Genomic DNA, 115,343 nt, shown 5'->3' on the forward strand with positions numbered 1-115,343 from the left:
CCCCCCCCCCCCCCCCCCCCCCCCCCCCCCCCCCCCCCCCCCCCCCCCCCCCCCCCCCCCCCCCCCCCCCCCCCCCCCCCCCCCCCCCCCCACGCTCGGAGGCGTTCCCCCTAGTCGCGGACCGCCACGCGCTCCGCTTCCGCCTCCCGCGCGGTGGATCCGGCGACCACGATCGACGGCTGGGCGGGACGGCCGCGCAGCCCGGTGAGCGTGATCAGCAGGCCCGCCGCGGCGATGCCCGTGACGACCATGAAGCCCGGGCGGTAGCTGTCGAGGACGGCCTGCGGGGTGGCGTCGGCCGGCGCGGCCGCGGTCATCACGGCCGTCACGACGGCCAGGAAGATCGCCCCGCCCACCTGCACCGAGGTGTTGAGCAGCCCGGAGACCATGCCCTGCTCGTGGTCCTCCACCCCGTTGGTGGCCTGGATGTTGAGCGAGGGGAAGACCAGCGCGCAGGCCGCGCCGATCAGCAGCATCGACGGCAGGATGACGGCCGCGTACACCGGGTCCAGGTCGACGCGCAGGAACAGCGCGTACCCGACGACCATCAGCGCGAAGCCGGTCGCGATCAGCCGCGGGGTGCCGAACCGGTCGACGATCGCACCGACCTTCGTCGAGGACACCGCCACCAGCGCACCCGCCGGCAGGAAGGCGAGCGCCGTGTGCAGTGCGGACCAGCCGAGCAGGGACTGCATGTACAGGGTCGTCAGGAACTGGAACCCGACGTACGAACCGAAGAAGGCCACCGCGCCGAGCTGGGCCCGGACCTGGCTGCCCGAGCGCAGCACCCCGAGCCGGACGAGCGGGCTCGGAGAGCGCCGCTCGACCAGGACGAACGCGGTCAGCAGGACGGCGACGGCCAGGAAGGACAGCAGCGTCCGTGCGGAGGCCCAGCCCGCCTCGGGCGCCTGGACGACCGTGAAGACCAGCAGCAGCATCGACGCGGTGCCGATGACGGCGCCCGGGATGTCGTAGCCGGCGTGGGTCTTCTCGCGTGCGCTGCGCGGCAGCAGCTTGAGGCCGGCGGCGAGCGCGATCAGCGCGATGGGCGCGGGCAGCAGCATGGTGAAGCGCCAGCTGGCCTCGGTGAGCAGGCCGGAGAGGACCAGGCCCATCGAGAAGCCGGTGGCGGCGCAGGTGGTGTAGATGGAGAGCGCGCGGTTGCGCAGCGGGCCCTCCGGGAACGTCGTGGTGATGATCGACAGGCCCGCCGGCGCCGTGAACGCGGCGCTCAGGCCCTTGATGAAGCGGCTGGCGATCAGCAGCGGGCCCGAGTCCACGAGTCCGCCGAGCAGCGAGGCGAGCGCGAAGATGCCGAGGGCGACCAGGAACACCTGGCGCCGGCCGAGCAGGTCGGCGGTGCGGCCGCCGAGGAGGAGCAGGCCGCCGTAGCCCAGGATGTAGCCGCTGACGATCCATTGCAGCGTCGACGTGGACAGATGGAGATCGGAGGCGATGGACGGCAGCGCGACGCCGACCATGGACACGTCGAGCGCGTCCAGGAACATCGCGGCGCACAGCACCAGCAGGGTGCCCCACAGCCGGGGAGTCCAGCGAACCGTCGGGGACGGAGCCGCAGGGGTGGTGAGCGGAGAGGTCATGCCGACGACACTACATGCGCATGCATCGAATGCAAATGCATTTAATTCCGATGCAACAATCTTGTTTCTCTGCTACGGTGCGCGCATGGTGGCGAACAGGGCTGAGCGGGAGCTCGTGGAGCAGTGGCGGGGCATCCTCGCGCTGCATGCCCGCACCCAGTGCGAGCTGGACCGGACCCTGCACGGACACGGCCTGTGCGCCAGCGACTTCGAGGTGCTCGACCTGCTCGCCGAGTGCGGGGCGGCGGACGGCAGCTGCGTCTACCGCGTCCAGGAGATCTCGGAGCGGGTCCATCTGAGCCAGAGCGCGCTGTCCCGGCTGATCGGCCGCCTGGAGAAGGACGGCCTCGTCGAGCGGGCCATGTGTCCGGAGGACCGGCGCGGGGTGCGCGTGGCGCTCACGGTCAAGGGGCGCGCGCTGCACGGCGAGGTGCGGCCGATGCAGCGCGCGGTGCTGGCCCGGATGCTGGCGGACGTCGACTGACGGGGCCTCAGATCCCGGACTTCTCCCGCCACAGCGCGACGAGAGCGGGATCACCCGTCACGCCCGGTACGGGTGTCCGGTTCCACAGAGCCAGGTACAACTGATCGGCAGGGCCCACCAGTTCGGCCTCCGCCTCCCCGGATCCGTCCCGCGAGGTCACGGGCGGCTCCGCCGACAGCCGCACGGTCCACACCGCGTCCGCACCCGCGTCCACCGCCCGCACCCGCAGTACGCGCGGCTGCTCCGTGCGGACCCGACTGCGAGGGCGGGCGTGGAAGCCGCGCAGCAGCTCGTCGATGCCGTCGGCCGCGAACCGAGTGGCGATCGGCGACGCCGTACCGCCCCGTGCGGCCTCGGCGTCGTAACGGTGGACGGCCGTCTCGTGCGCCTGCCGCCGGGTCCAGAACGCCAGCGGTGAGGGGGAGGGTGCCGGGTGGAAGGTCCAGCACTCCAGGTCGTCCGGCGCGGCGGCCAGGGTCTCCACCAGCCGGCGGTGGCTGTCCCGGTACCAGGCCACCAGTTCGGCGCCGTTCAGGTCCGGGCCGTCGGTGAGGGGACGCGGCGCGGTGTGTGCGTCGGCGACGAACGCCGTGGCCCAGCGGTGCACAGCGCCCGTGTGCCGCAGCAGGTCCTTGACCTGCCACTCCGGGCAGGTCGGCACCTTGGCGTCCGTACCCGCAAGCTCGGCCGCGGCAGCCAGCAGCCGGCCCTCCCGGTCCAGGGTCTCGAGGAATTCGGCAGTCTCCATGGGGGCGAGTGTGCCGGATGGAGCATGCCCGAAGGTGCCTGCGGTCTCTTTAAAGCGCTTTGAACGCCGGTCCTCTCGAACCGGTCTCGCCGACATGCCAGGGGTGTCGCAGCAGGAGGATCAGTGGCCGACGCAGGTTCCCGCCCCCGGCTGGAGGACGTGGCGGCGCGGGTGGGCCTGTCCACCGCCTCGGTGTCCCTGGTCCTGCGCGGTGTGCCCGGCCCGAGCGAGCGCACCCGGCAGCGGGTTCTGAAGGCCGCCGTCGACCTCGGCTACCAGGCCGACCGCACGGCCGGCCTGCTGGCCAGCAGACGCAGCCGGCTGCTCGGCGTCATGGCCGACGTCCACAGCCCCTTTCACGCCGAACTCGTCGAGCATCTGCACACCGCGGCGGAGGAGTTCGGCTACGACCTGGTGCTGAGCACCCAGACCCGTACGCGCGACGAGCGGACCGCCGTCGGGACCCTGCTCGCCTTCCGCAGCGAGGCGCTCATCCTGCTCGGCCCGGTCGCCCCCGCCGCCACCCTCGCCGCCCTGCACCGCAAGGTGCCGGTGATCGCCGTGGGCCGTCGTATCCCCGGCGCACAGCTCGATGTCGTTCGCACCGCGGACGACGACGGAGTGGGCCAGGTCGTCGGCCATCTGGTCGCCCTCGGGCACCGCTCCATCGCCCACGTCGACGGCGGCAAGGGCGTCATCGCCACCGACCGCCACCGCGGCTACCGGGACGCCATGCGCCGGCACGGCCTGGCCGAGCACATCCGGATCCTGTCCGGCGACCGCACCGAGCGGTCCGGGGAGCGCGCGGCCCGGCAGCTGCTCGACGAGGGCCGACTCCCCACCGCCGTCGTGGCCTACAACGACCAGTGCGCCATCGGCGTCCTCGCCGCCCTGTCCCACGCGGGCGTGGCCGTCCCCGGCCGGGTCTCGGTCGCCGGCTACGGCGACGACGCGCTCTCCCGCCTGAGCCTCGTAGACCTCACGACGGTCAGCCAGAGCGCGGAGGACCAGGCACGGCACGCGGTCCGGGCGGCGGTGGAGCGGCTCGACGAGGGGCGCGAGGAGCCGCGCGAGGTCGTGCTGGCGCCGCGCCTCGTGGTCAGGGGGAGCACGGGAGAGGCGATCTGACGCGGATGCGGGTCGGCTGCCCGGCGGGTTTGCCTGTGCTGGTCGGCTGACCCACGGCGGCAGGGTGTCCGGCCGCGAGATGTCAGCCGCTGAGCCAGATCTCCCAGACGTACTGGTCCCCGGGAAACGTCAGAGCCACTGAGCCGATGCCTGCCGCGACGAGGACGACGAGGGCCGTGGCCGGTCCCCAGGCACGGGACGGGACAGGTTTCCGGGACCGGACCGCTGTGTCCGCATCGCGTCGGGTGGAGGTGCGGCTCCGCGCGATTGCCCTTGCGCCGACTCCCAGCAGGGTTGCGGGAATCACGGCGAGCAGTCCGCGCAGGGCGATGGTCCGCAGGTCCCCCGCGAGGACCTCGGGGACGAACGGGACGGAACACCGGTGGGCCGCCGGCCCGAAGAGGCCGGTGCAGTCGGCCACCGCGAAGGCCGACGCGCGGCCGAGAGCCGCCGCCAGCGCGGTCACTGCCGTGCCGGCCAGGACGAGCGCGGGCCGGTGCCTCGGGACGACTGCCGCGATCACCAGGGCCACGGCACCCTGGGCGAGGCACGCGAGGGCGATGTAGGTGTGCCAGTAGACGGTCGGGAACCCCGTGTCGTACTGCGTTCCGGAATAGTGCAGGACAGCGGGCGGCAGTGCGGTCCGCGCGAGGAACGGCATGGCCGCGCCCGCGCCGATGACCGAGATCCCTCCGGCCAGGCCCACGAGCAGAGCCGCCCTGATCCGTGGCCGGACGTCCGCGCCGGTTCCGCTCGCGTTGCCCGGGACCAGGAACAGGACGAGCGGTACGAGCCAGAGCAGCATCAGGCCCACCAGCGCGGACGGGAGGTGCCCCTGCACGGTGAGCGGCTGCCACGTGAAGCCCGTCCAGCGGCTGAGAGCCGTGTACCAGCCGATCGAGGAGCCGATGTCCGGGGCGTCCCCCAGGACCGGCTGGAATCCGTCGCTTTCGCCGATGCGCCGGACGGAGTACCAGACGGCGAACCACGGGGCGAAGGAGACGACGGACGTGGCCACCACCGAGTAAAGGGCTCGCCGGCCGCGAGTCCGAGGGAGCAGGGCGCGCGCCGCAGAGACGAGCCAGACCGCGACGCACACGGCCCCGGCCAGCAGCACCGGTCCCGTTCTCAGCAGCCATGCAAAGCCCTGGACCTCTAGCGTGGTGGCAGGTAACTCGCTTCCGTCCGTGATCAGAGGCAGGCTGGCTCCGGCGAGAAACCCTCCGACGACCCCGGCGGGAAGCACCGGCCATGTGGCCCAGGGGGAGCGGGGTGCCTGGCCGGACGCCGCGACGGTGCGCCACACGGCCGCGGCGAGCACTCCCGTGAGTCCGGCGCCGATGGCGCAGCCGACCGTCAGATCACCCGCAATGGTGTTGAGCTTGCCCCAGAGCAGGCGGAACAGTGTGCCCACCAGGTCATCGGCACTGGCTGTGAAGACGCCTGCCACGACTCCGGCGCCCAGCATCTCCCACACCGTCGGGCGGGTGAGCAGGGCCGGTTCGCGCAGGACGCGATCCCGCAAATCGGGCGTCGGCCAGTACCCGAGCCGGCCCGTGAGCCGGGCAACGGCGCCGCGTGCGGAGCTTCGGCCGGAGGCGGGCCGGTCCTGTAGCGCCCGGCGGATCGCCGCTGCCCCCTCGTGCCCGATCTGCGCCGCGGCCGTGGCGTCGGCATGCACCTCGCGGGCTCGCAGGACCGAGTTCCGCACGAGGTGGACGAGCAGGGTGAGAGCGGCCGCCAGCCCCAGGGCGTGCGGCATGTCCGCGAGATACCGCACGGCGCCCTGAGGGACCACGGGTGACCCGCCGGACATCGCACTGTGCAGGGACAGGGCCCCGAAGGGCAGCACCGCGACGATCAGGAAGGCCCACCCGATTCCGAAAGCCAGATAGGTCTTGTCCACGTCGCGACTGCGCAGGTGCGCCAGCTCGTGCAGGATCACGGCGCGGAACGTGTCGCGATCGCTGCGGAAAAGCTTCACCAGACCTCTGTCGATGATGACGCGTCGTCGCCACGGCACTCCGAAGGCGAGCCCGTTCCGCGAATCCGCCCGGGCGTCCAGCAGCCAGACGGGCGCAGGTCGGACGCCGACCGTGCGGCACAACTGGTCGAGATACTCCGCGATCTCCCGCTCGTCGGGTTCGTCCTTCGACGGGAACTGCCACAGCTCGCGCGAGCGCAGGCTCGGCAGCACCGGAAACCTCTCGCACCTGTCGCGGGTCACCCACCAGGGGTGCGACAGGTAACAGGCCGACGCCACTCCGCACAGCAGCAGGAACCCGATGCCGACCCACTGCGCCTGGTCGACGAAGGCGGGCTGCTGACAGACCGCCAACAGGCGCCGCGACTCCTGGTAGCCGTGGTCGGTCTGCTCCGGGAGCGCGATCCGCGGGTCCCCGAAGCACCGGCTGAATGTGCCGAAGAAGAATTCCGCGTTCTGCGGGACGAGGAAGTAGGCCTGAAGGAAGACATACAGCCCGCCCGCGGTCACGGCCGCGATCAGGAGGACGAACCGGCTGGTCGTGCCGCCGGGGACCCCTGACGCCCGCTGTCCGTCGCGCCGCCCGGTGAAGGCTTTCCCGGCCGTGGTCATGGCGCTTCCGCGGTGCTAGGCGGCCGGCCGTGGAGCACGGCACCGGCCGATGATCGCGTCGGCTATGAGACGGGAGGTCTCCGGAGCGGTCCCACAGTCGTGGAGGGTGCTTTCCACCACGTGCCTGAGCCGTTCGATGTCCTCCTGCCGCAGTTCGACGGCGACGGCGATGGCGACGGTTTCGGCTTCGACGTCGGCTTCGGAGGATCCGGAGGAAGTGCACTCGGCGGAGTCATCCGGTCCAGGCCCGTCCGGGGAGCGCTGTCCGACACGGAACATCCGCCGCAGGGCCGCGGTGGTGCCTTCCCCCGTGGTGCGCTTGAGCAAGATCTCGGCCAGGCACTCGACGGCCTTGGCCGTGGCGGCCAGGACGACGGGCGTCAGGACGAGTTCGACCGCCTCGGATCCGAACCCGAGAGGCGACTTCCGCGACCCCTTCCCGGACACCGCCCGTCGGGGATCGGCGAAGTACGCCCGGCTGAGCACCGAGAACAGCGGCACTTCGTCCGGGGCCATCTCCTCGATCACGTCCCTGGCGACCTCCGTGATCACTGCTCGATGGGGTACGCCTTCGAGTGCCCTTCTGCGCGCCACAGTTCCTCCCCCGTCCGTGACCCACGCATGGCGTCACGGTCATTATCGAGTCCGGCGCCGCCGACCGAAACAGATCGCCTCACAGCGCTGGGCGCGCACGGTGGTACTCGGGGGCGCATGGCGCGCACTACTCGACAGCCGGATCCTCCTGTGCCTGCCGCACCGCACACTTCACCGCCTGTTCCACCTCGTACCGGCTCGCCTCGGTCGCTTCGGCGTGCGCGGTGATCGCCGCTTGTACGGCCTGCGATGCCGTGCGCCAGCGGCGCCACTGCTCGTCGTACTCGTCGCCGGTCAGGCCGGCCAGTCTGGCCCGCTCCTCTTCGGCGAAACATTCCAGCCTGATCAATTCGTCCGAGATGTCTGCCATGACCGGATACTAAGCGCGCTTCGCGGTGTGTTCGCGCTGGGCGTCCAGGTTTTGTTCGTTCGCGACATAAACGCAGGTGGGTGGGGGTGCCGGTCCATGGCCGGGAGGAGGGCCCGGCACCCCTCGTCACAGCGGCCGGGCCGGCGCGGCACGGCCGGCCTCGAAGGCGATCTTCACGTCGCACCGCATGCCCGCCTCCGCGGCCGACGTCAGGAGCTGGTGAGGACGACGAGTCGCTGGGTCGCCCGGGTCATCGCGACATAGCGGTCCACCGCTCCTTCCACGCCCTGGCCGAAGTTCCCGGGATCGACGAGGACGACCAGGTCGAACTCGAGGCCCTTCGACAGCTCCGGGGTGAGCGACCGGACCCGGGACGTCTCCCGGAACGCGGGATCGCCGATGACGCAGGCGACCCCGTCGGCGTGCTCGGCGAGCCAGGCACCGAGGACCGAGTCCAGGTCCGCGACGGATCCATGGGCGACGGGAACGCCGCTGCTGCGCACGGAGACCGGCACGTTGGCGTCCGGGAGCGCGGCCCGGACGACCGGCTCGGCCTCGGCCATGACCTCCTCCGGTGTGCGGTAGTTGATGCTCAGGGATGCCACGTCGATCCGGTCGAGTCCGATGCGTTCGAGCCGTTCCCGCCACGACTCCGTGAACCCGTTCCTGGCCTGCGCGCGGTCCCCGACGACGGTGAAGCTCCGGGACGGGCAGCGCAGCAGCAGCATCTGCCACTCCGCGTCGGTCAGTTCCTGGGCCTCGTCCACGACGATGTGCGCGAACGGTCCCGCGAGCAGGTCCGGATCGTGGGCGGGCAGTTCGGACTCGTCGACCAGATTGCGCCGGAAGTCCTCCCGGCGCAGCTGGGTCATGAGGCCTTCGCCGTCGTCATCGGCCGCGATCAGGTTGTCGACGACCTGGGCCATGCGCTCGCCCTGGGCGGCGAGAGCGGCTTCCTGCCGACGCTTGCGCCGCGCCGCCTCCGGGTCCCCGAGCCGCTGCCGTGCGGCGTCCAGGAGCGGCAGGTCGGACACCGTCCAGGCCTGGGGTGCGTCCTTGCGCTGCAGCTTGCGCACGTCGTCGGGGCCGAGCCGGGGCGCGCACATGCGCAGGTAGGCGGGCACCGACCACAAGTCCCCGACCAGGTCGGCCGCTTCGAGCAGCGGCCAGGCCCGGTGAAGGGTGGTGACCAGTTCCTTGTCGCGCCGCAGCACCGTGCGGAGCTGGTCGGGCGTGACGTCCTCGCGGCCGAGCCTGTCGAGCAGGATCGAGACCAGCTCGTCGAAGATCTGGTCACGTGCCTCGTTGTGCGCGGTACCCGCTCCGCCTGTTTCGAACGCCTCGGCCCAGTCGTCCGCGCTCAGCCGGACGTCGGCCCAGTCGGTGGTGACCGTCATCCCCTCGCCGGGTGGTTCCTCGTAGAACCTGACGGCCGTCTCGACGGCCTTCACCATGTCCGCGGACGACTTCAGCCGTGCCACGTCCGGGTCGGTCTCGACCGCAGCTCCGGCTCCCTCGGTGACCAGGTCCCGCAGGGTGCAGGTCTGCACACCCTCCTCACCGAGGCTGGGCAGAACGTCGGCGACGTAGTTCAGATACGGCTGGTGCGGACCGACGAAGAGCACACCGCCGCGACGGTGACCGAGGCGAGGGTCGGAGTAGAGGAGGTGTGCGGTGCGGTGCAGAGCGACCACGGTCTTCCCCGTACCCGGACCGCCGTCGACGACCAGGGCGCCGCGGGAGCCCGCCCGGATGATCGCGTCCTGGTCGGCCTGGATGGTGGCGAGCACGTCCCGCATCCGGGCCGACCGGGTGCTGCCCAGGCTCGCGATGAAGGCCGACTGGTCGTCGAGCGCGGCATGCCCTTCGAGCCCGTCGGCGGCGAACACCTCGTCCCAGTAGTCGCCGACCCGGCCGTCGGTCCAGCGATACCTGCGGCGGCTCGCCAGCCCCATCGGGTCGGCGTGGGTCGCCGCGAAGAACGGCTCGGCCGCGGGGGAGCGCCAGTCGAGCAGCAGCCGACGGCCCGCGCTGTCGGTGAGCCCGAGTCGTCCGATGTACACGGGCTCGGGGGTGTCCGCGCTGACGATGCGTCCGAGGCACAGGTCCAGCCCGAAGCGGCGCAGGGTGCGCAGACGCGCGGTCAGCCGGTGGATCTCCAGATCCCGGTCCAGCGCCTGCCGGCCCTTGCCGCCGGGTGCCCTGCGCAAGTCGTCGAGCTGGTCGGACAGTTCGGCGATGGCCCGCTCGAGACTCTCCGCGATGGCCGCGAAGTGCTGTTCGTCGCCGGCGATCAGTGTCGGGTCGGCCTTGGGGGCGAGCCGGTCGGGAAGGTCGAAAGCGCTGGTGGTCAGGGGGGTCATGGCACTAGCTCCGACCTCGGCGCCAGCTCCGGTCTCGGCAAAAGCACGCATACTCTGTGAATCTCCCGTTTCCGCAGGTTGTGGCCTCGGCCAGCGATTCTGCGCCACGACCGGGGCCTTGCCGCAAGCCCCCCGGTGCGCTATACGTTGAGAGTGGCAAGGAGTGGGTGTTCCTCCCTGCCTTCCTCGCCCGCCGCGGATGGACAGGCCCGGCCGCGAGACGAAGAGCCCCCGCCTTGCCGCCCTCACCGTGCCGGAGATGCGAACGCGTCGCTGGCGTTCGACCCTGGAGAGACGGGGCGTGCAGTGGCGCCCGGTCACCCCTGGAAGGTGAACGCCACCATGAAGACACCTCCGATCGTCTCGCCGGAAGAGTGGGAGGTCGCGCGCCGGCAGCTGCTGGTGGAGGAGAAGCAGCTGACCCGTGCCCGTGACGCACTGGCCGCCAGGCGCCGGCGGATGCCGTGGACGGCCGTGGAGAAGAAGTACGAGTTCGACGGACCCGACGGCTCGGCGGGTCTGCTCGACCTGTTCGCCGGCCGCCGTCAGCTGATCGTCTACCGTGCCTTCTTCGAGCCCGGCGTGTTCGGCTGGCCGGAGCACGCCTGCCGTGGCTGCTCCATGGTGGCCGACCACGTGGGCAACCTGGCTCATCTGAACGCCCGCGGCACCACTCTTGTCTTCGTCTCGCGCGCACCCCAGCCGGACATCGCGCGGGTCAAGGAGCGGATGGGCTGGACGATTCCCTGGTACTCGCTGACCGACGGCTTCGACGCCGACTTCGGTGTGGACGAGTGGCACGGCACGAACGCCTTCATCCACGCCGACGACAACGTGTTCCGCACCTACTTCATCAACTCCCGCGGTGACGAGGCGATGGGGAGCACCTGGAGCTATCTCGACATGACCGCGCTCGGCCGGCAGGAGACCTGGGAGGACTCGCCCGAGGGCTATCCCCAGACCCCGCCGTACGAATGGTGGAACTGGCACGACAACTACGGCGCCCCCGAGCAGGCGCCGGAGTGGCTGGCCATCACCCGCCGAGGTTCCGAAGAATGAGAACAGGCGCACGGGTTTGTCACACGTGAGGCTGTTCGTCATACCGAATCCGATAGGTGGAGTCTGCCCAGGAAGCGCCTCTGACCAGGGATGATTTCCGGCTCCGCGTGCGGTCTGACGGGGTCAACCAGGTGTCCGGAAGGCCCTGTTCGCGATGCGGGCACGTCCGGGAGTGTCCGAAGCGGTCATGGAAACAGGTCGGTTAATGCTTGCTCACGAGCTGGTTGCGGGCGGGTGAGCAGGCCATGATGGGCCCATGACGTTGGCCTCGCGCGCGCTCGCGCAACTGGCGACCTGGCCGGACCTGAGACCGGCCGTCCCGAGCTGCGGTCTGGGACAGGCCGTGTGTTCGGCCCAGGGCGAGATCGCCCACTTCCACTCCGACCGTGATGTCGATCTACGGCTGACCGCCCGGGCCATCCGGCGGTTCGCCCGGGACCTGAAACACACGGGCGCCATCCGGATCGTGCCGGGCTCGCAGTGGGTGACCCTCAGGCTCGACGCCGCGAGCGACGTCGACCTGCTGCTGACCCTCGTGAGCATGGCGCTCCGGGCCCAGGAGGCCTGGCCCGACCCGGTCGACCGGGCGGCGGCCGGCTGCAACGACCAGCGCGGCGCGGGTTTCGTGAGCGCCGACCGCAGCGGCTTCTGACTCACACCGCGAGGACGCGGATGCCCGCCTCCTCGAAGCGGCGCACGGTGTCCTGCCCCACCGCCGTGTCGGTGACGAGCGTGTCCACCAGTTCCGCCGCGCAGATGCGGGCGAACGCCCGCTGGCCGAGCTTGCTGGAGTCCGCGGCCACGATCACCCGCTCGGCGCGCTCGCACAGCAGCCGGTTGATCGCCGCCTCCGCCTCGTCGTGTGCCGCCGCGCCGTGCGTGACGTCGAACGCGACCACACCGAGGACGGCGACGTCGAGCGTGATCTGACCGAGCACGCCGTCCGCGAGCGGGCCGATGAGTTCGTACGACTGCGGGCGCGCGACCCCACCGGTCACCACGATCTTGAACTGCGGTCGTACCGCGAGCTCGTTGGCGATGTTGAGGGCGTTCGTGACGATGGTCAGCGCCGGTGAACCGGTGCCGAGGTCGCCACGGACGGCCAGCGCGCGGGCCACCTCCGTGGTGGTCGTGCCGCCGGTCAGCCCCACCGCCTCGCCCGGCGTCACGAGATCCGCCACCGCCTTGGCGATCCGCTGCTTCTCGGAGGCGCGGCGGGCCGTCTTGTAGCGCAGGGGCAGTTCGTACGACACCCCGTGCACCACCGCCCCGCCCCGGGTGCGCACCAGCATCTGCTGCTCGGCGAGCTGGTCGAAGTCCCGGCGGATCGTCGCCGCCGACACCTCCAGTTCGGCAGCCGCCTCCTCGACCTCCAGCCGGCCGCGCTCGACGAGCAGTTCCAGCAGCGCCTTCCAGCGGGCGTCCCGGGACATCCGCAGCCTCCGTTCTCTGTCTCTCCGGCGACCCTAGCGCACCTCCGCCTGCGCTCGAATGCTTGATTGTGCTCGAAAGCTCGCTATATCTTGCAGGAACAATCAGCAAGGGGAGGGTGTGGCATGAGCCATGTCGAGGACGAGCTGAACAGCCAGCCCGAGTGCTGGATACGGGCGGCCGAGGAGGCGGGGCGGCACGCCGGAGCGCTGCCGGGCGCGGGGGAGCGGGTCGCCGTCGTCGGGTGCGGGACGTCGTACTTCATGGCGCAGGCGGTGGCCGCCCTGCGCGAGGCCGCGGGGCAGGGGGAGACGGACGCGTTCGCCGCCTCCGAGTTCCCGCTCGGGCGGTCGTACGACCGGGTCGTCGCCCTCACCCGCTCCGGCACCACCACCGAAGTCCTTGAGCTGCTCGGGCGGTTGAGGGGCCGCACGCGGACAACGGCCCTCACCGCCGACCCCGCCACCCCCGTGATGACGGCCGCGGACGACCTCGTCGTGCTGGACTTCGCCGACGAACGCTCCGTCGTCCAGACCCGGTTCGCCACCACCGCCCTCACCCTCCTGCGCGTCCACCTGGGCCTGCACACCGGCGCCGTCGTCGCCGACGCCCGTACCGCCCTCACCTCTTCCTTGCCCGAAGGGCTCGTGGACTGCACCCAGTTCACCTTCCTGGGTCGCGGCTGGACCGTCGGGCTCGCGAACGAGGCCGGCCTGAAGATGCGGGAGGCCTCCCTGTCCTGGACCGAGGCCTACCCGGCGATGGAGTACCGGCACGGCCCGATCAGCGTCACCACCGAGGGCACCGCGACCTGGATGCTCGACGAAGCCCCCGCCGGACTCGCCGAGCAGGTGCGTGGCACGGGAGCCCTCTGGGTCGAGGCAGCGCTCGACCCGCTCGCCGAACTCGTCCGCGTCCAGCGCCTCGCGGTGGCCGTCGCCGCCCACCGCGGCCTCGACCCCGACCGGCCGCGCCACCTCACCCGCTCGGTGATCCTCGCCGACTGACCCGCGCCCCGGAAGGGAGTCAAGCCGTGCCCCTAGCGACCACCGGCGAGCTGGTCAGCCGTGCCGCCGAAGCCCGCTCCGCCGTCGCCGCCTTCAACATCATCACTCTGGAACACGTCGAAGCCGTCATCGCGGGCGCCGAGTCCGCCGGCGCACCCGTGGTCCTCCAAGTCAGCGAGAACGCCGTCAAGTTCCGCTACGGACGGCTCCTGCCACTCGCCCGCGCCGCCGTCGCCGCTGCCGAACGCGCCGACATTCCCGTCGCGTTGCACCTCGACCACGTGCAGAGCGACGACCTGCTGCGCCAGGCGCCCGACGCCGGGTTCAGCTCGGTGATGTACGACGCCGCCCGCCTGCCCTACGCCGGGAACCTCGCCGCGACCCGGGCCGCCGCCGACTGGGCGCACACCCAGGGGCTGTGGATCGAGGCCGAGCTGGGGCAGGTCGGCGGCAAGGACGGCCGGCCTCCGCTGGACGCCCACGCGCCCGGTGCCCGTACCGATCCCGACCAGGCGGGCGACTTCGTCAACGGCACCGAGGTCGACGCCCTCGCCGTGGCCGTCGGCAGTGTGCACGCCATGACCACCCGCACCGCCGCCCTCGACCACGGCCTCCTGCAACGGCTCTCCGCCGCGCTGACCGTCCCGCTGGTCCTGCACGGGTCCTCGGGCGTGCCCGACGAGGGCCTGGTCGCCGCCGTCGCGGGCGGCATCGCCAAGGTCAACGTCGGCACCGCCCTCAACGCGGCCATGACCGGCGCCATCCGGGCCTTTCTCGCCGCCCACCCGGAGGCCGTCGACTCACGCAAGTACCTCAGCGTGGGCAGGGAGGCGATGGCCCGGGAGGTCGCCCGCATCATCGGCGTCCTGGGCCGAGTCCGGCGCTAGCCCCGCTTGACGGCCTTCAGCACCACGAACTTCGGGTCGCTCGCCACCAGCCGGCTGTTCCCGAACAGCCGCTTCAGCGTGACGTGGTAGCCCAGGTGCCGGTTGCCGATCACCCACAGCTCACCGCCGGGGCGCAGCGCCCGCTTCGCCCCGGCGAACATCCGCCACGCCGTCGCGTCGGTCGTCGCCTGGTGCGAGTGGAACGGCGGGTTGTTCAGCACGAGGTCCACGCTGCCGGGCGCCACACCGGCCAGCCCGTCCCCGACCCGGAACTCGGCGTGCCCGGGCACCCCGTTGGCCTTGTACGTCGCCTCCGCCGAGGCCACGGCCTGGAACGACTCGTCCACGAACAGCACTTCGGCCTGCGGATCGGCCACCGCCACCGCCGTACCGACCACGCCGTTGCCGCAGCCGAGGTCCACCACGCGCCCGCCGCCCGTCCCGGCCGGCAGATGCTCCAGGAAGAACCGCGTGCCGATGTCGAGCCGGTCGGCGCAGAAGACACCCGCGTGGTTGACGACCGTCCGCCCGGAGACCGTGCCGACACCCTCCGGGAGCGCGTAGCTGTACGGCCAGCGGTTCGCGGGCCGCTCCAGGGCCGGGTCCGGGGTGCAGAAGATCAGCCGGGCCTTCTGCCGCGCGAGAGAGGTACGGGTCGGCCCGAGGATCCGCTCGAACAGCTGCAGCGTGGAAGTGTGGATCTCCTTCACCATCCCGGTGCCGACGACCACCGTCCCCGCGTGCACCGCGGGAGCCAGCCGCAGCAGCTGGTCCTCCAGCAGCGCCAGGCTCTTCGGCACGCGCACCAGCAGCACGTCCACCCGCTCCGGTGGCGGGTCCTGCGTGGTGAGCAGGCCCACGGCACCGGGCTCGGCCCCGGCCCGGGCCAGGTTCGCCCGGGTCGCCTCCTGGCTCAGGAAGGAGTCGGTGATCTGCGTCGGCCGGTGCCGCGCGAGCGCCGTCACGAGTGCGCCCCAGCGGTCGCCGACCACCACGACCGTGCCCGTGAGCGGCACTCCCTCCTCGGCAAGGTGCCGCAGGAGGTACGCGTCGGAGGCGTCCCAGGCTCGCAGCCGGTCGCGGGGGTCCTCGGGGAAGCGGGACAGCTCGAACTCGCCCCACGGAGTCGTCATACGGTCGTTCATCGCTCCCCAGGCTAGCCGAGCCGCAGCTCAGGGCAGGTCGGACGGGGCTCAGGCAGGATGGAGCGCATGGACGTGGAACTGTTTCCCCGGGAGCGGGCCGAGGTCGCACCGGGCGCCGTGCACGTCCCGCACTGGCTCGACGCCGAGCGGCAGCGCGCGCTGCTGACCGCCTGCCGTGACTGGGCGCGCCCCCCGGCCGGGCTGCGCACGGTCCGCACGCCCGGCGGCGGCACGATGACCGCCCGGCAGGTCTGCCTGGGCCGGCACTGGTACCCGTACGCCTACGCCCGCACGGTCGTCGACGGCGACGGCGCCCCCGTGAAGCCGTTCCCGGCCTGGCTGGACGAGCTGGGCCGCCACGCGGTGGCCGACGCGCTCGGCCCGCAGGCGGTCCCGGCCGAGCCGTACGACATCGCGCTGATCAACTTCTACGACGGCACCGCCCGCATGGGCATGCACCGTGACGCCGACGAGAGGTCCGACGCGCCGGTGGTGTCGCTGAGCCTCGGCGACACCTGCGTCTTCCGCTTCGGCAACACGCAGACCCGTACGAAGCCGTACACCGACGTGGAGCTGCGCAGCGGCGACCTGTTCGTCTTCGGCGGACCCGCCCGGCTCGCCCACCACGGCGTGCCCCGCGTGCACCCCGGCTCGGCGCCGCCGGAACTGGGTCTCGCCGGGCGGCTGAACATCACCCTGCGGGTGAGCGGGCTGTAGATCGCCGCACCGGCCCCCACAGCTGCGGATCATGGGAGACTCACCCCCATGAGCGGCAAGGCGGACCCCCGGACGGCGGGGGAAGGGACCACCTCGAGGGTGCGGCTGGACCGGGGGCGCGGAGCGCTCGGACCCGCGCTGGAGCTCGTGCACACAGGGCGGGCACCGACCCGGGCCGTGCTGACCGCCGAACTCGGTGTCACCCGGGCGACGGCCGGAGCCGTGGCCGCGGAGCTGGAGGCGCTCGGGCTGATCCGGGTCGACGCCCGGCCGGGCGCGGCTGCCGGTGGCCAGGGCCGCCCCTCGCACCGGCTGGAGGTCGCCGAGGACGGCCCGGTCGCACTGGCCGCGCAGGTCCACGCCGACGGGTTCCGGGCCGCGCTGGTCGGCATCGGCGGACGGATCGTGGCGACCGCGCCGGGCTGCGAGACCGTCGACGCCGACCCGGCGAAGGTGCTGGGCTCCGTGGTGGAGGCCGGCGCGGAACTCCTCCGCACGACGGGCCGCCGCTGCGTCGGCGCCGGACTCGCGGTCCCCTCCGCTGTTGCCGAACCCGATGGCCTGGCCCTCAACCCCCTCCACCTGGCCTGGCCGGTGGGCGCACCGGTCCGCCGGATCTTCGACGAGTGCGTCCGCGCCGCGGGCATCACCGGCCCTGCCTTCGCGGGCAACGACGTCAACCTCGCCGCGCTCGCCGAACACCGGCACGGCGCGGGCCGGGGCGCGCGGGACCTGCTGTGCGTGGCCACCGGGCACCGGGGCGTCGGCGGGGCACTGGTCCTCGACGGCCGCCTCCACACGGGCAGTTCGGGCCTGGCCCTGGAGGTCGGTCACCTCACGGTCAATCCGGAGGGCCGCCCCTGCCACTGCGGCGGCCGGGGCTGCCTGGACGTCGAGGCGGACCCGCTGGCCTTCCTGCTGGAGGCGGGCCGCGATCCGGGTCCCGAGGTCTCCCTGCTCCAGCAGGCCAACGACCTGCTCCGCACCCAGTACGCCGACCCGACCGTCCGCATCGCGGCCGAGGCCCTGATCGACCGCCTGGGTCTGGGGCTCGCCGGCCTGGTCAACATCCTCAACCCCGACCGCATCATCCTCGGCGGCCTGCACCGCACCCTGCTCGACGCCGACCCCGAACGGCTGCGCGCGGTCGTCGCCGACCGCAGCCTGTGGGGCCAGAGCGGCGGCGTCCCCATCCTGCCCTGCACCCTGGACCACAACAGCCTGGTCGGCGCGGCGGAGTTGGCCTGGCAGCCGGTGCTGGACGATCCGCTGGGGGCACTGGCCGGGGGCGCCTAGAAGCAAGGGCCGTGACGGCACCGGCCCTCGCCGTCACCCGCGACACCGACGAGCGGTGCAACGCCGTCGAGCGCTCCCTGGGCCGGCTCAGACAGTGGGCGGTGGCCCCGGGTTGGGGCCGTAGGGCGGTGCGCCCCACTGCGGCGGCGGGGCCCACATCGTGGTGAGTCGTCGACGGTGGCGGCTGCGCCGGACGGCGGTGACGACGACGATGGTCACGGAGGTGGCGAACGCGGCGAGGAAGCAGACGACCCCCGCGGCGATGCCGCCGATGGTGGCGCCCACCCGGGGCTTGTCTCCCAGCGCGAACTCGGCCGGCTGGTCCGAGGTGCACGTGACCGTGTACTTGCCGCTGCTCGTGGGATTCACCTCGAAGGCGAGCTCCCAGGTGCGGGACCCGATGGTGACGTGGAAGGTGCTGTCCGGCTGGGTCATCGCCCCGGACTCCATGCCCGGGATCCGGCACTGGACGTGACCCTGCCCGGACTGGGAGACGTAGATCGCCTCGGTCTTCCCGTGGACGAAGTCGAAGCTCCGGGAGTCTCCGCCGGAGAAGCTCCGGGCGGCGTTGACCGAGTCCACCGTGTTCTTCACCGTCACCACGATGAAGGCGACGCCGACACCGGCCAGTACCAGCCCGAGCAGTGCAGCCACCACGTACCAGATGCGCCGCGGGCGCAAGTCCTTTGCCGGGATGTTCGGCGGCGGCTGCGGGCTGCCGTACGGTGCTCCCCAGGGATTCTGTATTGCCACGACAGCGCATCGTACGGGATGTGCCGTGACCCGGGACCGGTGAAACTCGCCCGCGCCGATAACATGTTCGAACTTATGGTGATCGCCCTTGTCGCCTGCTTAACCAGAACCTCACAAAACGGCCAAGTAATTGATATCTAGACAAAACTCCAGAATTGAGTCCGCCGCGTGGCGTCGACCACGGGCGATGCTGTGGGCCGCGGCGGGTGTGGCAGTCCTCGGATTCCTCATCACCCTGGAAATCGCGGCCCGCCACTACGGCCTGCCCGGGCCGATCACCAGCCAGGTGCAAGAGGTGGTGTTCCGCCCCAAGTCGGGGCCGCTGCTGTACGCCAGCATGGCATTGATGATGGTGGTGCTCACCCGGCGGGAGAGGCTCATCGCTGCCGGTGCCGCGATCGGCATCGACGTCGGCTTCCTTCTGGTGCGGTGGGCGATCGGCGACGAGGCGACCGACGGCCACCCCTTCGGCAACGGCGCGTTGTGGGTGATTCTGGGCTGTGCGGTCATCGCCGTCACCCGCCGCACCGGCCGCGAGCGTGCCCTGCTGCTCAAGGGCGTCGGGCTGGCCCTGCTGTTGGTCGCCGGCCGCAAGACCGGCGACACCTGGCTGCTCATCACGTCGAAGACCCGCCCGACGGTGCTCGACCAGTACGTGGCGACGGCCGACCACGCGCTGGGCGACCCGTCGTGGCTCGCGGGCCGGATCGTCAGGGCCATCGGCCCGATCGGCGCCCATGTCCTCGACTTCGTCTACATCCAGCTCGCGGTGGCCGCGGTCGTCGTCACGCTGTACCAGCTGCGCCATGTGGCGGCCGAGCGCCGCTTCCCGCGCCACCATCTGGTGCGCACCTTCCTGGCGATCGGCCTCGTCGGGCCGGCCATCTACATGATCTTCCCGGTGGTCGGGCCGGTCTTCGCCTACGGCCCCGGCGCCTTCGGCACGGGCGGCCTGCACTGGGCGGTGGCCGACCTGTGGCCGGACACGCCGCCGGTCAACGCGCCGCACCCGATGTCGTTCGACCAGCTCACCCCCCGCAACTGCATGCCCAGCCTGCACACGGCGTGGGCCACCGCGATCTTCATCCATTCCCGCAAGGGCCCGCGCATTCTGCGCTTCGCGGGAGCGTTCTGGCTGATCGCCACGCTCAGTGCGACGCTGGGCTTCGGCTACCACTACGGCGCGGATCTCATCGCCGGCGTGGTGTTCACGCTCACGATCGAGGCAGCTCTGCGCGCGCACGACCGTGGCTGGGAGCGGTCCGGAATCCGGCTGGTCGCGCACGGCGCGACGGTCTTCGTCGCGCTCCTGGTGTCGTACCGCTTTCTGCCGACGGAAATGGCCGGCCTTCCGTGGGTGTTCGGACCGCTTCTCGTTCTGGCGATGCTCTCCGTGGTCTACGCCTACGTACGCACCACCAGACTGTGGGAACCGAAAGCCGAAGCGGCGCCGCGACCGGAACCGCAGCCCGAACTGGTGTGAGAAGCGCGGCTCGGAGCCGCCGGGCGACGGCCACCCGCCGGGGCCTCGCCACCGGTTCCCCGCCGCAGTCGGGACAGACCTGGAATCGACATGGTCGGGCCACGCCCGGTCACTTCCAGTCGACCGCGAACGCCTGCCCCGGGTGCTCGCCGAGGATGCGGTGCACCAGCTCCGCGCCCAGCGCCTCCGCCAGCCGCGGCCGCACCCGGCGCAGCAGGTACGGCATCCCGGGCCCGCCGTCCACCGACCGTGCCCCGGCGACCACCGTGTCACCGCCGAGCAGCAGCCGGTCCCCGTACCCGGCCTCGGCGAGGGCCAGGACCGCCTCGGGCATCCGCCAGTCCATGGCGTGATGGGCACGGGAGGGCCCGTCGAAGGCCAGCCAGCAGCCCGACTCGGCGGCCTGCCGCTGCACCACCGGGTCGGGGGAGCGGTTCAGGTGCCCGAGGATCACCCGGTGCCCGGGCACGCCCGACTCGCCGCACAGCAGGTCGAGCACGTCCAGCGCGCCGGTGCCCAGCTCCAGGTGGACGGCGATCGGCGCACCGGTGGCGTGATGGGCCTCGGCCGCCGCGGTCATCGTCCGGCGGGCGTGCGCGTCGAGGCCGTGGAACCCGCCCGCCACCTTGATCAGCCCGGCCCGGACCCCCGAACCGCCGATGCCCTCCGTCAACTCGGTGACGAACAGCTCGGCCAGTGGGCCGTTCAGCCTGCCGAGCGATTCCGGGGCGTAGTGCGCGGCCTGGTGCAGTCCCGTCGCGCAGACCAGGTGCACACCCGTGGCCCGGGACAGCCCCGGCAGGTCCGCGGTCCGCCGGCCCATGCCGTACGGCGTCCACTGCACGACCGCGTCTCCGCCCGCCGCCCGGAACGCCGTCAGCTCGGCCCGTGCGGAGGAGAGATCGTCCAGCTCCTGGCCCGGCAACTGCGGGCTGCGCAGGAAGAGATGGTCGTGCGCGTCGCACACGCCCAGCTCCCCGGGGCGGATGTCGCCGAGGACCGTACGGACGGTACTCGTCACACTCACCACTGCCGCCCGCGCGGCAGGTCGCCCCGCCCGGGCGCCGACAGGTGCAGCACCTCGAACACCTCGCCCTCGGCCCTGGGCGCGTCATGCGCCCAGAGCGAGAAATGGACCACCTCCCATGCGCGCGTGTCCACGGCGGCAGCCGCCAGTACCGCGCCGTCCGCCGCGGCCAGCCGCCCGGTCTCGCCGGCCGCGTCCGCCATGAACGCGGCCAGCTCCACTCCGTCCGGTACCGGCCCGCGCCGCCGCACGGCGAACGCGGCGGGGGAGCCGGAGGCTGAGCCCTCCTCGAAGGCCAGGCCCGTCCACTGCCGTGTCTTTGGCCGCCCGAAGTCGTCGACCGGTCCCTGGAACGCGCCGCCCCAGAGGAAGCGGTTCATGCCCTCCATCGTGTTCCAGAGGTAGAAAGGCCCGTACTGGTTCACCGGTGATCCGTGCACCCCGCGCTCGCGCAGCAGGTACGTCTTGATGCCGAGGCCGTCCCAGTCGTCCAGCCGACGCGCGACACGGGCCACGCGGGAGCGGATGATGCCCATGTCGTAGTCCGCGGGCAGGGTGAACTCGTACTGCATGGCGTGCATGTCGCGGTTCCCTTCTCGGGCGGGGGAGTCGGTCGCCTCGTTCAGGCGGGGTAGTCGCTCACGTGCTCGTGCCACTCGGTCGTCGTGCCGTCCAGCGCGGCCTCCACGACCGCGAGATGGCTCATGAAGGTGCGCGGCGCGGCACCGTGCCAGTGCCACTCGCCGGGCTCGATCCACACCGTGTCGCCCGCCCGGATCTCCTCCATCGATCCGCCCCTGCGCTGCACCAGCCCCTCGCCCTCCAGGACGTGCAGCACCTGGCCGTGCGGATGCCGGTGCCAGGCGGTGTGCGCACCGGGCGCGAAGTGGACGTTGAACATGCGCAGCCGTGAGGGGGCGGCCGGGGCGGCCACCTCGTCCAGCCACACCGAGCCGGTGAAGTTGTCCGACGGACCCCGCAGGCTCTCCGGACGGCGTCTGGTGATGTGCACGGAAATCGCTTCTCCAGTCAGGGGGTTCGGGGTGCGAGCAGGGAGAGCAGGCCGCGGACACCGGCGTCGAACGCGGCGGGGGAGCCGGAGGCGCGGGCGAGCACGTAGCCGCCCTGCACGGTCGCGAGGACGGCCGCGCCGATCTCCTCACCGTCCAGTGAGGGCGCGAACTGCCCCTGCCGCTTGCCCTCTTCGACGATCCCGGCGATCCGCCCGCGGATCCACGCGATCGTCTCGTCCACCGGTGCACGCAGCTCGTCGCTCGCGATCACGTCCGGATCCATGGTCAGCCGGCCGATCGGACAGCCGCGCAGCACGTCACGCTCGCGCAGCAGGTACGCCTCGATGCGCTCGTACGGAGTGCCCGGCCCGTCGAGTACGCCCCCGGCGGTGGCCCGCAGTTCCTCGGCGGTCCGCCGGATCGCCGCCAGGGCCAGGTCCGGCTTGCCCTTGAAGTGGTGGTACATGCTGCCCTGGCCGGCACCGGCGTGCTCCAGGATCGCCTTGGGGCTCGTGCCCACGTAGCCGCGCTCCCACAGCAGCTCGCGGGTGGACTCGATCAGTCGCTCCGAGGTGCTCATGAGAGCACTGTACATACTAGTAGTTACAATTCGCGAGTCCTCATGGAGCAGTCGCGTCCCACCGCCGTACTCCCGCGGAGGTACGTGCACTGCCGCCGGCCGCACGACGACCCGGACCCCCTGCCGGAGGGAGTCTCGTGGCATCACCCCGAGACCCTGCCGACAAGGGAGTTGAACCGACATGCAGACGCTGGCGAACTGGGACGGCGGACCCGGCCCATGGATCCTGTTCTTCCCGCTGATCTGGGCGGTCGTCGTGATCGGCGCCGTCACCTTGCTGCGCCGCACCGTCCGGCGCGGCCGCGGCGGCCCCTGGCGGCCCATGGACGGCGCACGCCCGGCGGGCGACTCACCGCTCGCGGTCCTCGGCCGCCGCTTCGCCTCCGGCGAGATCGACGAGGACGAGTACTGGCGCCGGCTCTCCGTCCTGGAGGAGCAGTTCGGCCGCATCGGCAAGGGCGGTGCGGCATGACCACCACCGCCCTGCGTACGGCGGCCCGCGTGGTGGGCGCGGTGAAGGTGTACGGCAGCGGCGACACCGCGGTACACGCCCTGGACGGCGTGGACGTCGACTTCCCCGCCGGCCGCTTCACCGCGATCATGGGCCCTTCGGGCTCCGGCAAGTCCACCCTGATGCACTGCGCGGCCGGCCTCGACACGCTCACCTCGGGCACCGCCCACATCGGCGACACCGAACTGGGCGCGCTGGACGACCGCCGGCTGACCCTGCTGCGCCGCGACCGGATCGGCTTCGTCTTCCAGGCGTTCAACCTGGTGCCGACGCTGACCGTCGCCGAGAACATCACCCTGCCCCTGGACCTCGCCGGGAAGCGGGGCGACCGGGAGTGGATCGACGCCCTCGTGGACGTCGTCGGGCTGCGCGACCGGCTGCACCACCGGCCGTCCGAGCTGTCCGGCGGACAGCAGCAACGCGTGGCGGTGGCGCGGGCGTTCGCGGCCCGCCCGGACATCGTCTTCGCCGACGAGCCGACCGGCAACCTCGACTCCCGCTCCGGCGGCGAGGTCCTCGCCCTCCTGGGCCGCGCCGTACGGCACATGGACCGCACGGTCGTCATGGTCACCCATGACCCGGTCGCCGCAGCCCACGCCGACGAGGTCCTCTTCCTCGCCGACGGCCGGCTGGCCGACCGGATGGCGTCGCCGACCGCCGACAAGGTCCTGGACCGGATGAAGGCCTTCGAGGTGCGGTCATGAACGCCTCGCTCCGGCTCAGTCTCACCTCGCTGCACGCGCACCGGCGGCGCTTCGCCGGCACGTTCCTCGCGGTGTTCCTCGGTGTCGCCTTCCTGGCCGGCACCCTGGTCATGGGCGACACACTGCGCGCAGGATTCGGCTCCATGTTCGGCGAGGCCACCAGCGGCACGGACGCCGTCGTGCGCGGCGCCGACGCCATCACCACGCCCGGCGAGGCCCAGGGCGTACGGCGGCCCGTCGACATCTCGCTGGTCAGGACCGTCGAGCGGGTCCCCGGGGTGGCGGCCGCCGCACCGAACATCCAGGGCGCCGGTCAACTCGTCGGCGCCGACGGCAAACCCGTCGGAGGCCAGGGCCCGCCGACCCTCGCCGGCAACTGGATCACCGACCCGGAACTCAACCCCTACCAGCTGGCCGAGGGCCGCCTCCCGGCGCGCAGCGGCGAGGTCGTGATCAACCGGGGAGCCGCGAAGAAGGGCGGCCTGAAGATCGGTGACACCACCGTCCTGCGTACCCCGGACCCGGTCAGGGTGACCGTCGTCGGCCTCGCGACCTTCGGCGGCCAGGACGGCATGGCCCAGGTGACCTTCACCGGTATGACCCAGGCCGACGCCGAGAAGTACCTCACCGCGCGGCCCGGCCGGGCGGCGAGCATCCAGGTGCGGGCCGGTCCCGGAGTGAGCGGGCGGGAACTGGTGCGGCGGCTGACTCCCGTACTGCCCGAGGGAGTCGAGGCCATCACCGGCCAGGACTCGGCCCGGGAGAACAACGACATGATCTCCAGCCAGTTCCTGACGATCTTCACGACGTTCCTGCTCGTCTTCTCCGGCGTCGCCCTGCTCGTCGCCACGTTCTCCATCCACAACACCTTCGCGATCGTGGTCGCCCAACGCACCCGTGAGAACGCCCTGCTGCGCGCCCTCGGCGCCTCCCGCCGACAGGTGTCCGCCGCGGCGCTCGCCGAGGCCTCGGTCGTCGCCGTCACGGCCTCCGCCGCCGGGCTCGCGGGCGGGATCGGCATCGCCGCAGGCCTCCAGGCGCTGTTCCCGGCGATCGGATTCCCGTTCCCCGACGGCGACCTGGTGATCAAGGCGCTGTCGATGGTCCTGCCGCTCGCCGTCGGCATCGTGGTCTGCCTGGGCTCCGCGCTGCTGCCCGCACTGCGCGCCGGCCGCACCGCCCCGCTGGCCGCGCTGCGCGAGAGTGCCGTCGGCTCCTCCGGCGCCTCCCGCTTCCGCGCGGTCGCCGGAACGGCCCTCGCCGCCGCGGCGCTCGCGGCTTCCCTGACCGGTGTCCTCGTCTCACCGTCCGTCTGGCCGGCCGGACTCGGCGCGCTGCTGGCCCTGGTCTCCTTCGTGGTCCTGGGGCCCGTGGCCGCCGGCACGGCCGTACGGCTCCTCGGCGCACCCCTGGACCGGGTCCGTGGTGTCACCGGAGCCCTCGCCCGGCGCAACGCCCTGCGCACCCCGAAGCGGACCGCCGCCACCGCGAGCGCCCTGATGATCGGTGTGGCCGTCGTGTCCCTGTTCACCGTGTTCGGCGCCTCGCTGAAGGCCACCATGGACCAGACCGTGTCCCGGTCCTTCGCGGGGGACGTCGCGGTCAGCACGCCCTCGTTCGGCGCGGGCGGCAGCGGGCTCAGCCCCCGGCTCGCCCCGGCCCTGCAACTGCTGCCCGAGGTGGACACCGCCGTGGGACTCGGCCGCGGGGTTGCCGAAGTGGACGGCAAGGGGCGGGCGTTGACCGTCACCGACCCGGTCGCGCTCGCCCGCACCTTCGACCTCGGCACGGTCACCGGATCCCTGCGCGGCCTCGGCACCGACGGCATCGCGCTGACCCGTGCGGAGGCCGACCGCCGAGGCCTGCACACCGGCGACACGGCCCGGCTCACCTTCACCGACGGCAGGACGCGGAACTTCACCGTCCGCGCCGTCTACGGCCATTCCGAACTCGTCGGCGACTACGTCATCACCCGCGCCGCCTGGGCACCGCACCGCACCCAGGACGCCGACACGCTGATCGCCGTGGCCTTCCGGCACGGCGTGAGCGCCGACACGGGCAAGGCGGCCGTGCAGAGGGTGGCCGCCCGGTACGGCAACCCCGAGGTGCAGACCCGGGACGAGTACGCACAGTCGTCCGCCCGCGGCATCGACATGATGCTCACGCTCGTCTACGCCCTGCTCGCCCTCGCGGTGCTCATCGCGCTGCTGGGCATCGCCAACACACTGACCCTCGCGCTCCACGAGCGCACCCGGGAACTGGGCCTGCTGCGGGCCGTCGGCCAGACCCGGGCCCAGTTGCGGGCCATGGTCCGCTGGGAGTCGGTCCTGGTCGCCGCCTTCGGCACGGCCGGCGGACTCGCCCTCGGCAGCTTCCTGGGCTGGGTCCTGGTCAAGGCCTCCGACGGCGCGAGCGACACCGCGTTCGCCTTCGCCCTGCCACCCGCCCGGCTCGCCGTGGTCGTCCTGGTCGGCCTGGCGGCAGGCGCTCTCGCGGGCCTGCGCCCGGCCCGCCGAGCCGCCCGCCTGGACGTACTGCGGGCGATCGCCACCGAGTGAGACGCCGTGCGGCGCCTCCCCGCGGAGCTGCGGAGCAAGCCACCGCGGCGGGTGACCGACTCGCCGCCCGGTCAGCCGGGAACGGCCGTCCGGGCGGGAGCGGGTGCCGCGGCCGAGGCGTGGGCCACCACGGGGGTCGGAGCGGCGCCGACCGGGGCCGGTGCCGGCTGCACCTCGGTGAGCCGCGGTACCGGCTGCGGCTCGGCCACGGGGCGGGGCGAGCGGGCCGGCTGCCGCTGGGCCGTGGACGGCGCGGGCAGCGTGAACCACACGACCTTGCCGTCGTCGCCGTCCGGACGTGCCCCCCAGCTCTCGCTCATCGCGGCCACCATCGCAAGGCCCCGCCCGCAGGTGGCCAGGGGAGCGACGTCCGTCGCGTCGGCCACCACCGGGAGGCGTGGATCGTGGTCGCGCACCGAGACCGTGAGCCGGTCGACCAGGAGTTCCAGCTCGACGATGCACGACTTGTCGGGCCGGGCATGCCGGTGGACGTTGCTGAGCAACTCGGTCACACCGAGCGCGGCCCGGTCTATCAACGGGTCCAAATGCCAGTAGCGCAACTGTGCAGATACGATTCTGCGGACCTGGCCGATCCGCGACGGCAGGGCTTGGAGCTCCACCGTGCAGTGCCTGCTTGGATGACTGATCACGGCTGCGACTCCCCGATGTGAGGTCCGGAGGAACCGGAGGAACACGGAGAACAACGGATCCAGCAGGGTGCTTGCGTCCAAACGTCCGCCTGCTGTCGTGGCCGGCGGGCTGGTTCGCAGCGTTATCGCCGGTAAACCCAGAGTGACGTGAGATCAGCGTGACGCAGCGAGTGCGGTCCCGCAACTCGCAGCGACCGGGCGCAGGTCAGGGGCAGGTCGGACCGGGCTCAGGTGCCGCGTCCGGCCGCCCGGCGCACCGCCTCGATGAACCGTCGAGCCGCCGGTGGCCCCGGTTCGCCCGGTGCGGGGTCCTGCTCGCCCAGCGTCAGCAGGTACCGGTTGCCGTTGAGGTCCGCCATTGCCCGGTCCTCCGGCGCGAACCACGGCTTGGAGGCGCGCACCGCCTGCACGGGTGCGCTGTCGATCTCGCTGCCGTAGCTGTTGAGCAACTCCACCCTGCCGTCGCTGATCCGGACCTTTCCGGCCCGGGTGAGCGAACGCATCCGCTTGCCTATCCGCACGCCCGTGGCCGTGAACTCCGGCTCCGCCATCCTCCGCCGCCCCCTTGCGCGTCGCTCGCCGGACCCCGGCCCGCGTGGGTCCGGATCCGGCCCGTGTCCGGCTCGTACCGCCCGAGGCCGTACCGGGTCTGCCGATCCGGTGTCCGCCCCTGTTCGGGACGATCGTCCCGTCCGGTGCAGTCTGCCCCGATGCGGCCTGGAGCACCAGTACGCGGGTGGCGTGTGCGACGGGTGTCGGAGCACTCGCGCCAATGCGCCCCCGAACGGCGCGCACAGGTGTGCCCCAGCCTGTCTTTGGGTGGCTCAAAGATGCGTTTATGCAGGTGGGAAGCGGTGTGGAAGGTGCCTATGATCGAGGTGCCGGCCGCGCGAAGCGCTGTCGGTGCCCAGCCTAAGGAGCCCCGCCGTGAGCACCACCCCACAGACCCGGACCGGCGCCACCCTCGACGTCGACCGCAGCGACGCCGCCTACCGCGACTGGCTCAAAGAAGCCGTCCGCAAGGTCCAGGCCGACAATCAGCGCTCGGCCGACACACATCTCCTCAAGTTCCCGCTCCCCGAGCACTGGGGCATCGACCTGTACCTCAAGGACGAGTCGACGCACCCCACCGGCAGCCTCAAGCACCGGCTGGCCCGTTCGCTGTTCCTCTACGGGCTGTGCAATGGCTGGATCCGCCCCGGCCGCCCGGTGATCGAGGCGTCCAGCGGCTCGACGGCCGTCTCCGAGGCCTACTTCGCCAAGCTGATCGGCGTGCCCTTCATCGCGGTCATGCCGCGCACGACCAGCGCCGAGAAGTGCCGTCTGATCGAGTTCCACGGCGGACAGTGCCACTTCGTCGACGACTCCCGGAAGATGTACGAGGAGTCCGCCCGCCTCGCGGTGGAGACCGGCGGCCACTACATGGACCAGTTCACCTACGCCGAGCGGGCGACCGACTGGCGCGGCAACAACAACATCGCCGAATCCATCTTCCGCCAGCTGGAGTTGGAGCGGTTCCCGGAGCCGGCCTGGATCGTGGCCACGGCCGGCACCGGCGGCACCTCGGCGACCCTCGCGCGCTACGTCCACTACATGCAGTACGACACCCGTATCTGCGTCGCGGACCCGGACAACTCCTGTTTCTTCGAGGGCTGGACCACCGGTGACCCGGACGTCACCTGCGACTGCGGCTCCCGGATCGAGGGCATCGGCCGGCCGCGCATGGAGCCGAGCTTCGTGCCCGGCGCCGTCGACCGGATGATGAAGGTCCCGGACGCGGCCAGCGTGGCCGCCGTCCGCGCCCTGGAACGGGCCATCGGCCGCAAGGCGGGCGGTTCGACGGGCACGGGCCTGTGGAGCGCCCTGAAGATCGTCTCCGAGATGGTGGCCGAGGGCCGCACGGGCAGTGTGGTCACCCTGCTGTGCGACCCGGGGGACCGCTACCTCGACAAGTACTACTCGGACACCTGGCTCGAGGAGCAGGGCCTGGACATCGCCCCGTACGCGGAGGTGATCGAGTCCCTGCTGGCGACGGGTGTCTGGCCGGACTGAGCCGGTCTCCGGGGCAGGCGCGCTACGGCTCGTTCGTGCCGAGGGCCGTGCGCAGCACCGCGATCGCCTGGGCCACGGCCGCGCGGGTGGCGTGCGTGCTGCTGAGCGGGTTCAGCATCATGAAGTCGTGCGTGATCCCGGCGTAGCGGACCGTCGTGACCGGCACGCCCGCGGCCCGGAGCCTGGCCGCGTAGGCCTCGCCCTCGTCGCGCAGTACGTCGGCCTCGTCGACGACCACGTACGCGGGCGGCAGCCCGGCCAGCTGCTCCAGGCTCGCCCGCAGCGGCGAGACCGTGATCGCCGAACGCTGGGACGGCTCCGGCAGGTAGGCGTCCCAGAACCACTCCATCGCCTTGGCGGTGAGGAAGTAACCCTGGGCGAACTGCCGGTAGGAGGGCGTGTCCATCCCGGCGTCGGTGACGGGGTAGTAGAGCGACTGGTGGACGAAGGAGAAGTCGCGGCGCTCCTTGGCCAGCAGGGCCAGAGCCGCGGTCAGGTTCCCGCCGACCGAGTCGCCCGCCACCGCCAGCCGGGAGGCGTCGAGCCCGCGCGGGGCGCCGTGGTGGACGATCCACTGGGCGGTCGCGTATCCCTGTTCCAGGGCCACGGGGTACTGCGCCTCGGGAGAACGCGTGTACTCGACGAAGACGACGGCTGCCCGGGCCCCGACCGCGAGTTCGCGCACCAGCCGGTCATGGGTGTCCGCGTTGCCGAGGATCCACCCGCCCCCGTGCATGTAAAGCACCACCGGCAGCGGCTCCGCCACGCCCGGCGGCCGTACGATGCGCGCCCGTACGCCGTCGACGTCGAAGGGCACGGTGACCCACTCCTCGTCGACGGGGAGCTTCTCGATCGGTTGCGCCTGGATGTCGTCCAGGACCTTACGGGCCTTCTCCACGCCGATCTCGTACAGGAACGGCGGCCGGGAGGTGGCGTCGGCCAGTTCCCGGGAGGCGGGCTCCAGAACGACGTCGCCGATGGCGGGCTGGGCAGTCATGGCGGAATCCCTCGCGTTTGTCCGGATTGCGCGGCCCTCTCCAGCATGGGTGCGGCGCGCGGCGGCCGCATCCGTGGACTGCCGGACCGGGGCGCGGCGAACCGCTCACCCTGTGTGCCGATCACGGGAAGCGGGGGAGGTCAGGGGTGCGGGTCACCCGCCCGGCCGGTCCAGCCGCCGGTCCAGTGCCGTGACGGCGTCCCGGAACGCGCGGCCCACGCCCGGGCGGGCGAGGCGGCACACGAGGCGGAACGCGGCCGTACCGTCCAGCGCGAAGGTCATCCGGACCCGGGTCCCGGTGCCGGCCGGGGTGAGCCGCCACTCCTCGATCCAGGCGCGGGCACCCGGGGTGTTGGTCACGTCGACGCGGTAGGCGTACACCTCGGGCGCCCTCGCCGCCAGCACCGTCTCCTCGAAGCGGATACCGCCGCGGAGTCGCACCTGGCGCCCGCCCTCGGTCGGCCGGGCCGAGGACACCGCCGAGAACCACTCCGGCCAGCCGGGCACGTCCTCGGCGAGCGCGTGGAAGACCGCGTCGGGAGCGGCCGCGACGTCCCGGGTGAACACCAGCCGCACGGGGGCGGTCTCTGCGAAGTCGAACTCCACCGGGCGCAGACGGTGAGCCATGGTGACGAACCCCCTCGTGAAGTCCTTCGGCAGGGCGGGGTGTTGCACCGGGCAGCCTAGCTGACGCCCTGTCAGATGTCCTCGGCCTCTTCGGGCTCGCCCGCCACCACCAGCCGCCTCAGGTGCTCGGAGATCTCCGCCCGCGCGTCGGTGGGCAGGCCCGCGTCCGTGACCAGCGTGTCCACCTGCTCCAGCGCGGCGAACGAACTCAGGCCCACCGTGCCCCACTTGGTGTGGTCGGCCACCACCACGACCCGGCGCGCCGACTGCACCAGCCGGCGGTTGGTCTCGGCCTCGGCGAGGTTGGGCGTGGACAGTCCCGCCTCGACCGATATCCCGTGCACCCCGAGGAAGAGCAGGTCGAAGTGGAGGGCGGCGATCGCCTGGTCGGCCACCGGGCCCACCAGTGAGTCGGACGGGGTGCGCACCCCGCCGGTCAGCACCACCGTGGCCGCGCCCTGCCGCTGTCCCGAGGTGCGCTGCGCCGCGTGGAAGACGTCCGCGACCCGCACCGAGTTCGTGACCACGGTCAGATCGGGCACCTCCAGCAGATGCTGCGCGAGCGCGTAGGTCGTCGTACCGCCGGACAGGGCGATCGCCGTACCCGGGGTGACCAGCCGGGCGGCGGCCCGCGCGATGTCCTCCTTGGCCGACAGCTCAAGGCCCGACTTGGCCTCGAAGCCCGGCTCATGAGTGCTCGCCTCCACCACCGGGACCGCGCCGCCGTGCACCTTCTCCAGCACGCCCTGGCGGGCCAGCGCGTCGAGATCGCGGCGCACGGTCATGTCCGACACGCCGAGCTTGCGGGTCAGTTCGTTGACCCGCACACCGCCCCGGCGCCGGACCTCGTCCACGATCAGGGCGCGGCGCTGCTCCGCGAGGAGGTTCTGATTCTCACTCACGTACGCTCCGGTCCTTTCGCCGCAATCCGTCCGACACACCCGCCGCACCTGCTCCGACCTGGATGTTCCATCCGTCTTCGGTGCGCGGCGGTCCCATCTTTTCACGGGAGGCCGCCGGTTGCGCCACTACCTGTTACGACGCGCTCATGTCATTCGGGTCCAACCGGGCCCCGCGTCTCCCGCCCGTGGTCACACGGATCGGGGAGATTTCGTGGCGAGAGGTGTACGACGCCCCCGAAACGGAGATCCTGATGCGCGCACGGACACATGCCGTCAGGCGCGTCACGGGGGAAGTGCGAGAACAGTGGAACGTGCGAAAGAACGCATTGCCGCGCGGGAGACGGACCGTCCCACCGCGCAGGTCACGGAGGCGGAGCCCGAGCTGGAACTCCTGGTGCACGGAGTCGGCGGCATCACCCCGGAGAAGATGCTCGGCGACCCGCGCACCGTCCGGATCACCGGCGACGACACCGCCGCGGTCTTCCGGCGCGCCGATCACACCGCGGACGCCCCGGCCGGGGGAGGGCCGGACCGTGAGCCGGTGCAGGAGGCGTACGTCTGGTGCAATCTGACCTCCGGCGACGGCTGCCGCGCCCTATGGCTCCTGTTACTGCCGTTCATGGTGGTCAACCTTGCCCACTGGATGCGCCCCGCCGCCTCCGGCCGCGGACGCACCGTCCGGTTCTACGGCCTCCTGGTGCGCCTGGCCGCCCTCACCCTCACGGTGCTGCTGGTGGCCGCCGCCTGCGAGGTCGCCCTCGACCTGGTGGCCTGGCAGTGCGCGGGCGTCGCCGCCTGCGCCCGGCGCCACTCCTGGCTGGGTTTCCTCTCGCCTGCCGTCTCCGACGACGGCTGGTGGAGCCTGCCCGGCCGCCGGCTCGCCCTGGCCGCCTCGGTCCCGGCCGCGCTCACGGCCCTGCTCTGGTACCTCTCGCACCGCACCTGGAGCGCCTACGAGTCCCACCGTCCGATGTCCCGCGCCCCCGAGCCGGAGACCGGCGGCAGCGCCCTGGCCCGGCCCGGCTTCTGGTACGGCCGGCGCCTGGTGGCCCGGCTGCGCGCGGCCCACACCGCGGCCGGCCTGCTCACCGTCGCCGCCGCCCTCCTCACACCCGCGGCCCGCTTCGACCACCACTCCGGCGGCCCCGCGGCCCTGGACGCCCTCAGCTGGATCCTCGCCGCGACCCTGCTCGGATGCGCGGCCGCCGTGGTGGGCGTGGTCTGCCGCCGGGGCCGCAGCGAGAACCGCCTCGACCAGCAGCTCGACCGTCACCTCGTACGCCGCCTGCCGCTCGGCGCCCTCGGCCTGCTGCTGCTCACCGTGCTGTACACCGGCTGGTCCCGCCCCGGCTGGCAATCGGCCGGGCGGCTGCCCGGGGACCGGGCCTTCGACGCCCTCATGCCGGCCCAGGGCCTGCTCGTCGTCGCCCTCGCGGTCGTCGCCCACGACCTGTACCGCCGCCGCCCCGACGCGCGCGCCGGGATGCGCGGCCTCGGCGGCCCGGCGGTCGTGCTGCTCGCCTGCGCACTGGGCGGTGTGATGTCGGGCGGCGTCGCGCAACGGGTCGCCGACTGGCTGGACGGCACCCGGGCCCTGCTCGACGGGCCCCCGGTGCTGCTGACCTGGCAGGCGTCCGCGATCCCGCCGATCCTCGCGGTGCTGCTCGCCGTCGCCGCCCACCTTGCCCTGCGCACCGCACGGCTCGCCCGCGCCGAACGCGACCGCGTACGCGACGAGCACCCCGGCGAGCCCGAGGACCCGTCCCGCACCCGCGCCATCGCCCAGGCCCGCGCCATGGCCACCCTCACCGACCGGGCACCGCTGGTCGTCGCCGTACTCGCCGCCACCACCCTGCTCATCGGCGCCGCGGCGCTGGCCGGCGCCCTGGCCACCGGAGAGCCCCCCGAGGGCGCGGCACGGCGGACCTACGACGTCGTCCAGGCCGTGGCCGAGACCTCGCAGACGCTCGGCTCCTGGCTCGTCGGAGTGGGCTTCGTCCTGTTCGTCACCTGGGCCCGGCGCGCCTACCGGGACGCCTCCGCCCGCCGCACCATCGGCATCCTGTGGGACGTCGGCACCTTCTGGCCGCGCGCCGCCCACCCCTTCGCCCCACCCTGCTACGCCGAGCGCGCGGTGCCGGACCTGACCTGGCGGATGGCGACCTGGACCCGGCACACCGGTGGCCGGCTGGTCCTCTCCGGCCACTCCCAGGGCAGTGTCCTGGCGGCAGCCGCGGCCTGGCAGCTGACCCCGTCCGCGCGCAAGCGGGTGGCCCTGCTGACCTACGGCTCCCCGCTGGAGCGCCTGTACGGCCGCTGGTTCCCGGCCCACTTCGGCCCCAGGGCCCTGGCCGCCCTGCACGGCGACGTCGCCTGCTGGCGCAATCTCCACCGCCGTACCGACCCCATCGGCGGCCCGGTCCGCCTCCCCGGCGACTGCGGCCCGGAGGTCGACCACCAGCCCCTGAAGGACCCGCTCGCCTACGGCCGGACTTCCCGGCAACCGCTGCCGGCCCCGATCCTCGGCCACTCCGACTACCAGGCGGACCCGGCCTTCGCGCGGGAGAGGGCCCGGCTGCTGGCCCGGCTGCACCCGGACCTGCCGGGGCAGCGCCCGGTGCCTGAGGCTCCGGAGTGAGCCCTCAGGGCAGCTCCGGCAGGTCCTCGCCGTAGAGCAGGGTCAGGTCGTCGGTGCTGGGGTCCTCCAGCTGCGCGACACGGCTCGCGTGCCGTTCCACCATCGCCTCGAAGGTCTGGCGCGCGGTCCGGCCGTTGCCGAAGGCGGGGCCCTTCGGGATCGCCGTGAAGTACTTCAGCAGGGCCTCCGAAGCGCCCGGCGCCAGCCGGTACTCGTGCTCGTCGGCCTGCTGCTCCACGATCCTGAGCAGCTCGTCGGGGCCGTAGTCGCTGAAGGTGATGGTCCGGGAGAAGCGGGAGGCGACACCGGGGTTGACGGAAAGGAAGCGCTCCATCTCGGCCGTGTAGCCGGCGACGATCACCACCACCGCGTCCCGGTGGTCCTCCATCAGCTTCACCAGCGTGTCGATGGCCTCCTTGCCGAAGTCCCGTCCGGCGTCCTCCGGGGACAGTGCGTAGGCCTCGTCGATGAACAGCACACCGCCGCGCGCCCGTTCGAAGGCCTCCTGGGTGCGGATCGCGGTGGAGCCGATGTGCTCGCCGACCAGGTCGACCCGGGACACCTCGACCAGATGGCCCTTCTCCAGCACCCCGAGGGAGGCGAGGATCTCGCCGTACAGCCGGGCGACCGTCGTCTTGCCGGTGCCGGGGGAGCCGGTGAAGACCAGGTGCCGCTTGACCGAGGCCGCCTTCAGCCCCGCCTGCTGCCGGCGCCGGCCCACCTCGATCATGTCGGTCAGCGCCCGCACCTCGCGCTTGACGCTCTCCAGGCCCACCAGCGCGTCCAGTTCACCGAGCACGGCCTTCGACGTCCGGGCCGACTTCTCCGGCTCGGCCGCGGCGACGAGCGGCTCCTGCTCCGTGGCGCGCTGCCCGGGGATCGCGCCGAGCAGCCCGGGCGAGGGAGAGGAGGTCTGTACGACGGTCTCGCGGGCCGCCGGCGGCCTGAGGCTGCCGCTCTCGTCGCTGGTGCAGTCCTCCACGACCGGGCCCGTCCCGGCCCCCGCGTCCGGCCCCGCGTCGGCGAACTCGTAACCACCGCGCGAACACCGCTCCGTACGGCACTTCCGAAGTGTCGTACGGCAGCCGTCGATCACGTGGAAGCCGTAGCCGCCGCTGCCGCTGACCCGGCAGTTCAGGAAGCTGCCCCGGCCGCCGGCGGACACGTAGAAACCGGCCTCGGCAGGCGAGTCGACCGTGCACCGCTCGATCGTCGGGTCGGCGCCCTTGGTGACGATCACACCGGTCTGGGTGCCGTCCAGGGTGCAGTTGTTGAGCGTTCCGCCGCTGCCGTGGTCGCGGAACCAGGCGCCGGTGGCCGCTTCCCGGATCCGGCAGTCGTCGAGCTGTGCGGTCGCGCCGTCGCTCACCGACACGGCCGTGTTGCGGACCTGGGACAGGTCGCTGTCCACGACGTCCGCACGCGAGCCGCGGTCCAGTACGAACAGCGCGTCCGGCACGTCGTGCACCCGGCAGGACTCGAGCACCGCGGTGGCGCCGTCGCTCACCCACACCGCCGGATAGTCGCCGGTGCTGTCGAAGATCTCGCACTGGTTGGCGTCCACCCGGGTGCCCGGGTCCCACACCGACAGGCCGTTGCGCCCGAACTGACGCACCGTTGTCCGGGTCAGCGTGAGCACCGAACGGGAGCGCAGATCGACCGCGTTCTCCGGGATGTCGTGGATCCGGCAGTCCGCGAGCGTGAGCACCGCGTCCGTGTCGAGCGTGACACCGTCGGCCGTGGTGCGGTGCACGTCGCAGTCGGTCAGGTGCGCCGTGGCCCGCTGGGTGACCTGCACCCCGGAGCCCCGGACCTCGTACACCTCGCAGCCGACGGCCTCCAGGGCGGAGTTCTCCCCGGTCGCGCTCAGGCCGGTGCCGGAGGCGTGGTGCACCCGGCACCGCTCCAGGCGGGGATGGCCGCCGCCACGGACCGCCACGCCCGCCTGCCCGGCCGCGACCACCTCGCACTCCTCGAACACCCCACCGCCGCCGTCGAGAACGGCGATGCCGATACCCGCAGGGTTGTCGACGGTGCAGCGCCGCACGGTCGGACGCGCCCCGCCCCGCACCTCGATGCCCGCGGCTGACCGCGTGACGATCCGCAGGTCCATCAGCTCGGGCGTGCCCTCCTCGACCAACAGGGCGGGCGCTGCCGAGTCCTGACCCTCCACGTGCAGGTCCTGCACCACCGCGGAGGCCCGCACGGTCAGCGGCACCCCGTCCACGGGCGCGATCCGCACCGAACCCGGCGAACCCTCCGGCCCGCGCAGGGTCACCGACCGCTGGACGACGAGGTTCTCCCGGTAGGTGCCGGGCGCGATGGTGAGGACGTCGCCGTCGGCGGCGGCCTCCAGGGCGGCGGCGAGCGAAGCGTACTCACCCGTGCGGCGCCGCCACCGCGATGTACCGGTGTGCGTCACCTGGACCGTGCCCTGTGCCATGGCGTTGCTGTGCCCCCACCTCGTAGTACGCGGGTTTGATGCCGAAAGCGAGTCGGCCGGTCCACCGTAGCGTGCGCGCGGGTGGTGGGTTGACCAGAGCCGGAAAGGCCGTCAGCTGCCGGTGCCCGCCTTGCCCCAGTCCGGGCCCGCCCGGTCCCAGGCCTGGTCCCAACGCGCATACCGGCGGCGGACCATGCGCCAGACGATCAGCCGCCGGCCGCTCTCGACCAGGCCCACGGCCAGCAGAGCCGCGCCGAATCCGGCGAGCACCGCGTGCGTCGTCGCCGTGGGGGAGTCCAGCGGGCGGGTCGTTATTCGGCCGTGCGGATCCGTCCAGAGCCTGAAGTGGTCACCCGCGTGCGGTGACTTGAGGTTCGCCAGCGCCGGTCCGTGCTGCCGGGTGCCGTCCGGTGCCGTCCAGTCGGCGAGGACACGGCTGCGGGCGTCGTGTGCGGTTCCGGTGTCGGGGTCGGTCTCCATCGGGGCGCTGCCCAGCCCGCGCACCACGGTGGCCGTGACGAGGTGACGGTCGTGCTGCTGCTCCCGCACGGAGTGCTGCAGGGAGTCCTGCGCCGCCACGCCGACCAGGGCGCCGATCAGGGGCGCGGCCACCGCGACCAGCACCAGGGCCGCGACGGCCACCCAGGCCTCGGCCAGGTCGGTCGCGCGGCGCAGCGGATTGTGCCTCCAGCGCCACAGGCCGCGGATTGCTCGCACGTCCCCCCCCACCCCCTTCCGCTCCGTGACACCCCCCACGGAGCCGCTCACCCCCGGCCCGGACCCGGAGGGAGCGACATCACTCCCGGCCCGGGGCCTCTCATGCAATTCTCACGTCGTCTCAACGACCGGGCCCCGCCCCTGGGTTCCCCGCCCGCCGGCCCGATTCGCTAGCCGAGCACCCGCACCGGGTCCCCTACCCGGATCGTGCCGGGCGTGAGCGCCACCAGGTTCTGGCCGAAGAGCAGCCGCGTGCCGACCCTGCGGTGCCGTGCGAGCGTGCGCAGGGGCTCACGGCCGCGTACGGCGGTGTCCTGGTCGGTCGTGGTCACGACGCAGCGCCCGGAGGCCTTGGCGACCCGGAAGACCACCTCGCCGATGGCGATCTTCGCCCAGTCGTCCTCGGCCCAGGCCTCGGTGCCCGCGACGACCACGTTGGGCCGGAACCGGTTCATGGGCAGCGGGCCCTCGGCGGCGTCATCGCCCCGGGCTATGAGGGAGTTCAGGGCGTCGAGGGAGGCGACGGTGGTGACCAGGAGGGGGTAGCCGTCGGCGAAGCTCACCGTCTCGCCCGGCAGCGCGTACTCGGGGTCGACCGGACGCCGGGTGGCCGGATCGTCCATGTGGACCAGACGGACATCGGCGCCGAGATACGCGGAGCACCAGTCGTGAGCCCTGTCGGAGGCGAGGACCGCCTCCACCTTCGTGCCGAAGACGTGCGTCGGCACCGTCGCCCCCGGCTCCGGGACGAGGACCGTGAGCGGCTCCTGGCCGGGCGCGGACAGACGAACGCCGCCGCCGGGCATCGGCTCGGCGGCGGCCAGTGCGAGGCGCGGCTCCTCGCGTTGTGTGACGACCTTTCCCCCGTCGTCGATCAGAGTCCAGCGCCGGTCTCCGGCCAGCCCCCAGGGCTCCACCAAGGCTGCCCGGGGTGCGACACCCCGGAACGCCTTGACCGGATGGACGTGGATCGACTGCAGTTCGGCGTTCCCCATGACGCCATCGTGCCAGGTGGCACCGACAGCCGGGGACGTGCCGGTCAGTAGCCGCGGTACTGCTGGTTGTTGTACGGATCCTGGTACGGAGCCGGTGCGGGCCGCGGCGCGGCGGGGCGCATGGCCTCGTAGCCCGTGCCGGCCGCCATCGGGCGCGGCGGCTGCTGGGCCTGCGGGCCGGGATAGCCGCGGGGAGCGCTCGCCTGCTGCGGGATGTACGCCGTGGGCGCCTGCTGCAGCGGGGCGGGCTGGAACTGCGGGTAACCGTAGGCGGGGATCTGCGGGGAGGGAGCCGCCGGGAGGGCGGGCAGCGCCGACGGGAGCGCGGGAAGGTGGCTGCCCGTGTCGTACGCGGCGGGGACCCGGATCGGGGCGATCTGCGGGGTGCCCCGCTCGGCCACGAGCGAGTCGTAGATCGGGGTGTCCGGGAAGGAGGCGGAGTAGTAGCCGCCGCCATAGGTGGAGCGGGGGGAGGTCATGGCACATAAGTTAAGCCCACGATGTGCTGGTTGGGGAGACCGATAAGAGGGTTGTTTTCCGTGTCCGCAGTGACGCGGGATCCCCAATCCGAGCGAACTTGGCAAAAATGGACGCCGTTCAACGTTGGGATCGTGTAAATGCCGAGCTGCTGTCGGGTTACCGGCGGTTGACCGGCGATCTTCCGGCGCAGCTCATGGGAGTTCCCCGCCCCTGGGAATAGGTTGGGCGGGTAGAGATGATCTCGGGAGCCCGGGCACGTCCGGGACACCGACACGCGATGGGGGCGGACATGACAATGCCGAAAGGATCGAATGCGCCGGTGCCCACCACGGCCCTGCGCGTCGAATTGGGCTGGCGCTCCGGACCCGGCGTACCCGACGCGGACGCCTCGGCACTGTTGCTCGCGGCCGGGAAGGTCCGCTCCGACGGTGACTTCGTCTTCTACAACCAGCCCGCGCACCCCTCCGGCGCGGTCCGTCACGAGGGCAAGCGGACCGCCGGCGGGCTCGTCACCGACACCCTCCTCGTGGACCTCGCGCGCGTGGAGAGCGGGATCGAGCGGGTCGTCCTCGCGGCCTCCGCGGACGGCGGGACGTTCGGGCAGGTCCCGGACCTCTACATCGAAGTGACCGACACGGCCGGTGGCGCGGTCGCCCGCTTCGACAGCCCCGGCGCGACGGTGGAGACCGCCTTCGTGCTCGGCGAGTTCTACCGCCGTCAGGGCGGCTGGAAGTTCCGCGCCGTCGGCCAGGGGTACAGCAGCGGACTCGAGGGTCTGGCCACGGACTTCGGTATCACCGTCGACGAGCCGCAGCACACCGCGCCGCCTCGCACGGCCGCCGCACCGCCTCCCGCACCCCCGGCCGCGCCGCCGCTCCCGCCCACGGCGACCCTGTCACCGCCGACCACCGCTCCCGTGCCCCTGCCGCCACCTCCGGCAACCCCTCCGGCCGCGCCGGTCCGCCTCTCCAAGGTCACCCTCACCAAGGCGGCCCCGTCCGTCTCCCTGGCCAAGCAGGGCGGCACCTCCGGCGCCATGCGGGTCAACCTCAACTGGCAGGTGCGCAAGCATTTCCCGGGCCGGGGCGGCCGGTGGGGCGGCAGCCAGGGCAACCTCGACCTCGACCTGTGCGCCCTGTACGAACTCGCCGACGGCCGCAAGGGCGTCGTGCAGGCACTCGGCAACGCCTTCGGGTCCCTGAGCCGGCCGCCGTACATCCACCTCGACGGCGACGACCGTACGGGCGCCGTGGCGAGCGGCGAGAACCTCACCGTCAACCTCGACCGCAAACAGGACTTCCGGCGCATCCTGGTCTTCGTCACGATCTATGAAGGCGCGGCCTCCTTCGCCGACCTGCATGCCACGGTCACCCTCCAGCCCCAGCACGGCGCCGCGATCGACTTCTCGCTGGACGAGTGCACGGTCCCCTCCACGGTGTGCGCACTCGCGCTGATCACCAACACCGGCGGCGACCTCGTCGTCCAGCGCGAGGCGCGCTACCTGGTACCGGAGCGCGGAGTGAGCCCGCAGCGGACCATGGACCACGCCTACGGGTGGGGCATGAACTGGACACCGGGGCGCAAGTAGCCACGTATCAGCTCTCGTCGGGCACGGCGTCCGGGCGCGCATACGTGCGGCCCTTCCAGGCCGCCCCGCGCCCCCGGTAGTGCTGTACGGCGGAGTCGGCCGTCATGAGGAGGTAGAGGAACGCGGTGAAAGGCAGCAGCGCCGCCAGCCACGGCGGCTGCCGGTAGTAACGGAGCATCGGCACGTACGTCCCCGTCATCACCGCCCAGGCGGCCGCGCCCACGACCGCCGTCGCCGCGCTGCCCGTGACCGTACCGGCCACCACGGCCGCGGGCGGCACCAGGTACACCAGGGCGAGCCCGGCGACCGTGCCCAGCAGCAGAAGCGGGTTGTGCCGGAGCTGGGCGTACGCGCTGCGCGAGACCATCCGCCACAGATCGTGCAGCCGCGGATAGGGACGCACGCTGTCCACCCGGTCGGCCAGCCCGAGCCAGATGTGACCGCCGGCGGCCTTCACCTCGCGCGCGAGGGCGACGTCGTCGATCACGGCGTGCCGGATGGCGTCCGGGATGCGCGCCGTCTCGGCCATGTCCGCGCGCAGCAGGACACAGCCGCCCGCGGCCGCCGCCGTCCGCGCCCAGCGCAGGCCGATCCTCCGGAAGGGATACAGCTGCGCGAAGAAGTAGACGAACGCCGGGACCACGAGCCGTTCCCACAGGCTCTCGACCCGCAGTCGCGCCATCTGCGACACCACGTCGAACCCCCCGGTGCGGGCCGCGGCCACCAGTTCCCGCAGGCTGTCCGGCGCGTGCGCGATGTCCGCGTCCGTCAGAAGCAGATATTCGGGATCATGCGCGCGTGCGAGGCCGATGCCGTGCCGCACGGCCCACAGCTTGCCCGTCCAGCCCGCGGGCGGCTCACCGGGAGAGTCCACCGTGAGCGGCAGCCCGCCGTGCCGCCGCGACAGCTCACGGGCCAGCTCCCCCGTACCGTCCGTGCTCCCGTCGTCCACGAGGAAGACCTCCGCCCGCCCCGGATAGTCCTGCGCGAGCAGGGACGGCAGGCTCGCGGACAGCACGCCGGCCTCGTCACGGGCCGGTACGACCACACAGACCGGCGGCCACTGGGCAGGTTCCCGGCGCGGGGGCAGCCGGACGTCCGTGCGCCAGAAGAAGCCCTGGCACAGCAGCAGCCAGCACCAGGCGGCGAGGGATACGACGGCGGTCCACACGATCGCGCTCACGGGCGCAGTCTGCCCCACAGGACCGGAGCGCAAGGGCGCATCGTCTATCGTGGCCGGGTGAAGATCGCGCTCATGGACTCCGGAATCGGCCTGCTGGCGGCCACCGCCGCGGTACGGCGCCTGCGCCCCGACGCGGATCTGGTCCTCTCTCTCGACCCCGACGGCATGCCCTGGGGGCCGCGCACGACGGAGGACCTGATCCAGCGTGCCCTGGCCGTCGCCGAGGCCGCCGCGGCCCGCCGGCCCGACGCCCTGATCATCGGCTGCAACACCGCCACCGTGCACGCCCTGCCCGCCCTGCGCGCCCGCCTGGAGCCCGGCGTCCCGGTGATCGGCACGGTCCCGGCGATCAAGCCGGCCGCCGCCGGCGGCGGCCCCGTCGCCATCTGGGCCACGCCCGCCACGACCGGCAGCCCCTACCAGCGCGGTCTCATCGAGGACTTCGCCGACGGCGTCCAGGTTGCCGAGGTGCCCTGCTGGGGCCTCGCGGAGGCCGTGGAGCACGCGGACGAGGCGGCCATCGACGCGGCGATCGCCGCTGCGGCCGCGCTGACCCCACAGGACGTGACGACCGTCGTCCTGGGCTGCACCCACTACGAGCTGGTGGCGGAACGTATCCGCGCCGCCGTCCAGCGCCCCGATGCCGCTCCGCTCGTGCTGCACGGATCCGCCGGCGCCGTGGCCGCCCAGGCCCTGCGGCGCCTGGGCGAACAGCCCGCCCCCGAGGCTCCGGCCGAGGGCACGCTGACGGTGCTGCTGAGCGGCCGTGAGGGCGTGCTGCCCGCGGCCGCGCTGCACTACGCCGAAGGGCGGCTGCTGCCCGCCGTCGGACCGCTCGCCGACCGGCGGTGACCTGGGGCGGCCGCCTCCACGGGGCGCGCCGCCCGGAACAGTCACCCTCCGCACGCCGGTACCAGCGGGGCGAAACCTGAGTAACCTCGTAGACATGAGGGAGCACCGCGCCGAGGACACCCCGCACCCCGACGTCTGGACCGGGCGTGCCACCAACCGGGTGCAGTGGCTGCTGGCGCTGAGCGGCGCGGCCTGCATGGCACTCGGCATCGAGCTGGCCGTGGACTCGGCCTGGTCCTCCGGCGTCGCCCCGCTGGTGATGTCCGTCGTGGGCTGCATCGCCGCCGGACTGCTGGTCCTGTTCGGCACGCTCGCCTTCGTGCACGTCGACCTCAAGCTCGACAAGGAGTGCGTCGAGGTGCGCTGCGGCCACATCGGCGTGCCGCGCCGCCGCATCCCGCTCTCCCAGGTCGCCGGCGCCGACTTCACTTCCTACGTCACCCCGCGCCAGTGGGGCGGCTGGGGCTACCGCTGGCGCCCCGAGAAGGGCACCGCGGTCGTGGTCCGCCGCGGTGAGGGCATCGTGCTGCGCCTGTGGGACGGCCACACCTTCACGATCACCGTGGACAACGCGGAGGCGGCGGTCCGCGCCATCAGGGACCGGCTACGGACGATGACGCCCGGGGGAGCGAGCTGAGACGGCGGCCACTCCGCCAGCCCCTTTCGCGAACCCGGTCCGCCTCGATCCGGACGCCGCCACCCACAAACACCGGGCGCTGTTCTTGCGTGCGCCGGATTGCGTGTTCCGGCTCTCTGCGTGTGCGTGTGCGTGTGCGTGTGGTGGCGGGGGTGCGGGTCGCCGGGTATCGGCTGGGCTGTGTGTGAGGGGCGCCGGGGTCGCTCGGGGGTGCGGGCCGCTTGGGCTCGGACGCGGCCACGCGCAACCGCCGGGCGCCGCTCTCGCGTGCGCCGGACGGCGGGCTCGCGCCCTGTGCCTCGCTACAGCTCCGGGCTGTCGCCCGCCCACGGCCGTGCCGTGGCCCATCCCGCCAGCAGGCCCGCGCCCGCGGTCACCGTGGTGAAGCTCAGCGCGTTGCCCACGGAGGCGATCGCGGCCAGGGCGGTCAGGGCCGTGCCGGCGGTGAGGGCGATCGGTGTGGAGCGCGGGGTGCGCCACAGGGCGTAGAGGGCCCAGCCGAATCCGGCGGCCAGCAGAAGCACCCCGGCGAGGCCCTGTTCGGCCGCCTGCTGGAGCAGGGCCGAGTGCGGTCTGCCGTCGGGCAGGACGGCCTGTGGCGCGGGGTCGCTCAGCTCGCCGAAGCGGCCCGGGCCGATGCCCAGGCCCGTGTACCGGCGGGCCAGTCGCAGCGCGTCCTGCCACAGCTGGACCCGGTGCGGCGTGAACCGGCTTTCCAAGGCCTGGGGCAGGGCACCGGCGGCGACCGCCCAGATCGTCCCCGCCACCAGGGCCGCCGCAAGTGCGAGACCTACGATGCCGACGCCTCTGCGGGGCATCGAGCCCGCGGCGAGCGAGCACAGCAGAACCGCGGCGCTGGCCGCGCAGCCGACGGCCGAGCCCATGGCGGCCCCGGTCAGCGCGATTCCGGCGGCCAGCAGCCGCAGCCCGAGCCGCAGCCCGGGCCCGCGCGCGGCCCAGGCGGCACAGCACGCGGCACCGGTGGCCAGCGCCAGCAGGGCGGCCGTGGCTCCGGCGTGCCCGAGCGGGGCGGCGTAGCGGGGGCCGGGGGAGAGGTCGGGCAGGACCACGGCCAGCGCGAGCCCCGCGGACGCACCTGCACCGGGCGCGGCCACCGGAAGCAGCGCCCCGGAGATCCGGCCCGCGGCGTACCCGGCGATCACGGCGAGCACCGCGAGGAGCACCCCTTCGGGCCGCCCGTCGTGGGCTGCCGCCGTGATCAGCGACCAGGCGGCGCACGCTCCCAGAAGGATCATGCCCGCCCCGTCAGAAACGTTTCGTCTGCCTCTGTAAGCGTCCGCACCGGTCGCGGACCTCGTCCCCGTCGACCCCACCCGTCGCCCCTCGCACCCCGGTCCCCCGACCTGTGGCAGGCCCCGGCCGCACGCACCGGGACCGGCCGCACCACTGAGGCTCGGGCACACGGTAACGGCTGATGACCGTTTTGGGCACGAGCAGCGCAGGAACGACGTGATTCCGGCACGGTGCAGGTGGGGGCAGCGCCCGCACCAGCCCGTGCTGTCGGCGGCAACGTCAACCGCCGTACACTCCCCGGGTGACCGTCACCGCAACTTCCGTGGACCAGTCCGGCCTCCAGCCGTCCCCCGCGCCGAGCGCGCGCGGCCGCCGACTGCTGCGCCTGGTCCCGGCCGTCGCCTCCGCCGTCTGCGGAGTGCTGCTCTACGTCAGCTTCCCGCCGCGCCCGCTGTGGTGGCTGGCCCTGCCAGCCTTCGCCGGCTTCGCCTGGGTGCTGCGCGGCCGCACCTGGAAGGCGGCGTTCGGCCTCGGCTACCTCTTCGGACTCGGCTTCCTCCTGCCGCTGCTGGTGTGGACCGGCGTGGAGGTCGGCCCCGGCCCCTGGCTCGCGCTGGTCGCCATCGAGGCGGTCTTCGTCGGCCTCGTCGGCGTCGGTGTCGCCGCGGTGGCCAAGCTGCCTGCCTGGCCGGTGTGGGCGGCCGCCGTGTGGATCGCGGGCGAGGCGGTACGCGCGCGCGTGCCCTTCCGCGGCTTCCCCTGGGGCAAGATCGCCTTCGGCCAGGCCGACGGCGTCTTCCTGCCGCTCGCCGCAGTGGGCGGCACCCCGGTGCTCGGCTTCGCGGTGGTCCTGTGCGGCTTCGGTCTGTACGAGGCGGGGCGCCTGATCGCCGAGCGGCGCCGCACCCGGACCCTGCGGCGCGGGGCCGCGGCCGTCGCGCTGCTGAGCGTCGCCGTCCCGGTGGCGGGAGCGGTCGCCGCGCGGCCGCTGGTGAGCGACAAGGCCGAGGACGGCACCGCGACCGTCGCGGTCATCCAGGGCAATGTGCCCCGGGCCGGGCTGGAGTTCAGCGCGCAGCGGCGGGCGGTCCTCGACTACCACGCGCGCGAGACCCTCAAGCTCGCCGCCGACATCAAGGCGGGCAAGGTCGCCAAGCCCGACTACGTGCTGTGGCCGGAGAACTCCTCCGACATCGACCCCTTCACGAACTCCGACGCGGCCGCCGTCATCGACGGTGCCGCCAGGGCCGTCGGGGTGCCCATCTCGGTCGGCGGGGTCGTCGAGAGGGGCGGCAGGCTGCTCAACGAGCAGATCCTGTGGGACCCGGCCAAGGGGCCGACCCAGACCTACGACAAGCGGCAGGTGCAGCCGTTCGGCGAGTACCTCCCGCTGCGCGGGCTCGTCGGTGCGATCAACCAGAACTGGACCAGCATGGTCCGCCAGGACTTCAGCCGGGGCAGCAAGCCGGGTGTGTTCGACATCGACGGCGCCAAGGTCGGCCTCGCCACCTGCTACGAGGCCGCCTTCGACTGGGCCGTGCGGGACACCGTCACGCACGGTGCGGAGATGATCTCCGTGCCCAGCAACAACGCCACCTTCGACCGCAGCGAGATGACCTACCAGCAGCTCGCCATGTCCCGGATCCGTGCCGTCGAGCACAGCCGGACCGTGACCGTGCCGGTCACCAGCGGCGTCAGCGCGATCATCATGCCGGACGGGACGATCACCCAGAAGACCGGCATGTTCGTGCCCGCCTACCTCGTCCAGAAGGTCCCGCTGCGCACCTCCGAGACGCCCGCGACCAAGCTGGGCATCCTGCCGGAGATCGCCCTGGTGCTGGTGGCCGCGGGCGGTCTCGGCTGGGCGATCGGGTCCGGGATACGTGCCCGGCGCTCGGGTGACGCGTAGCCGTACGCCCGTCGTACGCCGGGGGAACCCACGTGCTCGACGGAACCGGCCCGTTAGGGTCGGTTCCATGGCTATTCCTGACTTCATCTCCACGATCAGGGCCTCCGCGGGCCACCAACTGCTGTGGCTCCCCGGAGTCAGCGCCGTCGTCTTCGACGACCAGGGCAGGATCCTGCTGGGGCAGCGCGCGGACAACCACAAGTGGGCGCTGCTCTCCGGCATCCCGGAGCCCGGTGAGCAGCCGGCCGCCGCCGCGATGCGCGAGGTGTACGAGGAGTCAGCCGTACGGTGCGTGGCCGAGCGGATCGTCATGGTGAAGTCCGGCGAGCGGATCACCTACAACAACGGCGACATCTGCCAGTTCATGGACATCACCTTCCGCTGCCGGGCCGTCGGCGGCGAGGCGCGGGTCAACGACGACGAGTCGCTGGACGTCGGCTGGTTCGAGGTGGATGCGCTGCCGCCGATGGACGAGCACCAGCTGGTCCGGATCAAGCAGGCTCTGTCGGACGAACCCACATGGTTTGACGCTACGAGTTTTGAATGAAGTATGGGGTGTGACCACATGTGGTCGGGGTGGGGTGCTGCTTAGGGTCGGCACATGACCCAGCCCAGCGCCCTGCCCGGCCCCCACGCCCCCTCGCTCGACCTCGGCGGCCGCACCGCCCTCGTCACCGGCGCCGCCGGCGGCATCGGCGGGGCCTGCGCGCTGCGGCTGGCGGCCGCCGGGGCCAAGGTGAGAGCCGTCGACCGGGACGCCGCCGGCCTGGACGCACTCGCCGACCGGGCCCGGGACCTGGCGGGCACCGTCGAACCGCACGTCCTGGACCTCACCGACCTGGACACCGCCGAACACGCGGCCGCCGGCACCGACGTCCTGGTCAACAACGCCGGGCTGCAGCTGGTGCGCCCCATCGAGCAGTTCCCGCCCGACGTCTTCCACACGGTGCTCACCGTGATGCTGGAGGCGCCGTTCCGGCTCATCCGCGGCGCCCTCCCGCACATGTACGCGCAGGGCTGGGGCCGGATCGTCAACGTGTCCTCCGTCCACGGGCTGCGCGCCTCGGCCTTCAAGGCTGCCTATGTGGCCGCCAAACACGGACTCGAAGGCCTCTCCAAGACGGCCGCCCTGGAGGGCGCCCCCCACGGTGTGACCTCGAACTGTGTGAACCCGGCCTATGTGCGCACCCCACTGGTCGAGAAGCAGATCACCGACCAGGCCCAGGCGCACGGCATCCCCGAAGAGCGCGTCCTGTCCGACATCCTGCTCAAGGACTGCGCCGTCCGGCGGCTCATCGAACCGGAGGAGGTCGCCGAGGCCGTGGCCTACCTGTGCAGCCCGCACGCGTCCTTCGTCACCGGTACCTCGCTGGTGCTGGACGGCGGATGGACGGCCCACTGAGCGGCGGGCCGGCGGCGCCCGGACGGAGAGTTTTCCACAGGCCCGACGGGCCGGGCGCACGATGCGGAATCCTGTGACCATGTCTCGCGATCACGTCCGGCCGGCCGAGCGCCCCACCACCGCGGCCGCCACCGGGGTGCCCGAGGGCAGCGCGGAGGCCCCGTACCTCGAGCTGCTGGCCCGCGACGCCTCGGTGGAGGCGTACGAACAGCCGGTGCTGCTCGCCCGTGCCGAGGGAGCGCCGGCTGGCCGGGTCGCCGCCCTGGAGCACGCCAAGCTGCTCGCCCTGCGGGTGCGTTCGGAACTGGAAGGGCGACGGCGGCGCGAGGCGGAACTGTCGGCGCTCTTCGAGACCGCCCACGACCTGGCAGGCCTCAGGGACCTGGACGCCGTCCTCCAGGCGATCGTGCAGCGCGCCCGTTCCCTGCTCGGCACGGACATCGCCTACCTCAGCCTCAACGACCCGGCACGTGGCGACACCTACATGCGCGTGACCGAGGGCTCGGTCTCCGCCCGGTTCCAGCAGCTGCGCCTCGGCATGGGCGAGGGGCTCGGCGGACTCGTCGCCCAGACCGCGCGGCCGTACGTCACCGACGACTACTTCCAGGACGGCCGCTTCCAGCACACCCTCACCATCGACGCCGGAGTCCGCGACGAGGGCCTGGTCGCCATCCTCGGCGTGCCGCTGATGCTCGGCCCGCACGTCATCGGCGTCCTCTTCGCCGCCGACCGGCGGGCCCGCGTCTTCGAACGTGAGCAGATCGCCCTGCTCGGCTCCTTCGCCGCGCTCGCCGCGGCCGCCATCGACACCGCCAACCTGCTCACCGAGACCCGCGCGGCCCTGGCCGGACTGGAGCACGCCAACGAGATCATCCGGGACCGCAGCGCCGTCATCGAGCGCGCCTCCGACGTGCACGACCGGCTCGCCGAACTGGTGCTGCGCGGCGGCGGGGTGCACGACGTGGCCGCGGCCGTCTCCCAGGTCCTCGACGGAACAGTCGAGTTCAGCGAGACCGGTGTCGCACCGGCCGAGCCCCTGGAGGCGTCCCGTGCCGAGGGGCACGCCGTGCGGCACGGCGGCGACTGGATCGCCGCGGTGACCGCGGGCGGCGAACTCCTCGGCGCGCTGGTGCTGCGCGGCCACCCCGGCCTCGACCCGGTCGACCAGCGCACCCTGGAGCGCGCGGCGATGGTCACCTCGCTGCTCCTACTGGCCCGCCGCTCCGCCTCCGAGGCCGAACAGCGCGTGCGGGGCGAACTGCTGGACGACCTCCTGGACGCCCGCGACCGGGATCCGCGCCTGCTGCGCGAACGCGCCGCGCGGCTGCACGCGGACCTGGACGCCACCCACGTCGTCCTCGCGACCCGCCTCGACGGCCCGGCGGCCGACGCCGACGAGGAAGCCGCCGCCCGCCGCCGTCTGTGGTCCGCCGCCTCCCACCTCGCCGCCACTCGGCAGGGCCTGGCCGCGGCCCGCGACGGCGGCACGGTCCTGCTGCTCCCACTCGTCGCCGGCGACACCGCCACGGACGTGGCCCGCCGCACCGCCCGCCACCTCGGCGCGGCCGTCCACCAGCCCGTCACGGTCGGCGCCTCCGCCCCCGTCACCGACCTCGCCGCCCACCCCGACACCGTGGCCGCCGCCTACGCCGAGGGCCGCCGCTGCCTGGACGCGCTGCATCTCCTCGGCCGTGACGGAGATGGCGCGGCGGCCGAGGACTTCGGTTTCCTCGGACTGCTCCTCGCGGGCGAACGGGACATCGGCGGCTTCGTCGACCGCACCATCGGCCCGGTCGTGGCCTACGACGAGCGCCGCGGCACGGAACTGCTGCGCACCCTGGACGCGTACTTCGCCTGCGGACTGAGCCCGGCCCGCACCAAGGACACCCTCCACGTGCACGTGAACACGGTCGCCCAGCGGCTGGAGCGGGTGGGCCGCCTCCTGGGCGAGGACTGGCAGAGCCCCGCCCGCGCCCTGGAGATCCAACTGGCCTTGCGCCTGCACCGGTTGGCGGCACCGGGACGCCACTGACCGGCCCCACGCGGGGGCCGGTCAGTGGTTCGAACCGTCGCGCCGGTCAGACCGTCCGGGCGTCGGCCGCCGCGCTCACGGCGGTCTGATCGCCGTCCCCGGCCTCCACCTGTGCGAGATCCCGGTGCCGGGTCTCCCGGGCCACACCCACCGCGATGAGCGTCAGCACGGCGGCCGCGATCACGTACAGGGCGATCGGGGTGGAGCTGTCGTAGTCGGCGAGCAGCGCGGTGGCGATGAGCGGGGCGGGCGCACCGGCCGCCACCGAGGCGAACTGGGCACCGATGGAGGCACCGGAGTACCGCATCCGGGTGGCGAACATCTCCGCGAAGAACGCGGCTTGCGGTGCGTACATGGCGCCGTGCAGCACCAGACCGACGGTCACGGCGAGCACCAGGTACCCGAAGGAGCCGGTGTCGACGAGCGAGAAGAACGGGAACATCCACAGACCCACGCCGGCCGCGCCCAGCAGATACACGGGCCGCCGGCCGACCCGGTCGGAGAGCGCGCCCCAGGCCGGGATCACGGCGAAGTGCACGGCGGAGCCGATGAGCACGGTGTTGAGCGCGGTCTGCTTCGAGACGCCGGCGGACGTGGTGGCGTACACGAGGATGAAGGCGGTGATGACGTAGTAGCTGATGTTCTCCGCCATGCGGGCGCCCATCGCGACGAGCACGTCCCGCCAGTGGTGCCGCAGCACGGAGACGATCGGCGGCTTCTCCGCCTCACCGGTCCGCCGTGACTCGGCCCGCTCCAACGCCTCCTTGAAGACAGGCGATTCATCGACGGAGAGACGAATCCACAAACCGACGATCACCAGCACACCGGAGAGCAGGAACGGGATCCGCCAGCCCCAGGTGCCGAAGGCGTCGTCCGAGAGCACGGCGGTGAGCAGCGACAGCACACCGGTCGCCAGCAACTGCCCGGCGGGCGCCCCCGTCTGCGGCCACGCGGCCCAGAATCCGCGCCGCCGCGCGTCCCCGTGCTCGGACACCAGCAGCACGGCGCCGCCCCACTCACCACCGAGCGCGAACCCCTGCACCAGACGCAGCACGGTCAGCAGTACCGGCGCGGCGGAACCGACGGACGCGTGCGTCGGCAGCAGCCCGATCGCGAAGGTCGCCCCGCCCATCAGCAGCAGGCTCAGCACCAGCAGCTTCTTGCGCCCCAGCCGGTCACCGTAGTGCCCGAACACGAGCGCCCCCAGCGGGCGGGCCGCGAACCCGACGGCGTACGTCAGGAACGACAGCAGCGTCCCGACCAGCGGATCGGAGTCCGGGAAGAACAGCTTGTTGAACACCAGCGCGGCGGCGGAGCCGTACAGGAAGAAGTCGTACCACTCGATGGTGGTGCCGATGAGGCCGGCGGCGACGATGCGGGGGAGGCCGGCGGGGGGTGGGGGAGCGGATGCTGCTGCGGAGGCCATGTGCGCCACTTCCTCGTGTGCGGTGGGGACGGGTACGTGTCGGCACACCGTAGGAAGAGGCAGGTCAGGGGCACATGTGGCGGGGCAACATAGTTGAGGGATTGCTTATGCGTGCGGCCACCATGCCAGCTCGCGGTAGGGCGGTTCGCGAGCCCGATGTTGGTCGAAACGAGTACTGTCCGTGACGCGTAATTCAGGGTGATTTGACGGTGCGGTGCTGACTTTCGTGCTGATTTGGTGCTGGCTTCGGATCTTCGGTAAGCGGCTCATCGCACCTCGCGCGCGTACGGTGGGACGGCGTGATCGTGTTCTGTCCCTTCGCGAGGTGCGCCGGGACGGTCAGCTCCCAGAAGTTGTTCTGCTGGAAGGTGCGCGGGAAGCCGACGCGCTGCGTCGCGCGGTCATCGACGATCCAACGGTGAACGTCGCGGTGCTGCCGTTGCCCGGGTCGCCGCCGGTCTCGGGATGGCCGTACCGTCGTAGGAAGGCTTCGCGGGGGCCAGGTCGTGTCCGCAAAGTGCCGTCCTTGTAGGTCTGTTCGTGGTACGTCGCGCGCCACACCGAACCGGCACGAGCTTGGCCCGGTGCCGTTCATGCAACAACGGGCCTAACTCAGCGGCGAGTTCAGCGATCACGTCGGGCGACGGACCCGTGCTCCTCCGGTTGCTGGTGATCGATGTCTGTATGAGATGCCTTCCCCATCACACCACCATGATCGACGGTCGAAAGCCCGACGATTTACCGCCTACCTGTGCACGCGCTCGTTAGCCCCTGGATGCGTTCTGCGGTGTCCGGCTCCTCAGCAACGACCGGATCGTCCTCTGCACACGTCTGCTGAAGCAGGCCGGAGGCTGTGAGCCGGCCGACGGTGGAGGAGGCGAATCACGTCATCAGGCGCGGGTGCGTTCGAGGAAGTTCGTGACGCGCGCGTGCGGACGAAACGCGCGCATCTCGACGGTCAGCTTCCGTAGTAGGCGGTTCGTCATGGCCGACTTCATGCGAGAAGCCATCTCGGCAGCCTGCTCGGCATGGGTACAGGCCGTATCGATGTCCCCGAGCCGGAGCCTGGCCGTGGCGAGGTAAACGGCGTTGTGCGCCGCCTGACGACCCGCCGGGAACTGGGTCCCCATGCTGAGCCCTACGAAATGAAGCATCTTGGCCGGGTCGTCGAGCAGCCGGAAGCAACCGGCCATCTGGCTCGCGAAGTACCTGGTGTCGATGAAGCCTGTCCACTCGGGGTCATCGCCGCTACGGTCCACGGCCACTTCCGCGGCGTACATCGCCGCAGCGGCGCCCTTGCCGTCGTCCAGGCCCGACAACGCCCGCGCCTCCACCAGGCGTGCCCGGGTCGTGGCGCGAGGGCTGTCGGCGCGCTGTGCCGTGTGCAGGGCCGTGCGGGCGAAGTTCAGGCCCTCCGTCAACCGCTCGTTCGCTATGGAGATTTGCCCGAGCGCGGAGAGCAGGTGACTGGCCACGATGAGGCCCGACCGGTTCGAACGGCGGGCCAGGTACAGTCCCTGGGTCAGATATCGCTGTGCCAGGCCGTCGGCGCCGATGTCACAGGTCATCCAGCCCAGTTGCAGGTAGAGCTCGGCGGCCGCGCTGAACAGTTCTTGCTCGATGCAGTCGGTCCGGGAAGAGCGCAACAGGGGTACGACGTCGTGGGCGACGTACGCCGCGAGAGCTTCGCGCGCCTGGTTTCCCCCGAACTGGACGTCGATCGCGGTGAACATCTGCATGGAGCGACGGATGTTCTCGATGTCAGCGGAGCGACAGGTGTGGGGCGGCTCGTCGTCGAGGGACAGGAGGTGCAGGAGCCAGTCCCGCTGTGTCCCGGGGATCGCCGACAGGGAAAAGGGGAGAAGGTACAGGAATTTACGTCGCTCCATGTCCGCTCGCCCCAGCCTGTCCATGACGCTCCATGCCTGGTCGAGGTCACTGTGATGCAGCAAGGAGTCGGTCGCTAGCCGAGCCTCCGACGTGTCTCCCAGTCCGATGTCGTCCAGCGGCACGGTACGCCCCAGCTTCGTGCCGAGAACCTCGGCGATCAGGGCGGGCACCGGAGAGCGCGGTCTTGTGCCGTTCACCCAATGGCTCACCGATGATTTGTCGTAGGCGAGTCGTAAACCGTGCCGGGCGCCGAGGGAGTTCAGACGCAGTGCGAGTCCTTCGTACGAGCAGCCGGCCTCGGTCAGCAAGGCCTTGAGCTTCTCGTTCCTGGGCTGGTGCACGTCGGCCGTCCTCGATTGCCCTGGGAGTCGAAGTCATCTTATCGCCGCCACCTCCGACCCGGCAGAACTGGACGTCAATTTTCAACCCCACATTCAACCGTTCACCAGCGCCATGCCGTCGGATACCGGCATTGCACTTAACAACTTGCTGTGCTCTCGCGGCCACCGAGCTTCTCCCGCCACGCTGAGTACGGGCTCGAGGGAGCCCGGAAAAGGGGGAGCCGTGAAATGACCAACAGGGAAACACATCCTGGAGATCGTCCGGATGACACGGCACGGGAGCCGTCCATCAGCATCAGCGACGCGACAGCACTGGCGGGACTCCTGATGCAGTCGGGGGCGGACAGGTCACTCTGGATCGTCGTGGGGGCCCTGATTCTCGGGTGGTTGCTCACATGAAAGGCCGTCAGCCGCCGGGAGGATCCGTATAAGCCCCTGGCGGTGGAGATCCGAGACCAATCTCCGCAGGGTGTCGGAGTCCACGAATGCGGCCACAGCGTTCGCCAGTGATCCGAATCCAGTCTCTCTTTCGGTCAGGAGGCGCGCCAGGACCACCGATGCCGCTCGTTGGAAGCGCCAGACCCTGCCCCCCGCGGTCAGGGTCACTGGCTGTTCATCGTCGTCCGGGGGGCTGAGCACGGCGCGCGGAAAGAGCCATTCGATGCGTGTCGCACGCGTGAGGCGGTACTGCCCAAGGGTGAAATCCTCACCGAATAAAGCCAGGTCAACGGCCTGTCGTGCGTGGGCCATGCCATCACGGACGGCGAAGAACTCATGCATGCCCGCCCGTGTCAGGCGGGCGAGTACTTCCTCGCGCAATGCCGCGACATGACTCTCCTGCTCCTCGGCCGTCCCAAAACGGGGCAGGTCCTGACGGACGACCTCCGCGGACAGCAGTTGGTCAGCAACCCACCGGACGAGGTCGTGACCGGTGCTGCGGGTGACACCCAGCGCGAGGTGCAGGCTCGGCGGCCGACCAGCGCGCACGGAGTGCCAGCAACCACGGGGAACGTGCAACAGGTCGCCGGGGGACAGCACGACCGTCTCGCCCTGGGTGTCCGTCGGGGCAAGATTCTCCTCGATGTCGGTGCGCAGGGGCCAGCGCCGCCCCTGGCCGTGCAGCGTCCAGTGTTTCTCCCCGGCGATCTGCAGGACAATCACGTCATGGTTGTCCCAGTGCACACCGAACGCCGAAGTCGCGTCCCAGGAGGCGTAGGCGTTCACCGAGACCCGTTCACGGAGCGTTCTCTCCAGCTCCCACGCGAGGCGGCGCACCGGTTCGCAGAACTCCTCCACGGTGTCCAACACCAGGGAGGCACCGCCCCCGAGTTCCCGGTACAGCCGCCCCGCATCGACGACTTGATGTACGACGCCGAGCGAGTCGGTGACGGCGTGGGTGTAGTCAGTGGCGGGCAGGATGCGTCCACCCCGGGCGAGGCGCAGGCGGGGCGCGGGCAGGCGCTGGTGATTGAGCGCCCCGTCAAGCGTCTCCCAGTCGAAGAGTCCCCGGAACCGGTCCGGAGGCCCGGGCACATGGACCGTTCGACGCCCCAGGTAACTGTCCAGAAACTCCTCGGGTGACAATGGGGCCACGAGGCCTCGCAGATCCATTACCGCTCTCCGCGCGAGGTGCTCGTCAGTCGATCACGCAGGTGTTCCGGCCGCCCCCGCCACCGTCCGTGGCCGACGCGAGTCCCTCTCTGACCACAGGCATCTCCTCACAAGAGATCAGCAATGCGGCAGCATCTTCACTGTCTCCAGTGGAGTGTTGCCACCCTTGTGAGGTGCACGACGCTCGTTCCTCGGACATGTCGGTCTCCTTGGGCGGGATCGTCTCCCCTCCCGAGATCTCTGCCCGGGCCGTTTCCGCTTCACGCCTGCGCTACGCACGTAAGTGCAAGTCCCCGCCATTGGGGTCCGCCAGAGCTACGGCCTGGTGTTCCACTACGCGATCACATGCCGCCCGTGCTCCCTAAATATGTGAAGCTCACCCTTCGGATGCCCAATTGGTGTCCCGCCGTCACAGTCGGACGGGGCAACCTTGTGGGCAGGTTGTGAGTCTCCTGATCGATCACACCGTGATCGGATCCGCGAGGAGACCATCATCAACGCCATACGCAAGACCCTGACTGCCACCACCGTCGTCGGCGCCGTCCTCGCGGGCTCCGCCGCCTGCGCCACGGTGGAGCAGCTCTCCGCCGGCAAGAAGCTCGACCGGGCCTTCGAGGAGCTGGGCAAGAAGAAGATGCTCTCCTTCGAGCTCGAACTGGACACCGACGTCAAGTCCTTGAAGGCGCTGGACGCCGCGTCCGAGCCCGCGCCCGGCGAAGAAATGCCGGAAGAGGCTGCCGGGCTGATGAGCGGTGCGAAGATCACTGTCACCGTGCAGTCGAGGAAGCCGATCGACGAGTCCGATGAGAAGGACTTGGTCGGCATGGCCATGGAGATCAGCAGCAAGGACGGCGACCTCGCCGAGTACCGTGTGATCGGCGACTACGCCTACGTCCGTGTCGACGCCGACAGCCTCGGCAGGATGACGGGCAGCCCCGTACCCGCTGCCGAAGACCTGCCCCCGGAGGCCGGGGCGATCAAGAACTTCATCGAGGGCAAGTGGGTGAAGTTCAGCACCAAGGAGACGGAGAAGGCCGCCACCGACGGCCAGGGTGCTCAGGGCAGACCTGCGCCCGCCCCTTCCCTCGACGCCAAGACGCAGAAGAAGCTCGTGGAGGCCCTCCGCGAGGTCGTCGCCCGTGAGGTGCATTTCAAGACAGTCGATGGAGGGGACGGCACCGAGCACGTCACCGCCACGGCCCCCTTCCGCGCGCTGATCACCGGGCTGTTCCGCGAGATCCGCCCGCTGGCGACGGACCTGCCGCCGGGCATGGACCTGCCGACGGACAAGGACCTGAAGGACGCCCCCGACACCAAGGTGACAGCGGACTTCTCACTCAAGAACGATGAGCTGACCGAGGTGGACGTGGACCTCGCCAAGCTGGCTGAGAACGGCAAGGTCAAGAAGCTGGGCCTGACCCTGCGGATGACCGATGGCATCAAGCCCGCCGCCCCGGCCGGTGCCACGGAGCTGGACCTGAACGAACTCATGAAGGACTTCTTCACCGGCCCGGCGATGAGCGATGCCGACTTTGCCGAAAGCGGCCTGGCCGACCAGGACTTCCCGCGCGACGAGTTCTGACCGCGCCGAGCAGGTACGGAACGGGTGTCGCATCCGCACAGTCGGCAACTGCGGATGCGCACCGCGGCAGGCGTGAAGGGTGTTGTGGGTCGGCGGATGTGTTCGGTTCCAAGTTCAGGTGTCGCGAGGCTGGTCGCGCCATCTCCTGGCAGAAGTCGGCTTACGGACATCAAGCACCTGAACTTCGGCACACCATGAAGGACGGGACGTGGGGGCGGCGGCAGCAAGGGGAAGCAGCCGTGTGCGAGGACGGTCCGGGTCTGTCTCTGTGCGCTGCCGGTGAAGGCGGGGTGGGGGAGTTGTCGTATCTGGTCCACGCGCGTAGCGGATCCCGTCGGGACTGGGGTTGCCTCGTGTGTGTATCTCCAACCCCCCACGCTCCATGGAGACTTCATGTACCCCGCCGATTTCGGCCTGCCTGCCACTGCCCTGACCCTGAGCGGAACAGGTGCCGCCGCAGGCCCTGACTGAGCCTCCCGCACCGCCCTCTGACCTCCGGTGCCGATGGTTTGCCGGAGTCCTCGAACAGCTCGAAGTCGGAGAACGCGCCGGCCCGCGGATGCAGTGTCCGCGAGGGCCGCAGTCGGCATGCCCTGAGCCTCCCTCGGACCTCGTTCGGGGATTGGCGCTTTGTCATCGACATCGTCTTGATGGTCATGGCATGCACATGTCATTCGTGGCACCCTCTCTCCAACCGCCGCACGAGCACGACACCATCCACAACTGTCCCGGTCGGCCCCATACCGGCCGGACGTTCCCCCCACAAAAGGAGCTTGTGTGACCTCCCGTGACACACGCCACCGGCGCACCGCCCTGGCCGCGGCCACAGCCGTCGCCGCCACCACGGCACTTCTGAGCACCGCGCTCACCACCACGGCCACCGCCCGGCCCACCGCCGGTCCCGCCCGCCTCGCCGCAGCTCCGGTCATGCTGTCGGCGGCCGCCCGTACGGGGCTGATCCAGCAGGCGCAGGCCGACGCGGCCCGGACCGCGCAGCACATAGGTCTCGGCGCCAAGGAGAAGCTGGTCGTCAAGGACGTCGTGAAGGATGTGGACGGCACCGTCCACACCCGCTACGAGCGCACGTATGCGGGCCTGCCGGTGCTCGGCGGCGACCTGGTCGTCCACACCGCCGAGTCCGGCAGGACCGAGGGCATCTCCACTGCCGCGAAGGCGAAGCTGAAGCTTGCCTCGCTCACACCGCAGATCGCCCCCGCCAAGGCCGAGAAGCAGGCCCTGGGCCTGGCCAAGGCGGCGGGGTCGGCGAAGACCGCCGCGGACCAGGCTCCGCGCAAGGTCATCTGGGCGGTGAGCGGCAAGCCCGTCCTCGCCTACGAGACGGTCGTCGGCGGTCTGCAGGACGACGGCACCCCGAACCAGTTGCACGTCGTCACCGACGCCGCCACCGGCAAGAAGCTCTTCCAGTACCAGGGCATCGAGACCGGCGTCGGCAACACCCACTACAGCGGCAAGGTGGACCTGTCGACGACGCAGTCGGGCTCGTCCTACACCCTCACCGACGCCTCGCGCGGTGGTCACAAGACCTACAACCTCGACCACGGATCCACTGGCACCGGCACGCTGTTCTCGCAGTCCAGCGACACCTGGGGCGACGGAACGGTGTCGAACGCGGCGACCGCCGCAGCGGACGCCGCCTATGGGGCGCAGGAGACCTGGGACTTCTACAAGAAGGTCTTCGGCCGCAGCGGCATCAAGAACGACGGCGTGGGCGCGTACTCCCGCGTGCACTACGGCAACTCGTACGTGAACGCGTTCTGGGACGACAGCTGCTTCTGCATGACCTACGGCGACGGTGAGGGCAACAAGGACCCGCTGACCGCGCTCGACGTGGCCGGGCACGAGATGAGCCACGGTGTCACGTCCAACACCGCCGGGCTGGAGTACACCGGTGAGTCCGGCGGTCTGAACGAGGCGACCAGCGACATCATGGGGACCGGCGTGGAGTTCTACGCCGACAACTCGTCCGACCCGGGTGACTACCTCATCGGCGAGAAGATCAACATCAACGGCGACGGCAAGCCGCTGCGCTACATGGACAAGCCCAGCAAGGACGGTGGCTCCGCCGACTACTGGTCCTCCAGCGTGGGCGGTCTGGACGTGCACTACTCGTCCGGCGTCGCCAACCACTTCTTCTACCTGCTGTCCGAGGGCAGCGGCGCGAAGACGATCAACGGCGTGAGCTACGACTCGCCCACCAAGGACGGCTCCAAGGTCACCGGCATCGGCCGGGACAAGGCGCTGCAGATCTGGTACAAGGCGCTGACCTCGTACTTCACCTCGACGACCGACTACAAGGGCGCCCGCGCCGGCACCCTCAAGGCGGCATCCGACCTCTACGGTGCCTCGAGCACCGAGTACAAGACGGTCGAGGCCGCCTGGTCCGCAGTCGACGTGAGCTGATCCCCACAGGCCAGGGGCGGCAGCCGGGCTCCCGGGTGCCGCCCCTGGCCCTCGACGTCATTGCCGGTACCGCACCCAGTGGCCCGCTGGGGGTGTGTGCTCCCAGGCGTGGTCAGCCGCCTCGGGCCGGATCAGGGGTGCGGGGCCGCGCCCTCGTCGACGGGCAGGGCGACGGGCTCCTCCACCGGCTGTGCGACTGCCTTGGCGGAGGCTCCGTCGGCGCCGGGTGCTCCACGCGTCCCACGCGCGGCCGGCGCCGGGCCCACGCGGCGCAGAGCCAGATGCAGCACCGGGATCAGCACGCAGGTGACCGCGGCGGACTGCCACAGCAGCGCGTCCAGCCGGCCCGCCGCCAGATACGCCCCCGCGGCCACTGCAGCCGCCGCACACACGCCGCGGTCCACGATGCTCTCCACCGACAGCAGCGTGGCACGCGGGGCCCCCTTCGGGATGGCGTCGTTGATGAGCTTGCGCTGTACCGGATAGCCGAACCCGGTGATCGCGGCGAACGCACACAGCAGCCCGACCACGACCCAGGGGCCGCCGACGGTGGTGCCGGCGAGTGCGGCGGCGAGCGCGACGCTCAGCAGGGACACCCAGGCCGCGGGCGACAGCCGCCGGCTCAGCCACTGGGGCCGGGCGGAGGTCACCGCCTCGGCGACCGTCATCGCCGCGAGGACACTGCCGTGGCTGCCCTCTGCGATGCCGTGCTCGAGCAACACCGGCTGGAACAGATTGACCTGGCAGATCCGTGACAGCGTGAAGACCGCCACGCCCTGCACCATGAGCAGGGCCAGCCACGGTGACGACCGAACGGTACGCAGGGCGGCGCCCGTGTCCCGCAGCAGAGCTCCGCTCCGCCGCCCACGAGTGCTCGCCCCCGTGTCGCCGGCCGCGATCCGGGGCAGGGCGAGGGCGCAGCCGAGAGAGCCCGCCGCGCTCGCCGCGCTGAGCACGTACGGCGACTGGTGGGCCACGGACATCAGCGGTCCGACGAGCGGCCAGCAGACGACCTTGGCGGCGAGCCCGAGGGCACGCGCCGTTCCCTCCGCCCTGAGGTAGTGGGCGTCCGCTCCCTCGGCGCGCAGGCCGTCGTACAGGCAGGCGCTCGCCGCGCCCGAGGTCAGGGAGCGCCCGGCGGCGATCGCGAGGAAGTGCACGAGGAAGCCCGTGTACGAGGGCGTCAGCACGGGCACCATGTTCGCCGCCGTCATGACCACCGCGCCCGCGCGCAGGCAGTTGCGGGCACCGACGCGGTCGGCGACGACTCCCGTGGGTATCTCGAACAGGCAGAAGGCGACGTAGTAGATGCTCTGGATGCCGAAGATCTGGCCGTCCGACAGACCCGCGGCACGCTGGTAGGCGTAGAACACGGGCATCCACCACAACAGGTTGAACAACAGCTGGAACCCGTTGTTGAGGCGGATGATGCGCCGGGCGGCCGGGGTCATGGCCGGATCTACGGAGCGGCGCCACACAGAAGTCATGGAGCGCCTCACCGGGCGTACGGGCGGACCTGGACCAGATGGAACGCCCCCTCGGCAGTCATGAGCCACTCGATGTCCAGCGCGTCGTCGGGGTCGCCCGCGCTGAAGTGGGACTGCAGCAGACGCCCCACCAGGGCCAGTTCGCCCAGTGACGTGCGGGTGTCCGACGGGAGGTCCGCACCCGACGAGCCGACGTCCACGGTGCGTCCGCCGTCCTCGACCGTGTTGTACAAGTACTGGTGGGGCAGGACCTTGCCGTCGACCACCCGCTCCGGCGAACCGGCCGCGCAGTTGACGTACACGTTGCGGAAGTCCTCACGCCGGGTCGGATTGCAGGTCACCAGCACACCCCCGAGACCGGCGGGCACATACTGCTGGATGATCACTCCCATGTAGGTGTCGTCCAGCACGATGCCGGCCTCGTGCCGCAGACGTACGCTCCGTGGCGACAGCAACGACGCCCACACCTGCCGCACCGCGTCCAGCAACTGCTCCGCACCGCGCACGGTGGTCACCGAGTCGTAGATCCCGGCCGCCGAGAAACCGGGCAGGTCCTCGGCGTTGGAGGACGAGCGCACCACGAGACGACGGCCGTCGGCCAGCAGACCCGGCACCGCGCCGGTGACGGCCCGAGCCACCTCGTCGGGGATCGGCGTGCTGTGCATCAGGCGCTGCAGGTCCAGACAGAGGGAGTCGATCACGTCGAGCGCTTCGAGCTCGAGCGCCATCTTCAGCTTGCCGATGCCCTGCTGCAGAGCGGCCGACGAGGTCAGGAAGAGATGGTGCAGGCGGAACGGGAGCGCCACCCCCTCGGGTGCCCGGACGGTGGCCGCCACGCGTTCGGCCGCCGCGGCCTGCAGCCGTTCCACGGGCGCTGCCGGCTCGCCGAGCCGTAGGGCCAGGTGGGTGAGCAGATCGGGGCGCGGCGGGCGCGGGCGTGCGTAGAACGCGGTCAGGTCCGCCGTGCGGCTGTCCAGGACATGGTGCAGTTCGCCGAGGTTGGCGGCCTTGGTGCCGTAGCTGTCGCGGTCGGCGCGCCGCAGCCGGTGCAGAGCCATGATCGGCGCCTCGTCCAGCAGGGGTGCGTCGATGCGGATGCGCTGCTGGTGCCAGACCGGCCTTTCCAGGGCCGGGGTGTCGGACAGTCGCTCCAGGGTGATGGCGTCCTCGGACACCCGGTAGCGGACCCATGCGCCGTCCAGTCCGTCGCGCCGCACCAGAGCATCCAGGTCGCGGACGATGGCGTTCGGGATGCCCCAGCCCGACGCCAGGACGTTGGTGTGCGAAAGCGGCGTCGTGGGCTCCGTGTTGACGAACCCCGCCACCCGGGGCACGTCATCGGGCAGGCAGGCCATCGCGACGATGTCCGTCCAGCCGAGCTGTGGGGCGGCGCTGCGGTACTCCGCCAGATCGCGAAAGCAGCGCAGTCGCCCTTCGGCCACGCCCGGGTTGAGGCAGGTCCGGGTCCGGTTGCCGAACAGCTCCTGGCTGAGGATGCGCGGTACGCGTGCCTCACTGACCGAGGCGAGTTCGTGCTCCTGCCCGTGGTTCGCGGGTTTCAGCAGCAGGGGAAGCCGTCCGTCCACCCTTGCGTGAACGTAGTGGTGGAACTCCTCCAGCAGTGCGGCGTGCATGGTGTCCGCCTCGGTCGTCTCCAGGACCAGGAAGGGCCGCTCGGAACCATCGGCGTCCTCGTCGCTGTGCAGGGACAGCACCCCGAGCAGGAATCGGCGGTCAGGTGCCATGTACACGGATTCGTTGAACGCGTCCAGAGCCGTGTCGAGTTCGTCCATTCTCATGCCGAGGATGCGCGTGGCGATGTAGTCGACGTGGAAGGGGTGCACCCGGGTGTCGAGCAGGTGCCAGGTGTCCTCGGACCTGTCCACCACGACCTTCAGGTACGGGTGTCCGGCGAGCACGCCGGACAGCGTGCGGAACAACGGCAGCGAGAGGTTGGCGCCGACGACGGTACGATCGCCCGCCGTGTCGGGGATGTCGGCCGTGTGCGGTGCGTGGGTCATGGCCGGGCCCCCTCGGTGGCGTCCGTGGGCAGGATGCGCGGCAGCGCGTCGACCAGGGCGGTGAAGTCACTGACGACGGACTGCGGCCGGTCCGCCGACAACAGGCACAGGCCCGCCATGGTGTTGGCTCCGGCGGCAGGCTCGTAGACCGGCACGGGGGCCCCGTCCGGCAGAGAGCTCTCGCGGACGACGGACAGCGTGCTGCCGGCGCTGACCGGCGCCGAACGGACGACCGCCGAGGCGTCCCATCGATGGCGGCGGGGCCAAGGGGTGCCGTCGCCCTGCACGGCGAGGACCACCAGCGATCCGGCCGCGCCCGTGGCATCCTCGGGTGTCAACGCCCGTGCGGGCCAGACGGGTGAGCAGCCGAGCAGCTGGTCGGTGAACATGCCGACCAGATCCAGGCCGAAGACCTCCTCGATCTGCGGCACCGTCATCGCCCCGCCGAACCGCGCGGCCGTCTCGATGACCCACATACGGCCTTCCCTGCCCAGCTTGATCTCCGTGTGGGTGCCGCAGTTCTCCAGCCCCAGGGCATCCACGGCGTGCCGGGCGAGGTCCACGATGGTGTGCTGGGCCTCGATTCCGACGGCGGCCGGGGTGATACCGGCGCGCTCGGTGAAGGGCGCCACCGTCGGCATCCGCCCGCTCAGGCAGACGGGACGGAATTCCCCGTCGACGACCACGCCCTCGACGCTGACGTAGTCACCCCAGCCGGGGCCGTCGAACCACTCCTCGGCACATCCACTGACGATCTCCTCGACGATGAAGTCCTCCGAGGCGCCGGGTACGTGCAGTTCCGCGAATCCGAGCAGTGCGGACTCGGCCATCACCGCGCGCGACCGCCGCCAGGCGGCCGGCGCGTCCGCGGGCCGCTCGATGATCTGGTGCGCGGTCGAGCCGGCGCTCCAGGCCGCCTTTAACAGAAGTGGACATGACAACTCGGTGGTCGCGCGCTCCAGTTCGACCGCGCTTGTGACGGCGCGGAACCGAGGCTGCGGTATGCCGTGGCGCTCCCACGCGGCGCGCATCAGGCGTTTGTCGCGGGCGAGGGCGGCGGCGGGACCGGCACCCCTCAGCCCGAGCCGCCGGGACGCCTCGGCGACCGCGACCACCGCGTACTCCGAGAAGGTGAGCACGGCGTCCGCCCCCACCTCGCGGGCTCGGGCGGTGATGAGCTCGACCAGGTCGCCGGCGCGGGCGTCAGGGGGCGTGACGACCGACGCGCACAGCCTCGCAGCGTCAGCGCCCACGGGGGCGGGCAGTTCGCTGAGCGCCAGTAGGTGCACCGCGGACCTCGCGGCCACCCGCGTCAGGGCATGGCCCACCGGAGGGCCGCCCTTGGCATGCACGTACAGCACCTTGTTCACGGAACCCCAACTCCTTCGATGTCGTCGGGCGGCCACCGGGCCGCCCACGCCGTCTCCTTCAAGCGAACCAGCACCTGCCCGCGTCCGAGGCGCCGAGATTCCCGAAGCACTCAGGCAAATGCCTTACCGCTGCCGCCGGTCCGCGCCAGGTGAAGGTGTGGTCATGCGCTAGCGCTGCCGACGCACAGCACGGAGCGTCCGCCCCGCTCGCATGCCCCATCCCCTACGGGATACGCATGAGGTGTCACCCAAAGTGATGTGGTGCAGGGTTGAAGGAGTTTGACGTGGACGAAGCTGATTTCAAGGCGTTGCTCGCGCCTCTTGCGGTGTCCTGGTGGGAAGCCGACAGCGGTCTGAGCGTGGTCGACAGCGGGGGCGCCGCGTTCGACGACCGGCGCGCCACCCGCCGGTTCCTCGAAGCCCTCCACGCGGACGGCGGCGGCCCGTCCGGCGCGTCCGGCTGCGTCCCGTACCGTGCGTGTTTCGAGGGCAGAACCTTCCACGTCCACTGGCCGGAACTCGGCGGCGGGCCGGGACGGCACGGCAGCAGGGGAGTGGCGATCGAGGTGGTCGACCGGCCGGACGACGACCCGTACGCCACGTTCGCCGACCTCGCCCCGGCCGCGGCATTCGTGCGCGACGCCACGGGCCGTTACCTGTGGGCCAACCATGCCTATGCCCACCTGTACGGCACCACGCGCGACGCCGTGATCGGCCGTCACCTCGCCGACGTCGACGAAGCCGGTGACATCACCCGGTTCCTCGCCCTCGACCAGGAGGTCCTGACGCGCGGCCGGCCGGTACGGCACACCCTCGCCTACCGGCGCGTCGACGGCTGCCCGGGCCGTGCGGCGGGCTACCGCTTCCCCGTCCGCTGGGGCGCGGCCCGCTGTATCGCGGGCATCTACGTCGACGTCACCGACTACGCCCAGGTGCTGGACCAACGACACCAGGCCGAGGCCGACTTACAGGCACTGCGCGACCACAGCGGACTGCTCTGCGTCCGTCTGACCCCGGACGGCCGGGTCAGTGAGGCCGGCACCGTCGTCGCCGATGTCCTGCGCATCCGGATCTCCGACCTGATAGGTCGGCCGGCCGACACCCTGCTCGCCAGGACACCCGAACGGAGCGCCCTGCACCGGATCTGGGACGACCTGATCAGCGGCCGGCGCCGAAGCGCCCGCACCTGTGCCGTACTCGTCGACCGGGACGGCCGGCGGCGGCGGGCCCGAATCCATCTGAGCACCGTGTGCGGTACGACCCCCGGTGTGTCCGGCGTATGGGCCGTCGGCACTCACCTCGGTCTGCCCCACGAGGCCCGACCGGACCTGACGGCCGCCCAGGTCCGCATACTCGCCCTGCTGGCGGCCGGGCACAGCAACGCGGACATCGCAGCGACGCTGCGCCTGTCCCGGCAGACGCTGGACTACCACCTGAGCCGCCTGCGCGCCCTGCTCGACGCCGCCACCCGCCCGGCACTGGTCGCCCGGGCCTACGTGCTCGGCATCCTCTCACCACAGACCTGGCCGCCCCGGTCCGCGACGGCGGCGCATCCCGCAAGCCCGGTCTGAACGCTCCGCTCCCGTCCAGGCACCGCCCGAAGAAGACCGCTCCGCCTCCGTACCAAGGATCAAGCACATCGCGTTCGACCGGCCCAGTGCCACACGACGGGTTACGTGCTCGATTGCGGGATTTCACGTATTTACTCGAGCCCGGGCCACAGCCGATCATGAAGTGAGCCCTGTCGCCGCGGTGGAAGCGGCCGTCCGGCTCGGCAGGTGGTGAGCGGAGGAGCGCACTTCGGTGTCCTTGGGGCGCGTCCCGCCCCAGGGGCCGCCGGGCAGTGGTGCACGGCCTGAGGTTCGCCACGGTCACCGTCGTCCTCGTCGCGCTCCTGGTGCCGCAACCGAGCGCGGTGGATCCCACATTTGGCCGGCGCAGATCTCATGCGCTCGGCAACCGGCAGAATCGGGGGAGAGTTCATTGTCGTATCCGGTGTTGACCGCGCTGGTGGCGCCTGAGGGTGCAGCCTTGGCGACCGCGGCGAGGCGGGGCAGGGGGGTTCGGACCCTGTTGTTCGGCGCCGTCACCGTCGCTCTGCTGACTGCGTGTTCCAACGTCTCCGACACCTCGCGGGCCGCCGAGCCGACACCGAGTCCGAGCGCCACGCCGACCGCGGAACCGACGCCGCCGTCCACCCCCACGGCCGACGCCACCCCCACCACGACCACGGATCCGTCGCAGGTCGCCAACAACGTCACCTACTGGTTCGATTCTGGGGGCGAGGACCGGCTGATCAGCGTGATCAGCCGGTCCTCGAAGATCCAAGCGGACCACGACCGGGACGCGGGCCTCTACGACTTCAGCGGCTACTTCCCGACCGTTCAGGGCGCTCAGAAGAGTCAGCCCATTCCTGACAGCAAGACTCAGGCCGCATGGTCGACCGCCCTCAAGCACCTCAACAACGGCGCGGGGGATGTCTACGAGGCATTGCCGCACCTCGGTGGTGTCCAGAGCATGAGTCCCAAGCAGGAAAAGCAGGAGGCACGGGGCTGGAAAGAGTTCGGCGAAGGCATCAAGGGCCTCAAGGCGGTGCAGGCACGACTTCACCGTACCTTCGGCCTGGAACTGCGGACGGATCCCTGGGAGGTTCTGCCTGCGGTTCAGTAAGAGCTTGTCAGGTCACGGTAGTTGCGCACCCCGAGGTGAGGGCCTGACGGCTCGTCACTCCTCCCAGGAGCGCCAGCCGTCCTCGTCGTCGCTCCGCCACAGGGCGATCCCGCGGTCGCGCAGCGCCGCACGCAGTTCGTGCGGTGCCAGCCAGGAATGGAGCGGGACGAGGCCGGTGGTGCGGAGCCGGCCCGCCAGCAGATGGTCGACGGCGATGCCGGCGAGCAGTGAGGGAATGCGACCACCGTCCTGCCGTGCCGTCATGCCCAGTCGGCGGGTGACCGGCAGCCCGCCGCGCTCCCCGCTCACGGTGACCGTGAAGCCGCCCGCCTCGTCGCCGACCCGGCCGACGAGCCACGACACCGCGCGCACCAGCGGGGTCCAGCGCCGGGTGGCGCGGGGCCGCCCGGTGCGGGCCCGCAGCGCGGCGAAGAGCCCCAGAGCCCGGTTGACGAGGGTGAATTCGGTACCGGCCTTGAAGGCGATCGTCCGGGCACCGCACAGTTCGGCAAGGACGTCCAGGTCGGCCATCTCGTACACCTGGTGCACCAGCCGTCTGCCGACCGGCGGCGGGAACACGGTCCACTCGGGCTCGGACCAGCCGTGCACCACGGTGGGTACGCCCTCGCGAGGAGCGGTGAACGGGAGCCCCCCGCCGTGCATCATCGCCTCGAACATCGCTGGGCCGCGGTGCCGCCGGGTGTCGGGAGCGGCACAGCACAGGACGCCGTCGACACGGTCCATGCCCTGTGCGAGGTCGTGGACGATCAGTGCCTGGAGGCCCGGTACGACGGACGCCCCGGTGAGGACGGGAGCCGTCGCCGAGCGGGCCACCGTCGCCGCCGCGCGCAGAAAGCCGCGGTCCTCGCAGATGTCCACGTACGGAACCCCGGCGGCCACCGCCGCCCGCAGCGGCCCGAGCGGGTGGGTGCCGGCGCCGTCCATGGCCTGGAACGGGCCCGCGCAGTGCACGAGCGCGACCGCGTCGCCCAGGAGTTCGCCGAGCCGCTCCGGGTCGCCGCGGTCGCCGGCGACCCACTGGACCCGGTCGGACGCGAAGGCGGGATGCGGCGGTCTGCGGGAGACGACGGTGACGCGGACGTCGGGCCGGCGCAGCAGATCGTCGACGACATACCGGCCGTAGAAGCCGCTGCCCCCGACCACGACGATGTTCGATTCCCCCATACGGCGGCATGCTACCCGTACGTGGACACGACAATAGGGTCGTGTTCCCATCAAGCGAGACTTCTCCCGTTCCCCGTGAGCGACTGCACCGACGGGTCTTCGCGGCGGCCGGCGTCTACAACATCGCCTGGGGCTGCTACGCGGCCGTCGACCCGCAATGGCTGTTCCGGATCGCCGGCATGCCCCCGCAGAACCACCCGCAGATCTTCATGACGCTCGGCATGGTGCTCGGCCTGTACGGGCTGCTCTATCTGGACGTGGCCCTCCGCCCCGCCGAGGGCTTCGCCGTCGCGGCGGTCGGCCTGGCCGGCAAGGTCCTCGGACCGCTCGGCTGGCTGTGGCTGGCCCTCACCGGCCAGTGGCCCCTGGCCTCCGGCGTCATCCTCGTCACCAACGATCTGATCTGGTGGATCCCCTTCGTGCTGTACCTGCACGACTGTCTGCCGCAGTGGCGGGCCCGATACCTGGTCGCCGGGCGGTGGTAGTCCTTCGTCAGCAGCAGTTCCCAGGGGCGTCACAGGGTTGTTCCGGGTGGTGCGATCCCGGCGGTACGCCGCCGCGGCGGCCCGAGAATCAAAGGTGAACCGGACCAGGGGGAGGGGCGGGAGCCGTGGCCGCAGAGGTGTCGGGGACCTTCGAGTACAGGATCACGCACATCGTCAGCCAGGAGGGTGGTCACAACCACACGCGGACGATCGCCCTCACCAACGAGGACGCGGGCCGTCTGGAGCGTTTCGAGCAGTGCAGGAACGAGGCCCACGCGACGTGCGACCACTGCGACGCTCGACTCCTGGTGGCGCTCCCGTCGTTCGCCGAAGTGCACGGTGAGCGGCGCAGGCACGGGTTGTTGTGGAAGGTGTGCGCGCCGGCGACGGTCCTCAGCGGCTACGGCTTCTTCCACGTGGCCCGCACCGCCACGAGCACGGGTTACGGGCCTGGAACGGCCTTCGTCGTGACCGTGGCCGCGACGCTGTTCTTCGCGTACCGCACGCTGATCAGCGCAATGCTCTCGCGCAGCAACGGAGGGCCCGACGTCACTCGCGTCGACTGCCGGGAACGCGGAAACGTTCGGCACGGCTGGACCTACGTGACAGCGGCCGGCGATTCGTGACGCGGTCGGGTGGTCCGGTCGGTTCCCGTCCCTGCACCGGCTCAGGCCGTGGCGTCCTCGTACTGGCCGAGAAAGCGGAATCGGCCGCCGGACGCCCGGAAGAGGTAGAGCGCCTTCACGGTGTAGCCGGTGCTCGACGACGTGTAGCGCAGTCTCTTGGTGATCCCGCGGTAGTCGATGTCGCGCAGCCGTCCCACGATCGTGCCGCGTGCCGCGCCGGACGCGCCCGGTGTCGTCATCGCGCGGCCCACGAAGAGCGCCGCGTCGTAGGCCTCGGCGGAGTACCAGGGCGGGGCGGTGCCGAAGCGTTCGCGGTAGGCGGTGACGAAGGACTTCGCGGCCGTCACACGCGTCGGATCGAGGAAGGCGGTGGCGAAGACCCATCCCTCGGCGGCGCTGCCCGCCGAGGCGAGGAAGCGGGGGTCGAGAGCGCGCTCGGTGGCCAGCCGCACTCCCGAGTAGCCGGCGCCGCTCAGCGCGCGCGCCAGTTTCGCGGCGCGCGCATGTCCACCGGCGAACACCACCGCGTCCGCTTCCGCGTCGGCCACCGACTCGGCGAGGGCACGGAAGTCGTCGGCGGTGTCGTCCTCGGCGGCGAGGGTACGCCGGGTCGTCGCGTGCCGCCCGGAGCGCATGGCATCACTGACCGATGCGCAGATGTTCCAGCTGAAATCTCCCTCGGCCGCGTCGTCGATCAACAGCGTCCTGCGGGCCCTGGCGGTGCGGACGAGGTACGCGACCAGGGGCGCTGCCAGGTTGCGGTCGGGGGGCCGGGTGGCCGCGTACGTCCGGTACGTCACCCCTTCGAGCCCGACCGATACGGAGACCACGGGCAGCAGTGCCTTCTGGTATTCGGCGACAACGGCCTCGGCACAGGCGTCGGTGGTCGGCCCGATCACTACGCGGACCCGGTCGTCGGCCGCGAGTTGCCGCGCGATCCGTCGCGCCCGGGTCGGGCTGCCCGCGTCGTCGTGCACCTGGAGCGCGAGGTCGAAGCCGCGGTCGGTACGGGAGTTGAGACGGTCGAGGGCGAGCCGGACACCGTTCTCCTGGGCGAGTCCTGCCGCCTTGTGTCCTCCCGTCAGATCGGCGTGCAGGGCGACCACCGTTCGCGGAAGCCGGGTGCCGCCGCGCGTCGCCACGCGACCGGGGCGGTCCGCCGTCCACCAAGCCGCCGTCGCGCCCGCCGCCAGAACCCCGGCGGCCGAGCCCAGCACCAGCAAGCGGCGTCGCGTGGCGCCCTTCGGCGGCTCCTCCGAGCCGGGCACCGTGTCGATGCCGGGCGGAGCGCCGGACACCTCGGTCGCCTCGACGGCGGGCAGGGCGAGAGCGGCGGTCGAACGGCGCGCGATCAGCCGGGTGGGCGATTCGGGCAACCAGCCCACGCCCTCGCTGTCCCGGTCGTCGGGCTCCTGCCCGTCCAGGGTTCGCCGGATGTCCGCCACGGGCGGCCGGGAACCCTGCTCCTTGGCCAGACAGTTCCGCAGCAACGGCAGCAGCGGTGCCGGTACGCCGTCCAGGTCCGGTTCGTCGTGGACCGTACGCACCAGCGCCTCGGCCGCGGAGCCCCGGCCGAAGGGGCGTTCGCCCGTCGCGGCGAATGCCAGCAGACAGCCGAGCGAGAAGACGTCGCTGGCCGGGCCGATCTCCCTGCCCCGTCCCTGGGCCTGTTCGGGGGAGAGGAACCCGGGGGAGCCGACCACCATCCCGCTGGCGGTGAGCGCGGTGTCCTCCGGCATCCGGGCGATACCGAAGTCGATCATCCGCGGTCCGTCGACCGCGAGCAGCACATTGCCCGGCTTGACGTCCCGGTGCACCAGACCTGCCCCGTGCACGGCCTCCAGCGCCTCGGCGAGGCGGGCCCCCAGGAACCGCACCGAGCGGTACGGCAGTGGCCCGCACTCCTCGACCGCATCCGCCAGTGAGGGGCCCGGCACGAACGCCGTGGCGAGCCACGGCGACTCCGCGTCCGGGTCCGCGTCGAGCAGTGGTACGACCCAGGGGCTGGTGACCCGGCCCGCCGTCTCCACCTCACGGCGGAAACGGGCCCGGAAACCCGGATCGTCCGCATGCGCAGGGCGGATGACCTTCAGAGCGGCCAGTGAGCCCGAGCCGGAGCGGGCCAGGTACACCACGCCCATGCCGCCCGCGCCCAGCCGGCGCAGCAGCCGGTAGCCCGCGATCCCGGCCGGGTCGGCGCCGCGCAACGGCTCCATCAGCGCCCCATCAGGTGGACACCTGGAACGGCGCCGCGCCCTGGTACCCGAACCGGCCGCCGTCGACCTTCCACAGATAGACGCCGCGGCCGTCGATGACCAGTGAGCCCGTCTTCTTGTCGAAGGCGAAGTTCTTCGTGATCCCCTTGTACGAGGCCCCGCGCAGCGCCGTCGCCAGGTTCTGCCGGGTCACGCGTCCGGCGGACAGCGAACTCAGAGCCTGCACGATCAACCGGGCCACGTCGTACGCCTCGACGGCATACCGCTGAGGTTCGGCATCGAAACGCCTGCGGTACGCGGCCGCGAACGCCTTGGCCTCGGGTGCCACGGAGGCGTCCATGACGGGGGCGACGACCACCCAGCCGTCGGCCGCGTCCCCGGCGGCGGACAGGAACCGGGTGTCGAGCACTCCCTGGGCGGCGGCTCGCGCGCCCGCGAAGTGACGGTGTGTCAATTCCCTGGCCAGCAGCGCGGCGCGGTCGTGGTAGCCGGCGAAGACCACGGAGTCCGCTCCACCGTCGAGCAGGGCGTCGAGCGTCGGTCCGAAGTCCCTGCGCAACGCGCTGACCACCTTGGGGACGACCGGCTGCCGGTCCTGGTGAAGCATGCGGGAGAGCGAGCTGCTGATCTCCCACGCGTACGCGTCCGCCGCCCGGTCGTCGACGATTCCGATCGTGTGCGACTTCGCGGTGCCGTGCAGGTAGGCGCGGAGATAGAACGGCAGGATCGTGTCCGTCACGCGGGCGTGGAGGAAGGACCGGCTGCCCGTCACGCCCAGCACGGTGGCGCCGGGTGACACCGCGATGAGGGGCAGTGACGCGGTGTCGTACGTCGTCAGCGAGGCCAGGGCGGTGTCGTCCGTGGTGGGACCGATCACGGCCAGCACGGAAGGGTCGGTGACCAGCCGCTTGGCCACCGCCGGGGCCCTGGCCGGAACCCCGCCGTCGTCCACCGTCCGCACGGCGAGCGTGAACGGCCTGTCGCCGCGGGAGTTGAACTCGTCGACCGCGAGCCGCAGTCCCCGCTCCTGAGCCCGGCCCACCGCCCTGTGGTCACCGCTCAGATCGGCCTGCAGGCCGATCGTGTGCACGGGCCCCCTTGCCGTCGGGGCGGCGCTGGAGCCGTTCCCCCCGCCGTCACCGGAGAGCGCGGCCCAGGCGGCCAGACCGCCTCCGGCCGCGACGGTCACCGCGCCCCCGGTGAGGACGAGGAGACGGCGTCTGCCGACGGCACGTCCCGACGGCTGTGCGTCCGCGTCGTCCGCCGCAGTGGTGTCGGCGGACTCGGAGGCGACCTCGGTGTCATCCACGGCAGGCAGCCCGAGCCCTGCGGCCGACCGTTCGGCGATCAGCCGGATCAACGGTTCGGGCAACCAGTCCTCGTCAGCGGGTTCCTGGTCCTGCCGCGCGGAAGGACGTACCGCCCGGAGGATCTCCCGCGGGTCGGCGGGCTCGGTGGCCGCGAGGGCCTGCGACAACGCCTCCGCGGTGGGCCGCTGCCGCGGGTCCTTCTCCAGACAGCCGCGCACCACTTCGGCGAGCTCCTGCGGAACACCCTCCAGATCCGGAGTGTCGTGCACCGTTCGGTACAGCAGCGCGTCGAGGGAGCCCGTACCGAACGGGGGCCGGCCGGTGGCCGCGTGGGTCAGCACGCAGCCCAGCGAGAAGACGTCGCCGGCCGGGCCCACCTCCCGCCCGCCCTGGGCCTGTTCCGGTGCCAGGAAGCCGGGGGTGCCGACCACGACACCGGTCGACGTGAGCGCGGTGTCCTGCAGATCGCGGGCCACACCGAAGTCGATCAGCCGGGGGCCGTCGAGCGCCAGCAGCACATTGCCCGGCTTGACGTCCCGGTGCACGAGGCCGACCGCGTGGAGGTCGCGCAGCGCCTGGGCGAGACGGGCGCCCAGCACCCGCACGCTCCGTACGGGCAGCGGCCCGTGTGCGGCGACGGCCTCGCCCAGCGAGGGCCCCGGCACGAACACGGTGGCCAGCCAGGGCGCCGCCGCCTCGGGGTCCGCGTCCACCAGGGACGCCACCCAGGGGCTGGTCATCCGGCGGGCCGTCTCGGCCTCGCGCCGGAAACGCTCCCGGAATCCGGCGTCCTCGGCGTACTCGGCCTGAATCACCTTCAGCGCGACCAGTGCACCGCCGGCCGAGCGGGCCAGGTACACCACACCCATGCCCCCCGCGCCGAGCCGCCCGAGCAGCCGATGGCCCGCCAGCCGGGACGGGTCCGAGGTACGCAGCGGCTCCATCACTTCCCCTTCAATCGCTGCCGGACGCGCACCAGCATCTGACCCAGGGCGGTGCTGCCCAGTCCCTGGAGTTCTTCCTGGGTGTGCCCTTTTCCGCCCGTCACGGAGACGGCCGCGACGACCGTGCCCAGCCGGGCGACCATCCACAGGTAGGGCTGGGCGTTGCCGCCCTTTCCGACGTACTGACCGGCCTCCAGTACCGAGTCGTCGGCGTAGTCCTGCTCGCGGGCGCCGAAGGGGGTGCCGAGGGAGTTCAGCCCCGTGATCCGTTCGTCGGCCCGTGGCTGTTGCTCCGGGCAGCGCAGGACTTCCTCCAGCGTGGTGCTCAGCTGTTCGTCGGCGCCGAGGACGGAGGAGTGCGCGGTGGCCGAGGCCGTCACCTTGACGGCACCTTTCCCTCCGCCGGCGGGCAGCCGGCTGTAGCGGGACAGGGCGGCCAGTACGCCTCGGGGGAGCTTCGGCCGCTCCCAGTGGCAGTTGTCGTCCAGCACGGCCCAGGTGCCCGGGGTGCTCTCGGCCGGATCCTGCGCGACGAAGCCCCGTCCCCAGTCGCCCGGGGCGAACACCACGGAGTCCACCAGGTCCTGCCCGTCCTTCGAGGTCCTCGGGACGAGGTCGGCATCGGGTCTGAAGGCGGGGGTGGTGGAAGAGCCGCCCGACGGGGGCGCCGCGGCTTCGGGCGTCGCGGTGTGCGTGGGAGACCCCGTTCGACGCGAGGAGCCGCCGTCCGCCCCCTGTGCCGAACACCCGGCCAGCAGACTCCCCGCCACCACGAGCGCCACCCAACTTCCCCGTACACCTCGGGTGTTGCTCTTCACGCAGTCCCCTCTGCACCCGTCGATCCGTCCGACTGCCGAACGTAGACGGCCGCGGGGGGAAGACGCCTCAGTGGAAACACGTAACTCCCTACGTGTTTCCGTGCTCCCCAGGTGCGGGGCCCGATGTGCGGTGTGCCGGGCCCGCCCGCCGGACGTGGCTCAGGGTCCGGCTCCCAGCCCGACGCGGGTCATGAGTCCGGCCAGGGCCGCGCGGGAGGGCACCGACATCTTGCGGTAGATCGAGGACAGGTGGGTCTCGACGGTGCGTCGGCTGAGGTGGAGCCGAGCGGCGATGTCCTGGTTGCTCAGCCCCCGCGCCACGAGCTCGGCCACCTCCAGCTCACGGGCCGTCAGCTCGGCCAGCTGCGCCGGCACCGTCGCCGTCTCCGTCATCACCTGGGGGCGGATCAGTTCGGCGAGGTCCACCAGCAGGCGCGCGCCGCCGGCGACGGCGATCCGGTGGGCCCGGTGCCACATCTCGGCGGCGCGTGCCCCCTGCCCGGTGCGCTGCGCCAGGGGCGCCGCCCGTAGCAGGGAGTATGCCTCCCACAGGGTCTGGCCGCAGCGGACGTATTCCTGTGCGGCCGCTTCGAGGAGCCGTACGGCTGTGCCGGTGTCGCCGTGGCGCTCGACCAGCGAGGCCTCGGCGCGCAGGGCGGCCGCGCGCTGACCGTCGAGATGCAGCCGGTCGGCCTCGCGCATCGCCTGTGCGGCCCAGCGCACGGCCTGGTCCACGTCACCGGCGGCGAGGGCCGCGCCCACGAGGGTGTCGAGCTGGCCCGGACGGATCGACGGTTGCAGCAGCGGCAGTTCAGCGCCGCCGCCCGCCGTCGTGATGGCCTCCTGCGCGCGGTGGTGGTCTCCGCTCGCGTACGTCGCGTGCCCGAGCATGCACCAGGCCAGGGAGGACCACCAGCCCCTGCTCCGGCCTGCCGCGGCGACGGCCTCCTCGCCGGTGGACAGGGCGCTGCCGTCCCCCAGCGGACGCACCAGCAACAGCACCAGTGTTTTGATGGCCAGGGTGAAGCCCAGGAGTTCGTCGCTGCCCGCGGCCCGGGCGATGGACTCCGCCTCCTCGGCGGCCTCCAGCGCGGACGGCAGCCGGCAGGTGGTGAGGTGGACGAAGGCCCGGCTCGTCAACAGGTGGGGCAGGACGTGGAGTTGTCCGGTGCGGCGGGCGATGCGGAGGCCTCGGGTGATGTGCCGCTCGGCGTCGCCGTAGCGCTCCAGCAGGGTTTCCGCCCAGGCCAGCCAGACCAGCGCCTCGCACAGATCCGCGAGACCGGGATCGGTCAGCGCGTCCGTGAGTGAACCGGCGGCATCGGCGAAACGAGCCGCCGCCTCCGTCTCCCCCTCGTACGCCTCGCCCAGGGCCGCCAGGGCCAGCGCCGCCGCCTCGCCGGTCGGATGGTCGTGGGAACGTGCGAGGGCGACAGCCTCCGCGACGTCCTCGCGTGCCTCCGGATAGGACGCGGTCAGCAGGGCGGACATCCCGAGGGCCAGTCGCAGGGAGACCGCCTGGGTGGGGGACGGGCCCGGATCGCGGGACAGCTCACGGCGCAGCAGGGCGGTGGCCTCGGGGGAGTGGCCGAGGTGCCGCTCCATCACAGCGCACTGGGCGACTGCCTGCGTACGCAGTTCGGGATGGCCCTTGCCGGCCGTCTCGATCAGGATGTGCAGCAGGTCCCGGCTCTCCTGGAGGCTCCCGCTGACGCCCAGCGCGCGGGCGCGGGCCAGGACCAGTTCGCCGCGTTGTCCGAAACGGTCTGGGCTGTCCGGCATATGAGTGAGGACGACATCCAGCAGATGGGCGGCCGTGGCCGGAGCGGTCGCCGCGAACCCTGCGGCGGCCTCGACGAGCACCTGTGCGGCCTGGGGGTCCCAGCCGGTCAGCGACCGTTCGACGTGGCGGGCCCGCTCGGTCGCGGGAGCGCCGCCACGGGCCAGTTCGTGCGCGGCACGGCGGTGGACCTCGGCCCGCCACCCCGGCGCGGTTCCCTCGTAGACCAGGGCCCGGAGCAGGGGATGGCGCAGCGCCCACCTGCCGCCCGGCCCGGCGCGCAGCAGATCCCGCACGACCAGGGCACCGGTCTCGTGCTCGATGTCCTGGGGGGACAGCCCGGTCGCCACGGTCAGCATGCCGAGCGTCGCGTGGTCGCCGAGCGCCGCCACCGCCTCGACGAGCCGGCGCTGCTGCCCGGTGAGCGTGGCCAACTCGTCGAGCAGCAGCGCGGCGAGCCCACCGGGTACGCCGGCCGGGTCCAGGGCGTCGCCGTGTCCGTCGGGCGTGTGGCCGCGCGATGACACCCCTGTGCGGTAGGCGTGCACCAGGGCGAACAGATACAGGGGGTTGCCCTCGCTGGCGGCGTGCAGCCGCTTGGCCCGGTCCTCGGGAACGTCGGGACCCAGCACCAGGACGGATTCCTGCTCGGAGAGCGGCTCCAGGGCGAGCTGGAGCACGGCTCCGCCGGCTGCGCCGCGCGTCAGCGCCGCGGTCAGAGAGGTCGGTGTCTGCCGGACCCGCCTGGCCATCACCAGGAGGACGCGTCCGCGCGCAGGGTGCCGGATCAGGTGGTCCACGAGCTCGCGGGAGGCGGGATCCGCCCAGTGCAGGTCGTCCAGGGCCAGCACCAGACCCTGCTCACCCATGTGCGTCAGGAGCGCGGCGATCGCACGATGCAGCTCGAACCGGGCGGCGGTGCCTTCGGCGGATCCGTCGCCCGGCCCCTTCCGGATGCCGCACAGGACCGAGTGCGCTTCGGCGAGGGCGGGGCCGGCGTCCTGTGGGCCGGAATCGGCCAACGCGTCGGTGAACAACTGGTAGGGGACGTGCTGTTCGTACTCCGTGGCCCGGCCGCGCAGTACGGTGAACCCGGTTGTGCGGGCCCGCGCGCACACTTCGTCGAGCAACTTGCTCTTCCCGATGCCGGGTTCACCGACGATGTCGACGACCTTCGGCAGGTCCGACCGGCCCAGGCCCGCAAGCAGGGCGTCCAGCCGTGCGAGTTCCGACGACCTGCCCACCAGTCCTGCCACGCCGTCGCCCCCCGCTCAGCCGGTGACCTGCTCACCCGCGTCGATGTTCGTTCCCCACAGCTCACCTTATGCGGCCACACAGCCGGCACCGTGTTCGTGCAGGCAGGGACGGGCGCGGCGGGACCGCCGCATCGAGGCTCTCGCTCATGCATGGAACTTCCGGGCCCCGGCGTGACTTCCGTGATGAACTACGTGATTCCACGGACCCGCATCCATGCTGTGCGGGGCAGAATCGGTGTCCAGGCCGACCGAGGAGACCGGCGCCCACGGAAGCATCGGGGGAGCACCACAGGCATGCTGGACCGGCTGGACAACTGGGGCACCTGGCTCCGGGCGAAGCGGGATGCGGAGGACGGCGGCTGCCTGGTCCCCGAGAGCGACGCCGGCCGGGACATCCTTCGCAGCGGGTTCGAGCCGTGCCTGTCGGCGGTTCTGCGTCTGTCGGCGTGGTGCGACGCGGTCAGAGGTGACAAGTGGGATCCCCGCTGGTTCATTACGGGGCTGGCCCGCTCGGGCCGGCTCGCCCGCGCGGCTGAGCCGGCGTACACGATCAGCGATCAGAACCGCCAGGGCGATGTGCTGGTGGAACTGGTGCAGGCCGCGGCCGGCGCGGGAGATCTCCGGGGCGCCCAGGCACTGGTCGACTCGATTCCCCGGCGTCCGCTGCGGGATCGGGCACTGGTCGCCCTGCTCCTGGCGTGGGCCCGTACCGGCGCACACGACAGGGCTGCGGCCCTGGCAGAAGGGCTCCGCCATCCGCACGAGCAGCTCAGAGCCTGGGCCATGCCGGCGAAGGTGGCGGCCGGCAACGGCGACACCCGTCACGCGCTCGGGTTCGCCGCCCGTGCCGAGGAGATGAGCCGTCATGTCCCCGCCGACGAGCTGTGGTCGGTGAACGTACTGGTCCTGCTCGTGGAGGTGGCAGCCGCCACCGGCGACCGGGTCCGGGCCGGTGAGTTCGCCGACCGCGTGGAGGACTTCGCACGATCCTGGTGCCATGCGCCCCGGTCGTCAGAGTTTACGGAGAGTTCTCATCCCATGATTCCCAAGCTGCCCTTGCACAGCCCCCGTTGGCTCGACCTCGACGGTGTGGCGGTCGAGGACGTGAAGAAGGTCCTGGGGGCGATGGCGTCCACGGGTGCCACCGACACCGGTGACGCATGGAAAGCCGCCTGGAGGTGCGTGGCCGACGGCCTGTTGCAGCAGGAAACCGTCTACGACGGCGCCTACGCAGTGCTGCCGCACCTCGTCGAGGTGGCAGCGGCGCAGTCTCCGGCGCGGTTCGTGGACCTGTGGGTGGACATGGGACTCATGGTGACCGCGGAGGGCAGTGCTCCCGTCCCTGCCGATCTCGAAGAGGGGTTCCGTGCCGCACTTCGTCCGGCCGAACAGGCGGCTGTGCGAAGCTTCCTCGCCGCCGACACTCCTGTGACGGACTGCGCCTACCTCGCGCTCTCCTGCGTGGCTCTCGCCGGTCACCACATGGGCAGGGCGCTGTGGTGGTTCCTCGTGCCCGAGGAACGTCATCTCCAGCTGGTGTGCCCCGGGTGCGACATCGACACCGAGATTCCCGAGTTCTTCGTCGACCCCCTGCGTCCGCCTTTCCAGGCTCCGGAGTTCCCCGATCCCGCTCAGGTCCGTCAGGGAGAACACCCCTGGGGCGAGGTCGCCGCGGTGCTGCGGGAAGCGGCGCTGGGGGAGGAATGGGAACCCTTCCTGAGGGTGGCACGCGCGGCCGCGGCGGCAGGCGTACCCCCCGAGACGCCGGGGCAGGCCGTCCTCTGCCTGGTCGCCGCCATGGTCGCGGTCAAGGGCACCCCGGAATGGGCCGGGAGGGAATGGGCCCGGAAACTGATGTTGCTGACCGGATGCTTTCGCTGCCCGAACTGCGAGCGGACGTGGACGATCGCCGACTGTCTGGCGGATGCTCCCGGCGGCGCGCACCCCCAGGACCATGCCGAGCAGGCGTGGACGATCGCCGACTGGTCGGCCACCGCGGTGGCGTCCGCAGCGGCCGGGCGAGCCGATGCGGCGGTGACCGGGCTTCGGCGCGACGGGAGCGCTCTGCTCGCGGCCGACGGCACGCCCCGGGGCCGTGTGACGGTGTTCGCCGATTCCGCGCCCGGCTCTCACGAGGGCGTCAACTCGCTGGCGGTCGTGTCACGACCCGGTGGACCGACTCTTGTGGCGGGAGCCGGGGACAGGGGTGTGGTGTGGCTGTGGGACATGGCCGACGGCCGACTTCGTCATGACCCGCTGCCGGGACATCCCGACCCCGTCAGGTCGATGACGGCTCTTCCTCTGCCTGAGGGTGACATCCTGCTGGCGAGCGGGGGCGACACCGGGACGATCGCCCTGTGGGACCCGATCTCCGGGCGTCCGGTCCGCGAACCGGTCGGCAACTGGCTCGGCGCGGTGAGCGGGATGTGCACCGCGACGGTGCCGGACGGCCGGACCCTGCTCGTCACCGCTACGTCCCGGGGTGCGGTCCGGCTGCGCGATCCGTCGACGGGTGAGTCGGCCGGGCGTCTCAACCCTTATGGCCGTCCGATCGAATCGACCGCCGCGGTCCGGATCGCTCCCGGCCACACGTTGATCGCTGCCTCGGACAGGCAGGGTGACGTACACATGTGGGATCCGGCCGTCGACGACCCCTGGGAACCGGGCGCGGCCGTACCGCTGAGCAAACGGGCACTCGAGGAGCTTCGTCACCGCGTGGCAGTCGTGGCAGCTGTGCCCATGCGCGACCGTACGGTGCTGGCCACCGGAGATCGCAACGGCGTGGTCATGCTGTGGGATCCCGCGACCGGTGCCCCGGTGGATGACGGCCTGCCCCCGGACAGTCCTGGCAGCCCACTGACGGCCATGGCTGTCACCACGCTCCCGGGCCGGGGCACCGTCCTGCTCACCGGGAGCAAGCAGGGGCGCAGCCTGCGGGTATGGGAACCGGAGAGCGGCACGGTGCAGCACATCGCCCTGGACGTGGCGGTCACCTGCCTGGCCGCCGCTGGTTCCGAGGTGATCGTCGGACACGACTGCGGGGTCTTCAAGCTCTCGCTCACCATGTAGTGCGGCCGCTCACTTCAGTTGCCGTGATCGCGGACCGCGCATGCTCGGGCGGCGTTGCTCATGCCGACCCGTTCAGCGGCTTCTGCGACGGACTTGCGTAGTGGACTGCGTGATTGCGCGGATGCGGGGCCGTGCCCTGTGCTGCGTACTGTGCACATGCCAACAGGCCCGGCCGAAGCAGGTACTTCGGCGGGCCACTCTCGACCAGGGGGGATTCACATGCGTATGCATGCCACGGCCGCCGTTGTTTCCGGTGCCATCGTTGTGTCCGCGCTCGCACTTCCGGCAGCCGCCCAGGCGGCGGAGCGTCCGGGTGCGTCCACCGGGCTCGGCGACTTCACCGCGAAGACCGCCCACCCGGACACCTCGCTGGGTGACATCACCTTCTCGAAGGCCGTCATCAACGGCGGCAAGGACATAGTCCTGGGCGTCACCACCAAGAAGACCGTCGTCGTCACGTACACCGCAACCAGTTCGAGCGGCGTCGCGCTCACGGAAGCCTTTCTGTGGCAGGGCACCGACAGTTCCAGCACGGACACCATCACCGGTTCTCTGGGTACCGGCGACGACCCCGTCTGCGCCGAGTCGACGACCCGGACCGGTGTCTACAGCTGCAAGGCCGTCTTCCACATCAACGCGGCTTCCGATCTGAAGAACAACGGTGTCGCCGGGACCTGGAAGCTGTTCCTCGGCGGCTACGACCTCTACGCGAATGCCAGCTACAACGACGACGTCGCCACCACCAGGATCAAGAAGGCCTCCCAGCTGACCCTCGACGCCACCCCGGAACCGGTGAGGAAGGGCAGGACCATCACCGTCACCGGCAAGCTGAAGCGCGCCGACTGGAACGCCGGCACGTACGTGGGTGCCACAGGACAGAAGGTGCTGCTGCAGTACCGGAAGAAGGGCAGCCACACCTACACCACCCTGAAGACGGTCACCAGCGGCGCCGGCGGCGCGCTCAGGACCACCACCAGGGCCACGGCCGACGGCTACTACCGCTTCTCCTTCGCGACCAGCACCACCACCACCGCCGCCTCCACGTCGGCCGGCGACTACGTCGACGTCAAGTAGCGCCCGGCCGGCAGCGTGTGGCAGGAGGGCGGCTTGCGCAGGATCCCTGGCCGGGTGCCTCAAAGCGCGTTCAGCATCGTGCGGGTGAGGCTCGCACGGTTCGGCACGTCGAGTTTTCGATAGATCCGGGCCAGGTGGCTCTCCACCGTCCGCACGCTGAGGAAGAGAGCGGCGGCGATCTCCTGGTTGGTCAGTCCGGTGCTGACAAGACCGGCGATCTCCCGTTCCCGTCCGGTGAGAACGGCGAGCGCGTCGTCGGCGCCGGGCGAACCGGGGAGCGCGGAAGCCCTGCTCCGCCGGTCGTCGACTTCAGCGGCCAGACGGGCCGAGTCGCACTGCTGGGCCAGGTCCGCGGCCCGGCCCAGCAGGCCGTCCATGTCATCGGTTCGCCCTGCGGCCCGGGACACGTCCGCTGCCGCGAGCAGCGTCCGGCAGGTCTCGATGCGCTGACCGCCGGCTGAGAAGTCCGCGATGGCCTCGTGTGCGCACTCGACCGCCCGATCGGTGTCCCCGTTCAACGCGTGGGCGCGCATGCGAGCGCGCAGGGGGAAGCCACGTCGGCCTGTGGAGGGAAGCTGTTCGTAGGAGACCTCTGCCAGTCGCGCCCAGTGTTCGGCCGACTCGTGGTCGCCCTCGGCAAGCGCCGCCTGTGCGAGGGTGTCGCACCAGCGCGGCTTGCGCCAGGTGGTGAGCCTGGGCAGTTCGGGCCCTCCCGCGGCATCGACGAGGAGCCACCGGGCGCGCGCCGCGTCACCGGTGAGCAGCACGAACTCCGCGTGGAAGCAGCGGACACTGACGGCCCAGGCGAAAGGGGAGGTGCTGGCGAGGGCTTCGGCGTGCTCGGCCAGTGCCATCACCTCCTGAAGATCGCTGGGGCTGTTCAGCCAGAACAGGATCTCGGCCCGCACCATCGCGATGATCGCCTGAGCCGCGGGTCCGCCGAGGCCTTCGACGTGGCGAGCGGTTTCGTCGAGGGTCACCAGCGCACGACGCAGGTTTCCGGAACGGAGTTGGGTGTTCGCGAGCGTGGAGAGTATCTCCCGTTGCATGTATGTCTGTCCGGTGCGCCGGGACAGTGCCGCACCGCGTTCGAGATGGCGTTCGGCGTCCGCCAGCCGTCCGAGCATGCCCTCCGTCATGCCGAGTTGGTGTGTGGCCTCCAGGTTGGCCAGGAGAGTGGCGTCGGAGGCGGCGTCGATGATTTCGGCTGCCCTGGTCGCCGTCGTCTGTGCCGCGGTCTGGTCGGCCGTGAACAGGTGGGCGACGGCGGCCTGCGCCAGGGCCTTGGCTTCACCGGCGCGGTCATGGTGCCTGCGCGCAATCTCCGCGGCCGTCTCGGCATGCTCCCGGGATGTCCGGTAGTCCTGCCGGTCGTAGGCGTAGTCGGCCAGTTCGGTGTGGAGGGCGGCGGCGGTCGCGGTGTCGTTGTCGGCCAGCGCTTCGAGTCCGGAGCGGGCGATGGCGCCGGCTTCGGAGTAGTGGCCGAGCCGTCGTTCGAGGCGGCTGGAATCGGCGATCGCGCTCGCGTCGCGGGGCGGTTGGCCGGGGATGGCCGAACGCAGTGCGTCCAGAAGCGCTCGGCTCTCGGATGCGTCTCCGGTCAGCAGCCGAGTGCGGGCGAACAGGACCTGCGCCTCGTGCCAGTGCGGTTCGCCCTCGTTGATCAGCGACAAGGCGGTCCGCAGGTGGCCGGCTGCCACCCGGGGGGAGGTGTGGAGCGAGTCGCGTGCCGCGGCTATCAAGGTCGTGACGTGCTCCGGTTGGCTCGGGTCGGCGGCGCGTGCGATGTGATGCGCGCGCTGTGTGATCGGAGCTGCCCGCTCGGCCAGTGCCCGCTCGGCACGTTGGTGCAGGACGAAGCGCTCGGTGGGTTCGAGCCGGTGGTAGACGACGTCCCCCACCGCCCGGTGACGCAGCGACAGCTGAGGGGCGGGCTCGACAGGCCGGACCAGGTCCAGGCGGGTGAGTGTGTCGAGCGCACGCATGGTCTCCGGCATCGCCAGGCCCGCAACCGCCGCGAGCAGCTCAGGATGGAACCGTTCGCCGATGACCGCTGCGGCCTGGACCGTGGTGAGAGTGGTGCGGTCGAGGCCGGCCAGTTCACCGAGGATCGCCATACCCGCGTCGGTGCTCGCCTCACCGTTGGTGGCGAGCACCTTGAGGTACTGGGGGTTGCCCATGGCCTCGTGCCGGACCTCGTCGACGTCTTTCACGCCGGGATGGTCACGGAGCAGCTCCTCGGCCTCTTCCTGGGACAGCGGCCCGAGGTTCCACACCTCCAGCAGACCCGCGGATGCCGCGCGGGACAGTACGGAAGCGAGCGCGGGCGAGAGCTGGCGCTGCCGATAGGCCATCAGGCACAACACGGGACCGACGGCGGCCGCCTCGATCAGCCGCTCAGCGTCCGCAATCCGATCGCCGGGGAGTTGATGCAGGTCGTCAACGGCTGCCAACAGAGCGGGGGCGGGCGCCTGCTGTGCTGCAGAGCGGTTCGAATCGCCCCTGGCCGGCAGATCCAGGCTGTCCGGAAGGAGGGGCGCGTCCGAGCCCTGCACGTGTTTCGCGAGCACCCGGATGCCGGTCGCCCGGGCATGTGCAGCCACCGTCCACATCAGCGCGCTCTTGCCGATGCCCGGCTCTCCGGCGAGCGCGATCGCCCGTCCTCGGCCCGACCGCACATCGGCAAGCGCGGCCACCAGCTTCTCGACTTGAGCCGCCCGACCGAACAGGCGACGAGCGAGGGCAGGCACCCCGTGGGATGCGAGTGGCGTGCCGTCAGGCTCAGAGGATTCCGGCCCCTCCGCATCGACGGTATCGGAGATCCCGTCATTGGACCGGTCAGCCGGCAGCGTCGAACGAGCGGCGGACAAATCGCCATCCTGAACATCGTGAGCCATGCAGCGCACGATAACCGTCTCCGCTGACAAGCGGTTCTTCACTCCTGGCATTTCAAAAGGGCCGGACCACGCAAGAGCGGGGTCCGTCAGCGTGGTACGGCCTCGACCATGGTGATGCCGTATATCTTTCGCCGGCGCGGACTGCAGTGCACGTCGACCACGTCGCCCACCCGGAAGCGGTTCTCCAGTTGTGGATTCGAAGGGTTCGAGAACATCGGGCGGCGCCACTCGTCCACCTTGAAGGACCATGCCCTGTGCGACCCGGGGTCCTCGATCGAACAGCAGTAGTGCACGGTGATGGTGGGCGGATCGTCGTGATGCGTGGTGTAGTCCCAGCGGGAGATGACCGCACCGCGGAAGGCCGACTCCGCCGGGACCCTTCGGATCCGGCGGTGAGCGGGCAGCCAGAGAGCCGCCACCACTGCGCCGACCAGTGCAGGGCCGGCGTCGAGTGCCGCACCATGAGGAAGGCGTGCGGTCAGAGACAGCGTGACCGTCGCGGCGCACACGACGACGGCCAGGATGACGAGTTGCCATACGCGGCCCTAGCGCGGTCGGTCCAGCGGTGCCGTGTCGACGACGTGCCACGACTTCTCGTACGACGACCAGATCCGGCGGGGCGCGCGCACGGGCAACGCCGACTCCGGGCCGTTCGACCCCACCTGCCGGTCCGGTAGCCGGTGTGCCGCGGCGTGCGGGCACGCTCGCCACCAGGCCGACGCCTGCCGGCCGGCGGCCGTAAGACGCGAGCGGGACCTGCGCGGGAATCGCTGGAACCACAACACCACGGGCACCGAGGGCAGGACGGTCGCTTTGAAGACCACGTCGAACACGATCTGGCCGAATCCTGAGCAGGCGTACAGCACGCCCACCCAGGTAAGTCCCCCGGCGATCCACAGCATCCAGGTCACGGACTTCTCACGCCTCCGCAGGATCAGTCCGAGGGCCAACGCCTCCTTCTGGACACTGCGTTGAAAGTCCCGCCACCACAGCCAGTACTCGTCGCCGTCCCCCGGCCCGAGCGCCTCCATCGGCACTCGGTCGACGTGGACTCGGCAGCGGTGGCGGACGCGTTCGAGCAGGAGCTCCTCGAAGGCGCGCAGGGGTCGCCGGCTGTCCGCCTCATCGGCGAGCCGGACGGTTCGCGTGCCGTCGGCCTTCTGCTCAAGCCGCAGCCGGCCCGCGCGGACCAGTTCGAGACTGGTCGTCTCGATGGCCTTCGGGGTGACCTCGCCCTTCCCCAGCAGCAGGTTCACCAGCGCCGCAGCCAACTCCTGAGGCGGCGGAGGAACCGGCACGGGAGCCATGGCCTCGCGTCTGCGCACGGCGTACACCAAGGCCCCGAACAGCACTGGACAGAGCGTGAGCACGATCAGCGAGCTCACCATGAGTACTCCCGGGCAGAGCCACTGGGTATCGCCGCGGCCCCTGACTCGGGACCACAGGTCTGGGCCGAGTGCAACTGCGGGGCCAGGGCCGCGATCACGGCGACGGCCACCGTGACGAGCCAGGCCGTGTAGAGAGCCGTCGGCCGTATCCGTCCCTGGGAGACCGCCCACGCGCTCCACGCGGAGGCCGATCCCGCGGCAAGCGCGGCCAGCAGACTCGCGGGCAGCACATGGGCCGCCGGCGGATGCTCGGGCAGCATCGCCGTGCAGTAGTCGTTGTCGTTCGTCACGGCGGTTCCCGCCACCAGCAACGGGACCGCCATCGTCGCTGTCACCCAGGCCAGGGCGGACAGCAGCCAGTACAGCGCGCCGAACCGGCCCCGCACCGCGCGGGACAGCACCACGCACATCGACAGCACCGGTATCGCCATCGTGCACGCGCCCCGGGACAGAGCGTCGAGGCGGTACCGGTCGGTGACCTGTGGGTCATCGGCCCAGTAGAAGACGATGTACCCCCCGCACACCGCGGCCACGATCACGAGCACGGCGAGCGCGTGAGCCGTGACCCTGGCCCTGGGCGCGTGCGGAAAGGAGGCGGGCCACAGCACGCCCCGCATATCGGTGTCCGACCGTACGCGGACCGCCCGCCTCCGGTAATCGCCGCTCAGCAGCTTCACCAACCCCTGCCTCCCCCTTGTGTGCCGGAGCCGGAGGGGCGCGAACGCCGCGCCGGCCGGACTCCCTTCACGACTCGTCGCTCCATGTCAGGAATGGGGCGACCGGGGCGCCGATGCCTGCCACGCGGTGAACAGGGGCAGTCCGCTGCTGCCGGCGAAGAGTACGAGGCCGAACGGCCTGTCGAACGCGATGTGCCTGGTCCGCGGTACGTGTCCCGAGACGCTCCGGGTGTTCTTCCGGACCTGCGTCACGGCCGCCGCTCGCACACCCTCCTCATCCATCCTGAGTACCGATTCCTGGGTGACCCCGGCGATACGGAGTGGTTCGGGAGACAGGCCGGAGAAGTCGGCGCGAGCGGACACGGACAGGGGCGCGCCGAGCGGGGCGAGGTGCCGCTCCGCCTCCAGACGCGTACGCAGGTGGAGCCGCGGGAGGGCGATGGTCACCTCGTCCGCGTCGACCGGCCGTCGGCGCTCGTGCGGAGCCCAGGCGGCGGGCAGGACGTCCGCGGGGCCCCGGCCCGGTGCTCCCAGCACGAGACTCACCTGCAGCGGCAGCCGGCCGGGCTCCGCCTCGCAGAGCAGCGCCACCACATCCACCTCGTCCGCGGCGCTGCCGGAGGGGACCTCCACCGTCCAGGCGCACCGGGTCCCCGGCAGCGTCTTGGCCATGGTCGGGACGAGGTGCTCGACGCCCTGGGCGTCGGTGAAGGTCCGGTCGGCGGTGTTCTGCTGCTTGAACCCGGATGCCCACTTGCCTTCCACCGCCAGCGCGTTGACGAGCAGGATCAGATCGTCCTCGTCCGGGCAGTCCGGCAGCTCACGGAGGAGTCCGCCGGTCGCCCTCCGCACCCAGGCATTGATCGCCGAAGGATCGGCGGGGTCCAGGTGACCGAAGCTGATGTCCGGCAGCCCGTCCCGGAAATCCCGGAAGACCGGGATCCGTGACCACACGCCCGTCGCGACCGCCAGCCCTTCCGTTTCCGACAGCCGCGCGGCCACCTCGGTGGCGGCGGAGGCGGCCTCCGGCCCGGCCGCACCGAGCAGTTCATGCAGTTCCTGCGCCGTCTCCGACCGGGCCCCAGCGGCAACGGCCGACAGCACGAGCCACAGACCGATGGGCGAGCAGGCGAAATCACCGTTCGCCGCCCGCACCGGCGCGTCATCGATCACCGACGCCAGCAAGCGCTCCGCGAACGCCCGGACCGCGCCGACATGGTGAGCACGTACGACTTGAGCCACTCTGCCTCCCACCGCGCACCGCCCGCACGGTGCGGAACGCCCTGACCGGTACAGGCCGTTTCGGTGCAGCACGGTAAGCCTGTCGCACCCCGGGCCGCCTCGGCATCGGTGCAATCACGCAGGCCGGTACCTAATCGGGGAGCGGGCGCGGACGCTGCGGCTCGGCCGGGGTCAGCGGTTCTGCGGAGCGGGGTCGAGCGCGGCGGGCGACTCCGCGTCGGGGATGATCCTGCGAGGGGTGCCGGTGCCGTCGGCGGGCACACTCCAGACGTCGGCGTGGCCCCGTCCCCGGGGGAGCGAGTAGGCGACGGAGTGCTCGTCGAGCCACGCGGCCTGGTCGTCCACGCTGCGGGTCTCGGCGAGCGGAGTGACCCGGTGGGTGGCCAGGTCGAGGACCGAAAGCCGCCACCCGTGGTGCGGGTCGCCGTCGAGGGCGGACTTGAAGGCGATGCGGGTGCCGTCCGGGGAGAGGGAGGGGCACTCGACGTTGTCCCCGACCGTGCGCAGGCGGTGGGTGGCCAGGTCGCCCAGGACCAGGTAGCGGTGGCCGGAGGTGGACATGGTCGCGTAGAAGCGGCGGTCGTCGGCCGCGAACGTGACGCCCCAGAAGTTGAGGTCCCTGGCCTTGTACGGCTTGCCCGACACGGTGACCCTCCAGTCCTCCAGCGTCGGGATGAGCTCCTGAGTACGGGTGTCGAGGATGCCGACTCGGGTGGAGAACCGCCCTCCGTTGTAGGAGTCACCGGCGACGAACACCGTCCAGGCGACCAGCCGTCCGCTGGGCGAGACTCTGGCCCGGTTGGGCACCCCGACCAGGGGTATCTCACGGGTGGGCTTGAGGCGCCGGTCGAGGACCACGAGCTGGTAGGTCGTCAGCCCCGGGTCGAGGCGCAGGCACAGGCCCGTGCCCCCGGCCGCGTAGAGCCTGCTGCACGACAACGCCGACACCACCCTTCTGCCGCCCGGGGCGTTCGCCGGTACGGCGACCAGACGGCCTTCGCTGTCCGCGGCCGTGCTGCGGGCCAGCAGACGTGGCCCGGGGGCGATGGAGACGGTGCCGGTCGCCGCCGACCGCGAGGACGCCCCGGCGTCCCGGGCGTCCAGGATGGCCAGGGCTGCCAGGGCGGCCAGCGCAGCCAGATGGCCCAGGATGATGATCACGGTGAGGAGCCGGGTGTTGCGTTTGGTCATGACGTGACCGATTCCTTCTCGATCGTGGGGCGCGGAAGCAGGGTGACGGCTGCCGTGGCCGCGACGGTGGCGGCGCCCGCGGCGGCCCAGGCCGCGGTGGTGCCTCCCCAGTTCGCCCAGGCGGCGCCGAAGGCCACCGAGGAGGCCAAGTAGGCCAGGGCCTGGACGGTCTGTACGCAGGCCAGGCCGGTGGTACGCAGGTCGGCGGGGAGGGCGGGGCCGGCCAGGGCCATCAGGACTCCGTCCGTGGCGGCGTAGAAGGCGCCGTGACAGCAGAGCACTGCGACTGCCAGCGGCATGCCGTCCAACGGGCTGCCCAGCAGCAGGTATACGGCCACCAGCGCTCCGAAACCGGACAACAGCACCGTGCGGCGGCCGAACCGGTCTGCGAGCGCACCGAGGGGAGTGGCGAGCAGCAGGTACACCAGGTTGGTGCCCACGGCCAGGAGCGGGAACCAGCCGGTCGTCACGGTGTGGCGCTGCATCAGCAGCAGATAGACGAAGCCGTCGCCGACGGTGGCCAGCCCCAGGAGCCCGGCGGTGTACAGGAGCCTGCGGACGGGCGCCTCGCCAAGGAGCCCAGCGGCGGCGCGCAGGGTGACGGGCGCGGTCGGCGGGCGCTTGTCGCGGTGGTCGCGGACGAGGAACGCCAGGGCCAGCAGGCCGGCGGCGGCCACGCAGAAGCTGGTGAGGAACAGTGCGTCGAAGGCGGCCGGGGTGACCGTTCCCACGGCCGCCAGCACGCCGAGCGCGGCCAACGGCCCGGCGAACGCACCCGCGCTGTCCATGGCACGGTGGACCCCGAACGCCCTCCCCAGCAGCGGCTCGGGGACGGACAGTGTGATGAGCGCGTCGCGCGGGGCCGTACGCAGCCCCTTTCCGGTGCGGTCGGCGACGATGACCGCACCGAGGGCCGGCACCGAGGAGCCGGCGGCGACGAGGCCCAGCTTGGCCAGCGCCGAGACACCGTAGCCGACCGCGGCCACGGGCTTGCGCCTGCGGAAGCGGTCGGCGACGAAGCCCCCGACCAGTCGCAGCAGGGCCGTCGCCCCCGTGTACAGGCCGTCGACCATGCCGTACGCCGCCGGACCCATGTGCAGGGTGAGGACCAGGTAGAGCGGGAGGACGGCCGTGACCATCTCCGCGGAGACATCGGTGAGCAGGCTCACCGTTCCCAGTGCCAGGACGTTGGCCCCGACCGAGGCCGGGCCGGCGCGCCGGCCTCGGTCGGGGCGGTCCTTCGGCGGTCGGTCGACGGTGGACAGATACACGGCCGTGCTCGCTTCCTCGGGGCGGCGGGGGAGGGCCGGCGGCCGGAATCAGGTGTGGGGTTCCGGCCGCCGGCGGGTTCGCGTCGGGCTGGGTCAGCCCTTGGCGGAGGCGGCCGAGGAGGTGTCCCAGGCGTCGGTGATCGCGGACTTGTTCGCGGCGTTGCCGAGGGCGGGCAGCCCGTACATGTCTTCCAGGGTGCGCAGCACGTTGTAGTGGTTGATCTGGGTGCTGGACTGGTGACCCGCCTTCACGTGGGCGCCGGCCACGACCGTGTAGATCTGGTTGACGCTGGTGAAGTTGTCCTCGTCGAAGGTCGCGACGAACAGGCTGTTGTGGGTCTTGGCCCACTGGATGTACGGGTCCAGGTGCTTCTTGAGCCAGGAGTCACCGGTGCCGATCGAGCAGTCGTGCATGTCGTTGCACATGTCGGGGATGACGAACGACACCGTCGGCAGCTTCGTGAAGTCGCTGGGGAACGAGGAGAACGGCACGTTGTACGCGGAGCCGCTCACGGTGGGGAAGTCCGCCCAGGGGGCGTGCTTGCGCCGGTACTTGCCGCTCGTGCAGTCGGTGGAGCCGGCCTTGGGCAGGGCCTCGGAGTAGCCCTTGAAGGTCTTGCCGGCGTCCAGGAGCTGCTGCCCCAGGTTGCCGGTCCGGAACGACTTGGGGCAGTCGTCGTTCGTGACGCCCTGCTGGGAGCCGGAGAACAGCCCGATGTAGTTGGGCTGGCTGGGGTGGGTCAGGCCGAAGGAGCTGGTGAACAGCGTTCCCTGGGACGCGAGGGAGTTGAGGTAGGGGGCGCTGGAACTGCCCTTGACGGACGTGTAGTTCTTGTTCTCGAACATGGCGATGACGACGTGGTCGTACTGCGGGATCGCCGAGGCGACCGGTTTGGCCGCGGAGCCGTTGTGGGCGTGCTCCGCCGACTTCACCGGGAGCACGTGCATGGCCAGGAGTGCCAGCGCGGGTGCGCACAGCAGTGGGGCGACGCGGGAAAGACGCATCGTGTAACCGTCCTTGTGGGGATTGGCGAGGATCGGTGGGGCGGTGGGGTTACCTGCCGGCACCGGCAGTGGTGCTGCCCGTGTACAGCAGGCGGTTGGGGGTGTCGCTGCCCGCGTCGCGGATCTTGTCGGGCGTGGCGCTGCTGGTCAGCGCCGTCTGTACATCCGCGGGCGTGGCGTTCGGGTGGGCGGAGAGCCACAGTGCTGCGGCACCGGTGACGTGGGGAGCCGCCATGGAGGTGCCGGAGAGCGAGTGGGTGGCGGTGTCGCCGCTGTTCCACGCCGAGACGATGCCGGTGCCGGGCGCGAACAGATCCGTGCAGCGGCCGAAGTTGGAGCTGGAGCGCCGGGTGTCGTTCGAGTCGGCGTTGTTCACCACGATCGCCGAAGTGATGTCCCCGGGCGAGTTGTTGCAGGCGTCCTTGCCGTTGTTGCCGGAGGAGACGACCCAGGTGACACCGGAGGCGACGGACTTCTTGATCGCGTCGTCCTCGCTGCTGCTGCGTGGGCCGTTGATGCTCATGTTGACCACGGCCGGCTTGGCGGCGTGTGCGGTGATCCAGTCGGCGGCGGCGATGATGGACGAGGTGCTCGCGGAGTCGTTGCAGTTCAGGACGCGGACGGCGACGAGCTTGACGCCCTTGGCGACGCCGTAGTCCTTGCCGCCGACCGTTCCGGCCACATGGGTGCCGTGACCGAGGCAGTCCTGTCCGTTGCGGCCGTCGCCCACCTCGTCCGCGCCGATGGAGGCACGGCCCTGGAACTGTTCGTGGGTGGTGCGCAGACCGCTGTCGACGAGGTAGACGGTGACATTGCTCGCGGTCGTGGGGTACGTGTAGGTCTTGTCGAGGGGGAGGTTGCGCTGGTCGATGCGGTCCAGGCCCCAGGACGGCGGGTTGTTCTGCGTGGCGGAGCCGTGCAGCTCCGCGTCCTGCTCCACGTAGGCCACGCGAGGGTCGGCGGCCGTCGCACGTGCCTGCTCAGGTGTCATCTCGGCGGCGTAACCGCGCAGCACGGTGTTGTAGGTGTGCCGGATTCTGGCGCTGTGGGCGCGGGCGAGCCGCAGAGCCGTGTCCCGCACCGGAGCGGCGGCCGTGTCCTCGAGGACCACGATGTACCTCCCCGTGAGGGCGTCGGCCGTGGTGCGGATCTCGCCGCCGGGCGGTGTCTTCGTGTCAGCCGCGTGGGAGACCTGTGTGGACAGGGCGGCGGTGACCACCAGGGCGGCGAGAGCGGCTATTCGGGCAGATGGGCGCACGTCGGCTCCAGGGAGAGAGGGGGATGGGAGGTCCCCCGGGATCCAAGTGCGACTGGTTTAGCGCCAGTTGGGCCCTCGCGGTGACGATGTGTCGCCAGTGGCGAAGAAGGGCACGAGTGCGAGGAGGCCGTCGACGGCAGCCCCGCTCAACGGCAGCGCAAGCCTGTCGGCAGGGAAGCGCTGCTGGGCGGTACTGCCCGTACTGCGGATGTTTGCGGCGGGGGCGTGCTGATGCCCGCCCCGATCGGCGGTCCGCTGCGGATCAGATCCATCCACTACGGGTCGCGTGCAAGGCCATCTGGAACCGGGTGAGTGATCCGGCACGGGTGTTGAGCTGCTCCAGATGGCGGGACAGCGTGCGGCGGCTCACGCCCAGCAGTTCGGCGATGATGTCATCGGTCACGCCGGTGGCCAGCAGCTCCAGGATGCGGCGATGCATCGGGCTGAGTGCCGAGGGCACGTGTTCGTTCAGATGCATGGGCAGAGCCGTCCGCCATGAGGTCTCGAACAGTCCCGTCAGCGCCGACAGCAGGCTGGAAGGGTGGACTATGAGGAGCGAGTCGTTGACTTCGGCCTCGACGAAGGACATCGACACGATGGCCAGGCGGTGGTCGAAGATGGTCAGCTTCACGGGGACGGTCGGAAGGACACGGGCATGTTCCCCGGCGGCTATGCAGGGCTGGATGTTGATGCTGTAGTAGGCGGAATTCTCCACCGCGGATCTGGAGTAGACGACCCGGTACTCGACACCTTTCTTGAGCTTCTCGACCTCGATCGGGTTGGCGCTGCCGTGGGTGTGATAAGGCGGCGAGTCGAAGCGCAGGACCTGGCTCTCGGCTGCTTCTTCGATGTTCCAGATGCGTTCGGCGATGGATGGACCGGTGACGACCTCGACCAGATTGTCGGTGGCCTGTGGGCTGACGGAGCGCCGGTAGCCGCGATAGGCGTTGACGGCGGCCTGGTGTGACCGGCGGAGTTCGGCCGTGCGGGCATGCGCCAGGAATTCCAGCGCAATCGTCGGTTCGACCGGCACATGTGCAGGGACGTCGGCCCCGGTGACGGTGATCAGGCCCAGCTTGCGGAGTTGAGCCAACTCCCGCTCCAGGCAAGGGTCCTGATCATGGTTCTGGTCCTGGGTTTCTTCGCCGGGACTTCCATTCTTCCGGTCACCGCGGCCGTGACCCAGGCCCTTGTCCAGACTCTCTCGTTCACAGGGGCCGAGGGCAAGCAGAGCCATATAGATCTCCGCCTGTCGGCGGGTCAGCCCAAGACGACACAAATGAGTCCGCAGGTCCTCGTCGGCCATCGGAGCACCTCCCAGTGGGAACGGGGGACCATTCACCTGCTCGGAAGGAACGTTCGTACTCCCGCTCCTCAACGGCGAGTTGGTGCGCGGCATCGTGGCACGTCCGGTCCGTCGGGCGCCATACAACCGGTGAGTATGTGCTCGGATCCATGGCGCCAGGGGGAGGAAAGCGCCCGTATGCGTCAGTGGGCATCGTGTGCCACGCACGGAGTTTTCCGGGAGTACACATTTCCGGGAGTGCCCCGCCGCCGCGGGTCCGACCGAACTCATGGGCGCTGCCCCGCCCAGGTCGAAGCCGCCGCGGAAGTCGCCCTCGAGCTGTATCTCGGGTGAGCGGCCGCGTCATTCCGGCCGCGCATGCATGGTCACAGGAGTGCTGGTCGGCGCACGGGGTATGCGGGTGCTTGCTGGAGCATGAACCGGCTGAGACAAGGCTGATTGATTGGGAGGGGCACATCATGGCGACGACGACCGTGCAGACTGCCGAGCAGGTGGGCGTGCCGGAGATCGCCGATCCTTCACAGGTCGCGCCCAAGGATGCGCGGGAGTTGTCGAGGCTGTTCTTCGAGCAGCTCGCGACGCTGGAGGAGGGCACGCCCGAGCACCAGTACGCGCGCAACACGCTCATTGAGATGAACATGTCACTGGTCCGCTTCGCTGCCGGCCGGTTCCGCAGCCGGGGTCCGGAGCAGATGGAGGACATCGTCCAGGTAGGCATGATCGGCCTGATCAAGGCCATCGACCGGTTCGAGCTGACCAGGGAGGTGGAGTTCACCACCTTCGCCATTCCCTACATCGTCGGTGAGATCAAGCGGTTCTTCCGCGACACCTCCTGGGCCGTGCACGTGCCGCGTCGGCTGCAGGAGGCACGCGTCCAACTCGCCCGCGCCAACGAGGAACTGCGCAGCCGGCTGGGCCGGGAACCGGCGACCAAAGAGCTTTCCGAGCTGATGAGCCTTCCGGAGGACGAGGTCGTCGAGGCCCAGCTCGCCTCGAACGGCTACAAGTCGGCCTCCCTGGACGCGGCGCTGGGCGGGAGCGAGGAGGGCGAGTCCGCGCTGGCGGACTTCATCGGTGACGAGGACGCCGCCTTCGGCCTGGTCGAGGACTTCCACGCCCTCGCCCCGCTGATCGCCGAACTCGACGAACGTGACCGCAAGATCATCCACTGGCGCTTCGTCGAGGAGCTCACCCAGGCCCAGATCGGCGAACGTCTCGGCATCTCCCAGATGCACGTCTCCCGGCTGACCTCCCGCCTCCTGGCACGTCTGCGCGCAGGCATGCTCAGCACCACCTGACGGCCGGCAGCCCGGCAGCCGGACGGCGGCACGGTGTCCTCGCGGAGCAGAGGAAATACCGGATGTGAGCGCATTTCGCGGGGTCCTGCCGGTCGAGCGGGGCCCCGCAGACGCGTGGAGAACCGCCCTCTGCCTCGACGCCCACACGTCACCGCTCACCTGCAACTGTTGCCGTTTGACAATTATGGCCGTGAGGCAACAAAGTAGCGGCGTCGTGCTGCACGGGGAAGGACCTGCGATGTTCCGGTGGGCGGAGACGGCTCCGTGTGCCGGTCGTCCGCGCCCCGCGCTGTCGGGGCGATCAGGGGCTGGAGCCTGGGCTCAGGCCGTCCGCTCCCCGGTGTGCGGGGCATTGTCGTGTATCTGCGTCGCAGCCGCGTCGCAGAACGCCTCGAGCCCCGCGAGGAACTGGGTCCGCTTGGCGGCGGGCATCAGCTCCAGCACGGCCTGCAGCTCCTGCTCCCGGCGCGCCCGCAGGTCGTCGAGGAAGGCACGACCGCGGTCGCTGATGTGCAGCCGCACCTCGCGCCGGTCGGTGGGGCTGACCTCGCGCTCGACGAAGCCGGCGGCCACCAGCCGGTCGCAGAGCCGGCTGGTGGACGGGGGCGTGGAGGCGAGGGCATCGGCGAGGGAGCGCAGGTTGATGCCGTCCTGGTGCTCGAGCATGAGCAGGACACGCATCTGGGACGGAGAAGCCGGCGCGGTCGAGGCCCGGCCCCACAGGACTTCCAGCAACTCCACCGCCGTCAAGGTCACACGCGCGACCTCGACGGGCTCGGGGCGGGGGCGGAAGACAGTCACCGTCACACTCTCGCAGGCACCTGGGACGGTCGCCAGCGTACTAGGTGCCGGGAGCGGCAAGAGATGGGTCGGGCGGCCGGCGCGGCTCGGATCGGGTGGCCTCGTCGCCTGAGCGAGGTTCGTGTGTGTCCGTCGAAGGGTTGGTGTATTTACCATCGTGAACAGATTTGTGACCGCTGAGCGCGCTCTGCGCACGGCGGCCCCCCACGAGTTGCTCGACGCCGTGCGTCGTGTGCTCGTCCAGGAGTACGCGGCGCAGTCCGTGGAGCTGTACCTGGCGGACTACGGCCTCACCGTCCTGCAGCCGGTGTCGGTGCTGCCCCTCACCGCGGAACCGGTGTCGGTGCACAACAGCCCCGCCGGCCGCGCGTTCGGCGCCCAGGAGCCGTTCGTGGAGGATGTCCACGGCGGTGCGGTGCGCGTCCACCTGCCGGTCACGGTGCGCGGGGACCGCCTGGGCGTGCTGACCGTCACCCTGCCGGACGAGCAGGAGGCACGGGGCCCGCTGAGCGAGCTCACGGACATCGCCGAAGTCCTCGGGCATGAGGTGGTCGTGGCCGAGCGCGACACCGATCTGTACCTGCAGGCGAGGCGCAAGGACCGGCTGACCCTGGCCGCCGAGATGCAGTGGCAGCTCCTGCCCGGCCGCTCCTGCTCCCGGCCCGAGTACGAACTCGGTGCTCAGCTGGAGCCGGCGTACGCGATCTACGGTGACAACTTCGACTGGTCCGCCACCGGGGACCGCCTCACGCTCTACGTCACCAATGGAATGGGGGAGGGCATCGAAGCCTCCCTGCTGACGAACCTCGCCATCAACGCCCTGCGCAACGCCCGGCGGGCCGGCATCGCCATCGACGACCAGGCCGCCCTCGCCGATCAGGCGGTGTACGCCCACTACCAGGGGCGCTGCTACCTGTCGGTGCTGATGCTCGACTTCGACCTCGCCACGGGCAGGGCCAAGCTCGTGGACGCCGGGTCCCCGCAACTGCTGCGGCTGCGCGACGGCGTGGTCGAACGCGTCACCTTCGAGGCGCAGCTCCCGCTGGGCATGTTCGAAGAGACCGACTACGCCGCCCAGGACTTCCAGGTCGAGCCCGGCGATCGGCTCGTCTTCGTCAGCGACGGCGTGTATGCGGTCGCCTCGCCCGTCGGGGAGGCGTACGGGGATGTGGCCCTGGCCCGGGCGATCATGTCCACTCGTCTCCTGCCGGCCGCGGAGGTGCCGCGTGCGGTGCTGCGCGAGCTGACCGGTCACCGGGGGCAGTCCGTTCCGAAGGACGACGCCCTCGTGGTGTGTCTGGACTGGCACGGACGCTGAGCCGCCGGTCTCCGGCCGTGGATGTGTCGATGCTGTGTCGCTTCCGCGGTACGTGCGGAATTATTACTTGTCATGTGGCAATAATTGGCGGGGTTGTGCCGGTCGTGGTGCAGCGGTCTGTTCTCAAGGGAGACGATGCAGGTGTCGGAGCAGGCGGCGGCCGAGTCGGCGACGCGGGAGCTGGGGGCCTTCCTGGAGCGCCGTCGCGAACAGATCGCCCAGCGATGGGCGGACACGCCTCTTTTCCGTACGGTCTTCACCGTTTCCCGGGACGAGGCCGTCGACGCGTGCAAGACCGTGGTGGACGCCCTGTCCGAGGTGGCGTCCGGCGGGCGGCTGGAGGACATCGCGGCCCCCGGGTTCGACTCGGCGCGTGAGCAGCTGGGGCGTATGGCGGCCTCCCGGTCCCGAGGGGGGTTCAGCCCGGCCCAGATCGCGGACGAGGCCGCCGGCCTGGGAGTGGCGGCCGCCGAACTGCTGCGCGGCGAGAGCTCCGGCCTGCCCGCCCCCGAGGCACAGGACCTCCTGCTGGCTCTGACCGTGCTGATGGGAACCCTGCGCCTGGTGATCATGGAGACGACGGTCAGCGCCGGCGAGGAACTGATAGCGCGGCAGCGGCAGCAGCTGATCGAAGTGGCCACTCCCGTGATCAATCTGTGGGAGGGCATCGTCGCGGTGCCCCTGATCGGCACTTTGGACAGTGCCCGCAGTCAGGTGGTCATGGAGTCACTGCTCGAGGCCATCGTGGACCAGCGGGCCCGCTACGCGATCCTCGACATCACCGGCGTCCCCACGGTCGACTCGCTCGTCGCGCAGCACTTGATGAACACGGTCGCCGCGGCCCGGCTGATGGGCGCCGAATGCATCGTCTCCGGCATCCGCCCCGCCATCGCGCAGACCATCGTGTACCTGGGCATCGACCTGAGTTCGGTAGTCACGCGCAGCTCGCTGTCCGACGCCCTGGCCTACGCGCTCGACCGGCAGGGCGTGGAGATCTCGCACCGTACGGCCGGTGTGAACCCGCGATGACCGTCCCCCGCCCGGGCTACTCGGCCGCGGTACCGATCCTGGCGATGGAGGGCATCCTGCTGGTCAGCCTCCAGGGTGAGCTGCACGACGGCATGGCCGAGCAGCTCCAGCAGGACATCACCCACCGCATCGCGCACAGTACGGCGACCGGCGTGGTCATCGACGTATCGGGCGTCGAGATCGTCGACTCGTTCCTGGGCCGGGTCCTCGCCGAGATCGCGTCCAGCGCCCGTCTGCTGGCCGCTCGTACCGTCCTGTGCGGGATGCGGCCGGCCGTGGCGATCACCATGGTCGAGCTGGGCCTGACCCTGCCCGGCCTGGTGACCGCGCTCGATGTCGAACGTGCTCTCGAGCTGCTCCGCCAAGGTCCCTCCGCCACCCCGGGCACCCATGAGGGGTGTACGTGACACCGACTTTCGAACCCGCCACCACGACCAGCCTGCCCATCGGCTCGGACGCCGATCTCGCGTGGGTCCGTCACCAGGTGCGGCAGCTGGCGGCCGAACTGGGATTCGGGCTCGTGCAGCAGACGAAAATCGTCACAGCGGCCAGCGAGCTGGCCCGCAACACCCTGGTCCACGGCGGTGGAGGGCAGGCGAAGATCACCCCACTGGCCAACGGCCCGACGCGGGGACTCCGGCTGAGCTTCATCGACACCGGCCCCGGCATTCGCGACGTCGAACTCGCGATGACCGACGGCTACACCACCGGGGGCGGCCTCGGGCTGGGCCTGAGCGGAGCCAAGCGGCTGATGGACGAGTTCGCCATCGACACCGAGCCCGATCAGGGCACTGTCGTCACCGTCACCGCCTGGGCCACCGGTATGCCGGGTGCTCGTGCGGGGTCCCGATGACACGCGTCTGGGACATCCCGGTGCACGACCCCACCCGGGTACGGGACGTCCGGGTGGCGACCGAGGAGGCCGGCGCCCGTGCGGGCCTCGACGCCCACCGCACCGCGGTCGCCGTCCTGGTGGCCACCGAGCTGGCGACCAACCTGCTCAAGCACGCCGGTGGCGGCCGCCTGGTGATCGATCTCGTCGGGCGTGCGGGTGCGGGCCCCCACGGTCCGGCGGTGCAGCTCGTCGCACTCGACCACGGCCCCGGCATCCGCGACGTCACCACCGCCATGCGAGACGGCTACACCACCAGCGAGGCGTCACTCGGCGCCGGCCTGGGCACCTGCCTGCGCATCGCCGGCGAGTTCGACCTGTACAGCACCCGTCGGGGCACCGTCTCGGTGGCCCGCATCGCCCAGGGCGCCGGCCCGGAGCAGATCGGCCCGGCCGTCCGAGCCGGAGGGATCAACGTCCCGCTCGGCCGGGCCGAACACTCCGGAGACGCCTGGAGCCGCGTCGTCTCCGGCTCACGGCTGACCCTGCTGCTCGCCGACGGCCTCGGCCACGGAGCCAAGGCCGCCCAGGCGTCCGGCGCCGCAGTGGACGAGCTGCACCGCGTCGGACACCTGTCACCCCCGGAGATCCTGCGCCGGATGCACCCGGCACTACGACACACCCGCGGGGCGGCGGTCGCCGTGGCCCAGCTGGACACGGACACCGGGGAGCTGGCGTTCTCGGGTGTCGGCAACATAGGCGCCCGGCTGCACACCGCCGGCTCATGGGAACACCTGGTCTCGCACCCGGGCATCGTCGGCGCCCAGTTCCCGGCGACCGTACCCGTCCGCCGCTCGCCCTGGGGCCCGGAAAGCCTGCTCGTCCTGCACAGCGACGGCCTGCCCAGCAGATGGGTGCCGCCCCACGAGCCCCACCTGCTGATCCACGACCCGGCAGTGGTCGCGGCGACCATCCTCCGGGACGCGAGCAGCGCCGCCAGCCCCGTACGCGATGACACCTGCGTGGCCGTCCTGGCCTCCGACCACCCGGGCAGGCACCTGTGATGCCGCCGGAAGTACGCGAGGTCACCTCTGTCACCTCGGCCGCCGAGGCCGTCCGCGCCCGGATGTTCGCCGCGCGCCTCACGGAGGCCCTGGGCGTGCCTACGCTCGAACGGGCCCGTTTCCTCACGGCACTCACGGCGCACCTGCGTGAGGTCCTCGGCCAGGGGGGTACGGAACTGACCCTCACCGTGTCGCCGTCCGGGTCCGACGAGACCGTACTCGTGCGGGTCGTCGGGAGGTCCCTCGCACCCGAGCCGCGCCGTACGCCCCCCTGGCGGCTCACTGTCGCCGGTCCCGGCCCTTCGACGCGGGACCTGCCCCAGCCGGGCCAGGACGACATCACGCACGCCGAAGCGGTCCTGGCGGCGGACGAGGAGTTCGCGCCGATCCTGCGCCGGCTGGACGAGACGGAGAGACAACTCCGTCTTCACCGCGAGGAGTTGCACCAGACCAACCAGGGCGTGCTCGCCCTGCACGCCGAACTGGACGCCGCCGCGAAAACTCAGCGCGACCTGCTCGAAGCCGAACGAACCGCGCGCGGCGAGGCCGAGAAGGCGCGACGCCTGCTGACCTTCCTCGGCGACGCCAGCGCGGTCGTGACCGCGTCCCTCGACCAGGAGGACATCTTGCGATGCCTTCCCGGGCTGCTCGTCCCCGAGTACGCGAGCAAGGTCGACGTCTGGCTCTTCGACGAACCGGCAGGTACGAACGGTGCCCACTCCGCCGCAGCGGTCGCAGCCGCCCGCCTCGACCGTCCGCAGCACGCCGGGCCGCACCCCGGCGCACTCCCGGGCGTCGACGACCTCCCACCCTCCGCACTCTCCCCGGACCGGCCGCTGTTGTGCATCCCCCTCACGGTGCGCCACACCTCGGGTGTGCTGACCCTGACCGCACCCGGCGACCGCTTCCACGAGGACACCAGCGTGATGCTGGTCGAGCTGGCCCGCCGGACTGCCATCGCCCTGGACAACGCCCGCCGTTACGAACAGCACCGGGACACCGCCGAGACCCTGCAACGTGCCCAGCTCACCGACCTGCCCACCACCGAAGGTCTGCGCCTGGCGGCCCGCTACCTCCCCGCCACCCGAGGCCTCAACATCGGAGGTGACTGGTACGACGCCTTCCCCCAGCCCGACGGCGGCCTGCTGACCGTGGTGGGCGACGTCACCGGACACGGGCTGCGCGCCGCCGTCATCATGGGACAGCTGCGCACCGCCCTGCGCGCCTACGCGATCGAGGACGACAGCCCCGCCCGGATCCTCACCCGCCTGCACCGCATGCTGCGCCACCAGCAGCCGAACCTGTACGCGACCGCTGTGATCGCCCGCTTCCGGCCCGGCGACCCCCACGTCGTGTGGGCCGCCGCCGGACACCCTCCGGCCGTGGTCCGGACGCCCGGTGGCGCCGTGCGCGTTCTGGACGCCAGACCCGGCGTCATGCTGGGCGTGCCCCTCGACTTCGAGTACGAGGACCACACGGCCGAACTGCCTCCCGGCTCCACGCTCGTCCTCTACACCGACGGTCTGGTGGAGCGGCGAGCCGACGGCATCGACCCGGGTATCGAACTGCTCGGCCAAACCCTCGCCGCACTCGGCGAATCCGAACTGGAGAACCTGGACGGGTGCGCCGAGTCGTTGCTCAAACCCCTCTTGCACGATCACGAGCGCGACGACGACGTCTGTCTCCTTCTGTGCCGCACGGCTCCGTCCGAAGGCGAGGAACCTGCGCCCACCGCAAAGGCGTAGGCCACGCGGTAGGCACAGCGTCAGATCCTGAGTGCGACTCGGCAGACCTCGCCTCACGAGACGGCGCGCTTTCTACGTCGGCTCCGGAGACCGGGCAGGAGTTTCGTCCGGTGCGCGGAGGAAGGCCTTCATGCCACGGATCAGCGCCGATCGCTCTGCGGGTGCCATGGCCGCCAGCACGCCGGCCAGGGCCTGGGCACGCCGGCGGGCCACATCCTCCAGAACGCGGCGCCCCTGAGGAGTGAGCGTCAGCAGCACCTCACGGCGGTTGCGCAGGTGCGAGGCCCGCTCCAGCATCCCCGCCGCCTCCAGTCGGTCACACAGACGGCTGGCGGTGGGAAGCCCTATGCCCAGCCGTTCCGCCAAACCCGTGAGGTTCACCTCCGGTGCCGCTTGCAGGGCCCGAAGCGCTCGCAGTTGGTGGGGGGACAACCGCACCGCCGCCTCCTGGGCTGCCAAGGACCACAGGGTCGCGAGACGTTCCACGGCGTCGGCGATCTCGTACGCGCCGACGCCCGGATCTTCACCCGAGGCCTCGGCGCGGTCGTCGGCGCTGCCGGGAAGAGTCACGGGCGCATCACTTTCAGTGAGATCCGGGTGGTGCTGGAACACCGATATTCCATCGCCCTACCCGGGGAACCGGAACGCAAGCGGCGTTTGCGTGCCACGACCACCCGACCGCGCCAAGCACCCTCCCCGAGCGGCCCGCTCACATCGGGAGCGGGGTCAACACGTGCTTGTCGTAGTGCCTGTACCGGCCGTCAGCCAGGGGAGGGGCGCCGGAGGTCACGAACGACCGGTTCGCCGGCCATGAGCGGGCTTCGCCAACTCCGCGTTGAACTGGGCGCCCACGAGAAGGGCCAGATTGGACAGCCACAGCCAGATCAGGAAGATCACGACGCCGGCCAGCGATCCGTACAGCCGGTGATAGGTGCTGACGTGGGAGGTGTAGGCGGCGAATCCGAGCGAGACGCTCAACAGGAGCACCACCGCCAGCATGCCGCCCGGCGCCATCTTGCGCACGGGGCGGGAGGACGCAGGGCCCGAGTGGTACAGGACGAGCACCAGGGCGATGGCAACCGCGGCCGCGACCGGCCATCGAAGTGCGTCCCAGGCGGCCTGCGGCCCGATCCCCAGATCCAGCGCACGGCCCAGACGCCGGGCCAGGTTGCCGGTGAGGAACAACGCCAGGGTCGACGTCAGAAGCAGGGTGATCAGGACGAGGGCTGTGGCGATGATGCGTGGAGCGGTTCGCCAGACCGGCCGGTGCGAATCGACCCGATGCATGGCGTGCAACGCCCGGCGGAAGACGCTGAGATAGCTGGAACCTGACCACAGGGCTGCCGAACCTCCGAGAAAGACCAGCGTCCATGCCGTTGAGGACTGTCCGGCCATTTGCTGCAGGGCGCTGCGCAGCAGTGCGCGGGACGCGACCGGGGCGGCCTGCGACATGCGGTCGATGACCTCCGGCTTGGCTGTGGGCACGGTGAGACCCAGGATCGAGAGGATGACCAGCAGCAGTGGAAACAGGGCCAGCATCGCGTAATAAGTCAGCGCAGCGGCCCAGTCCGTCACGTCGTCGTTCCAGACGGCAACCGGTACCCGGCGCAGCGCCGCCCACCACCGAGCCGTCCGGCCATCTCCATTCTTCATGGAGCGGATGCTCTCACCTCCGATGACTTCTTGAATGCGTCTCCGGCCTTCTCGCCGGAAGTCACGGAAGAGCACTTCCCCGTCGGTCGTATCCCGCTGTCGCGGTATCCCCCGTGTGCCCCCGAATTCCCTTCACAAACAAAGCGGCGTTGGTGAATGGAGGCAGAAATCCAGGGCAGAAGGCGTTCAGGAGGTTGATAATCATGGTGCCCCTGTTGCTTGTTCTGCTTCTCGCGCTGATCCTCTTCGGTGCCGGTTTCGCCATCAAGATTCTCTGGTGGGTCGCCGTAGCCGTTCTGGTGCTGTGGCTTCTCGGCTTCGTCATGCGCTCCACCGGCGCCGGTGGAGGCCGAGGCCGCTGGTACCGATGGTGATCTGACCTGTAGGTGTGCCTTCGTCGAGGGGCCCGGCCGTCCTATCGGCCGGGCCCTTTGCCCACAGGTCATTTCAACTCACCGCCGAGGGACGCCGGTCGGTTCAGAGAAAGCGCCGGACCGGGGTGACGGCGGCCTCCTTGGCGCGCTGCAGCACTGCCCGTCGTCTCCATCGGGTGAGGTCGATGTCCACGCTGAGTTTCAGGTCCGCCTCGTAGTCGCGGTCGAGCGCGGCGGTGAACTGCTCGTCCAGGACAGCCAGCATGACCTCTTCGTCGTGGTCCATGGACCGGCGGTTGAAATTGGTGGAACCGATGAGGGCGGCGACCGAGTCCACGGTGATGATCTTGGCGTGCATCATGGTCGGCTGGTACTGCCGAATGTGCACGCCGGCCTGCAGCAGACGGGTGTAGTGGTGTTGACCGGCGAGCTGACAGGCGCGCTGGTCAGTGTGAGGGCCAGGCAGCAGGATCTCGACATGCACGCCGCGGCGTGCGGTGTCGCACAACAGGTCGATGAAGTAGACGTCGGGGGCGAAGTAGGCGGTGGCCAGCCGGAAGCGCTCCTCCGCGGAGGTGAGCATGACCCGGATCAGGGTTTGCATGTCCTGCCATCCGATGCTCGCGGAGCCGCGAACGACCTGCACCACCGACGAGCCGGCCTGCGGATGTTCCGTGAAGCGGTCACGGTCGTCGAACAGTTCGTCATGGCACTCGGCCCAGTTCTGCGCGAACGCGGCCGCGATCCCGTCCACCGCGGGCCCCCGCACCCGGACGTGGGTGTCCCGCCACTCGGCAGGATTGCGTGCATTGCCGCACCATTCCTCCGCGATGCCGACACCACCGGTGAAGGCCGTGTGCTCGTCGACGACAAGGGCCTTGCGGTGACACCGGTGATTCTGCTTGAACGGCGACAGCCGAGCGGGCTTGCGGAACCAGGCCACCTGCACGCCCGCGGTGCTCATGACGTCCAACAGCCGCCCTTCGATCTCCTTGGCGCCGAAGCCGTCGAGCAGCAGCCGCACCCGCACACCCGCCCGGGCGCGGTCGGCCAGAGCGGCGGCGAAGTCGTGAGCGATCTGCCCTCGCCAGTAGACGAACGTCATCATGTCGATGGTGTGCCGGGCCGAACGGATCGCGTCGAGCATCGCGGGGAAGATCTCGTCACCATTGCGCAGAGGCGTCAGCTCATTGCCTTCGGTGGCGGCCACGCCGATCAGCCGCTCCAGGCGGCGGCGAAGGCGCTGCTTGCGCGCCGCTGCATCGGGCATGCTGTCGCGAGTGGGTGCCGGAACGCCGTCGAGTATCACGCCAACTCTCCCCATGCCGTGAAAACCAAATGCCGTGGGCTGCCGGGCGAGCCCGGAGAAACACATGCCCTGTCGGCACCACATCACTCCACACGTCTGTCTCCATGGAGCGCACTGGCGTCGGCCGCGTGAATCGCCCATTGGGAGCGAGAACCCTGGCCGATTCATCACGCCGTTCCTGACGCCGATCCGACGGCGTTCATCGGGGGTCGGTTGTCGCTGGTGTCAGCGTCCCGTCAGCATCCGCCCCAGGCCCGTCAGCATCGCGTCATGAGCCGGCGGAGGACCGGGGTGGGCGGGCACAGCGTCAGTGGTGAGCCCCGTTCCGCCTTCCCGCGTCCGGGGCCGTCAAGCAACTTGACCCGGGCCCACCCGGGTCCCTGGGGAGGGACATTCCATGGCAGAAATCCTCCGGGCCCTCGGGACGTGTGACGCGTGTCTTCCGCACACCTCTTGGCGACCGTACGGCCGTCGGTTTCACCTCCGGACGACGGCTGATCGCGACGCTCGGCCCCGGGCAGGCGCAGCGCGGGCTCGCCGAGCCCGCGCTGCGCGCGCTGACCGAGCAGCTCGGCGTCACCATCGTCACGGTGGATCCGCTGTTCATGGCCCGGGCCCCCTGGCCGGTGAACCCCGTCGTTCCCGCGCTCGCCCTGCGCGTCGGCTGAGGGAGGAGGCCACGACGACCACCGTTCACGACACCATGGTCACCACCTGTGCCACCGGTCTGTCGGTCTGGCCGGCGTCCACCGCCGAGTCCCGCCCGGGCCATCTCGCCGTGGGCGGCGTGTCCCTCGCGGAGGTCGCCGACCGGTTCGCCACCCCCGTCTACGTCCTGGACGAGGCCGAGGTCCGAGACCGCTGCCGCACCTACCGGGACGCCGTCCCCGAAGCCGAGATCCTGTACGCGGCCAAGGCCTTCCTGCGCCGCGCGATGATCCACTGGATGGACGAGGAGGCCTGGGGCTCGACATCTGTTCGGCCGGCGAGCGGGAGCCGGCTGCCACCACCGGATTCCCGCCCGAGCGAATCGTGCTGCACGGCAACGCCAAATCGCCGCACGACCTGAAGACCGCCCTCCGGCTGGGCCTGGGCCGCATCGTCATCGACAGTCCGTTCCAGGACGATACGAAGGGGAGCAGCCGACACACTGAACGCACAGGGCCGGTGATGTGCACCGCGCGGCGGTGAGCTCAACAGCGCTTCGGCGGCCAGACCCTCGTGATCACTTGATGTCCGCCGCTGTTCCCGGTCAGGTGAGCCCGGACGCCCGGAGGACCGCCTGCGTGGTCTCGTCGTCGATCCGATGCCCCAGTCGTTCCAAGACGTCTGCTCCGTGGCGCAGAGTGCCGCGCTCGACGGAACGGCGTACGCCCGTGTCGAGTTCGTGCCAGATCAATGGGTTGGCGGCAAGGACACGGGGGTCGAGTTCCAGGCGGTGGCCGTGGACGTCTCGCAGGACCAGGTGGGAGGAGATGCCGTCGTACTGCCGTACGGTTGCCAGTGCGTCGGTGCGGACGGTGCGCCGTCGCCAGAGGGTCTGTACCGCGAACCAGCCGGGACCCGCGCTCACACGCTGTGGCAGCAGTACGGCGCATACGGCGGCCGACAAGGTGAACCAGAGCAGGGCGCGAAGCGGCGTCAGGCTTCCCGCGTCCCAGTCGACCAGGAGGCTCATCGTGCAGAAGACCAGGGCGCAGCTCACCGCGAGCCGAGCGCTGCCACGCCAGTGGCGATCGCCCGCCGAGCTCACTGGTCTGCTCCGTCGCATGTGGCTGACGCTAAGCGCCTCTGCGCGGTCCGGCGACCGCCGCTGACGGAGCCCTAACGCGCCACGACCGATCCTGACGGGATCCTTACGCGCTCCCGCCTCAGCTTGTATGTATACGCGCGTGCAGTCGAAGAGGAGGCCGGACTCTGGGGTCGGAGCCGGACGTACAGCGTCATGTTGTACGACGTCTCTGCCGCCACGCAGCCAGGTGATACGGACCTGCAGGCTGGTCGCCTTCGGATGCAGGGACGGCTGTGCGGTGAGGCTGCCGTCGGTGTGCGTGCCGTCCGGGTGCGCCGCTGGGCGCTGAGCCGATGGTGTGACACCGGGCTGCCGGTCGCGTGGTGCACGTATTCGCGGACCAGGCGGAAATCGGCGTTCCAGGCCAGGAGGCGGCTGGCGCGGTTGTGCACCGAGCAGTTCCAGCCCGGTGTGTGGCCGCGGGAGGTGATGTCCGCACACAGCGCGGTGACGCAGGTCAGGGCGAGGCGGTGGCGTCGGCGGTCGGGGACGGTGTACACCGCCACGTCCTCGTAACCGGTACCGCGGAAGTAGGCGCAGGCCACCGCCAGGATGCGGCCGGTGCGGCCCACCGCGGCCCAGGCATGACCGGAGGCGGCGAGGCCGAGCGGCCCGCCCCGGCTCGCGGAGAGCCATGACGCGTCCGGGCCGAGGGCGTGCAGGGCTTCGGTGTCCGCCGGTTCCAGGTGCCGTACGGTCACCGCGTGCGGGACGGTGGCGGGTAGCGGCGGGGCCTGGAGCGTCCACACCATGCGCTCCCAGGGGGTGAGGCGCCCGAAGGCAGCCCCGAGAGCGGGGAGGAACCGTGCCGGGGCTTCGACACGGTTGCCGGCCAGCTGGGCGAGGAGACCAGGCGTGAGTTCCTCCGGGTTGCCGCGCAGCACGGCGTCTCCGGCGCAGGAGACGGCGACTGTGGTCGGCTTCAGGGGCCGGTCGGCCCACCAACGGCCGACGCCCGTGGCCAGGACGTGCTCGCCGACCGTGGCGGGACCGGGGGAATTGGTGGGGAACCAGCGTGCGAGCGCCAGGCGGTCCGGCGGCGAGATCTCGATCATCAATGCCTCTTGGATGTGGCGGATGTACATGGACCGGGCGGGCGACCGGGATCGCTACTCCCAGGCGCCCGCCCCAGCACTGCTCGTTCAGCCCTGGTTGGCCTTGCCGCCGTGGCTGGCCTTCTTCTTGCGGCGGGCCTTCTTCTTGCGTGCGCGCTTCGACATGTACGTCAACTCCTGGGCTGGGAATGGTTCTTCAAGCGGCGCGGCCGACCAGCAGGTCCGCCAGCTTGCTGAGGCGCCGGACCGTGCGGTCCTCCGTCGCGGCCGGAGCCGGCTCCACCTGCTCGGCACGGTCGTAGTAGGCGCCGTTGACGATCTCGACCGCCGGGTCGCACAGTCGGACCACGTGTGCTGCGCCCTCTGCCGGAGTGACGCCCTCGTGGGCGTACAGGGGCAGCAGGGCCGTGTCGCACACGCCCGGGTGCACGGACACCGCCGTGACGCGGGGGTCGGCCGCGAACACGGTCAGCGCGAGCTGGGACTGCGCGTAGGCGGCGAGGCGGGAGTAGCGGCGGGCGCGGTTGGGGTCGGCCCACTGGATGGAGGCCGTGCGGTGCAGGCAGGACGAGACGTTCACGACCCGGCCGCCAGGGTCGGTCGTCAGGGCCGGTTCCAGCAGGCAGGTGAGCAGGTAGTGGGCGAGGAAGTTGACCTGGAAGGCGATCTCGTTGCCGTCGGCGGTCACGGTGTGCTGTTCGGGGGCCGCCATGCCGGCGTTGTTCACGAGGACGTCGAGGTGGGGGCGGGCGGCGATCACCGTGTCGGCGAGCGCCTCGACCTCTTCGAGGCGGCCGAAGTCGGCGAAGCAGGTGACCAGTTGCTCCGCCTTGACACCGGCGGTGGCGATCAGGCGGTCGGCGGCGGCCCGGGCCTCCTCGGCGGTACGGCCGTGCAGCAGCACGGTGGCGCCGCGTTCGGCGAGCTGCCGTGCGGTCTCGTAGCCGATCCCGGACGTGGCACCGGTGACGAGGACAGTACGGGACGAAAGGCTGGAGTTGGACATGATCCCATCCGGGTTGCGGGCACGCCGACTCGGGGCCCCGGTCGGGGGCGGTGGGCGTGCGGGGGCGAGAGAGAGAACGAGGATCGAGGGGCGCCGGAGCCGGTCACGGCGCCCCTCGATCACGGAAAGCGGCGTCGGCGGGACGCGGCGTCCGCAGAACATGGCGTCGGCGGGACGCGGACGCTTCCGGTCAGCGCGGCGCGCGACGCGACGGCCGAGCGGGACCCGGCGGCCGGTCGAGCAGGAGCCAGGCGCTGTTCACGTCGTCCATGGAAGCCGTCCCGCATCCGCCGGCAAGCCGAAACCCGGGTCTCTGACGGGGCTCTGACGTGTGCATACGGGACCTTGACGGGACAGCCGGGCGGGCGGACGCGGCTCAGCCGAGGCCGGGCACCCCTGAGATCAGCAGGTCGATCAGTTTGATGCCGACGAAGGGCAGCACGAGCCCGCCGAGGCCGTAGACGAGCAGGTTGCGGCGCAGCAGATCGTGCGCTGAGGACGGCGTGTAGCGGACACCGCGCAGGGCGAGCGGGATCAGCGCGACGATGATCAGTGCGTTGAAGATGATCGCGGAGGTGATCGCGGAAGTCGGGCTGTGCAGGCTCATGACGTTCAGGGACTCCAGACCCGGGTATGTGCCCGCGAACATCGCCGGGATGATCGCGAAGTACTTCGCCACGTCGTTGGTGATCGAGAATGCCGTCAGCGCCCCGCGGGTGATGAGGAGTTGCTTGCCGATCTCGACGATCTCGATGAGCTTGGTCGGGTTGGAGTCGAGGTCGACCATGTTGCCGGCCTCCTTGGCGGCCGACGTACCGGTGTTCATCGCCACACCGACGTCCGCCTGGGCCAGCGCGGGCGCGTCGTTGGTGCCGTCGCCGGTCATCGCGACCAGCTTGCCGCCGTCCTGCTCCCGCTTGATCAGGGCGAGTTTGTCCTCGGGGGTCGCCTCGGCCAGGTAGTCGTCCACGCCCGCCTCGTCGGCGATGGCCCTCGCGGTCAGTGGGTTGTCACCCGTGATCATGACGGTCTTGATGCCCATGCGGCGCAGTTCGGCGAAGCGTTCGCGGATGCCGTCCTTGACGACGTCCTTCAGCTGGATCACGCCGAGTACGCGCGGTCCGTCCCAGTCGTGCACCGCGACCAGCAGCGGTGTCCCTCCGGCGGCTGCCACCGCGTCGGCGTACCTTCGTGCCTCCGGCGGCACCTGGCCGCCGTACATCTGCACCCACTCGATCACCTGCTGGGCGGCCCCCTTGCGGATGGCACACACCGCCCCGTTGTCCCAGCGCAGGTCGACCCCGCTCATCCGGGTCTGCGCGCTGAACGGCACCCAGCGGGTGTTCGCCAACTCGCCCTCTGCAGGCGCCCGCAGGCCGTACTGCTCCTTGGCAAGGACGACGACGGAGCGGCCCTCGGGGGTCTCGTCGGCGAGCGAGGAGAGCTGCGCGGCGTCCGCGAGCTGCCGTTCCTCGATGCCGGGCAGAGGCATGAAAGCGGCGGCTTCGCGGTTGCCGAGGGTGATGGTGCCGGTCTTGTCGAGCAGCAGGGTGTTCACGTCGCCCGCCGCCTCGACCGCGCGGCCGGACATGGCGAGGACGTTGCGCTGCACGAGGCGGTCCATGCCGGCGATGCCGATGGCGGAGAGCAGGGCGCCGATGGTGGTCGGGATGAGAGTGACGAGGAGCGCGACCAGCACGGTCGTCGACTGGACGGCGCCTGCGTAGTCACCCATCGGCTGGAGCGTGACCACGACCAGCAGGAAGATGATGGTCAGCGAGGCCAGCAGGATGTTGAGCGCTATCTCGTTCGGGGTCTTCTGCCGGGAGGCGCCCTCCACCAGTGCGATCATCCGGTCGAGGAAGCTGTGCCCGGGGCGGGCGCTGACCCGGACGACGATCCGGTCGGACAGGACCGTCGTACCGCCCGTGACACCGCTGCGGTCGCCGCCCGACTCGCGGATCACGGGGGCCGACTCACCGGTGACGGCGGATTCGTCCACGGCGGCGACGCCGTCGATGACGTCTCCGTCCGCAGGGATCATCTCGCCGGCCTCGACCAGCACGACGTCCAGCGGTTTGAGGCCGGTGGCGGCGACGGCCTCCGTGCGGGCCGTGGCGAGGTCCGTACCGTAGTTCCAGTGTTCGAGCCGCAGCGCGACCGTGTCAGTACGAGCCCTGCGCAGCGACTCGGCCTGCGCCTTGCCGCGGCCCTCGGCGACAGCCTCGGCCAGATTGGCGAAGACGACCGTCAGCCACAGCCAGAGGCTGATGACCCAGGTGAATACGGCGGGGTGCAATAAGGCAGACAGGGTGGTGAGGACCGCGCCGGCGGAGACGACGAACAGCACCGGGTTCTTCACCAGGACGCGCGGGTGCAGCTTGCGCAGCGCCTCGGGGAAGGAACGGACGAGCTGGGCCGGCTCGAACAACCCGCTCGGCGCACGTCGTCTCGGCCTTCGCTCCGGTCCGTTCCGGATACCGGGTCGGGGGTGTGCCGGTGGTGCCTGGTCGGGGGCAGCGGAGAGCATGGGCACCTTTGTGTCTCGATGGAGGACAGGGAGGGACTGGCGCCTGGGGCAGCGGCCAGAGGTCCGCCTTCGCGCCGCTTCGGAGCGATGCTCCTCAGCCGTGGGAGCCGCTGACGTCCGCGGCTCCCCTTCGGCGGCCGACAGTGAATCTAGCTTCGTTGCCCGTGGAAGCCGCCCTGTTCTGAGGGAATTGGCGGCACTCATACGTCTTGGGCGTCGACGCCGTCAAAGTGTCGTCAAACAAGGCTGAGGAACCGTCAGGGGCCCGTCAATGTCAGCCGCTGGTGGCTGAATCGCGTCGCAGACTGATCACCAACGGGGGACGGGCGACCGTCCGTGGCGTGACGTTGGAGGGACCGTGACTCTCACGGCCGGGTCGGCGCAGGAACCTCGGACCGAGGAAGGCGCAGCGCCACAGAGGCAGGTGGTCGCCAAACCCGGGGGCAGCCCCGGACCGCGGAGACGAGGGTATTCGCGGACGGCCGGACCGGGTCCGGGGCTGCGCCGGAGGCGACGGACCGTGGCCGCGCGGGTCGCTCTGCGCCGCCGCTACTGGGCAACTGTGCCCGCGCGGCTGCGTCTACTGCGCGCGGCCACGGTCCTGCTCGCCGGCACCCTCGCCGCGCTCCTGCTCGCGGCCGCGCTGACCATGCAGGGCGCCTGGAGCAGCGTGGCCGACCGCGACGCCCCCCGCACCACCAGCGCCGCCGACCTCAACCTGGCCCTGAACGACATGGACGCCCAAGCCGCCAACATGCTGCTGTCCAGCGGCGATGCCGGGAAAGGGCGCCTGCGGACGCCGTACACCAAGGCCGTCGGCCACTACGGCGACGCCCGCCGCGAGGTAGGCCACGACCTGCGCACCCTTGCCGTCGCCGCGCAGGGCAGCCAGGCCGACGAGAAGACGGTGGAGTCGTTGACCGACGACTTCGCCGAGTACCAGGAACTGATCGGCCGAGCCCTGGAGAACGACGGTCACCACGCCGGGAAGCCGGCCGCCCTCGCCGACTACCGCCGGGCGACGGACCTGCTGCGCGCTCAACTCCTGCCCGCGGCACGCGCCTTGGTGTCCTCGAACAACTCCGTCTTCAATGCCGAGTACTCCACGGCCCGCTCCGCCCTCTCCTCACAGCTCATGGCTGTCCTCGCTCTCGGTCTGCTCCTGCTGGCCGTGCTCGGCGTCCTCCAGTGGTACCTGGCCCGCACCTTCCGGCGCATCCTCAACCCGGGCCTGCTGGCCGCAACCGTCTGCACGCTGCTCGCGGTGATCCTCGGCGCACAGCTGCTGTCCGCCTCCGCCGATCACCTGCGCGTGGCTCGGCACGACGCCTTCGACTCCGTCGTCGCGCTCTCGCGCGCCCGTGCCATCGCCTACGACGCCAACGCCGACGAGAGCCGCTACCTGCTCGACCCACAGCGTCGCGACCAGTACGCGGACTCGTTCCTCACCAAGTCCCAGCAGCTGTACCGCCTCAAGGGCGCGACCCTGGCGACGTACGATGCGGAACTGGCCACCACCTGGCAGGCGTACCGGACCGACCACCACGATCTGCGCTTCACCGGCGAGTTCCGCCGCGAGCTGGACAACATCACCTTCCCCGGCGAACGGGGCGCCGCGGAGAAGACGGTGGAGACGTACGCCGTCTACGAGCGCGACGACCGGAAGATCCGCGCGCTGCTCGCGGCCGGCAAGGAACGCGAGGCGGTCGAGTTCTGCATGGGCTGGGAGCCCGGCACGTCCAACGCCCACTTCGAGGCGTGGATGGCCGCGCTGGACCAGGTGGCGGGCATCAACCGCGCCCACTTCACGTCCTCCGTCGGCGCGGGCCGCTCGACGGTGAACGGCTTGCTTCCGTGGACGGACGGGCTGCTGGGCGCGGCGATGCTCCTTGGCATGCTGGGGCTGCGTCCGCGGCTGGCGGAATTCCACTGAGGGGCCGGTTCCGGCTACCAAGACTCGGTGGCCGCGCTGTCGGTGCCGTTGTTCTCGGCTAGGCGATCGCGGGCGATACCCAACCCTTCGGCGGGGTTGGTGTCCGTGCATCGTGGGACGTCCCAGGGATGCGGAGGCTCGGTGTCCCAAGTCGCAGGTCACGTCGGTGAGATGGCGGCGGGACGCGTCCCGGCAGCCTTTGGGTACTGCTCGGCGATGGGCGGCTGCATACGGTTGCGTGGGGCGTCGGCGGGGAGCCGGCGCCCGCGTGGTCCGGACTCCGGGTGAGTCCGGAAGAAATGACCGAAGTGCGAAACAGGGGGAACCAAATTGATTCGGCAGCGTATTGGGCGCGTGCTGGGGGCGGCACTTGTCGCGCCGCTTCTGGTCGTCGGGGTGAGCACCGCGGCCCATGCCGACGGTGACGTCGTGTGGAACCACAAGCGCGGTGGAGGCTGCCTCTCCGGCATGTGGGACCACCACCTCGGCTGGAACAACGTGGGCCTCTACCCTTGCTCGTTCGGCGCCGCGAAGTGGCATGACATCAATGTCGGAGGCGACGTCTGGATCGAGCGGATGGCGGAGGTCCCGGGCTCCTGTCTCGCCGGGTACACCGACCACGACGCCTACGTGGAGGCCTGCAGCAGCGGCCAGAACAACTACCAGCGCTGGCACGAGATCAATACCGGTGACGGCTGGAAGCTGCAGAACGTGGCTACCGGCGAATGCCTCGACGCCAACGACGACAACAAGGTCTACACGCACGAGTGCAACGACGGAAATGTCTACCAGCTCTGGTCGTGACGGACTGAGCGCCTGACGACCCCGCGCGTCCCGTGGGGTGAGACGGGTCCTGGGGTGACCAGGGCCCGTCCATGTCTACGCCGGCGATCTGATGAGAAACCTCGCCGCCCGGGTTCAACTCGTGCCGATCGCCTGCGGGTAGTTGAAGAAGCCGGTCGGGTCGTATGTGCGCTTCACCTTGACCAGGCGGGCGTAGTTCGTGCCGTAGTAGGCCTCCCGCCAGTTCTTCAGCGTCGGGTCGGGGAAGTTCTGGTACGCCTGTGCGGGCGACTTGCCGGGGAAGATGTCGTCGTAGAACTCCTTGAGCCAGTGGAGGTTGGCTTCGGCGACGTCGGGGCGGTCGTAGTCCGCCCACGAGGTCTCGGCGGCGAAGACGAAGAGGTCGTTGCGGTGCACGAACGCGGTCGCGTTCGGCGCCACCTGGTTGATCTCACCGCCGAGGGCGAACATGGCGAACCCGGCTCCGTCCTCGTTGTTGCTGCCGGGCCACTTCAGCAGGCGCTCGGCTGCCGCGCCGACCTGCTGATCGGTCAGGAGAGTGTGGGAGTCCAGGATCGCCGATTTGGTGGCGAAGCGATCGATCGGTGTGGTGGCGCTCAGCAGTTCACTCGCTTCACCGGGCGTGACCTGACGGACGGAAGCGCGGTTGCGGGCGCGTTCCTCGGCCGTGCCGATCTTGAGCAGCGGGTCGATGATGGCACGCAGTTCCTGGACGGTGCCGTAGAACTGTCCGATGGCGTTGACGTTGGCGTTCGCATGGATCTGCGTCCTGGTCGTCCCGCTGGTCCCGATGCCCAGACGCAGATGGAAGCGCTTGTCGTTCGCGGTGTCCTGGGCGATGTGCTGCGCGGCGGCGATCACCGGCAGTACGGAGTCCAGGCTCCAGCGGAGCTGGTAGAAGCCCACGGTGCCCTTGAACTGCTCGTACTGGAAGGTGAACGAGGTGTGGACACCGAAGTTGTTGCCGGCTCCGCCGCGGCAGGCCCAGAACAGGTCGGAGTGCGTGTCCTTGCCGGCCTTGACCGTGCGTCCGTCGGCGAGCACGACGGTCGTGGCAACGAGCCGGTCGCATGTCAGGCCGAACATCTTGTCGCTGAAGCCGATGCCACCGCCGAGCACCAGCCCGGCGACCCCGACGCTGGGGCAGCGACCGGTCGGCACGAACATGCCGTGGTCCTCCAACAGCGGATGCAGGTCGCCATTGGTGACGCCGGCCCCCACGGTGACGGTACCGGCGTCGTGCACGACCTTCATCGGCCCGTACACCCGAGAGCGGGCATCGCCCGGCGTCGGGGTGGAGACGATGCTCTTCATACGGGCCATGTTCAGCAACAGGCCCCTGGTGGTGGAATACCCGGCGTAGTTGTGGCCCAGCCCGGAGCGCGGTACGACGGGCAGTCCTACCGCGCGAGCCCAGCGGATCGCCTCGGACACGTCCCCGGTGGTCGCGCAGGCAACGATGCCGGCAGGCAGAACTCCGGCGTACCTGTGGTTGAACGGCACGGCCAGCGACACGTATTCGGAGCCGTACGGCCGGTAGAGGGTAGCCCCGGGGGACAGCGCGTCAGCC

Annotated in this window: 94 protein-coding genes and 1 pseudogene (1 of these 95 running past the window's edge); 41 read left to right on the forward strand and 54 right to left on the reverse strand. The window is 71.2% G+C overall.

The genetic code is table 11. From position 1 onward, the window contains the following. Nucleotides 1-110: 110 nt before the first annotated feature. On the reverse strand, nucleotides 111-1,601 hold the full coding sequence (locus AC07DS_RS29190) for an MFS transporter (protein ID WP_479150026.1): 1,491 nt from the start codon (nucleotides 1,599-1,601) through the stop codon (nucleotides 111-113). Nucleotides 1,602-1,686: 85 nt separating this feature from the next. On the opposite strand from AC07DS_RS29190, the gene AC07DS_RS29195 reads away from it, so the two are divergent. Then, complete coding sequence (locus AC07DS_RS29195) at nucleotides 1,687-2,085, forward strand: MarR family winged helix-turn-helix transcriptional regulator (RefSeq protein WP_479150028.1); 399 nt, start codon at nucleotides 1,687-1,689, stop codon at nucleotides 2,083-2,085. 7 nt (nucleotides 2,086-2,092) lie between these two features. Here AC07DS_RS29195 and AC07DS_RS29200 read toward each other — a convergent pair whose 3' ends face one another. Then, a complete protein-coding gene (locus tag AC07DS_RS29200) occupies nucleotides 2,093-2,833 on the reverse strand; it encodes a maleylpyruvate isomerase family mycothiol-dependent enzyme (protein WP_479150030.1) in 741 nt (246 codons plus the stop codon). A 123-nt stretch (nucleotides 2,834-2,956) separates the two neighbouring features. Here AC07DS_RS29200 and AC07DS_RS29205 point away from each other — a divergent pair, with 123 nt between their 5' ends. Further along, entirely contained in the window at nucleotides 2,957-3,961 is a 1,005-nt protein-coding gene (locus tag AC07DS_RS29205) for a LacI family DNA-binding transcriptional regulator (protein WP_479150032.1), read from the forward strand. A gap of 82 nt (nucleotides 3,962-4,043) precedes the next feature. Here AC07DS_RS29205 and AC07DS_RS29210 read toward each other — a convergent pair whose 3' ends face one another. The 4 genes from AC07DS_RS29210 to helR all read right to left on the reverse strand — a co-directional run bounded on the left by AC07DS_RS29210 (nucleotide 4,044) and on the right by helR (nucleotide 9,884). Beyond that, nucleotides 4,044-6,557, reverse strand: a complete 2,514-nt coding sequence (locus AC07DS_RS29210; protein WP_479150033.1) for a M48 family metalloprotease — start codon at nucleotides 6,555-6,557, stop codon at nucleotides 4,044-4,046. A gap of 15 nt (nucleotides 6,558-6,572) precedes the next feature. Further along, entirely contained in the window at nucleotides 6,573-7,109 is a 537-nt protein-coding gene (locus AC07DS_RS29215; RefSeq protein WP_479150035.1) for a hypothetical protein, read from the reverse strand. Between the two features lie 169 nt (nucleotides 7,110-7,278). After that, entirely contained in the window at nucleotides 7,279-7,521 is a 243-nt protein-coding gene (locus tag AC07DS_RS29220; protein WP_479150037.1) for a hypothetical protein, read from the reverse strand. A gap of 209 nt (nucleotides 7,522-7,730) precedes the next feature. Further along, a complete protein-coding gene (gene helR, locus AC07DS_RS29225; RefSeq protein WP_479150039.1) occupies nucleotides 7,731-9,884 on the reverse strand; it encodes an RNA polymerase recycling motor ATPase HelR in 2,154 nt (717 codons plus the stop codon). Between the two features lie 342 nt (nucleotides 9,885-10,226). Here helR and AC07DS_RS29230 point away from each other — a divergent pair, with 342 nt between their 5' ends. Beyond that, nucleotides 10,227-10,943, forward strand: a complete 717-nt coding sequence (locus AC07DS_RS29230) for a DUF899 domain-containing protein (protein ID WP_479150041.1) — start codon at nucleotides 10,227-10,229, stop codon at nucleotides 10,941-10,943. A gap of 256 nt (nucleotides 10,944-11,199) precedes the next feature. Further along, nucleotides 11,200-11,595, forward strand: a complete 396-nt coding sequence (locus AC07DS_RS29235) for a luciferase domain-containing protein (RefSeq protein WP_479150042.1) — start codon at nucleotides 11,200-11,202, stop codon at nucleotides 11,593-11,595. 1 nt (nucleotide 11,596) lies between these two features. Here the strand turns inward: AC07DS_RS29235 and AC07DS_RS29240 are convergent, their stop codons facing one another. Next, nucleotides 11,597-12,376, reverse strand: a complete 780-nt coding sequence (locus AC07DS_RS29240; protein WP_479150044.1) for a DeoR/GlpR family DNA-binding transcription regulator — start codon at nucleotides 12,374-12,376, stop codon at nucleotides 11,597-11,599. A gap of 123 nt (nucleotides 12,377-12,499) precedes the next feature. Between AC07DS_RS29240 and AC07DS_RS29245 the strand changes: the two genes are divergently transcribed. Together AC07DS_RS29245 and AC07DS_RS29250 are read left to right on the forward strand one after the other, a co-directional pair. Further along, complete coding sequence (locus AC07DS_RS29245; protein ID WP_479150046.1) at nucleotides 12,500-13,381, forward strand: SIS domain-containing protein; 882 nt, start codon at nucleotides 12,500-12,502, stop codon at nucleotides 13,379-13,381. A 26-nt stretch (nucleotides 13,382-13,407) separates the two neighbouring features. Then, a complete protein-coding gene (locus AC07DS_RS29250) occupies nucleotides 13,408-14,268 on the forward strand; it encodes a class II fructose-bisphosphate aldolase (protein WP_479150048.1) in 861 nt (286 codons plus the stop codon). Here AC07DS_RS29250 and AC07DS_RS29255 read toward each other — a convergent pair. Beyond that, nucleotides 14,265-15,401, reverse strand: coding sequence for a methyltransferase (locus tag AC07DS_RS29255; protein ID WP_479150225.1), 1,137 nt, complete (start codon nucleotides 15,399-15,401; stop codon nucleotides 14,265-14,267). The two genes, AC07DS_RS29250 and AC07DS_RS29255, sit on opposite strands and share 4 nt — an antisense overlap. 78 nt (nucleotides 15,402-15,479) lie before the next feature. Between AC07DS_RS29255 and AC07DS_RS29260 the strand changes: the two genes are divergently transcribed. Both AC07DS_RS29260 and AC07DS_RS29265 read left to right on the forward strand, forming a co-directional pair. After that, a complete protein-coding gene (locus AC07DS_RS29260) occupies nucleotides 15,480-16,130 on the forward strand; it encodes an alpha-ketoglutarate-dependent dioxygenase AlkB family protein (protein WP_479150050.1) in 651 nt (216 codons plus the stop codon). Nucleotides 16,131-16,178: 48 nt separating this feature from the next. Beyond that, nucleotides 16,179-17,426, forward strand: coding sequence for an ROK family protein (locus AC07DS_RS29265; protein ID WP_479150051.1), 1,248 nt, complete (start codon nucleotides 16,179-16,181; stop codon nucleotides 17,424-17,426). Between the two features lie 87 nt (nucleotides 17,427-17,513). Here AC07DS_RS29265 and AC07DS_RS29270 read toward each other — a convergent pair whose 3' ends face one another. Further along, nucleotides 17,514-18,179: a serine/arginine repetitive matrix protein 2 gene (locus AC07DS_RS29270; protein ID WP_479150053.1), complete on the reverse strand. Its 666-nt coding sequence runs from the start codon at nucleotides 18,177-18,179 to the stop codon at nucleotides 17,514-17,516. A 187-nt stretch (nucleotides 18,180-18,366) separates the two neighbouring features. Between AC07DS_RS29270 and AC07DS_RS29275 the strand changes: the two genes are divergently transcribed. After that, nucleotides 18,367-19,662, forward strand: coding sequence for a phosphatase PAP2 family protein (locus AC07DS_RS29275; protein WP_479150054.1), 1,296 nt, complete (start codon nucleotides 18,367-18,369; stop codon nucleotides 19,660-19,662). A gap of 109 nt (nucleotides 19,663-19,771) precedes the next feature. Here the strand turns inward: AC07DS_RS29275 and AC07DS_RS29280 are convergent, their stop codons facing one another. From AC07DS_RS29280 to AC07DS_RS29295, 4 genes are read right to left on the reverse strand one after another with little or no spacing between them, the layout of a single operon-like run. Beyond that, the gene (locus AC07DS_RS29280; protein WP_479150056.1) at nucleotides 19,772-20,683 is read right to left on the reverse strand and encodes a phosphotriesterase family protein; all 912 of its coding nucleotides are present in this window, start codon (nucleotides 20,681-20,683) and stop codon (nucleotides 19,772-19,774) included. Between the two features lie 2 nt (nucleotides 20,684-20,685). Continuing rightward, nucleotides 20,686-21,270: a DUF4865 family protein gene (locus tag AC07DS_RS29285; protein ID WP_479150058.1), complete on the reverse strand. Its 585-nt coding sequence runs from the start codon at nucleotides 21,268-21,270 to the stop codon at nucleotides 20,686-20,688. Between the two features lie 41 nt (nucleotides 21,271-21,311). After that, nucleotides 21,312-21,701 (reverse strand): (R)-mandelonitrile lyase, encoded by a 390-nt coding sequence (locus AC07DS_RS29290; protein ID WP_479150060.1) that lies wholly within the window; start codon nucleotides 21,699-21,701, stop codon nucleotides 21,312-21,314. Nucleotides 21,702-21,718: 17 nt separating this feature from the next. Beyond that, a complete protein-coding gene (locus AC07DS_RS29295; protein ID WP_479150061.1) occupies nucleotides 21,719-22,282 on the reverse strand; it encodes a TetR/AcrR family transcriptional regulator in 564 nt (187 codons plus the stop codon). A gap of 181 nt (nucleotides 22,283-22,463) precedes the next feature. Between AC07DS_RS29295 and AC07DS_RS29300 the strand changes: the two genes are divergently transcribed. Genes AC07DS_RS29300 through AC07DS_RS29310 form a run of 3 tightly spaced genes read left to right on the forward strand, consistent with a single transcriptional unit; the run spans nucleotide 22,464 to nucleotide 26,055 of the window. Next, on the forward strand, nucleotides 22,464-22,754 hold the full coding sequence (locus AC07DS_RS29300; protein WP_336113033.1) for an SHOCT domain-containing protein: 291 nt from the start codon (nucleotides 22,464-22,466) through the stop codon (nucleotides 22,752-22,754). Next, nucleotides 22,751-23,497: an ABC transporter ATP-binding protein gene (locus AC07DS_RS29305; protein ID WP_479150062.1), complete on the forward strand. Its 747-nt coding sequence runs from the start codon at nucleotides 22,751-22,753 to the stop codon at nucleotides 23,495-23,497. The genes AC07DS_RS29300 and AC07DS_RS29305 overlap by 4 nt, the downstream gene beginning before the upstream one ends. Further along, the gene (locus AC07DS_RS29310; RefSeq protein WP_479150064.1) at nucleotides 23,494-26,055 is read left to right on the forward strand and encodes an ABC transporter permease; all 2,562 of its coding nucleotides are present in this window, start codon (nucleotides 23,494-23,496) and stop codon (nucleotides 26,053-26,055) included. The genes AC07DS_RS29305 and AC07DS_RS29310 overlap by 4 nt, the downstream gene beginning before the upstream one ends. A 71-nt stretch (nucleotides 26,056-26,126) precedes the next feature. Here the strand turns inward: AC07DS_RS29310 and AC07DS_RS29315 are convergent, their stop codons facing one another. Then, nucleotides 26,127-26,705, reverse strand: coding sequence for an ATP-binding protein (locus AC07DS_RS29315; protein WP_479150065.1), 579 nt, complete (start codon nucleotides 26,703-26,705; stop codon nucleotides 26,127-26,129). Nucleotides 26,706-26,932: 227 nt separating this feature from the next. After that, a complete protein-coding gene (locus tag AC07DS_RS29320) occupies nucleotides 26,933-27,256 on the reverse strand; it encodes a hypothetical protein (RefSeq protein WP_479150066.1) in 324 nt (107 codons plus the stop codon). A gap of 376 nt (nucleotides 27,257-27,632) precedes the next feature. Here AC07DS_RS29320 and AC07DS_RS29325 point away from each other — a divergent pair, with 376 nt between their 5' ends. Next, nucleotides 27,633-28,757 carry a PLP-dependent cysteine synthase family protein gene (locus tag AC07DS_RS29325; RefSeq protein WP_479150068.1) on the forward strand — a complete coding sequence of 375 codons (1,125 nt, stop codon included), beginning with the start codon at nucleotides 27,633-27,635 and terminating at the stop codon, nucleotides 28,755-28,757. Between the two features lie 22 nt (nucleotides 28,758-28,779). Here AC07DS_RS29325 and AC07DS_RS29330 read toward each other — a convergent pair whose 3' ends face one another. The 3 genes from AC07DS_RS29330 to AC07DS_RS29340 all read right to left on the reverse strand — a co-directional run bounded on the left by AC07DS_RS29330 (nucleotide 28,780) and on the right by AC07DS_RS29340 (nucleotide 31,283). Beyond that, the gene (locus AC07DS_RS29330; RefSeq protein ID WP_479150070.1) at nucleotides 28,780-29,754 is read right to left on the reverse strand and encodes an alpha/beta hydrolase; all 975 of its coding nucleotides are present in this window, start codon (nucleotides 29,752-29,754) and stop codon (nucleotides 28,780-28,782) included. A gap of 153 nt (nucleotides 29,755-29,907) precedes the next feature. Continuing rightward, complete coding sequence (locus tag AC07DS_RS29335; RefSeq protein WP_479150072.1) at nucleotides 29,908-30,381, reverse strand: SRPBCC family protein; 474 nt, start codon at nucleotides 30,379-30,381, stop codon at nucleotides 29,908-29,910. Nucleotides 30,382-30,452: 71 nt separating this feature from the next. After that, nucleotides 30,453-31,283: a DeoR/GlpR family DNA-binding transcription regulator gene (locus tag AC07DS_RS29340; RefSeq protein WP_479150073.1), complete on the reverse strand. Its 831-nt coding sequence runs from the start codon at nucleotides 31,281-31,283 to the stop codon at nucleotides 30,453-30,455. 304 nt (nucleotides 31,284-31,587) lie between these two features. Here AC07DS_RS29340 and AC07DS_RS29345 point away from each other — a divergent pair, with 304 nt between their 5' ends. After that, a complete protein-coding gene (locus AC07DS_RS29345; RefSeq protein WP_479150075.1) occupies nucleotides 31,588-33,921 on the forward strand; it encodes a hypothetical protein in 2,334 nt (777 codons plus the stop codon). A gap of 4 nt (nucleotides 33,922-33,925) precedes the next feature. Here the strand turns inward: AC07DS_RS29345 and AC07DS_RS29350 are convergent, their stop codons facing one another. The 4 genes from AC07DS_RS29350 to AC07DS_RS29365 all read right to left on the reverse strand — a co-directional run bounded on the left by AC07DS_RS29350 (nucleotide 33,926) and on the right by AC07DS_RS29365 (nucleotide 38,555). Beyond that, nucleotides 33,926-36,364 carry a right-handed parallel beta-helix repeat-containing protein gene (locus AC07DS_RS29350; RefSeq protein ID WP_479150077.1) on the reverse strand — a complete coding sequence of 813 codons (2,439 nt, stop codon included), beginning with the start codon at nucleotides 36,362-36,364 and terminating at the stop codon, nucleotides 33,926-33,928. Between the two features lie 111 nt (nucleotides 36,365-36,475). Next, nucleotides 36,476-37,081 carry an Rv1733c family protein gene (locus AC07DS_RS29355; RefSeq protein WP_479150078.1) on the reverse strand — a complete coding sequence of 202 codons (606 nt, stop codon included), beginning with the start codon at nucleotides 37,079-37,081 and terminating at the stop codon, nucleotides 36,476-36,478. Between the two features lie 170 nt (nucleotides 37,082-37,251). Then, a complete protein-coding gene (locus tag AC07DS_RS29360; protein WP_479150080.1) occupies nucleotides 37,252-38,076 on the reverse strand; it encodes an MOSC domain-containing protein in 825 nt (274 codons plus the stop codon). A gap of 44 nt (nucleotides 38,077-38,120) precedes the next feature. Continuing rightward, nucleotides 38,121-38,555 carry a DUF6643 family protein gene (locus tag AC07DS_RS29365; protein ID WP_479150082.1) on the reverse strand — a complete coding sequence of 145 codons (435 nt, stop codon included), beginning with the start codon at nucleotides 38,553-38,555 and terminating at the stop codon, nucleotides 38,121-38,123. 296 nt (nucleotides 38,556-38,851) lie between these two features. Here AC07DS_RS29365 and AC07DS_RS29370 point away from each other — a divergent pair, with 296 nt between their 5' ends. Next, the gene (locus tag AC07DS_RS29370; RefSeq protein ID WP_479150227.1) at nucleotides 38,852-40,144 is read left to right on the forward strand and encodes a TerD family protein; all 1,293 of its coding nucleotides are present in this window, start codon (nucleotides 38,852-38,854) and stop codon (nucleotides 40,142-40,144) included. Nucleotides 40,145-40,151: 7 nt separating this feature from the next. Here the strand turns inward: AC07DS_RS29370 and AC07DS_RS29375 are convergent, their stop codons facing one another. Then, a complete protein-coding gene (locus AC07DS_RS29375; RefSeq protein ID WP_479150083.1) occupies nucleotides 40,152-41,327 on the reverse strand; it encodes a glycosyltransferase in 1,176 nt (391 codons plus the stop codon). A 57-nt stretch (nucleotides 41,328-41,384) separates the two neighbouring features. Here AC07DS_RS29375 and AC07DS_RS29380 point away from each other — a divergent pair, with 57 nt between their 5' ends. Next, on the forward strand, nucleotides 41,385-42,179 hold the full coding sequence (locus AC07DS_RS29380; protein ID WP_479150085.1) for a glutamate racemase: 795 nt from the start codon (nucleotides 41,385-41,387) through the stop codon (nucleotides 42,177-42,179). A 94-nt stretch (nucleotides 42,180-42,273) separates the two neighbouring features. Next, nucleotides 42,274-42,816, forward strand: coding sequence for a hypothetical protein (locus AC07DS_RS29385; RefSeq protein WP_479150087.1), 543 nt, complete (start codon nucleotides 42,274-42,276; stop codon nucleotides 42,814-42,816). 302 nt (nucleotides 42,817-43,118) lie between these two features. On the opposite strand, the gene AC07DS_RS29390 is transcribed toward AC07DS_RS29385, so the two are convergent. Then, nucleotides 43,119-44,072 (reverse strand): O-antigen ligase family protein, encoded by a 954-nt coding sequence (locus AC07DS_RS29390; RefSeq protein ID WP_479150089.1) that lies wholly within the window; start codon nucleotides 44,070-44,072, stop codon nucleotides 43,119-43,121. Nucleotides 44,073-44,371: 299 nt separating this feature from the next. Between AC07DS_RS29390 and lnt the strand changes: the two genes are divergently transcribed. The 4 genes from lnt to AC07DS_RS29410 all read left to right on the forward strand — a co-directional run bounded on the left by lnt (nucleotide 44,372) and on the right by AC07DS_RS29410 (nucleotide 49,413). Next, nucleotides 44,372-45,979 (forward strand): apolipoprotein N-acyltransferase, encoded by a 1,608-nt coding sequence (lnt, locus tag AC07DS_RS29395; RefSeq protein WP_479150091.1) that lies wholly within the window; start codon nucleotides 44,372-44,374, stop codon nucleotides 45,977-45,979. Nucleotides 45,980-46,046: 67 nt separating this feature from the next. Beyond that, complete coding sequence (locus AC07DS_RS29400) at nucleotides 46,047-46,526, forward strand: NUDIX hydrolase (RefSeq protein ID WP_479150092.1); 480 nt, start codon at nucleotides 46,047-46,049, stop codon at nucleotides 46,524-46,526. 54 nt (nucleotides 46,527-46,580) lie between these two features. Further along, complete coding sequence (locus AC07DS_RS29405; RefSeq protein WP_479150094.1) at nucleotides 46,581-47,381, forward strand: 3-hydroxybutyrate dehydrogenase; 801 nt, start codon at nucleotides 46,581-46,583, stop codon at nucleotides 47,379-47,381. A gap of 79 nt (nucleotides 47,382-47,460) precedes the next feature. Continuing rightward, nucleotides 47,461-49,413, forward strand: a complete 1,953-nt coding sequence (locus tag AC07DS_RS29410) for a helix-turn-helix domain-containing protein (protein WP_479150096.1) — start codon at nucleotides 47,461-47,463, stop codon at nucleotides 49,411-49,413. A gap of 46 nt (nucleotides 49,414-49,459) precedes the next feature. On the opposite strand, the gene AC07DS_RS29415 is transcribed toward AC07DS_RS29410, so the two are convergent. The 3 genes from AC07DS_RS29415 to AC07DS_RS29425 all read right to left on the reverse strand — a co-directional run bounded on the left by AC07DS_RS29415 (nucleotide 49,460) and on the right by AC07DS_RS29425 (nucleotide 54,681). Continuing rightward, the gene (locus tag AC07DS_RS29415; RefSeq protein WP_479150097.1) at nucleotides 49,460-50,839 is read right to left on the reverse strand and encodes an MFS transporter; all 1,380 of its coding nucleotides are present in this window, start codon (nucleotides 50,837-50,839) and stop codon (nucleotides 49,460-49,462) included. An 890-nt stretch (nucleotides 50,840-51,729) separates the two neighbouring features. Next, nucleotides 51,730-53,037, reverse strand: a complete 1,308-nt coding sequence (locus AC07DS_RS29420; protein WP_479150099.1) for a hypothetical protein — start codon at nucleotides 53,035-53,037, stop codon at nucleotides 51,730-51,732. Between the two features lie 381 nt (nucleotides 53,038-53,418). Further along, entirely contained in the window at nucleotides 53,419-54,681 is a 1,263-nt protein-coding gene (locus AC07DS_RS29425; protein ID WP_479150101.1) for a cupin domain-containing protein, read from the reverse strand. A 571-nt stretch (nucleotides 54,682-55,252) separates the two neighbouring features. On the opposite strand from AC07DS_RS29425, the gene AC07DS_RS29430 reads away from it, so the two are divergent. Both AC07DS_RS29430 and AC07DS_RS29435 read left to right on the forward strand, forming a co-directional pair. Further along, a complete protein-coding gene (locus AC07DS_RS29430) occupies nucleotides 55,253-56,263 on the forward strand; it encodes a hypothetical protein (protein WP_479150229.1) in 1,011 nt (336 codons plus the stop codon). 777 nt (nucleotides 56,264-57,040) lie between these two features. Continuing rightward, entirely contained in the window at nucleotides 57,041-58,684 is a 1,644-nt protein-coding gene (locus tag AC07DS_RS29435) for a M4 family metallopeptidase (protein WP_479150103.1), read from the forward strand. Between the two features lie 131 nt (nucleotides 58,685-58,815). Here AC07DS_RS29435 and AC07DS_RS29440 read toward each other — a convergent pair whose 3' ends face one another. Genes AC07DS_RS29440 through AC07DS_RS29450 form a run of 3 tightly spaced genes read right to left on the reverse strand, consistent with a single transcriptional unit; the run spans nucleotide 58,816 to nucleotide 63,562 of the window. Continuing rightward, nucleotides 58,816-60,171, reverse strand: coding sequence for an MFS transporter (locus AC07DS_RS29440; RefSeq protein ID WP_479150105.1), 1,356 nt, complete (start codon nucleotides 60,169-60,171; stop codon nucleotides 58,816-58,818). Between the two features lie 8 nt (nucleotides 60,172-60,179). Further along, complete coding sequence (locus AC07DS_RS29445) at nucleotides 60,180-62,192, reverse strand: PEP/pyruvate-binding domain-containing protein (RefSeq protein ID WP_479150107.1); 2,013 nt, start codon at nucleotides 62,190-62,192, stop codon at nucleotides 60,180-60,182. After that, entirely contained in the window at nucleotides 62,189-63,562 is a 1,374-nt protein-coding gene (locus AC07DS_RS29450; RefSeq protein WP_479150109.1) for an ATP-grasp domain-containing protein, read from the reverse strand. Before AC07DS_RS29450 ends, AC07DS_RS29445 begins: the two co-directional genes overlap by 4 nt. A 284-nt stretch (nucleotides 63,563-63,846) precedes the next feature. Between AC07DS_RS29450 and AC07DS_RS29455 the strand changes: the two genes are divergently transcribed. Together AC07DS_RS29455 and AC07DS_RS29460 are read left to right on the forward strand one after the other, a co-directional pair. Continuing rightward, a complete protein-coding gene (locus tag AC07DS_RS29455) occupies nucleotides 63,847-65,133 on the forward strand; it encodes a PAS domain-containing protein (protein ID WP_479150110.1) in 1,287 nt (428 codons plus the stop codon). Between the two features lie 427 nt (nucleotides 65,134-65,560). Then, the gene (locus AC07DS_RS29460; RefSeq protein ID WP_479150112.1) at nucleotides 65,561-66,232 is read left to right on the forward strand and encodes a hypothetical protein; all 672 of its coding nucleotides are present in this window, start codon (nucleotides 65,561-65,563) and stop codon (nucleotides 66,230-66,232) included. Nucleotides 66,233-66,286: 54 nt separating this feature from the next. On the opposite strand, the gene AC07DS_RS29465 is transcribed toward AC07DS_RS29460, so the two are convergent. Beyond that, on the reverse strand, nucleotides 66,287-67,417 hold the full coding sequence (locus AC07DS_RS29465; RefSeq protein ID WP_479150114.1) for a saccharopine dehydrogenase family protein: 1,131 nt from the start codon (nucleotides 67,415-67,417) through the stop codon (nucleotides 66,287-66,289). Nucleotides 67,418-67,458: 41 nt separating this feature from the next. Between AC07DS_RS29465 and AC07DS_RS29470 the strand changes: the two genes are divergently transcribed. Both AC07DS_RS29470 and AC07DS_RS29475 read left to right on the forward strand, forming a co-directional pair. After that, the gene (locus AC07DS_RS29470) at nucleotides 67,459-67,902 is read left to right on the forward strand and encodes a hypothetical protein (RefSeq protein WP_479150116.1); all 444 of its coding nucleotides are present in this window, start codon (nucleotides 67,459-67,461) and stop codon (nucleotides 67,900-67,902) included. A 125-nt stretch (nucleotides 67,903-68,027) separates the two neighbouring features. Next, the gene (locus AC07DS_RS29475) at nucleotides 68,028-68,528 is read left to right on the forward strand and encodes a hypothetical protein (RefSeq protein ID WP_479150118.1); all 501 of its coding nucleotides are present in this window, start codon (nucleotides 68,028-68,030) and stop codon (nucleotides 68,526-68,528) included. 41 nt (nucleotides 68,529-68,569) lie between these two features. Here the strand turns inward: AC07DS_RS29475 and AC07DS_RS29480 are convergent, their stop codons facing one another. From AC07DS_RS29480 to AC07DS_RS29495, 4 genes are all read right to left on the reverse strand, one after another. Next, nucleotides 68,570-70,744, reverse strand: a complete 2,175-nt coding sequence (locus AC07DS_RS29480; RefSeq protein ID WP_479150120.1) for a bifunctional serine/threonine-protein kinase/ABC transporter substrate-binding protein — start codon at nucleotides 70,742-70,744, stop codon at nucleotides 68,570-68,572. A 10-nt stretch (nucleotides 70,745-70,754) separates the two neighbouring features. Then, complete coding sequence (locus AC07DS_RS29485) at nucleotides 70,755-72,998, reverse strand: bifunctional serine/threonine-protein kinase/ABC transporter substrate-binding protein (protein ID WP_479150122.1); 2,244 nt, start codon at nucleotides 72,996-72,998, stop codon at nucleotides 70,755-70,757. Further along, nucleotides 72,998-73,816 (reverse strand): hypothetical protein, encoded by an 819-nt coding sequence (locus AC07DS_RS29490; RefSeq protein ID WP_479150123.1) that lies wholly within the window; start codon nucleotides 73,814-73,816, stop codon nucleotides 72,998-73,000. Before AC07DS_RS29490 ends, AC07DS_RS29485 begins: the two co-directional genes overlap by 1 nt. 159 nt (nucleotides 73,817-73,975) lie before the next feature. Then, nucleotides 73,976-76,852: a helix-turn-helix transcriptional regulator gene (locus AC07DS_RS29495; RefSeq protein WP_479150124.1), complete on the reverse strand. Its 2,877-nt coding sequence runs from the start codon at nucleotides 76,850-76,852 to the stop codon at nucleotides 73,976-73,978. Between the two features lie 294 nt (nucleotides 76,853-77,146). On the opposite strand from AC07DS_RS29495, the gene AC07DS_RS29500 reads away from it, so the two are divergent. Next, nucleotides 77,147-79,921, forward strand: coding sequence for a WD40 repeat domain-containing protein (locus tag AC07DS_RS29500; protein ID WP_479150125.1), 2,775 nt, complete (start codon nucleotides 77,147-77,149; stop codon nucleotides 79,919-79,921). Nucleotides 79,922-80,140: 219 nt separating this feature from the next. Beyond that, a complete protein-coding gene (locus tag AC07DS_RS29505; protein WP_479150126.1) occupies nucleotides 80,141-80,995 on the forward strand; it encodes a hypothetical protein in 855 nt (284 codons plus the stop codon). 59 nt (nucleotides 80,996-81,054) lie between these two features. Here the strand turns inward: AC07DS_RS29505 and AC07DS_RS29510 are convergent, their stop codons facing one another. The 10 genes from AC07DS_RS29510 to AC07DS_RS29555 form a co-directional block, all read right to left on the reverse strand. Next, complete coding sequence (locus tag AC07DS_RS29510; protein ID WP_479150128.1) at nucleotides 81,055-83,934, reverse strand: helix-turn-helix transcriptional regulator; 2,880 nt, start codon at nucleotides 83,932-83,934, stop codon at nucleotides 81,055-81,057. A gap of 44 nt (nucleotides 83,935-83,978) precedes the next feature. Continuing rightward, nucleotides 83,979-84,401, reverse strand: coding sequence for a hypothetical protein (locus AC07DS_RS29515; RefSeq protein WP_479150130.1), 423 nt, complete (start codon nucleotides 84,399-84,401; stop codon nucleotides 83,979-83,981). A gap of 36 nt (nucleotides 84,402-84,437) precedes the next feature. Further along, on the reverse strand, nucleotides 84,438-85,280 hold the full coding sequence (locus AC07DS_RS29520) for a DUF2207 family protein (protein ID WP_479150132.1): 843 nt from the start codon (nucleotides 85,278-85,280) through the stop codon (nucleotides 84,438-84,440). Beyond that, nucleotides 85,274-85,957: a hypothetical protein gene (locus AC07DS_RS29525; RefSeq protein ID WP_479150134.1), complete on the reverse strand. Its 684-nt coding sequence runs from the start codon at nucleotides 85,955-85,957 to the stop codon at nucleotides 85,274-85,276. The genes AC07DS_RS29520 and AC07DS_RS29525 overlap by 7 nt, the downstream gene beginning before the upstream one ends. Before the next feature lie 87 nt (nucleotides 85,958-86,044). Then, nucleotides 86,045-87,199 carry a serpin family protein gene (locus AC07DS_RS29530; RefSeq protein WP_479150136.1) on the reverse strand — a complete coding sequence of 385 codons (1,155 nt, stop codon included), beginning with the start codon at nucleotides 87,197-87,199 and terminating at the stop codon, nucleotides 86,045-86,047. 171 nt (nucleotides 87,200-87,370) lie between these two features. Continuing rightward, a complete protein-coding gene (locus tag AC07DS_RS29535; RefSeq protein ID WP_479150138.1) occupies nucleotides 87,371-88,390 on the reverse strand; it encodes a hypothetical protein in 1,020 nt (339 codons plus the stop codon). Then, nucleotides 88,387-89,661, reverse strand: a complete 1,275-nt coding sequence (locus tag AC07DS_RS29540) for an MFS transporter (RefSeq protein WP_479150140.1) — start codon at nucleotides 89,659-89,661, stop codon at nucleotides 88,387-88,389. Before AC07DS_RS29540 ends, AC07DS_RS29535 begins: the two co-directional genes overlap by 4 nt. A 93-nt stretch (nucleotides 89,662-89,754) precedes the next feature. Then, complete coding sequence (locus AC07DS_RS29545; protein ID WP_479150142.1) at nucleotides 89,755-90,666, reverse strand: alkaline phosphatase family protein; 912 nt, start codon at nucleotides 90,664-90,666, stop codon at nucleotides 89,755-89,757. A gap of 49 nt (nucleotides 90,667-90,715) precedes the next feature. Then, nucleotides 90,716-91,924: a S8 family peptidase gene (locus tag AC07DS_RS29550; protein ID WP_479150144.1), complete on the reverse strand. Its 1,209-nt coding sequence runs from the start codon at nucleotides 91,922-91,924 to the stop codon at nucleotides 90,716-90,718. Between the two features lie 262 nt (nucleotides 91,925-92,186). Then, nucleotides 92,187-93,230: a helix-turn-helix domain-containing protein gene (locus tag AC07DS_RS29555; protein WP_479150146.1), complete on the reverse strand. Its 1,044-nt coding sequence runs from the start codon at nucleotides 93,228-93,230 to the stop codon at nucleotides 92,187-92,189. 458 nt (nucleotides 93,231-93,688) lie between these two features. On the opposite strand from AC07DS_RS29555, the gene AC07DS_RS29560 reads away from it, so the two are divergent. After that, nucleotides 93,689-94,528, forward strand: coding sequence for an RNA polymerase sigma factor SigF (locus AC07DS_RS29560; protein WP_479150148.1), 840 nt, complete (start codon nucleotides 93,689-93,691; stop codon nucleotides 94,526-94,528). A 321-nt stretch (nucleotides 94,529-94,849) separates the two neighbouring features. On the opposite strand, the gene AC07DS_RS29565 is transcribed toward AC07DS_RS29560, so the two are convergent. Beyond that, a complete protein-coding gene (locus tag AC07DS_RS29565) occupies nucleotides 94,850-95,335 on the reverse strand; it encodes a MarR family winged helix-turn-helix transcriptional regulator (RefSeq protein ID WP_479150150.1) in 486 nt (161 codons plus the stop codon). Nucleotides 95,336-95,498: 163 nt separating this feature from the next. Between AC07DS_RS29565 and AC07DS_RS29570 the strand changes: the two genes are divergently transcribed. The 6 genes from AC07DS_RS29570 to AC07DS_RS29595 all read left to right on the forward strand — a co-directional run bounded on the left by AC07DS_RS29570 (nucleotide 95,499) and on the right by AC07DS_RS29595 (nucleotide 101,317). Further along, nucleotides 95,499-96,647 carry a PP2C family protein-serine/threonine phosphatase gene (locus tag AC07DS_RS29570; RefSeq protein ID WP_479150152.1) on the forward strand — a complete coding sequence of 383 codons (1,149 nt, stop codon included), beginning with the start codon at nucleotides 95,499-95,501 and terminating at the stop codon, nucleotides 96,645-96,647. Between the two features lie 135 nt (nucleotides 96,648-96,782). Next, nucleotides 96,783-97,676, forward strand: coding sequence for an STAS domain-containing protein (locus tag AC07DS_RS29575; RefSeq protein WP_479150154.1), 894 nt, complete (start codon nucleotides 96,783-96,785; stop codon nucleotides 97,674-97,676). After that, nucleotides 97,673-98,083: an STAS domain-containing protein gene (locus AC07DS_RS29580; RefSeq protein WP_479150156.1), complete on the forward strand. Its 411-nt coding sequence runs from the start codon at nucleotides 97,673-97,675 to the stop codon at nucleotides 98,081-98,083. Before AC07DS_RS29575 ends, AC07DS_RS29580 begins: the two co-directional genes overlap by 4 nt. Continuing rightward, on the forward strand, nucleotides 98,080-98,529 hold the full coding sequence (locus AC07DS_RS29585; protein WP_479150158.1) for an anti-sigma regulatory factor: 450 nt from the start codon (nucleotides 98,080-98,082) through the stop codon (nucleotides 98,527-98,529). Before AC07DS_RS29580 ends, AC07DS_RS29585 begins: the two co-directional genes overlap by 4 nt. Continuing rightward, complete coding sequence (locus AC07DS_RS29590) at nucleotides 98,526-99,572, forward strand: ATP-binding SpoIIE family protein phosphatase (protein ID WP_479150160.1); 1,047 nt, start codon at nucleotides 98,526-98,528, stop codon at nucleotides 99,570-99,572. Before AC07DS_RS29585 ends, AC07DS_RS29590 begins: the two co-directional genes overlap by 4 nt. Further along, nucleotides 99,572-101,317, forward strand: a complete 1,746-nt coding sequence (locus AC07DS_RS29595) for a PP2C family protein-serine/threonine phosphatase (protein WP_479150162.1) — start codon at nucleotides 99,572-99,574, stop codon at nucleotides 101,315-101,317. The genes AC07DS_RS29590 and AC07DS_RS29595 overlap by 1 nt, the downstream gene beginning before the upstream one ends. 72 nt (nucleotides 101,318-101,389) lie before the next feature. Here AC07DS_RS29595 and AC07DS_RS29600 read toward each other — a convergent pair whose 3' ends face one another. Both AC07DS_RS29600 and AC07DS_RS29605 read right to left on the reverse strand, forming a co-directional pair. Next, nucleotides 101,390-101,929, reverse strand: coding sequence for a MarR family winged helix-turn-helix transcriptional regulator (locus AC07DS_RS29600; RefSeq protein ID WP_479150163.1), 540 nt, complete (start codon nucleotides 101,927-101,929; stop codon nucleotides 101,390-101,392). Nucleotides 101,930-102,103: 174 nt separating this feature from the next. Then, the gene (locus AC07DS_RS29605) at nucleotides 102,104-103,045 is read right to left on the reverse strand and encodes a YihY/virulence factor BrkB family protein (protein WP_479150165.1); all 942 of its coding nucleotides are present in this window, start codon (nucleotides 103,043-103,045) and stop codon (nucleotides 102,104-102,106) included. Nucleotides 103,046-103,173: 128 nt separating this feature from the next. Here AC07DS_RS29605 and AC07DS_RS29610 point away from each other — a divergent pair, with 128 nt between their 5' ends. After that, the gene (locus AC07DS_RS29610) at nucleotides 103,174-103,344 is read left to right on the forward strand and encodes a hydrophobic protein (RefSeq protein WP_145880361.1); all 171 of its coding nucleotides are present in this window, start codon (nucleotides 103,174-103,176) and stop codon (nucleotides 103,342-103,344) included. Nucleotides 103,345-103,447: 103 nt separating this feature from the next. Here the strand turns inward: AC07DS_RS29610 and AC07DS_RS29615 are convergent, their stop codons facing one another. After that, on the reverse strand, nucleotides 103,448-104,614 hold the full coding sequence (locus AC07DS_RS29615) for a phospholipase D-like domain-containing protein (RefSeq protein WP_479150231.1): 1,167 nt from the start codon (nucleotides 104,612-104,614) through the stop codon (nucleotides 103,448-103,450). Between the two features lie 419 nt (nucleotides 104,615-105,033). On the opposite strand from AC07DS_RS29615, the gene AC07DS_RS29620 reads away from it, so the two are divergent. Together AC07DS_RS29620 and AC07DS_RS29625 are read left to right on the forward strand one after the other, a co-directional pair. Beyond that, complete coding sequence (locus tag AC07DS_RS29620; protein ID WP_479150234.1) at nucleotides 105,034-105,321, forward strand: SAV_915 family protein; 288 nt, start codon at nucleotides 105,034-105,036, stop codon at nucleotides 105,319-105,321. A 35-nt stretch (nucleotides 105,322-105,356) separates the two neighbouring features. Beyond that, nucleotides 105,357-105,769: pseudogene (locus tag AC07DS_RS29625) on the forward strand (diaminopimelate decarboxylase); the annotation flags it as partial. A gap of 136 nt (nucleotides 105,770-105,905) precedes the next feature. On the opposite strand, the gene AC07DS_RS29630 reads toward AC07DS_RS29625, so the two are convergent. The 4 genes from AC07DS_RS29630 to kdpB form a co-directional block, all read right to left on the reverse strand. Continuing rightward, on the reverse strand, nucleotides 105,906-106,424 hold the full coding sequence (locus AC07DS_RS29630; RefSeq protein ID WP_479150167.1) for a hypothetical protein: 519 nt from the start codon (nucleotides 106,422-106,424) through the stop codon (nucleotides 105,906-105,908). Nucleotides 106,425-106,477: 53 nt separating this feature from the next. Next, the gene (locus tag AC07DS_RS29635) at nucleotides 106,478-107,500 is read right to left on the reverse strand and encodes a GNAT family N-acetyltransferase (protein WP_479150168.1); all 1,023 of its coding nucleotides are present in this window, start codon (nucleotides 107,498-107,500) and stop codon (nucleotides 106,478-106,480) included. 196 nt (nucleotides 107,501-107,696) lie between these two features. Next, the gene (locus AC07DS_RS29640) at nucleotides 107,697-108,506 is read right to left on the reverse strand and encodes an SDR family NAD(P)-dependent oxidoreductase (protein ID WP_479150170.1); all 810 of its coding nucleotides are present in this window, start codon (nucleotides 108,504-108,506) and stop codon (nucleotides 107,697-107,699) included. Between the two features lie 376 nt (nucleotides 108,507-108,882). Beyond that, nucleotides 108,883-111,036, reverse strand: coding sequence for a potassium-transporting ATPase subunit KdpB (kdpB, locus tag AC07DS_RS29645; protein WP_479150172.1), 2,154 nt, complete (start codon nucleotides 111,034-111,036; stop codon nucleotides 108,883-108,885). 520 nt (nucleotides 111,037-111,556) lie between these two features. Here kdpB and AC07DS_RS29650 point away from each other — a divergent pair. Together AC07DS_RS29650 and AC07DS_RS29655 are read left to right on the forward strand one after the other, a co-directional pair. Continuing rightward, nucleotides 111,557-112,969 carry a hypothetical protein gene (locus AC07DS_RS29650; RefSeq protein WP_479150174.1) on the forward strand — a complete coding sequence of 471 codons (1,413 nt, stop codon included), beginning with the start codon at nucleotides 111,557-111,559 and terminating at the stop codon, nucleotides 112,967-112,969. A 396-nt stretch (nucleotides 112,970-113,365) separates the two neighbouring features. Next, nucleotides 113,366-113,773, forward strand: coding sequence for an RICIN domain-containing protein (locus AC07DS_RS29655; RefSeq protein ID WP_479150176.1), 408 nt, complete (start codon nucleotides 113,366-113,368; stop codon nucleotides 113,771-113,773). 114 nt (nucleotides 113,774-113,887) lie between these two features. Here the strand turns inward: AC07DS_RS29655 and AC07DS_RS29660 are convergent, their stop codons facing one another. Further along, nucleotides 113,888-115,343, reverse strand: the 3' portion of a protein-coding gene (locus AC07DS_RS29660) for an FAD-binding oxidoreductase (RefSeq protein WP_479150178.1). It continues 137 nt past the right edge of the window; the window shows 1,456 of its 1,593 coding nt (coding positions 138-1,593); its start codon lies beyond the right edge, outside the window; the stop codon is at nucleotides 113,888-113,890.

This window comes from Streptomyces sp. NPDC044064 (assembly GCF_056434245.1).

Bases quoted from the DNA above. Each gene is read 5' to 3' on its own strand.
- AC07DS_RS29640 (WP_479150170.1), bottom strand. From the start codon at position 108,506: ATGTCCAACTCCAGCCTTTCGTCCCGTACTGTCCTCGTCACCGGTGCC.
- AC07DS_RS29500 (WP_479150125.1), top strand. From the start codon at position 77,147: ATGCTGGACCGGCTGGACAACTGGGGCACCTGGCTCCGGGCGAAGCGG.
- AC07DS_RS29320 (WP_479150066.1), bottom strand. From the start codon at position 27,256: ATGGCGGAGCCGGAGTTCACGGCCACGGGCGTGCGGATAGGCAAGCGG.
- AC07DS_RS29390 (WP_479150089.1), bottom strand. From the start codon at position 44,072: ATGATCCTTCTGGGAGCGTGCGCCGCCTGGTCGCTGATCACGGCGGCA.
- AC07DS_RS29305 (WP_479150062.1), top strand. From the start codon at position 22,751: ATGACCACCACCGCCCTGCGTACGGCGGCCCGCGTGGTGGGCGCGGTG.
- AC07DS_RS29385 (WP_479150087.1), top strand. From the start codon at position 42,274: ATGAGGGAGCACCGCGCCGAGGACACCCCGCACCCCGACGTCTGGACC.
- helR (WP_479150039.1), bottom strand. From the start codon at position 9,884: ATGACCCCCCTGACCACCAGCGCTTTCGACCTTCCCGACCGGCTCGCC.
- AC07DS_RS29365 (WP_479150082.1), bottom strand. From the start codon at position 38,555: ATGACCTCCCCCCGCTCCACCTATGGCGGCGGCTACTACTCCGCCTCC.
- AC07DS_RS29465 (WP_479150114.1), bottom strand. From the start codon at position 67,417: ATGGGGGAATCGAACATCGTCGTGGTCGGGGGCAGCGGCTTCTACGGC.
- AC07DS_RS29560 (WP_479150148.1), top strand. From the start codon at position 93,689: ATGGCGACGACGACCGTGCAGACTGCCGAGCAGGTGGGCGTGCCGGAG.
- AC07DS_RS29330 (WP_479150070.1), bottom strand. From the start codon at position 29,754: ATGACTGCCCAGCCCGCCATCGGCGACGTCGTTCTGGAGCCCGCCTCC.
- kdpB (WP_479150172.1), bottom strand. From the start codon at position 111,036: ATGCTCTCCGCTGCCCCCGACCAGGCACCACCGGCACACCCCCGACCC.
- AC07DS_RS29405 (WP_479150094.1), top strand. From the start codon at position 46,581: ATGACCCAGCCCAGCGCCCTGCCCGGCCCCCACGCCCCCTCGCTCGAC.
- AC07DS_RS29615 (WP_479150231.1), bottom strand. From the start codon at position 104,614: ATGCCCGATGCAGCGGCGCGCAAGCAGCGCCTTCGCCGCCGCCTGGAG.
- AC07DS_RS29485 (WP_479150122.1), bottom strand. From the start codon at position 72,998: ATGGAGCCGCTGCGTACCTCGGACCCGTCCCGGCTGGCGGGCCATCGG.
- AC07DS_RS29595 (WP_479150162.1), top strand. From the start codon at position 99,572: ATGCCGCCGGAAGTACGCGAGGTCACCTCTGTCACCTCGGCCGCCGAG.
- AC07DS_RS29555 (WP_479150146.1), bottom strand. From the start codon at position 93,230: ATGGCCGACGAGGACCTGCGGACTCATTTGTGTCGTCTTGGGCTGACC.
- AC07DS_RS29370 (WP_479150227.1), top strand. From the start codon at position 38,852: ATGCCGAAAGGATCGAATGCGCCGGTGCCCACCACGGCCCTGCGCGTC.
- AC07DS_RS29275 (WP_479150054.1), top strand. From the start codon at position 18,367: ATGCTGTGGGCCGCGGCGGGTGTGGCAGTCCTCGGATTCCTCATCACC.
- AC07DS_RS29230 (WP_479150041.1), top strand. From the start codon at position 10,227: ATGAAGACACCTCCGATCGTCTCGCCGGAAGAGTGGGAGGTCGCGCGC.
- AC07DS_RS29255 (WP_479150225.1), bottom strand. From the start codon at position 15,401: ATGACGACTCCGTGGGGCGAGTTCGAGCTGTCCCGCTTCCCCGAGGAC.
- AC07DS_RS29580 (WP_479150156.1), top strand. From the start codon at position 97,673: ATGACCGTCCCCCGCCCGGGCTACTCGGCCGCGGTACCGATCCTGGCG.
- AC07DS_RS29335 (WP_479150072.1), bottom strand. From the start codon at position 30,381: ATGGCTCACCGTCTGCGCCCGGTGGAGTTCGACTTCGCAGAGACCGCC.
- AC07DS_RS29610 (WP_145880361.1), top strand. From the start codon at position 103,174: ATGGTGCCCCTGTTGCTTGTTCTGCTTCTCGCGCTGATCCTCTTCGGT.
- AC07DS_RS29635 (WP_479150168.1), bottom strand. From the start codon at position 107,500: ATGATCGAGATCTCGCCGCCGGACCGCCTGGCGCTCGCACGCTGGTTC.
- AC07DS_RS29445 (WP_479150107.1), bottom strand. From the start codon at position 62,192: ATGACCCACGCACCGCACACGGCCGACATCCCCGACACGGCGGGCGAT.
- AC07DS_RS29535 (WP_479150138.1), bottom strand. From the start codon at position 88,390: ATGACCAAACGCAACACCCGGCTCCTCACCGTGATCATCATCCTGGGC.
- AC07DS_RS29415 (WP_479150097.1), bottom strand. From the start codon at position 50,839: ATGGCCTCCGCAGCAGCATCCGCTCCCCCACCCCCCGCCGGCCTCCCC.
- AC07DS_RS29505 (WP_479150126.1), top strand. From the start codon at position 80,141: ATGCGTATGCATGCCACGGCCGCCGTTGTTTCCGGTGCCATCGTTGTG.
- AC07DS_RS29240 (WP_479150044.1), bottom strand. From the start codon at position 12,376: ATGTCCCGGGACGCCCGCTGGAAGGCGCTGCTGGAACTGCTCGTCGAG.
- AC07DS_RS29200 (WP_479150030.1), bottom strand. From the start codon at position 2,833: ATGGAGACTGCCGAATTCCTCGAGACCCTGGACCGGGAGGGCCGGCTG.
- AC07DS_RS29400 (WP_479150092.1), top strand. From the start codon at position 46,047: ATGGCTATTCCTGACTTCATCTCCACGATCAGGGCCTCCGCGGGCCAC.
- AC07DS_RS29310 (WP_479150064.1), top strand. From the start codon at position 23,494: ATGAACGCCTCGCTCCGGCTCAGTCTCACCTCGCTGCACGCGCACCGG.
- AC07DS_RS29545 (WP_479150142.1), bottom strand. From the start codon at position 90,666: ATGCGTCTTTCCCGCGTCGCCCCACTGCTGTGCGCACCCGCGCTGGCA.
- AC07DS_RS29425 (WP_479150101.1), bottom strand. From the start codon at position 54,681: ATGGATCTGCGAGGCCTCGTGGCCCCATTGTCACCCGAGGAGTTTCTG.
- AC07DS_RS29195 (WP_479150028.1), top strand. From the start codon at position 1,687: ATGGTGGCGAACAGGGCTGAGCGGGAGCTCGTGGAGCAGTGGCGGGGC.
- AC07DS_RS29295 (WP_479150061.1), bottom strand. From the start codon at position 22,282: ATGAGCACCTCGGAGCGACTGATCGAGTCCACCCGCGAGCTGCTGTGG.
- AC07DS_RS29350 (WP_479150077.1), bottom strand. From the start codon at position 36,364: ATGGCACAGGGCACGGTCCAGGTGACGCACACCGGTACATCGCGGTGG.
- AC07DS_RS29300 (WP_336113033.1), top strand. From the start codon at position 22,464: ATGCAGACGCTGGCGAACTGGGACGGCGGACCCGGCCCATGGATCCTG.
- AC07DS_RS29235 (WP_479150042.1), top strand. From the start codon at position 11,200: ATGACGTTGGCCTCGCGCGCGCTCGCGCAACTGGCGACCTGGCCGGAC.
- AC07DS_RS29245 (WP_479150046.1), top strand. From the start codon at position 12,500: ATGAGCCATGTCGAGGACGAGCTGAACAGCCAGCCCGAGTGCTGGATA.
- AC07DS_RS29590 (WP_479150160.1), top strand. From the start codon at position 98,526: ATGACACGCGTCTGGGACATCCCGGTGCACGACCCCACCCGGGTACGG.
- AC07DS_RS29210 (WP_479150033.1), bottom strand. From the start codon at position 6,557: ATGACCACGGCCGGGAAAGCCTTCACCGGGCGGCGCGACGGACAGCGG.
- AC07DS_RS29285 (WP_479150058.1), bottom strand. From the start codon at position 21,270: ATGCACGCCATGCAGTACGAGTTCACCCTGCCCGCGGACTACGACATG.
- AC07DS_RS29360 (WP_479150080.1), bottom strand. From the start codon at position 38,076: ATGGGGAACGCCGAACTGCAGTCGATCCACGTCCATCCGGTCAAGGCG.
- AC07DS_RS29520 (WP_479150132.1), bottom strand. From the start codon at position 85,280: ATGGTGAGCTCGCTGATCGTGCTCACGCTCTGTCCAGTGCTGTTCGGG.
- AC07DS_RS29260 (WP_479150050.1), top strand. From the start codon at position 15,480: ATGGACGTGGAACTGTTTCCCCGGGAGCGGGCCGAGGTCGCACCGGGC.
- AC07DS_RS29265 (WP_479150051.1), top strand. From the start codon at position 16,179: ATGAGCGGCAAGGCGGACCCCCGGACGGCGGGGGAAGGGACCACCTCG.
- AC07DS_RS29410 (WP_479150096.1), top strand. From the start codon at position 47,461: ATGTCTCGCGATCACGTCCGGCCGGCCGAGCGCCCCACCACCGCGGCC.
- AC07DS_RS29440 (WP_479150105.1), bottom strand. From the start codon at position 60,171: ATGACTTCTGTGTGGCGCCGCTCCGTAGATCCGGCCATGACCCCGGCC.
- AC07DS_RS29480 (WP_479150120.1), bottom strand. From the start codon at position 70,744: ATGGAGCCGTTGCGCGGCGCCGACCCGGCCGGGATCGCGGGCTACCGG.
- AC07DS_RS29220 (WP_479150037.1), bottom strand. From the start codon at position 7,521: ATGGCAGACATCTCGGACGAATTGATCAGGCTGGAATGTTTCGCCGAA.
- AC07DS_RS29190 (WP_479150026.1), bottom strand. From the start codon at position 1,601: ATGACCTCTCCGCTCACCACCCCTGCGGCTCCGTCCCCGACGGTTCGC.
- AC07DS_RS29630 (WP_479150167.1), bottom strand. From the start codon at position 106,424: ATGCGACGGAGCAGACCAGTGAGCTCGGCGGGCGATCGCCACTGGCGT.
- AC07DS_RS29575 (WP_479150154.1), top strand. From the start codon at position 96,783: ATGCAGGTGTCGGAGCAGGCGGCGGCCGAGTCGGCGACGCGGGAGCTG.